The following is a 115,343-nucleotide window of genomic DNA, read 5'->3' as shown; positions in this document are numbered from 1 at the left end:
TGACGCTCTGATACTGATTGCACATTTTCCATATCTAATAATTGCGCCAATGTTATATTTTTCAAGTACTGCTCAATATGATTGGACAGTGCACACCATAAATCATGGGTTAGGCACATTGTACCACCTTGGCAGTCACCACGTCCTTCACACTGCATGGCATTAACCGACTCGTCAACGGCAGATATAATACTCATTACATCTATCTCATCTAGGGGTTTGGCTAAATGATAACCGCCTGCAGCACCACGAATACTAGTAACTAAACCGCGTTTACGTAGTTTGGAGAATAACTGTTCAAGATATGAGATAGATATCGATTGCCGTTTTGCAATATCAGATAAGGATACAGCACTGTCTTGTTGACTGGTCTGTAACGCCAAATCTAATAACGCGGTAACGGCATACCTGCCTCGAGTAGTTAAACGCATAAAATATCTCCAAGCTAATCAGTTATAAGCCAAATTCAATAACGAGCTTAGTATCTTTAGTACTCTAAATCATACAAGATTATTTGTGCAATACAGATATTAAGTATACTAAGTCAAACGTCATCGCTATTAAACAACAGATGGTTAACCCGATGTGTGCTGCGATAAAGTCATTATACTTAATCCTGAGTAATTTAGTCAAGATTGAAATGTCATAGAATGGTTAATCTTACCTATCACCACTATTAATAAAAGTAATTGGCTAAATAAAGCGGCAACGAAGTGGAAAAGCGCTAATGAGTGGTGGTAAAGGCTAGGGATAAAAAAAACGCTCAATGACAGTTCGATGACTTCGTTGAGCGTTCTTGTAAGAACAAAGGTAAACCCCGAAGGTTAGTTCATTAGCAACGTGATAACAGCAACAATCGCCATAATAACTGAAGCAATTGTGATAATAGTAAGTGTCTTTTGCCTACTCTGTAGCTCTTTCACTGTAGTTTCAAATTCGCGATTTTTTATGGTCAGCGTATTAATTTGAATCTGTTGTTCTGCAATACGCAGTTTATAGTTGTTCTTTTTTTCTTCCAACTCATCAGCGCTAGGTTTTTGCTTTGCATTGCCACCTTTAAACTTCTTAAGGATCCCTTGAATTAAGCCACCCAAACCTAGCTGAGTAATAAATTGTTTAACCAGTTGAACCTGAATAAGCTCACCACGCATTTGCAGTTTTTCAGTCGTTTCGCTGTCGTGTGAGGTTAAAGCACTCAAAACTTGAATGCTATACGCGTTAATAATAACGTCAGGCTCACTACGACCAACAGGTAGATTGGCATCCAGTAACACACCTTTATAGCTAAAAGTTGCAAAAATCTCTACATGAGGCAAATACAAGCGTAGACAGATAACAGTGCCCTGTTTAGCAAGCGGGTAAGCGGCTTTACGTAGCTCAGGATCTAAGCGTAACAGCAAGGTCAATGCTGACTCAGTGAACACTAGGATAATGTTGAGAAGAGAGTGAGACAACGTAGAACGCTTCATGTAAGTAATCCATTTTATTGGGCAAATTAAAAGTAAACATAAAATATGAGAAGCAGTGAATAACTGCAAATACAACATTAATTATAATTTGGTTTTTATAGCATATTATGTGATGGCTATCATAACGTTTTCATCATAAAAAGTAACGTATACCTATGTCAGTTAGAAAATTATTGCGATAAAGCCCGTTTTCTATACCTAGAGTTTTTGTAAGTCAAAGCTCTACTGTACTACAAATATGAACAAAGCCAGCTGAAGTAGCGAACACTGGCTAGTAAAAAGATATTATCAATTGTCTCTTCATAATATAGACTTTAATCGCTAATTTTGATTGAAAAATCAGTGATTTCGCTAAAATTAATGGTTTTTTTAAATAAACTATACGTTCTCTGACGTAAAATACATCTTGGCGACCTAAAAGACTAATATGCATTATGCGATGTTTTTGAGCAGTATCTGTGGGACAAATGACAAGTTACAGGTGATTTGCGTAACGTTAGGTGTCAAATACGTAGTTTCGCAGGCAAAAAAATGTAAAATCGCTTGCGCTCCTTATGTTGCCTTGATATAAAGACGTTAACAACGCGCAACCCGTAAATAAAAGCGTCAAAAGTGGTTTTTATTGCTTAAATCGTATGAGAGCGATACAATGCCTGACGTTAGCGTTTATTTCAGCCCTTAAACTTGAAGGAAATTGTATGAATAAGTCAGAATTAATTGATAGCATTGCAGACAAAAGCGGCCTAAACAAAACCCAAGCTGGTGATGCATTGAACGCCGTTATGGAAAGCGTTGGTGAAGCTCTAGAAGCTGGTGAAAGTATCTCATTAGTTGGTTTTGGTACGTTTAGCGTAAAAGACCGTAAAGCACGCACTGGCCGTAATCCTAAAACAGGTGAAGAGCTAAGTATCCCTGCAAGTAAAGTACCAAGCTTTAAAGCCGGTAAAAACTTAAAAGAGCGCTTAAACTAAGCCAATCTTAGCTTGTTAGTATAAGTTTACTGTTTAACTTTAAACAGTAAAACAAGCAATAAAAAGCACCTTTATATAGAGGTGCTTTTTTTATCGCTAAAATTTGTATAGCAGATGCTTGGAATATTTTGAGTCTAGACTAAAATTCACGTATCATAGGGCGCGCGTAACGCTATTGCTTTATCAAGTTACGGTTTTTACAAGCATCAAATAACATTGACATCATTTATCATGCCATTGTCTGTCCACATATCGCTGACATCGTTGCAATGGTTCTTCATCAATATAGGTTAAAAAGTAGAAATAACTATGGATAAATTGCGCGATTTTTTGAAAAGCTGGCCTGGTCGCATTTTATTGATTCTATGCCTATCGCCACTCGCTTTATTAGGTATCGAGAGCTACTTTCAGGGCAATGTTGATCCCAATCAAATAGCCCAAGTAGGTGAGGCAAGTGTGGGTTTGTCAGAGTATCAAAATGCAGTAAACAATCGACGCTCTGAGATTTTAGACCAAATTGATGACGCAAGCTTATTAAATGAAGATGTGTTACATGAGCAAGTGCTAAAAGGTTTGATTGACCGCACCTTACTTGAGCAGCAAGCTGGTAAGCTAGGTATGACTGTATCTGATGACACGATCAATCGTCTGTTGCGTCAAGAGGACGCTTTTAAAGATGAAAACGGCGAATTCTCTAACGATCAGTTTTCGAACTTTTTACGTCAACGCGGCATGACTAAAGACCAACTGTTTGCTGAATTTCGTAATCAGTTAAGCCTAGATCAGCTCAATGCAAGTATCGTTGGTACTGCCATCTATCCTATGAAAGCGGTGAATCAGCTGATTGATTTACAGCTAGAATCACGCAATATTTGGCTACATCGTTTTAATTGGCAAGATTATCAGCAGAAAGTTAAGCTTAGCAAAAATGATATCCAAGCTTATTATGATGCTAATAAAGAGACGCTAAAGAGCGATGCCATGGTTGATTTGGCATATATTCAGTTAAGCCCTGCGACGATTAAGGTCGATCAAGTTACAGAAGAAGATCTGCAGCAGCAATATGAAGGCTATAAGCAAGGGCTTGCTGTGGTTGATGAGCGTAAGCTAAGTCAGATTTTAGTTACTGGTAATGATGCTAAGACGCGTGCTGATAAAATCAAAGCTCGTCTTGATAAAGGTGAATCATTCGCAACATTGGCCAAAACAGAGTCAGATGATCCATCAGGCGCGACTGGCGGTGATATCGGACTTTTCAATCCATCAGTATTTGGTAATGATGCTGCTGCCGTTGAAACAGCGCTGCAAGGCTTAAGTGTAGGTGACGTTACTGCCCCTATTAAAACCAATTTCGGTTATCAGATATTTACGGTAACAGAAGACAATGGTAGTAAAATACCAAGCCTAGATAGTATGCGTGAAGAGTTAACAGCTAAGGCAAAGGAATATAAGCGTCAATCAATTTATGCTGATAAAGTAACAGCAATTAATGATTTGGCAGCAGATGGTTTTAGTATCGAAGATATCGCTCAGCAAGAAAACGTAGCGTTAAAACGTATTAAAGATTATCGTAAGAACAACAATACGTCAGTGTTGCCGCAACCTGCTGTCATCAAGCAAGCCTTTGATGAGTTTACTATCCAAGATCAAGCAGTAACGGCAGGTATTGAAGTAGGTAGCGGAACGGCATGGGTGCAACCAAGCAACTATCGTCCAACTCAAACTCTTACCTTGGCAGCTGCAACTCCAATTATTACCAAAAGGCTGCGTCAGCAAAAAGCCAGTGCTATGGCTCTTAAGGATGCTAAGCAGTTGGCTGCTGGGATTAAAACCGTGGCTGATATCAATAAGCAAGCAGTAGGTTTTCAGGCACTCGGTCAGGTTAATCGTCAAACAACGTTACTGACCGAAAAGGAACGTAGTTTAGCATTTAGTAAGCAAGCCTCTGAGAACGGGGTTGTAGCGCTGGCAAGTGAGACTGAGGTAGGTGCTAGTGTGCTGGTTGGCGATCGTATCGAGACTGAACGCCAATCGCAGTTGTCTGATCTAGAAAAAGCGCAAACAGCCTCAATTATCCGTGATAATTTAGGTCAAGATCAGCTGCAAGATTACTTAGATTATCTACGTCTGGTATATAAGGTTGAAATTAACGAAGCTAACATGGCAGGGGCACAAGGTCAGTAATAGTGCCATTGCTTTCTGTTGAGCTATTAATAAGTAACCAAAAAAATGTATAAAAATTCTTGAATAAAAAAGCCACTGTATTGCTACAGTGGCTTTTTTAATGAGCTATATTTTTGATAGTTTTATATATATCAATTAATAGCAGTACTTATATGAAGTGCTGCTATTAATACTGCTTTAGCATTTTGTACATGAAAATTTGGTGGTGTTCTAAAAAGTATGCTGGCGATAAAAGTCAATAAGAAATCTATGCTAAGTTCTCTGATTCTATAGGACTTTCAAGGCTTCAAGAATTGTTCAAATTTTAATCAGCATACTTTTTGACACACTACCGAAAACTTTAATGACGGAAATGGCGCATACCTGTAAATACCATAGCAATACCATGCTCATTTGCTGCAGCAATGGTTTCATCATCACGCATAGAGCCACCTGGCTGGATGATAGCAGAAATCCCTACTGCAGCAGCGTTATCTATGCCATCACGGAACGGGAAGAAGGCATCTGAGGCCATGACAGCACCTTCAGTTGCTAATCCAGCATGCTCAGCTTTGATAGCAGCGATACGTGCTGAGTTTACCCGGCTCATTTGACCTGCACCAACACCAATAGTGCGCTGACCTTTAGCATAAACGATAGCGTTGGATTTGACGTATTTTGCTACGTTCCAACTAAATAACAGATCAGCAATTTGTGCTTCAGTTGGTTGTACGTCAGTGACGATTTTCAAATCATTAGCAGTGATCAAACCGAGATCCTGTTCTTGCACCAACAGGCCACCGTTGACGCGCTTATAGTCAAGTTGGATGTCGCGCTGATCTGATGCTGGTAGTTCACCGCAAACTAAGACGCGTACGTTTTTCTTAGTCGCAGTCGCTTCGAGTACACCTGCTTCAATACTTGGCGCAATAATAACTTCTACGAATTGATTGTCAATAATGGCTTTTGCTGCGGCAAGTGTTAATGGGCGGTTAAAGGCAATAATGCCACCGAAAGAAGATTCAGGATCCGTGCTAAAAGCAGTTTGATAAGCCGCTACTTGGTCGTTATCAATGGCGACACCGCAAGGGTTAGCGTGCTTGACGATTACGCAAGCAGGTGCACTAAATGCTTTGACGCATTCAAGGGCAGCATCAGTATCGGCGATATTATTATAAGATAATGCTTTGCCTTGTAATTGCTCGGCTGTTGCTATAGAAGCTTGTTTACTTTTTGAAGGTTGGCTTTCTATATAGAAGGCAGCATTTTGATGTGGGTTTTCGCCATAGCGTAGGTCCTGTGCTTTTTCAAGCTGCACATTAAACGTTCTTGAAAAATTCTCTGGCTGTTGAGTTTCATTGACACGACTACCCAAAAAGTTAGCAATCATCCCATCGTATTGTGCCGTATGTTCAAACGCTTTAACCGCTAAGTCATAGCGTAAGGCCGTTGTCAGTTCTGTGCCATTACCTAAGGCTACCAGTACTCGTTCATAATCGGCTGGATCGGTAACAATACCTACGTGGGCATGGTTCTTAGCAGCAGAACGTACCATAGTCGGACCACCAATATCGATGTTTTCAATAGCATCGTTCATAGTGACATCAACACGAGCAATTGTTTCAGCAAATGGATAAAGGTTAACCACGACCAAATCGATACGATCAATACTATGTGAACTCATAATCGCATCATCTGTACCACGGCGACCTAAAATACCACCATGAATCTTTGGGTGTAGCGTTTTGACACGGCCATCCATCATTTCAGGGAAACCAGTATAATCTGATACTTCAGTCACGGCCACATTATGCTCTTTGAGCAAACGATAAGTACCGCCAGTGGATAGTAAGTCAAATCCTGACTGAATAAGCCCCTGAGCAAATTCTACGATATTGGACTTATCAGAGACTGAGAGTAGAGCAAGCGGTTTGGTAGCCATAAAAACGATTCCATAAAAAAAGCCCGACACAAACGTCCGGCAAGATAGTAGTGGCAGTCACAGATAGAGTTACGTCTAATCTATGAGTTGCCATGCACAATAATGATAAAGCTTAATGTTGTAAGCTTAATAATTAAGTTTCAGTGTTTAGAGCTTAATGTTCGCAGCTAGCTATGCATTACTTAGGCATGACTAGCATTGAATGGATAGAGCTTCAAAAATCACGATGCCTATGATAAAACATCTGACCAATTTACACAAAACTCAATATCATTTTAGAGCATAAATACTAATTTCTATACAATCAACTACATTAAATCGTAGATTTTAAGTTTTTTGCGTAGTGTGCCACGATTAAGGCCCAAAATTTGAGCGCATTTGGTTTGATTTCCACGAGTTTGCTCAAGTACTACAGTTAGTAGGGGGAGTTCTACTTCTTTTAAGATGAGCTCGTAAAAGTCGGTTGGCATTTCATCATCCAAGGCCGCAAAATACTCACGTACTACGCGTTCAACATGCACACGTAAAGGCGCATTCGCTGGAGTAAGTGTCGTATCACTGTGCATATGATTGTCTGCGCTATCCAAACGATTCTGTGTATCAGTGGTTGGTTGATTAGTACTGTCCTGATCATCATAGTTGTTATGGCAATCAGGATGCTGGGCAAAACGGTTGGCAAAGGATTGAGCGGAGTGTGCCATAAGGTGATGTCCTTAAAAAAGTGTGATACGACAAAGGTCATAGACAAAAAGATAACTAGTCGCTCAACTGAATATTAATATAAGTATTAGGTTGGAGATATGAAGCTTTTTAATAAATAGGGTTGATAGTAACTTTACTAATATGATTGATGGTAACTGGTACTGTAAACATAAATGATTTGTTTTGTTCAGCGAATAGTAGATTTTGCTTACTTGCTAGATAGTCCTTTGGCAGCGCAATGAACTCTCCAGTTAGAGCGTTATTGTCATAAATGCTAACTTTGAGACTAGGTAGGAGCTGGGACTTTGTGCTTTGGTTTGCCAAAGTGGCTGTTATATCAGTAAATACATCAGCATCCATAATATCACTAGGTTTATAAACCAAATCAGTAATATCAAAAGCTGCCATGTCAGCACTAGGTAGGCTGCAAGCTGCGACTGCGCAAACTGCTTGTAAGCGTGCTGCATGCGCTGGGTTTTTGACTATGTTATCTAGATTAAAAATAACATATTGTGCAAACAATAGCATTATCAAGACTAAGCAGCCGGCTACCCAAAGGATCGAAGCGGCAGAAGTTTGTGCAAGAGTTTGTGATGGGTAGATACGTGACTGACCATTGCTTATTTGCTTAGGGCTAATTTGAGTTTGATCTCTAAGTGGTACGCCCATGCTAGCTAATAGCTGCGATAAATCAGTGTCAGACTCTATCGTGTTTGTATCATTGTTTTGTTCTTCAAGGAGTTTTTCAAGCCATGCATTATCGTTGTCATTGGACATATTAATATTGTCGATAGAAGCATTGATATCATTAGCGGCGACTGAACCGATATTATATTGAGGCCTAGTGTTGACAACATAATCTGATTCTTCAAATAAAGTATCTTGATCGTTAGGCTCGATATTAGACTGATTATCCACAGTAGTGGCTGGTTTAGAGTCTGTTGGTTCAGAATCTAGATTTGTAGTATCCAGCTCAGAAAACCATGCACTCATTTCATCTAGCGAGTTATATTCTGAGTTTGACTCTTCAATATCGTCAACGGGCATATCATCATAGATAAGAGTATCAGAGGATAAAAAATTATTATCCTGCTGAGAATTGTTATTTTTGCTTTTTTCAAAAGAGGTGAAATTGCTATCGGTATTTGAACGATCATCACCAGAGACCACAAGATTTTCATTTACTAAAAATACTTGTTGACAGCGTCCACAGCGTGCTTTCGCATTTAGCTCATTTAATTGAGCTTGCGGTAAACTAAAGTAGGCTTGGCAAGAAGGACATTGGGTTTTGATGAGCGTGGTCATGTAATTGAGTCCAAAGAAATACGATAGTAACTATCGCGCATCCACTCACCAAAACCTGTCTTATTTTTTAGATATTATTAGGCATCTTTATAGCGATAGACAATAGGGGAGCAGCGTTAAGTTTGCAAAATTCAACTGACTGCCTATCGTAACAGATGTAATAAAGTGTTGCTAGTGTGTAAACAAAACTATTAGGTATTGCTACTGTGTAAACGTTCCTGATAAACGTTGCCAATGCTGATCTTCTTGAGCAGTGAAAGCATGTTTAGAATCAAGGGCAAAATAAGGCTTGTAAGCTTCTGAAACTTGCTCAGTTTGTGACTCAATTAATCCTGCTAGAACTATGCGTCCTTGTGAGGCAATTAAAGTTGCAAAGTAAGGAGCTAAGCCGATGAGGGGCTTGGCTAGAATGTTGGCTACAATAACATCCACTGGAACGACATCATGTTGTGCGCAGTAGGCCACGAAATCTTCTGGCAAAAATGCTTGCAAGTGTTCATCGACATTATTGCGTGCAGCATTTTGGTTAGTAGCCAGCACCGCCTGCGGATCGATATCGACCGCATAGACATGTTTGGCACCTAATAGCAATGCGCCAACACCTAAGATGCCTGAGCCACAACCATAATCGATGACGACTTTATCTTGTAGGTCTTGTTCAGTCAGCCAATCTAAACATAGGCGTGTAGTGGCATGGTAACCTGTTCCAAAGGCAAGTCCCGGGTCCATAATAATGTTAATGGCATCTGCATCAGGTGGCGTTAGCCAGTTTGGAACGATCCATAAGCCGTTAGCGCATTCGATTGGATGATAATGAGTCATCCATTCGCGCTCCCAGTCTTTATCATCAACAGCGCTTAGCCAAATGCGACTGGCCTGTACTTGTGCTGCAATCTCATGACTTAGTTGCTCAACAGCTTGTCGACTCCCAATTTCGGTAGTAGCATCAAAGAGACCAGTCAGTATTACTTCATCCCATAAGGGTGATTCGCCCGGTAATGGTTCGAACAAAGGCTGATCACCTGCATCGTCTAACGCAATAGATAGGGCGCCTGCTTCTAATAACAGCGCTTCTGCAAGATCGACGTTTGCTTTTTCACATTGTAGGTGAAGTTGTTGCCATGCCATAAAAGTAACCTTAATTAAATTAGAATAAATTGAAGAAAAATGAATAATTATTGTTTATAAAAAATACAATAAACACATTCATTATTATACGCAGCTAGCAAGTTTTTCTTTGTCTGTTGCATTGAAAATAAACTGCGATAATGACTACTTAAGAGCTAATTGTGCCTCTCTTACAACGCGTGAATTGTTCTGTTGTTGACCTGATCGTAAGATAAGCTGCCATAACGCACGGCGACGACTGTCATCTTCAGAAACTGTCAGGCCACGACGTGCCATCGCTTCGGCTTTACGTGGCTGTCCCTTCTTCAGAGCAACTTGTGACAGGTAAAAATAAACCGCTGAAGATCTAGGTGCTAGACGTTGAGCACGCGTAAAGCTGTTTTCAGCAGCGGTCAAATTACCTGATTTAAGCTGATTAGTGCCTGTTTGCATCAGATTACGAAATGCTGGCAAGTTGCTTTGATTGCTAGTAGGTTTACGGCTTTGCTGCTGCGAATTCTGACGTGCTTGCTCTAATAGCTCATTATGTGAAGGTGTAGCGGGCGGTTGCGAGATCATATAATCATCACGTGGTGGGGTGTACACTGGCTCGTTAAATATGATTTCTGGTTGTTCTATTATCGGTGTTTGCTGGGTTAAAGGATTGTTGGTAGTTGTACTGCTCTCAGATCTGGGTATGGTTTGGGGCTCAGAGTAAGGAGGATTTGCTGGCGTTCTAGTAGTTTCAGCGGGTGCTGTATAAGGCTCACTAGAGTAGTCAGCTGTTTTACTGGCATCATTACGGTTAGTTATAGACCCTTGAGGAATATTAATCGTAGTCGTTGTTGCGCCTGCACCGGTACTGTTAGGAGCTGAAGGCGCGGTCTGACAAGCACTTAACGTTAAAGTACCGATGAGCGCAGTTGATACTAGTAATAATTTGCCCAATCCTCTGTGTGTGTCATTCAGTACTGCCAAGTATTGCTGCTGCATAGATGCCGCCATGTCAAACCCCTTATTCTATGTAATTTTAAATAACAGTATGAACTGATAGTTAATCAAACAATTTATTAGAACCACTCAAGCGCTCTATCGTACCAAGTGTCAGTACGTCTTTGAGTATCACCATTATCGCCATTTTCCTCATTCGGGTTGATTACCTCACTATTTGGTATATCTAAACCTTCACGCTGACGCTGCTGATTCATCGAGCCTTGCTCATCTTGCCATTGCATCTGATCACGTGCTTGATCTTGCTGGTACAAAGAAATTGCACAACTACTGGCTTCCTCTGGTAAGTATGCCGACATGACTGGTAAATATCGTGCCGATGCACAACGTTCATTGGACAGCTTGCCAGAGTTGTTTTCAAGCCACAGCCATTCAATGCCTTCAGGTTCTGGCATGGATACGGGTGTCAACTTTAGGCGATTCATATAATCGACCCATACTGGTAGGGCACCTGTGCCGCCGCTAAGTCCGATTGGTTTATTGTCATCACGTCCAACCCAGACAACGCTTACGTAGTTGCCGCTATAGCCTGCAAACCAGGCGTCACGGTAGTCATTAGTCGTACCTGTCTTGCCCGCTAGATTTAAATCGCTACCAAGTGATTGGACACGTTTAGCGGTTCCATCTTTCACTACTTGTTGTAGCGCATAGTTAGTTAGGTAGTTGGTTTCAGGCGGTATACTACGCTGTGTATTAAGACCAGTACGCTGCAAGATACGCCCGCGATCATCAATAACAGTACGAATGCTGTGAATAGGAGTACGAAAGCCACCAGTCGCAAAGACTTGGTAAACGCCAAGCATATCCATTGGACTTAAGTTAACTGAGCCTAATAATGCGGATGGATACGCAGGAATTTTTTCTTCAATACCTAGACGGCGCAGCTGCTTGGCAAATGTATCAATACCGAATTCCATGCCTAAGCGTACCGTACTTTGGTTATACGATTTAGCCAGTGCAGTGGTTAACGGCACATAGCCGTGGTCGCGATTGTCATAATTTTTAGGGTTCCATTTAGTACCGTCACCTAGATTGACTGTAATCGGTGAGTCATCAACGGAGCTGGCTAAATTATAGCGACCGCTTTCAAGCGCCGTCATATAGATAACAGGTTTTAACAGCGAACCAACTTGACGCTTAGCATCAACGGCACGGTTAAAGCCAGTAAACTCACTACCACTACCAACTACTGCGACCAGCTCGCCCGTTTCAGGGTTCGCACTGACTAATGCTCCTTGTAGATCCTTAGTCTTACTACTATTACGGCGTAGTTCACCCAGTTTCTTATCAACAGCTTTATCAGCAGCTAATTGAGCAATAGGGTCGAGGGTACTAATGATAGTAAGACCTTCATTTTTGAGGTCATCAGAGTAGTACACTTCATTAAGTTCACGCTTGACGATATCCAAAAAGTCTGGAAATTGGCTTTTACCTTCAACAGGCTTATCAACAACACCAAGAGGCTTTTCTAACGCTTTATCGTAGTCCTCTTGACTAATACTACCCATTTCTAGCATGTTATTGAGCACTATATCACGGCGTGCCTTTGAGTCGTTTGGATGACGGCGTGGATTATAAACGCTTGGCCCCTTTGCCATACCTACTAACATGGCTTGCTGATCTAAACGTAGCTCATTGAGTGGTTGATTAAAATAAAATTGTGATGCCAAGCCAAAACCATTGATAGAGCGGTTGCCATTTTGACCCAGATAGATCTCATTCAGATAGGTTTGCAGGATTTCATCTTTACTATAATGCAACTCTAGCAGCACTGCCATCAATGCCTCATTGGCTTTGCGTTTCAGGGTACGATCAGAGTTAAGATAAAAGTTCTTGATAAGCTGTTGGGTGATGGTCGAGCCGCCCTGCATAGAGCCGCCAGAGAAATTGTTAAGTACGGCGCGAGCGATACCACGTATGGATACCCCTTTATGTTCATAGAAACCGCGATCTTCGGTAGCGATTAAAGCATCAATCAATGGCTGTGGCACATCATCTAACGAGACGACCATACGATCTTCATTGCTATCAGGATAAATGCCGCCAATATTCACAGGTTCAAGACGAATAATACCAGTCTTATTTTGTTCAGTACTTTGAATCGTCTGAATCTTATTATCCGCAATGGTCATTTTGATAACTTGTTCTTTATCAACATCATTCGCACTATAGGTAAATCCACGCGTATGGATAAAGTAGTTATTGCCTGATTTATGGAAGCTACCGGTGCGATCATAGGCTTTATTGCTACGATAATTAAGCAGCTCTAGCCATTTTTTCATGGTGTCGTTATCAACGGCAGCACCTTGATAAAGCTCAAGTGGTTGTGAATATACCTTAGCAGGAATATCCCAGCGCTTGCCTTCAAATTTTTGGGTAATAGTACGATCAAGCTTGACTAAATACAGCGCCAATAAAACCATGCCAACGATGACAATAATTAATAAGATACTGCTAAATACAATACCGCGCTGTTGCGAGGGTAGAGTACTAATAGCAGACTTAGACGATTGTGGTAGCTTAGGATTAGATTTTTGCACTGATAACGCACCGTATTGGGATAAAAAACTGCCTCATAATGACGCAAATTGACAAAATTTTCAATCTATCATCATCGACTTAAGGATTCATTAGGGTTTAGCTGGGAAGGTGTATAATAAGTATAGCGTCTAATATCACAATATTAATTAACTAAATAAAGCTTTGTGATAGTCGTTTCAATATGATTTGGAAAAAAATAAAAGCAGTGAAAGCTCTGCATTTAGCAGACTAAATGCTTTTGGCACTTTATGCATTTTATATTGCACTGACTGTGGCTTTTAATGAGTTTGGTAAGTGCCATATAGGATACAGTCTATATGTTTGGAAAGGGTGTTTTTTGTGTGGATTATCAGCTGTTACTTTGCCAGTAGTGGCTGATTTATTGTTAGGCTTAAACGCGGTCTAACTTAAGCAATACTAATGCAACACAATGTATTTAAAGCTAATGTATCTAAAGCCAGTGTATTAAAGGCCAGTTTATCTAAAGGAAGTAAGCGCGACTATGTCTAGTGCCTCGTCATCAATATCATCGACTACATCTTATGAAGATAATTCTATTACCGAAGGCTTGGTATTGCCACTCGCTGGTCACTGCTTTCACTGCGGCGATCCGGTACCGCAGCCACCATTCTATGCTGAGATATTGGGTAAGTCACGTGAGATGTGCTGTATGGGTTGCCAATTGGCCGCGCAAAGCATTGTAGAAGCGGGTCTTGAGCAGTATTACCTTGACCGCTCAGAAATTAATCGTACAGCAAGCTTGCCAACCCAGCTGACTCGCCTTGAAGCCTACGATCATGATGAGATAAAGTCACAGTTTGTCTATGCGCAAGATGGCCTGTCAGTCGCGGAATTATCTGTGAATAATCTACGCTGCGCTGCCTGCACTTGGCTAATCGAATCGCGTCTAGATGAGTTAGATGGTATCAGTAAATGTCAGGTGAATTTAACCAATCAGCGCATGCGAGTTATTTGGGATGAGACTAAGCTGCCTATTAGCCGTATCTTAGCGGTCATTAATGAGATCGGCTATGAAGCAAAGCCTTATCGGCAAGATACTCATGAGGCTATGCTGGCGCGTCATAATAATCAAATGCTATTAAGGCTAGGAATTGCTGCACTAGGTTCGATGCAAGCGATGATGTATGCCGTTGCGATTTACTTTGGTGAATATAGTGACATGTTGATATTTCAGCGTGATTTTTTACGTTGGGTATCCTTATTTGTTAGTACGCCTGTGTTCTTTTACGCCGGAATTCCTTTTTTCACATCAGCTTGGTCGGCGGTTCGGGCGCGTCAAGTCAATATGGATGTGCCGGTCAGTATTGCCTTGATCGTCACTTTCTTTGCCAGTCTCTATGCCACTATTACCGGGCAAGGAGAAACGTACTATGATTCGGTCAGTATGTTTATCTTCTTCCTACTAGCAGGGCGTTATATTGAGCATAATGCGCGTCTAAAAGCAGCGACTATGGCCAATGACTTAGTCGTAGTCGAGCCAGTATTGGTACAAAAGGTCGCTGAAGACCAAGAAGCTGCAGCGCTTATTTTGAAAATGTTAGCGGAAAATGAGCTTGAGCTTAATGAGGTAAACGAAGGTTTTATTGTTCAGACCAATGATTTAATTGTTAATGAAGCTATTAACGAGTTAGATGCTCAAAACCTATCAAGCCTCACGCCAAAATCTACGCCCGACTTTATGAAGCGTATAGACGCTAACGTCCATAAGTTAACAACTCGTATTGCACAAGACTGGCAGCAGACACGCAATCAACGCCTAGAGCTCTCAAAACTAAAAGATGAAGCAGAAGAAAAACAGATGGTGACAGCCCATAGCTTGCAAGTGGGTGACATCATTATGGTTGAAGCTGGATCTGAAATTATTAGTGATGGTATTTTGCTCAGCTCAACAGCAACAGTCTCGCAGAGCTTGCTAACGGGTGAGGGTGACTTGATTGTCAAAGCCCAAGGTGACTATATCGTTGGCGGCGCACAAAACGACAGTCAACCGTTTGAAATGCTGGTCACTGCACTGCCACAAGATAGTCAAATAGGCTTGATCGATAGGCTTATGAACCGTGCCATGAGTGAAAAGCCCAAGCTTGCCCAACAAGCGGACAAGCTGGCACGTTGGTTTGTCGCGCGCATTTTAGTGTTATCGGCACTGGTTTTTATCGGTTGGTACATCGTTGACCCAAGCCAAGCGATTTGGGCAACCGTTGCAGTTTTGGTAGCGACTTGTCCTTGCGCACTGTCATTAGCCACTCCAATTGCATTGACCGTCTCGACCAATCGCTTGGCCAGCTATGGCTTTCTAACGACTCGTGGGCATACGCTACAAACATTGGCTGAAATCACCCATGTGGCTTTCGATAAAACGGGTACACTCACTTATGGTAAGCCGAATCTATTAAATATTGAGCTGTTAAACCCTATAAGCCAAAATAAAATTTACGATTTGGAGCCAGCTGAGCAAAAAGATGACGTATTAGCAATCGCTGCTGCTTTAGAGGTAGGTAGTCGGCATCCTATTGCTCATGCGCTGCTTACAGCTGCTTATCAGTTGCATTTGCCGTCTACTCAAGTTTTACAGCACTATCCAGCGGGCGGGGTAGAAGCGATGATTGATGGTGTGCTATACCGAATCGGGCATGTAGATTTTGCTTTAGATAGAATCAATAATGATTCAAGTACAACATTAATTGATGAGCCAGTTATTGATTTAGTTGCCCATCGTGCCAGCTCAGCAGTAGTGTTATCTTGTCAGCAAGATGGCTCAAACGTATGGCAAGCGCTGGCATGCTTTTACTTTAACGATAAGGTGCGTGATAGCGCCAAATCGATGCTTGATACGCTCAAAGGGCTGGGTCTCGAGTCTGTAATGCTTACGGGTGATCCAAGTCCGCAGGCGCTAGTGATGGCTGAGAGTTTAGGAATGCAGTCAGCACATAATGGTCTATCTCCAACTGATAAGGTCAATCACATTCAAGCAATGCAAGCTAAAGGCGCGGTAGTGTTGATGGTTGGTGATGGCATTAATGATGCGCCCGTATTAGCAGCGGCAGATGTCTCAACTTCAATTGCTGGTGCGGCAGATTTGGCACAAGTATCTAGCGACAGCATTATACTAAACGGTCAAATCGAAGCTATTACTGCCGCCAAGCGTATCGCTAATAAAACCGAACGTATTATTAAACAGAACTTCCGCTGGGCCCTTATTTATAATGGTAGTGTATTAATACCAGCAGCTTTAGGCTATGTACCGCCTTGGCTTGCTGCTATTGGTATGTCACTAAGCTCATTACTGGTAGTATTAAATGCACTGCGTCTAAAACGTGCTTAATATGATATTAATTCTAGGAAGTATGATTATCTATACTATGATCGTTTAGTTTGATCCATAAAAAAACCGCCTATTATTAAAGGCGGTTTTTTTGTGTAGAATAATTACTAGACAGCTCTTTCTATTAGTCCTGTAGATAACTTAGTAGACGCATAAACTCAATGTACATCCATACTAGAGTCGCAAGAATACCAATGCTGAATAACCATTCGTAGTCTTCAGACACACCCGCTGCTACACCGCGCTCAATATTGTCAAAATCCAATAAAAGAGTGAAAGAAGCAATAACAATCACAAATAGACTAAAGCCGATAGCAATAACGCCACCTTCAAATAGGAATGGTAAGCTTGAACCAAACGCTAAAGAAAGAACCCACTGCGCAACGTAAACTAGCATGATGGCAATCAAAGCTGATGTTACTATTGAGCGGAACTTTTCAGTCACTTTAACAAGCCCAGAACGATATAGTCCAAGCATTACTGCAGCGGTGACAAAGGTCGCACACATAGCGGTAACAGGAACGCTTGGGTACATTCTCATGAAAAACAGCGAGATACCACCTAAAAAGATACCTTCTAACAGCGCATAAGGCACAGCCAAAGTTTTGGCTTTTTGCGGTTTAAAGGTAATAAAAATGGCTAGACCAAAAGCGGCGAACATACTACCAAACGCCGCCATAGTAATAAAACTTTGCGATAGACCTGCCATTAGTGCATAAAAGAAAAATCCCACACCAGTGATAGCCGATAGCCCAAGCAATAAACTGGTCTTTTGTATCACGCCTTTAACAGTCATCGGAGCACCGCCGACTGCAAGTTCTGCGCGACTCACAATAGGATTGGCCATACATGTATCCTTAATAAAAAATATAAATAAAATAATACAGATGTCAGCTACTCTAGCAAAACCGCTATTATTGTCAACTGTGTTTGCGTGACAACGTTCGCACGATAACTGCCAAGGTTTGCACGACAACTGCTAAGGTCTAATGCAACTATTGAGTTGCTTATCAGCTAATGTATGCTTATCGGTTAATACATACAGTGTTGTTGAGTAGCCAAACGAAAACGCCTAAAAAATGCGTACGATAGTTATTATATGGGGTCGATTACGACAGTTAACAACGATAATTGATAAAACATGCTAGTTTAAGCGCTCATTTATCGCTATCATTGCCTGGTACTTTACAGTTATGCCGAGTCGTTTTATGGAAAACTCAGCGCAGTCCGCAAGATTGCCGCATCTACACGAATCAGAGCTATTTCACGCCATCAAAAATCCTGCCTTTCGGCGTATTGGGCTGATGGGTCGAGCTGGAAAACGTAGCGTGACCCAAAGCCTTGTACAAATTGCGCAAACCATTAATGAGATGGGTTTGACGTTAATTATGGACATACAAACGTCTAACCTACCTACGTTAGATTTATCTGAAATAGAAAAAGTTAAAATCGTCAAGCGTAGTTTGATTGGCGAGATTTGTGACTTAGTCATCGTAGTAGGTGGTGACGGTTCTATTTTGCATGCCGCTGAAGCGCTGGCACGTTACCGCGTACCTGTGTTAGGTGTTAACCGTGGTCGTCTTGGGTTTTTGGCTGATGTAAAGCCTAATGAAGCGGCTTTTAAATTGCGCCAAGTGCTAATGGGCGACTATCAGCTGGATCACAGATTCTTATTGACCATGGAGATAAGAGAAGGGCGCAATATTATTCATGAAGACATGGCGCTTAACGACATAGTGTTGCATGCGGGCAAATCGGTACATATGATTGATTTTCAGATGAAAATTGATGGTCAAGATGTTTATCGCCAGCATAGCGATGGTTTGATTGCTGCGACGCCTACAGGTTCAACAGCTTATGCGCTGTCTGGTGGTGGCCCAATTATTCATCCCAGTATGGATGCAATATGTTTGGTACCTATGCATCCCCATACCTTGTCAAGTAGACCGATTGTGGTCAGTGGCAATAGTGAAGTTTGTATTCGTATTCATGAAGACAATCGTACGCAGCCAATGGTCAGTGCTGATGGCAAGGCAAGTGTGCCCTTGGAGCAAGAGCAGCGTCTATATATTCGTAAACATCCAGATAAGCTTACTTTACTGCATCCACCAGGTTTTGACTTTTATGAAGCTTGCCGTACTAAGTTGCACTGGAACGTACATGCCGAAGAATTCAGTCTTGATAGTGATGATGATATTATAGACGATGAATAAGCGCATCTAAATAATAGTAGTGGAGAGTAGGAAACATGGATAAAGAAACGATATTAGCAAGTTTAACACCGGAAGTGGTTGATAAATTCCGTGTAGCTATTGAGTTGGGAAAATGGCCTGATGGCGCTAAGTTGAGTGCTGAGCAACGCGCTACTTGCATGCAGGCAGTGATGGTTTGGGAGCATGAACATCTACCTCCTGCCGAGCGTACTGGCTTCATACACAAACCAGTAAAAGACGATGGTTCAATCGTTGGTGCTGAGTGTGATGTGGAGCATGAACATCATTACCCGAATATGCCTAACCCTAAAGGTGCGATTCAGCCAGTCAAATTTCGAAATAAATAAGACGAATAACTGTAATTAGTCAACATAAAAAAGCCACGCTATGATGATAGCGTGGCTTTTTTATGTTGACTGTCCTGTTCTAAAATGAGTTGTCACATTTAGAACGAGACAGACGAATTACTATGGCTTATAACGCAGTAGTATCTACGTTTGGACGTAAAGTAAGCGGATTTTTTTGCATCAAAAACCCTTGCCAGCCCCAATGTAAAAAATTACGTATGTTGGCATGATCAGTACCATTTGGCGTTGCTTTAACCTTTTCATAATGCTCGCCGAACAGCTTTAGCGTGTCCAGTTGGTCTAAGCCATGATGCTTAGCAAAGCCAAAAACTTTAGCACTACCTTCGTTTTCACCAGCTTCATTATGCACCATACCATTCACAAATGGCGCTGGTGCGTAGCGATAAAAATCATCGATAAAACTGATCACATCATTAAATCCAATGGCTTTTTTGTTCAAACCATTAAGCAAAGCCGATACGTCTGATTGGCGGATACTCATAAGTAAATGACCTCAAAGCAGGTTAAATTAACGATTAAAGTAGTCTTCATCATCGAATGAAGGCGCAAAGTTGCCTTGCTCAAGATGCTGCATTTGCGACTGTACAGTACGCTCCTGCTGGATACGTTGATAAATCTCTTCACGGTGTACAGCAATATCTTTAGGTGCATTAACGCCTATACGCACCTGATTGCCTTTAACACCTAGGACAGTCACACTGACCTCATCACCGATCATTAACGTCTCGCCCACGCGGCGTGTCAAAATTAGCATGCGTCACACTCCTTATGTCGCATTAAGAAATTATTTCTCATTACATTACATCTCAATTGCAGATCATCGCTACGCCGTCGCACATAAATCTTATTCACAATAATTGTAAAGTTATATATGTGACTCATGCTGTACGCAAAGTGTTACACGACAAGCGATGATGATAGGTAGGTTCATTTAGCCCAAATGAGCCCCCATTATAGGTGGCATAATAGATACTGTCACGGGTTTTCACAAAACTATTAGGTAAATACTAACCCTAGCAATAATAAAAAATAAAAATAGGATCTAAAAAGACCCTATTTCTTCATTCAAATATTATTGAAAGTAATCAATAGCCACTTAATTAATAATAATTAAAGCTAAACTTATACTTTTGAAAGTCTTTAATAACAATTACAGCCCAGCGACTTTGCTTTCACCATCTTCACGGTCAAGACCAAATGCAGTATGTAATGACTTAACGGCTTTTTCTAAATGCTGATCTTGAATCAGAACCGACACTTTGATTTCGCTGGTCGATATCATTTGAATGTTGATATTGTTTTCAGCTAAAGTCTGAAACATGAGGCTAGCAACACCTGCGTGTGAACGCATGCCAACACCAACTAATGAGACTTTGACGACTTCGCTATTGCCCAATATCTCTTTTGCACCAATTTCGTTTTTAACCTCATCATTGAGCACTTTCATAGTTTTGTCTAAGTCAGCGCGATTGACGGTAAAGGTGAAATCTGTCGTGCCTTGATCCGAAAGATTTTGTACAATCATATCGATTTCAATATTAGCGCGACCAATCGGGCTTAGAATAGCAGAAGCGATACCAGGATGATCAGGTACACCGCGTACTACAATTTTTGCTTCGTCTCGGTTGAACGCGATACCTGAAATAACTGCCTGTTCCATATTATCTCCTTCGTCTATCGTAATTAGGGTGCCGACATTGTCTTGAAAATCTTGGTCAAAACTACCGTCGTTATTTTCATCAAAGCTAGATAGTACACGCAAGGGCACACCATACTTACCAGCGAACTCTACTGAACGAATCTGTAAGATTTTGGAGCCAAGACTTGCCATCTCAAGCATTTCTTCAAAGGTTATTTTTTCAAGCTTTTTGGCTTTTGAGGTGACGCGAGGGTCAGTGGTATAAACACCATCGACATCAGTATAGATTTGACACTCATCAGCGCCCAAGGCAGCTGCAATGGCGACGCCCGTAGTATCAGAGCCGCCACGCCCTAAGGTCGTAGCGTTGCCATGCTCGTCTATACCTTGAAAGCCTGCAACGATAACAACGTTACCAGCATCTAGCTGTTCGCGAATATTTTCATCATCGATGCTTTCGATACGGGCTTTATTGTGCGCGCCATCAGTCTTGATCGCCACTTGGCGGCCAGTAAATGAGCGGGCACCAACGCCAAGCTCTTTAATTGCCATCGCTAGTAGTGAGATTGACACTTGCTCACCAGTAGAGACCATTTGGTCGTATTCACGTGGATCAGGCTGGTTACTGATTTGACGCGCTAAGTCGATAAGACGGTTGGTTTCACCGCTCATGGCAGATACCACAACGACCACTTGATGACCATTATCGTGCCAGCGTTTGACACGTTTGGCGACGTTTTTGATACGGTCGATACTGCCCATCGACGTACCGCCGTATTTCTGTACTATTAACGCCATAAAATTTACCTATTATTCGTCAATGACTGTCTGTGAATTATTAGCATTAATCTGTTCTGAGTCTATTTATCCATATTGCTCTAGACTAGTGCCAATAATGATTAGGCCGGATTATAAAAACTGCGCCACTGTCTATTATTTTTAATGGCAGACTGACTTGTTGGTTAACCGCCATACTTTATACCATATTAGCGCGCTAAAATTAAGTCATAGCAGTTATTAGATATATGGCGATTGGTTATAACGGTTATAACCAATCGCATAAATTGCCCAGTTCTGACTGGATTAGCTAAGTTGAGTCTCAACCCAAACTGGTAGATCGTCAATTACCGATGCAGTATTATCAGCCTTAGGTGCACCACCTTGCGCGTAGTCAGGCTTACCGCCACCTTTACCACCCAATTCACCAGCAAGATGACGAATGATATCACCTGCTTTGATGCGAGCAGTGACAGACTTAGCGACACTTGCTGATAAAGCCAATTGCCCATCTTTATCGCCAATCAACACGATAACGCTATCTGGTAGCTTGGACTTAATATCATCCATTAAAGGACGAATTGACTTACCATCAATACCCGCTAACATGCTAATCAGTACTGGTGTACCTGCAATAGTCTGCACGTCATCGAGTAAACTTGCTGCTTGGGCGCTAGCCATCTTTTGTTGTAGACGCTCAAGTTGTTTTTCTAAATCACGCTGTTTGTTTGCCATGGTTTGCACGCGCTGTGCTACTTCAGGACGTTTGACTTTGAGCTTAGTAGCTAAGGTGCTCAGCTGCTGATCGCTTTGCTGGATATATTTAATCGCCCCCATACCTGTGACTGCTTCAATACGGCGAATACCTGCGGCAATGCCAGACTCACTGGTAATTTTAAACACGCCAATATCGCCGGTACGCTGCACATGAAGACCACCGCATAGCTCGATAGAGAAGGGCTGACGCTGACCTTCAACGATACTATCCGTGCCCATCGTTAGAACACGAACGTCACTGCCGTATTTCTCACCGAATAGCGCTACTGCACCTTTATTCATAGCTTCATCAATAGGCATGTTTTCGATACAGGCAGGCGCATTAGCTTGTATTTGCTCATTGACTAAGCGTTCTACGCGCGTAATCTCAGCGCTGCTAACTGGCTTGTCATAAGAGAAGTCGAAACGTAATACTTCGCTTGATACCAATGAGCCTTTTTGCGTGACCTCGTTTCCCAACACTTGGCGCAATGCTGCATGGAGCAAATGGGTAGCAGAATGGTTTTTAGCACTAGCTGCACGAATGCTAGAAAGCACCTGCGCGTCCGCTGTTTGCTGCGCACTAATGGTACCCATGCTCACGACACCATAATGAATGATGGCTTGCCCAGACTTTTTGGTATCTTGTACTTCAAAGACACCAGACGCGGTACGAATTTCGCCCAGCTCACCAACCTGACCACCACCTTCAGCATAAAACGGTGTGCGGTCAAGCACAACAACGCCTTCCATACCTTCATCTAAGTTGTCAGTAGATTGGCCGTCTTGATATAAGGCAATAACATTGACGTCATCTTCTTGTAGTTGCTCATAACCAATAAATTCAGTAGGGCTCTCCACTTGGATGACACTACTATAATCAACGTCGAATTTACCAGCATCACGTGCGCGTTCACGCTGTGCTTGCATATGCTCATCGAATTCAGCTTCATCAATAGCAATGCCGCGTTCTCGAGTGATGTCAGCGGTCAAGTCTAGTGGGAAGCCATAAGTATCATAGAGCTTAAATGCGGCCTCACCAGAGAGGATGTCGCCGTCCTTCAGGTTCTCAAGCTCGCTGGCAAGTAAACGTAAACCTTGTGCCAGTGTCTTGGCAAACTGCGCTTCTTCTTTTTGAATCGCGTTTTTAATAACGCTTTGCTTATCTTTTAGCTCAGGATAAGCAGTGCCCATTTCAGCTACGAGTGGCGCGACCATCTTATAGAAGAAATCGCTATCGGCGCCAAGCTTATTACCATGGCGCACGGCTCGGCGAATGACACGGCGTAGCACATAGCCGCGCCCTTCATTACTTGGCATAACACCGTCAGCAATTAAAAATGCGACCGCACGGATATGATCCGCGATGACTTTAAGTGACGACTGCTGCTCATTTTCGATATCTAAAATCTCAGCAGCGGCATCCATCAAATGAACGAATAAATCAATCTCATAGTTACCGTGGACGCCTTGCATGATGGCGCTAATGCGCTCAAGCCCCATGCCAGTATCGACACTAGGTGCAGGCAGTGGCAGCATAGTGCCATCTTTTTGGCGATTAAACTGCATAAACACGCAGTTCCAAATCTCGATATAGCGGTCGCCATCTTCTTCAGGAGTGCCAGGCAAACCGCCTTCAATATCCGCACCATGGTCATAAAAGACTTCGGTACAAGGGCCACAAGGGCCAGTATCACCCATCGTCCAAAAGTTATCGGACGCGTAAGGTGCGCCTTTATTATCACCAATGCGAATGATACGCTCGGCAGGGATGCCAATGTCTTTATTCCAGATGTTAAAGGCTTCGTCATCAGTTTCGTAAATGGTCACATATAGGCGATCTTTATCGATAGCCAACCATTCATCGGATGTCAAAAACTCCCAGATATAAGCGATACCTGCTTGTTTAAAATAGTCACCAAAGGAGAAATTGCCCAGCATCTCAAAAAATGTATGATGGCGCGCGGTGTAGCCGACGTTATCCAAATCGTTATGCTTACCGCCTGCACGTACACATTTTTGTGAAGTTACCGCGCGTGTATAGTCACGTGGTTCCATGCCCAAAAACGTCTCTTTAAACTGGTTCATGCCCGCATTGGTAAATAACAATGTCGGATCATTATGCGGGATAAGGCTCGATGAGGGTACAGCAGTATGCTGCTTGCTTATAAAAAAATCTATAAAAGCTTGACGAATATCGGCTGAGCGAAATGGCTGGCTCACAGCGGCTCCTTACTGACGAATAGAGATAAAGTAAAAAAGGACAAAATAAAGGAAATAATTTTGCAAGCGATTTTAGCACAAACGCCTGAGGTGTGTTGAAGATTCACAAGTAGGCTCTTGGTAAACGACGGTCACACCTGTATGTTGCCCTTATAAGTATTGGAAGGTTCAGCCCTAATGCTAATTCGTTAAAATTGCTGCATCGGTCTGATCAAGCTGATTTTGAATCAAAGGGTCAGATTCAATCACTTGTACAGGGAGATAACGAAGTTGTAGCTTAATGGGCAGATAGTCAGGAAAATTATCCGCCATATCTTGGGTGATAACCGTTTCAATCCTCTGCACATCATATGAGGTTGGGCTTTTTTCACCACGAATAACGGCACGAACAGTTTGATAACCGCCAACTTTTTCGAATTGGGTATTGGTCAGTACGTTACCTTTATCCATAAAATAGGTATTAATAGCGCCCTTTACGTTGTTTTCAAAAGTTTGTTGTTTGGCACTGATGTTTAAGTTAATCGTCAAATAAACACCTAACCCGACCAATAATACTAACGCAACGGCATTACGGCGAAAGAAAGTTAGGTAAGTGCTTGATTTATAGTCATCAGCGACTAAACGGCGAAAGCCTAAAAACCAAAGTACCATCGCATTGGTAAATTGAATGGCAATAATGTTGGTCAAAGCAAGTAAAGCGGCACCGAGACCTAATGTCATCTCACCATTGGCAAATAAGATGCCACTTGCAGCAAGTGGCGGCACTAACGCGGTTGCAACAGCAACGCCAACCACCGCTACGGACAGGTGCGGTGAAACCATTGCATAAGCACCAGCGGTACCGCCAGCCAGCGCAATCATTAAGTCCATTGAAGTAGGCTGCGTACGCGACAATATCTCAGAGGATAGCGGTTGACCTTGATGTATATATCCGACTATGAAACCTACCAATATGACTAAAGATACCCCAGCAGCAACGGTAACCAGCGACCTGCGTAGTAGTGGCATACGATAGTCAATGATTGCTAATGCAGCTCCGGTAATAGGCCCCAGCATCATAGCGACCAACATCGCTCCAATAACGACTGCTGCTGAATTGGTTATCAGTCCATAACTAGCAATGATAGCGGAGAGGGTATTCATTACAAAATACATTTTGCTGGGTAGCGCATTGGCTTCGATGGTGAGCCGTACTTTTGGATAATCTACTTTTTGATTGCTAAATTGTTCCGCTATAAACTGCTTGTAAGACTCAAGCTTGGCTTCTTTTTCTTTTTTGACCTCATGAACTTCGTCTTCATCTGTTGGCTCGTCTTCCGATTCAGTCTGATCTTCTTCGTCCGAGTCAACATCGTTATCAATATTATTCAGCACTGGCTCTGATGCAGGTTTGGATGAGTCATCATTTGAGTCTACTGGGGTTGTAGAAAGTGTTTGCGCTTGAGAATTATTGTTTGATTCATCAATGGTGTGCTGGTTGTCTTCTATATTATCACTGTTGTAATTTTCATAAGACTTACTGTCGCTAGCTTCCGCTTCCGCCGATTCAGGTATGGAATTTTCTACAGTTGCAATGACCACATCTGGACTTGGCGAGGTCATAGTTATTTTAGGTTCAGGGTGCTGCGCACCTTCTTCTGCTTTATGTGCATCATCTAGGTCATGTTCATCTGAATGATCAACGTCATCGTTCAATGTATCCTGCTGTTTTTGCGCAGCAGCTTTAGCTTCTTTTTCAAAGTCGGACAAGTCTTTTTCGGGAGGCAAAGAAGGAGAGGAATCATTGGCAGGTGAGGTCATAACAATATGGCTTTATAAGTCAAAGAAAAAAGAGTTCCTATTGTAATGATAAAACATAAGAAACGTATAAATTTTTTATAAGCAAATAACATCATTATGAGAAATATAATTTGACTGGATTTATGATCAACCGTAACCATAGAAATTGCAGGTTAGATGTAGAGGTGAAAAGAAAATGAGCAATAACAAACACTGGGATCGAGTAGGTAAGGAGCGTTTAATAAGAACTGTATTAAGTTTTATAAGTCGATAGATAACTCCCTAATATTAACATGGTTTTAAGCTTAAGTCAGCTGATGTCTATGGACTATGAGTCCAAAGGAAAAGCTTACTATTATTGTGGATTCAGCGTATAAAGGTATTATACCCACACAAACTATGAGGATTAGGATATGAATTGGACATTATTTTCTATGATTTATTCAATGACAGCAACGGTTGTAATCGGCGTACTCATGGTCGCAGCATTAGTGTCGGGATTTAATGAAATTCCCCATATACAAATTGCTGTAGTGATCGGCATCCTAATCTCAGTACCAGTTGGATTGTTTTTCACTAAAAAAATTGGCAGTATTACTGGTGATGAGGAAGGATATAAAGCATAAGAAGGGTATAAAGTATAAATAGTTATTGCGTACATCAATCGCTATTTAAACCAATAAAAAAAGACCTTTATGATAAAGGTCTTTTTTATTTTCAGATACATTAATTAAGCGATACTGGTTTAGTTGTTATTTAAGTATTACTGTCGCACCATTTTCAATGTTGGCATAGACTTCTAATACATCCCAATTAGTTAGACGCACGCAACCAGCTGATGCTTGGCGACTAATACCTTCAGGTTTAGGTGAACCGTGGATGCCATAAGAAGGTTTGGATAAACCCATCCAGACGACGCCAACAGGGTTGTTTGGTCCTGGTGGTAGCATATGTATCTTTTTATCGCTACCTTCACCGACAGTCGCTTTATACCACGGCATCTTAACTCTATTGATGATCTTGAAGGTACCTTGTGGTGAAGGAGTAGCATCACTACCAATCGTAGTTGGATAGGTGGCAACCAGCTTATCACCATTATAAGCATATAGGGTTTTGCTTGCTTTATCAGCAACGACACGATTAATGCGCTCATTGAGCGGGCCACGAGTGTTGAGAACAGTGATTGTTTCACCAGCTTGATAGTTTTTGTTTTTGTTTAACTTATCAAGGTAGCGTACATCCATATGAAAGCGTTCGGCAAGCATCTCTTTAATATCTTGATAATATAAGCCTTTCATTTTTGACTTTGCTTCTGAACCTGAAGGCGTGGTTGCAAAGTTGGTTTTAATATCATCATCAGTCAGAGTATAAGTCACTAGTACAGGCTTACTAGCAGGGATTTTCTTAGTTAGCGCATCCCATGTTTTTTGATCCATATTACCAGTCGCTGGCAAGCCTTTCATCGTTTGAAAGTTGATCAAAGCCTTTTTACTGTTCATGCCCCAGCCACCATCGATAGGGCCAGGAGAGGCATGATTCCAATCAAGCAAAGCTTGCATCTTGATAGTCATCGCTGAGTTGACATTCATGTTTGGCGACCATGTAGCGTCGTTTACTTGCTTGGCATAATTTGACAAATTGAGCGTGGTATATCTTTTTCCATCTTTATCTTCGATGCTCTTGATTGTAGGATCATTGCTGAAATCCAAACTCTGTTCGTACTTAGGTAGCTCAAAAGATAATGGGTCTGTTGAATCAATAGATGAAGCGTCACTAGGGGCGGCAACAGCTTGGCCTTCACTGATATCATCAGTACGGTCAGATTGCTCATCTTTACGTGTCAGCTCAGCAGCACTCATATTGTCAGCAGCGACGGCTTTTGGTGCAGATGCTATCTTTTTGTCTTGCTTGGTATCAATTAACTCACCCATACTATCAGTAGTCTTAGGCTTCGTTTTAGGCGTAGAGACTGAGCTATTAGTATCGATTGAGCTGCTACGATTCTCTTGAACATCAAGACTAGCTAAGACAGCAATGCCAGGTAACTTGTCAGCCGTGCGTACTGGTAAGGTACGTGCATTATTATCAGGCGCAGCAAGGGTACTGACACTCATACTAGCGCTAAGTACAACGATAGACATAGAAGTAATAAGTGGTTTTATTTTCATCATATTTGTTCACAGTAGGTTGTTACAATGTGGCTATTATGCGCATAATTTAGGTTCTAAGCAAACTTTTGACACATCTTTTTGTGTCGATATAGTGCTAAGCGTCAGCAGTTGACGTATGGGATACAATGTAGTGATATTTGGCTAATAGTTTGGCTGGCATATTGCGCAAATCGTTGTTGTAGTAAGTTTTCGGTAATATTGTTATCCCATAAATTTAATGAATATTGTTTAATTATTAAACAGTTATTAGGGGTTTAAGATTGGATATATAGCTGTGAAAGACCTTACTGTTACGTTTTATTAGGGTAACCCCTATAGTTATTGGCGCTACATAACGTTTGCGTCTATAATGCATGAACAGCGTTTTATTTAATTAACTAGCATGTAACTAACGAGCATGTAATCAACAAGGTGCGATATGTCAGAACACCAGACAATGAGTGCAGAAGAATTTCAAAATCAGTATTTTAACGGCCAGGAGTCTCAAGATTTCGAGCATGATCTACAAGATGATTTGGAAAGAAATGAGACAGAACAATTTGCGAATTTACATGGCGAGCTTGAAGAAGCACGTGAGCAGCTATTTAGTATACGTGACTTTATTCGCTTTGCAGTAACGCAGTTGCGCAATTACGATGTAGTTGTAGCACAAGGTACCACTGACGAGTTCGCTGAAGCATCCGCTATTGTTTTACATTCTTTATCTTTGGACTGGGCGGCTAACGAACAAATACTTGATTGTCGTCTGACCTCTTCAGAAAAGCAAGTGGTGCTAAGTTTACTAGAAGAGCGTATCGCTGAGCGTAAGCCATTGAGCTATCTGATTAACCTAGCTTACTTTTGTGATTTGCCTTTTTATGTGGACGAGCGTGTTCTCATCCCGCGCTCACCTGTAGCAGAATTGATTCGTCAGCAGTTCCATCCATACTTCGATGTCAATGAGCTTGCCAAGCCGCTTGGTGCGACTATCAATGAGCAACCTGCAGCATTTTATGATCATGGACTTGACATGAAGCAATTGTCACAGCCTGAGCGTATTTTAGATTTATGTACTGGTTCAGGTTGTATTGCTATCGCAATGGCGACACGTTTCGTTGATGCGCTAGTCGATGCTGTTGATATCGATAAAGGAGCATTAGAAGTGGCGATGGTCAACGTCGATCATCACGACCTTGGTCATCAAGTCAATGTGATTGAGTCTGACTTATTTGCGAAAATTCCAGCTGAAAACCAGTATGAGCTCATCGTTACCAACCCACCGTATGTTGATGCTGCCATCATGGCAGATTTGCCACCTGAATTTTTATATGAGCCTGAGCACGCGCTAGCCGCAGGTCAAGATGGTTTAGACTTGGTACATCGTATTTTATTTGAAGCGCCAGATTATCTAAGTCCAGAAGGTTTGCTTGTCTGTGAAGTAGGTGATAGTGAGTGGGCACTTAGCCAAGCTTATCCAGATATTCAGTTTGATTGGCTGAAATTTGCGCTCGGTGGTCATGGTATCTTTGCGATTACTTTTGATGAACTCATGGAGCATCGCGAGTTATTTGCGCATTATGTACAGCTGCTGGATAACAGTCAGTAATGAGTCAAAACTCATGATTCGCTCTTAAGTATGTGTACATAGATTTTACTGGTTTAAGGATAGATATGGCAGGCAATAGTATTGGGCAGGTTTTTACGGTCACCACTTGCGGTGAGTCGCATGGTGCAGGTTTGTTGGCTATCGTAGATGGTGTGCCACCGGGTTTAGCACTATCCGCAGAAGATTTACAAGTAGATTTAGACCGCCGTAAACCGGGTACCTCTAAGTACTCGACCCAGCGCCGTGAGTCTGATGAAGTTGAAATTATCTCTGGTGTATTCGAAGGTAAAACAACTGGTACATCTATTGGTCTGCTGATTCGTAATACCAATCAAAAATCAAAAGACTATAGCGAGATTAAAGATACTTTTCGCCCAGGTCATGCTGACTATACTTATAGTATGAAGTATGGTTTTCGCGACTATCGCGGCGGCGGGCGCTCATCTGCACGCGAGACGGCGATGCGGGTAGCAGCTGGTGCTATAGCTAAGAAGTATCTGCAAGATCGCTTGGGTGTACAAATCCGTGGTCATGTGACCCAAATTGGTAATGAATATAGTAACGTCACAGACCCCAGCCAAATTGACTGGGATTTTGTGAACAGTAATCCGTTCTTCACTGCTGATAAAGAGGCGGTTGGTCGCTTCGAGACGCTGATAGATAATCTACGCCGAGAAGGTACTAGCTGCGGGGCGCGTCTGGAGATTATTGCCAGTGGCGTACCAGTAGGACTCGGTGAGCCAGTATTCGATCGCTTAGACGCTGATATTGCCCATGCGATGATGAGCATCAATGCGGTCAAAGGCGTAGAAATTGGTGACGGTATGGCTGTTGCAGGGCAGTTTGGGCATAGTTCTCGTGATGAGCTGACGCCAGCCGGCTTCACTGCCAATCATGCTGGCGGTATATTGGGTGGTATCTCATCAGGACAAGATATCAGTGTCAGTATCGCGCTTAAGCCAACTTCTAGTATTACTACCCCTGGTAAGAGCATAAATACAGATGGCGAAGCAATCGATATGCTAACTAAAGGTCGTCATGACCCTTGTGTTGGGGTACGTGCAACGCCTATTGCAGAAGCCATGCTAGCGATTGTATTGCTCGATCATTATCTGCGTCATCGTGGTCAAAACGCTGATGTTAAGCAACCGGTAGCATCGATTACTTAAAGTCGTTTTCGTAAAATATAATGTAAAGCTATCAGCCCTTTGCTGTTTCTAATGAAATATTATTAGAAACAGCAAAGGGCTTTTTTGTGGATGATTAAAAGGGTAATTACCCAATCGATGGTTGCGTTCTAGTTGGCAAATTAATAGCAGTCTTAAGCTGCCAATTGATAATCATCAATAGCCACACATTGCTGATGACGGAAAACCAATAATAATTGCTGACTTGGGATGGCTAACCAATGGCCAAATTCAATGCTATCGATGCCTTGATTTAACAAAGTCTGTGCGCAATGATGGCGGTTCTGACCTAACAAGCTTTTAATAACAATATTTTGCATAGGATTTCTCTCTTAAGTCTTATTTACGAATTTGAATAACGCTATCGTAAAACAAAGAGATAGAAAGCATATGTAGGAATGATGGAAAGTTTATGAACTGTCATCAATGATTTGGTTTTTAATAATTGAAAAAGACTTATTGAAAAGAGCAAGTATTTATTTTGCGCAACCTTTTTAATTTTTAGCCAAGGGTAGGGTAATACTAACCATCACGCCAGAACGATTACTTATAATAATATGTCTATTATCGTTAGCATTAATGTTACGAATGCCCACATGGCCTCCGTGATGTTCAATCACCTGTTTGACCAAAGTTAAACCAAGACCAGTGCCTTTCTTGAGGGTGCTACTAGACTGTTCTTTCTCAACGCTTAGTGTTGGGTTCTTATTCAATGAATGCACTGATGAATACTCTGATGGATTGTCAAAAACCTGACTTTGATGGGATAGGCTAAAATAACGGTCAAAAGCTTTATCAACGGCATAATCAGGTAATAACTTGCCATCATTGAAGATATCGATGATTACAGTTTGCACGGTGTTATGAATATCAATACTGACAGTGCTCTCAGCAAAGTGAATGGCGTTATCCATTACGTTTTGTAGCACTTGCACCAACCAAAACTGATCGGCAAAAACGCTGGTATTTGCCAACATATCTGAGGATAAAGAGGTTGTTTCCGTAAAGCGTTTGTCATCAATATAGATTTCAATAGGTATTAGATGCTGCTGTTGCAACTTAGCGGCATTGTCTTTTATTAGAGTCTGTAGTAGTGGTAATAAAGGTGTCAGCTGCCGATTCAGCTTAAAGCTTGGTTGCTCAATCTTGGCAAGTAATAGCAGTCGATCAATTAACTGCTGCATTTTGATGCTTTGTTCACCGACAGATTGGATTAGCATCTGCCGATCTTCTTCATCAAGTCTATCATCCTCTAGTAGCTCGCTGCTGGCACGAATTGCCGTTAAAGGACTCTTAAGTTCATGAGTGATGGTATGGACATAGTCAGTGACATAGGCTCTGTTTTCTAAGCGATATTTCATGGTCTCAATAGTGTCTGTCAGGCTATTAAGCTCATGACCTAAGTAAAAATAAGGCTTTTTGGTATCCTCAGCCAGCGCACTTGTATATTGGATAACTAGAGTTATGCTTTGCTTCAGCCACCAGGCGACCAGTCCTGCCAAGATCAGTGCAACAATACTAATGAGCAAAGCAGTAAGAAGCATACGATTGCGAGTATTGTCTAGATAAGGCAACACGCTATCGACTGGCTTACCAACGCTAGCGACTCCGATAAGTGCGCCAGACGCATCCTTAATAGGCTGGGCCACATACATGATAGAGCTACCACGTGTGCTATTAATATCTGGGGTGCTTCTCGCGCCATACTGACCCTTTAAGGTCAAATACACATCATTCCAGCGACTATAGTCCTGTCCCTCAGAGTTTTCAGGGGCGGGTAGTGAATCGTATATGACTGTACCTTTGCTATCTGTCACATATATCCGAACGCTACTACCACTTTTGTTTTTATCCGCTGGTTTTATAGGTTTATCAATGGCTGGTACGCCGATAAATGCAGCATCAAGTTTGGCCTGATAGGCATCTTGGTATAGCTGCCCTGAAGTTAATGGCACTTGCAAGCTTGCTGCGAGCAATTTACTAGTATCTAATAAAGTGTCTTCGATGACTTGTTGTGCTGTGGGCTTGACATAACCAAACAGCTGAGTAAACACTACCACACCGCAAAAGATAAGTACTAAAGCAACGGCTAGCCAAATCCTAAAAAAAATACTCAAGTTCAGTAATCGTTTAGGTTCAGTCGTTTGCTGCGCAGTGCCAATAGGATGCAATTTTGCATACCAGTTGCTTTGATTAGTGCTAGCGTTTGCTTTATGGTTCATATTTTTAGAAGTGCTATTTAAAGTTGTAAAATGCCAGTACTAAGTGAGATATAACTAGGCAGGACATAATGCATAACCCAGTCCGCGATGCGTATGGATGACATCAATGCTAGAATCGACAGCCGCTAGCTGCTTGCGAATTGACTTGATATGGCTGTCTATCGTTCGCGCTAGGCGATGATCTGGATAATCGCTCACTGCATTTAACAGCTGTTCACGGCTGAAGACTTGATTGGGCGCTTGTAATAAGGTTAATAAAATTTTGCGTTCCGTATTGCTAAGCTCAAGTTTTTGATCTTGCCACTTTAAAGAGTAATTGAGCGGTTGGTAATACCAGATACCAGACTGGCACTCAAAAGTCAACGCTTGCCCTGACATATTATGAGAAGAGGATGCGCTAGATGAGAGGCTAGGTGAAGTGTCGTCAGTCGCATTATCTATTGCTGTTTTATGAGGAGTGCTTTGCTCATACAGTAACTGTTCACGTCGCCAAATAGCTTTTAAGCGTGCGACCAATTCTCGCGGACTAAAAGGCTTTGCACAATAGTCATCAGCGCCCATCTCTAAACCCAAGATACGATCGACCTCATCACTACGCGCGGTCAAAAATACCACAGGCACATCTTTTAGCGTGCCAATATCAGGCGTATGACGTATTTGTTGGCATAAACTTAAACCATCACCATCTGGTAGTCCTACATCCAAAATAATAGCTGATAAGTCTTGCACCTCATTACTATGTAGCATCGGCAGCACGCTACTAGCATTATCTAGCCAAGTTATTTTCCAGCCTTCACGTTTGCAAGTAACTTTGAGAGACATAGCAATAGCGGGGTCATCTTCTACCAATAAAATATGGGTCATAGGCTTTATATCGTTGTATAAGAAAAAATAATTTATGATGAATTGGCGTGAATAACGCTCATAGATATACGAACATTGAAAAATAATAATAGGGCGTCATAAAGTAGCTAGAGTGCTATGCCAAAATTATTAAATTATCGTAGCATAAAAGCATGGTCATATTTTGCCATCTCCTATCAAACGATGTGAAAAATTGATGGAAATTGGATTGGTTAATCTATGAGTTTTTGATTAGCAGTTTTGCTTAAAGGCTGTAAAATAACGGGCATTATGATAATAAAGAAGAAACTAGAGGTATGGCAAATGCCTCTACTATTGGAAATATGAGTTTTTAAATATGTGGTTTTCTATAAAAGGAATACAGGAAATATGAATAATTATTTAGATGCGGTCATTGTTGAGCATAATCCATCACAAAAGAATATAGATAGAGCTGTTATTTGGTTACATGGTTTAGGTGCTAGCGGTCATGATTTTGAGCCAGTCGTACCGCAGTTAGGTTTGGCTGATGATATGGCAGTACGTTTTATATTTCCGCATGCGCCTAAGCGTCCAGTGACTGTCAATGGTGGTATGGTGATGCCAGCATGGTATGACATCTTGGAGATGAGTCTTGAACGCAAAGTCGACATCGCTCAGATTGAAGAGTCTACGCAGCAAATACATGATTTGATTAGTCGTGAGATTGAGCGTGGCGTGTTACCTGAACATATTGTCATTGCAGGCTTTTCGCAGGGCGGGGCAGTGGCTTATCATGTCGCCCTGGGTTATCCAAAGCGCTTGGCAGGATTGATGACGCTATCTACTTATCTTGCGACCAATGATAACATCGACTATAGTGCTGCTAACAAAGACATGCCAATACTAATTGAACACGGTACTCATGATCCTGTTGTGCCTGTTATTCTGGGTGAGCAGGCACATCAATTACTAGCAGCGAAGGGCTATGGTGTTGAGTATAATACTTATCCGATGGCACATCAGGTGTGTATGCCGCAGATTCAAAATATCGGTAAGTGGTTAAACAAAATTTTGAGTTAAAGTTCTTAAGATTCTGTTATTTTGAGAATATGCAATAAAAGCCAACCATATTATATGGTTGGCTTTTGTTTTATGTTACTACAACTAATCACAGTAAAAAGAGGGTTATCTACTTATAATGACCAATATAGTGGTATGAATAAATTTCTATAATATAGAGTTATAAGGTCCTGTGGAGAGTGACCATACAACGCACGTATTTGGCTTTTTATATTGCCGATCACGGTAAGCTGCTAGACCGAATCATCAGTGTAATTGATGGCTCACCGTATAGTCATTGCGAACTGATAATCAGCGATCATGGCAATAAATGCTATGATTGTATCAGTTCAAGCTATCGTGATGGCGGATTGCGACGCAAAAATATTGACATGTCAGGCAGTCACTGGGTATTGATACCAGTCATGTGTGACATGGGCTATGTCCTGCGCTGGTTTAATAAGCGCCGCAACTTCAAATACGATTACCTTGCTTTATTTAGACCTGAGATACCAGGATTTTATAACCCTGTATATCGCTTATTTTGTTCCGAAGCTTGTGCGGATATGCTAGAGCTGGTAGACCCTGGAAGTTATGGCCTCAAAAAGCTATATCGATGGGCTATATTAAATTCTACTACTAGCTTATTAAATGAAGAGCCAGATGATCTTTTTTGAAGTTTATGAGGGCATGTCCTAGGTTATTGTGTGAAAATATATATTTAAAAAACGTTGTTAAAATGATAGTAACTATAGACATATAAAACAAAAAACCAGTCACTTTAAGTGGCTGGTTTTTTATGTCTAATAGAAATAGCAAAACCTGAACGCTTGTTAGTTACTTAAGAGGATTTTGCTAAGACAATAGTTATGTGAGATGATAAAAATATAGTGTAACAGAGATAAATTTATGAGGTCATTAATCCACAAATTCGTTAGTTAAAATGTCAGAGAAATTTTGAAGTTCAGCAAAGTCTAAAATTTGACTGATGAAGAAAATTCTGGAGATTTGCTATGAAAATTACTTATTTGGCTTTCTATATTGCTAAGCAGGGTAAGGCACTAGACCGTATTATTAGTATGATTGATCGTTCGCCCTACAGTCATTGCGAGCTTGTAATTAAGAACTTAGGTGAGCAGCGCTATGATTGTATTAGCTCAAGCCATCGTGATGGTGGTTTGCGTCGTAAGACCATTCATATGGAGCCTAGTCACTGGGTGTTGATACCAGTTATGTGTGATATCGACTATGCTCTACGTTGGTTTAATAGGCGTCAAAACTTTAAGTATGATTACCTTGCTTTAATTAGAACTGTAATTCCGGGGTTTTATAATCCTGAACGTCGATTGTTTTGTTCTGAGGCCTGTGCAGATATGTTAGAGCTAGTAGACCCCGCAAGTTACGGACTCAGGAAGCTATATAAATGGGCTCTCGACAATCCTGCTACGCAATAAGCAAGCTAATAGCAGAACTATAAAGAAAGGGTTCAGATAATAGCCTAAGCATACAATTTTGAGCCTGAATACAGAATGTTGCCAATTAGACTGCAAACATACCAAGGCTAGGGATTTTAAAGATAAAAAAAACCGACCACTTTGAGTGATCGGTTTCTTAATATTTGGTGGAGATGGCGGAAACCAAACTACTGATATAAGTTATTGATAAATATAAATATAAATTAATTTAAAATAGTCGATACCAACCATAATACCAACAATCGTTTTCTGTTTTTCTCTTACTGACTGCCTATCTTCTTAGTTGAATATTAATTTGTAATTGATTGTATTAACTATTGAAGAAGAGCTTGCATAATGTATGCATGGGGTTGTTTGCTTGAGACACTGTAAAAGCTGAAAAGTATTATCTGCAAGACCTTATAAATCAATGCTTGTGAGGTTTAGCTTTTAATGCAATTCAATTATCAAAACACGTCCTAACAGCTATTGTCGCTGCTCCTACCTGCCAACCTGTGATATTTGCCTGTGTGGGTATTTCCTAATAAATCCTATATATTTGGATAGGTTTATACCTCTAAAAACCTGCTAAAGTTCTCGTAAGCCTTACCAGTTATAGTATGGAGTTGAATTGCGCTAACTGCTAATTGCACGCTAAATCTATACATTATCTAAAAGTAGTCCTAAATATGTCCCACACACCGAACTATTATTGATAGAATAATTCGCACTCACGTTTCAATAATTAGTCTGCCAACCATATTAAGAATACTCTATGTTTAACTCTGTTCAATCTGTCGCTACTTACGTCAATAAAATCGCCCAAAGGGTCAAAGCTGGTCATACTTCAGAACATACCTTTCGTAAAGATTTAGAGGACTTGATCAATAATCTAATACCTGAGGTGATGGTAACCAATGAGCCAAGCCAAGTAACGGACTGCGGTAACCCTGACTTTTTGATTAGTAAAAAAGACATTCCTATTGGTTTTATTGAAGCCAAGGACGTTGGTAAAGACTTAGGTTCTAAGCTGTACAAAGAACAGTTTGACCGCTATAAGGCAGCACTTGATAACCTAATCATTACGGACTATCTACGTTTTCAGTTCTATGTTGATGGCGAGCGCATTCACGAAGTTTGCGTTGGTGAGTTGGTCGCAGGCGTAGTGCAGTCGCATGATAGCGAGTTCAAGCGTTTAGCTGAGTTGCTGCGTGACTTCTGTGTCTATGTAGGACAAACAATCAGGTCAGCCCAACGCTTGGCTGTCTTGATGGCTGGCAAGGCAAGGCTGTTAGAGAACATTCTACATAAGGCGCTTACCAGTGATGAAGACAGTAATTCCAATACCGACTTGCGGGACCAGTTCAATACCTTTAAGTCTGTTCTTATCCATGACCTAACCCCTAGTGACTTTGCCGATATTTACGCGCAAACGCTCGCTTATGGCATGTTTGCTGCCCGTTTGCATGATGACACCCTAGACACTTTTAGCCGTCAAGAAGCGGCGGAGCTGATACCTAAGACCAATCCATTTTTAAGAAAACTATTCTCTCATGTCGCTGGTGTAGATATTGATGACCGTATCAAGCTAACTGTAGATAACTTAGCGGAAGTGTTCAGAGCAACTGATGTCGCGGCTATTCTAAAAAACTTCGGTAAGACCACTCAGACACAAGACCCGATTATTCACTTTTATGAAACCTTTTTGGCTGAGTACAATCCCAAACTTCGTAAGCAGCGCGGCGTTTGGTACACGCCTGAGCCAGTCGTACAGTTTATCGTGCGTGCCGTGGACGACATATTGAAGTCTGAGTTCAATTTGTCAGAGGGTATCGCTGATACCAGTAAGATTGAGATAGAAAAACAAACGCAAACGCCCGATAGTCGTACCAAATCAGGCTATAAGATGGTAAAAGAACTAGTGCATAAGGTGCAAATCCTTGACCCAGCGACTGGCACAGGTACATTCCTTGCCGCCATTATTCAGCATATTTTTCATAATCAGTTTGAGAATATGGGTGGTATGTGGAGCAGCTATGTCGAGCAAGACCTATTACCGCGCTTACACGGCTTTGAGCTACTGATGGCAAGTTATGCAATGGCACACCTCAAGCTTGATATGCTATTGACCAATACAGGCTATGAGCCAATCAAACCCAAGCGTCTGCAAGTCTATCTCACCAACTCACTAGAAGAACATAACCCCGATACAGGTACGCTATTTGCTGGCTGGCTGTCTGCTGAGGCGAACGAAGCCAACGCTGTTAAGCGTGATGCACCAGTGATGGTGGTAATGGGTAATCCGCCTTACAGTGGAGAGAGTGCTAATAAAGGCGATTGGATTATGTCGCTGATGGAAGATTATAAAAAAGAGCCTGGCGGTATTGAGAAGTTAAATGAGCGTAATCCTAAATCTATTAATGATGATTATGTGAAGTTTATGCGTTATGGTCAGAATTACATTGAAAAGAACGGTGAGGGTGTTTTAGCTTTTATTAATCCCCATGGCTTTTTGGACAATCCAACGTTTCGTGGTATGCGCTGGCAACTGTTAAATACTTATGACAAGATTTTTACCATTGATTTGCATGGTAATGCGAGATCGCAGGAAACAGCCCTAGATGGTAGTAAAGATGAAAACGTCTTTGATATTATGCAAGGTGTCTCAATTAACGTCCTAGTTAAAACAGGTAAGAAAAAGGCTGGCGAGTTAGGCAAGGTGTATCATTTTGATTTATACGGCAGACGAAATGATAAGTATCAGTTTTTAAAAGAAAATAATCTAGCTAATATTGATTTTGTTGAAATATTTAGTAAATCACCTATGTACTTTATGTTACCGAAAAACTTTAATGGGCAAGAGAGTTATAATAAAGGATTTTCTATAACAGAGTTATTTGACGTAAATACAAGTGGTGTAAAAACTCATAGAGATAACTTATGTATCAGTCCGTCTAAAGAAAATTTAAAAACTAGGATTATGGACTTCTATGATAAAAACATTAGTGATAATACTATTCAATCAAAATACTCACTAAAAGAAAACAATAGTTGGAAGTTAATCAATCAGCGTAACGGTAGTTATCATGAAGAAAAAATAGTAAGAATTGACTATCGTCCTTTCGACTCTCAATATTTATATTATGATAGTCAAGTGGCAGACCGTCTTAGAGATAATGTTTCAAAGCATCTTAAAAGGGATAACATCTCTCTTATTGTTCCAAGACAATGTGCGTCCGATTGGCGATATGTGCTAGTTTCAAAACATTTAGTTGATGTTAATTTTACTGGCACTGCTGGCAAATTCGGTAGTGGTAATTTTTTCCCTCTCTATCTTTACAATGACTCTGATACTCAAACCAATCTATTAGAATCAAAAGCTGAAGACAAACCAACCCGAACGCCAAACCTTGACTCTGAAATCGTGGCACAAATTGCTAATGCGATTGACCTTACCTTTACCAATGAAAAGGAAGACACCGCTGGCACGTTTGCCCCGATAGATATTCTTGATTATATCTATGCCGTATTGCACAGCCCAACATACCGTGAAACTTATAAAGAGTTCCTAAAAATTGACTTCCCACGCGTGCCTTATCCCAGCGATGCCGATACTTTTTGGCAGTTGGTGTCACTCGGTAGCGAGCTACGTCAAATCCACTTGTTAGAATCACCAAAGCTTGCCGCACAGATTAAGGCGCTCAGTCTTGGCTATCCAATATCAGGGGATAGCAGCGTCACACGTAAGATGACCAAGACCAGCGTTGGCTTTGAGCCTGATAAAGTAGATAGCAGCATTGGTAAAGTTTGGCTTAATGACACGCAGTATTTTGCCAATGTGCCACTAGTGGCATGGGAGTTCTATATCGGTGGTTATCAGCCTACACAAAAGTGGCTAAAAGACCGCCATGAGAGCATACTAGATCATCATGATATTAAACACTATCTGAATATCATTGCTGCTCTCAGCTTGACTGATGACATCATGCAGCAGATAGATGTGATAAATGTAGTTGGATAAGTTAGCGCGTGTGATTAAAAAAGAGATTACAGTGTTTCCGCTACAAGCTGTAATCTCTAACTCTATTATTTCTCGGTTGATTGACTATATGACATAGTTGTAGATTCTTATGTATAAATTTTTAGAAAAGATAAAACAGGCTATGCCTCTTGGTGGATTTTGGATAAGTGTAATTATATTATCGGCAATCACTAGTTTTATTTATATACAGAAGAATGACAAAGAAGATCTGTCTTGGGCTTGGCAATTTTATCATGAAGAACTAGAATTGAGAGAGGAAGTAGGAGATGATGTCTATTCAATATGTAGAGATGGAACAGTTTTTGAGGACTATAAAGCTGATCAGTTAGGTGGAGGATGTTGGAATAGTAAACATGGTGGCTCGTATTACGACCAATATTTTTCAGATAAGGAACTTTCAAGAACTCCTGACCAAAGGTTACATTCAAATAACATTATTCTAGCGATTTTTTATTTTATTGGAATACTTATATTAATTGAGTTAGCTCCTAATATACACAGGTTTCTCTTTCTTAGGAACTAGAGTATAACTTCATTCAGTATGTTCGCTTTAGTCTAATATATCAGATGATCACACTTTTCTTTGTTCGGTTCATCTGCAATAGGTAACGCGATCAGTCATCGAATAAATACTCACAGAACTATAAGTATCAAAAAAGGACGCTATTTTTCAATAACGCCTCATAAATGCACTGACATAACTGACAAAACTTATATAAGCTCTATTAATCTTGAGTTGATAGTATAACGCTCTGTCGGTCTGCCTCCTTGCCCTGTGCTTGGTATCTCCTGCCAGCTTAGCCAGTCATGTTCGACTAATATTTCAAGCGCGTTCAATACATCATCAGCATCATTTAACCCTTTCCACCCTTTGCGTATTAGCTGCCTAGCTGTAAAGCCATGCTCGATCCAGTCGGTTGTGTCAGTTTTGTCAGCTCCCTTTTTGACCATTTTCATTATTTTATTGGCTAAATAAGAGGCTTTGATATTAGCGCTATCGGTGACGGTGCTATATATTCTCATCATGTGGCTCTCTAAGACTTCGCACCATGATAGCGCTGCTCTGAGTGCATTGATATTAACTGCACCTAAAGAAGTACCATGCTCTATACAATCCACTAGATGAAAGACTAACGCTAATGACGGCACTGTTTTAGCATACTTGATTAGATGCTCAGCTATGATGCTATGCTCAGCTTCACCAGCTCTGAGTTTAAGCGCGTCATACCAACTCATAAATACTTGATAGGCTTCATCAGTAAAGCGGTAATAGGGGCGCTTGTGGTAGTCATCAATTGGGTTTGCACCATAGCGCATGAATTCACCTAATTGCATACTGTCAATGGTTTCAAACAAATTATAGATAGCGTCACGGCTTTGCCTGTCAGGTGGTAAGTCACGCTCTTTACTGTTTGGTAGTGGGTCAGGATAGACCATTAATTGAAAGCGTTGTATCAAGCCATCATTGCCTAGCCCTTTCATCGTTTTAGATAAATAATACTCGAGTTTGTCAGGCTGAATACCACCGATCACCGATAGACAATGAGTGTCGATAAACACTGAGCCGCGTCCTATTCTATCGACTTGAAAGCTACCTAAGCCATTAAAGCCCTCAAGATAGAATGAGCGCGCTTGCTGATTGCTTTCACTCTCTAATGAAGCAAGCCAACCTGTCAGCTCATCACGCTTTACCAGCATACCGTTTTTGTGTTTGCTCTCAAGCTCTCCGATACTCTCAATCGTACCGTCATCAGTCACATAACGCTTAATCTCAGGTATTAGCTCATCACTCTGCTTTGACTCTGCCAACTCTTGCGCTTTGGCTTTTAAGTCCTCTTGATTGATCTCAGCATCGTCATCAGTTTGGGTCGCTAGCTTTTTAGCAAGGTCACTGAGCTGCTTCTCAGCTGCCTTTGTCATGTGCTTGTTAAGCTCTTTTTGGGTGTCATGCTCGAGCTTGTCTTCATCATACTTATTCTTAGCGAGTGCGACTAAATGCGATAGTGGCTTTAGGCCATCAGATAATGACGGTGATTTCTTACTCGATGGGTTGCCAATGATTGCACCATAAAAGTTAGGTACTACCTCCCAGTTATCGTACATTTTAGGGTAAATGCTTAGCTTAGTGCCTATCAAGCTGCCAAGCGACACCATCAAGGGCATTAGCACATATTCAATAGGTACGCTCAAGCGCTCAGCACTGTTTGAAGCATAATCCCATAGCAGTTTGGGCATCATGGTGCTTGTGAGTGTCTTAACTGGTGGTAGCGTTTGACTGATAGGTTTGGGCTTTGGTTTGCCTAATGCTTTCAAGTTTATGATCTCAGCATCAGCCAGTAAGTCATCATAATCAGCGTCAAACTCAAGCGCGTCATAAATAAGCGTATGCTCGCAAACGATTGCTTCAGCATTCACGCCTTTAAGCGGTGTTATTACTTTGGCTTTATGTTGTGAGGTAGTCATAACGGTCACTTGCTGCACTTCTGAAAAATGCTTTACCGTCTGATTAAACAAACTTTGTACAAGGCAAGTGAGTACCGTCACATCAATACCCAGCCTATGATAAGCGTTATAACATCGCACTGCATCAGCCAGGTCAGCTATGACTATCCACTGACTCTCTTTGCTCATTGAGCCAATGACAAAGGCGCTTGGTATATCATTATCAGATATAAAGATACGTCCGTTGTCATCAAGTGGTATGCTGGCAAGATTGACTTGCTCAGCTTGATTGTTGAGCATGATAAGCCCTATATTGCCAGCGGTATCTAGCTGTTTCTCTCCTGCAAGCGCTCCCGTAAATATGGTAATATCTCTATCTAGATAGATGACTGAGTTTGATAAACCATTGCTTAGTAAGCTTTCTAATGTGTCATGACCTGCTACATCTGCCAATGTAGCGAGCCTAAAATCCGCAATGCATTGAGACAAGCCCGTGCTGATAGCATGGGCTTTTTTATTGTCTGTGGTTTGTGTGGTGTTCATCGAGTCCCCCTTGCTTGCGACTGGTTCGGCTTGCGCTGCTCTCTATACTTCTTGTAATAGCTCTTACGCTTTGCATGCTTACGACTTGGCTTGCGATACTGGTTGCCAGCCCAACCGTCATAAGGCGTTGGTTGGCTAGTATTGTTAGGCTTGCTGGTCATGTCTCACGTCCTCTACGTTGAATGCTATCTCACTGATGCGCTGTGATAACTCTTTTAGTGAATTAACCTGGCGATCAGTGGGCTGGTGGGCTGATATGTCTTGCAGCTTGGTTTCTATCTCTGCAATCTCTGTCATAGTGTTAATGGTAGTCACATTAGCGTGCAGGGTAGTTATGAGCTTGTCGATGAAGTCACCAGATATCAGCATATAGCCGTTATCTCTTAGCTTGCGCCTTACCTCGTTTACGAACTCTTTATCATTCAAGGCCTGATACCTCGTCTTGTCGTGCTGATAACATGCTGTCTAGTTGGTCGCTGATGTCTTCACTAATAGCTGCGTTGCCTTGTAGTGCCATTCTCACCGAATTCAATATCCCAGCTGATACCGCACAATCTACTTCCACGGCCTGTAGTGCTAATGCTAGATGGGAAGTATCAATAGCTAATGACACTACCTGTTCAAAGACGAGCTCTAAGTGTTCTGCTGATACTGTCAATTGATTACGCATTGTCGTTCACCTTAATTTCTTGCCGTGAGATTAGATCGTCCATGATGCCTTCGCTCAATTTCTCAGCATCCACGCTTATTCTGAATATGGCTGACTGCACCGTTTTAAGTAAGCCATAGGTTTGCGGGTCGGTTTCTCTAAACTCGTTCATTAGATGGCCAAGCGCATACCCTAGATGGGTGCATTCCTCTGAATAGCTTTGAATGTGATCGTCAACATGACTAAGGGTGTGGCTATCTACTGCTACTAGGCGCGGTTCTAAAATGATATTTGATTTGCTCATTGGTATATCTCCTTAGCTTTGTTTCTATCAGATGCATCGATCCAGTAGCGCTTGAAGCGTTTGCCGTTATTCTTTACCCACGCGTCTTGAATGACTATGCCATCAGCTCTTAAGTCACTAATACGCTGTAGGAAGCATGTAATTTTGAAAAGGTCGTAGGCCTCAAATGTGCTAAGACTATGACCCTCGAGCATATGGTTCATAATGATTTGCTTGTATTTCTGCTTTGATTGCCGTGTGTTTGACATGATTACACCCCGCTGCTGTTTGAGGTGTGGCTATTAAGCCATTTATGTACGTCCGCATACATCCATGCAGTCAGGGTAGGCGAAAGCTTGATAGGTGCAGGGAAGCGTCCATCTTTCGACCACTCCCATAACGTCGTTTTGCTAAACGGTAAGAACGGAAGTATGTCCTTAGCTCTGCCCATCCCAGTAGTAGGGAGTTGCATAGCTGGATTGGTTGCGGTGGTGGCTTTGTTTGATGTGTTATCGCTGAATGGGATAACTGAGGTTTGATTACTTGACTGTGTCATTGCGTGTAGCTCCACTAAAGGACGATACGGTATGTATCGTCTAATGGAGTTATATTAGGCGGGGCATATTAGACAGGGAATATCTATGCGACGCAAACACTAGTGGATGCGACGCAAACCATATTTTAATCGTTAGTAAACTCTCCTTTGCGGGCCTTGCTTAGATGATCTCTGATAGTTTCAAAAGTTAATTCATCAGGATTATGATAATCGTGAATCCATATTGCTACATCTTTCATCGTTAGTTTTTTACCTAATTCACTTTGGCGCTGCTCATATAATTCTAAGTATCTACGTCTTAGCTCCTCTACATGACCATCCCAACGCGCTTTGATAGCTGGTTCAGTTCTAGCTTTGCGGTCGTTTTGAATGTACTCAGATGGATCGAAACGTCCTTTAGTCAATACACCTCCATATATTAAGACTGCAAATTCGTGAAGGTAACAAGCCACGCCATAGTATTGATAATCGAAAGCTAAATACGCTAACTCCTTATGAAGGGCTAACCTCAATAATTCTCTTAAGTTACAACGTGAAAGCCGCTCTTTCTCCTCTCCCTCAAATTCCTCTAAGATGCGATTTACTAAAGAGCAATCGTCTATATAAGGTTCAAATTTGCTAGCTAAATTGTTGAAAGCTGGCATGATGAAATCATTAAGATAGCATTCACAGTCGTGATCACATTCACATTCAGGACTTGTTTTACCATTATTGTATTTTTCATAATCTAGTTCATTTTTCTTTAAGAAAGCATATGCAGCGTCTCCTACCATATTCAAGAAAGACAGATTGTTTTCGGACTGAATACTATTGCAATCTTCATTAGCTAGGAAAGCTTTTGCAAGCTGATTATTTGTAGGCCTTGATAGACTGAGTTTGAAAGATTCATACATCAGCTTATGTTCACGATCACTTTTTTTAACCTGATTCATTACGCACACCTTTACACACCCTTGATTTAAAGTAGGTGCAAGGCAGTGACAGCCTAAAGGTGTGTGAATAGCTGTCGTTCGGGTAATTAGTCCTAGCCTTGCATAGTTGGTGCTAAGCCTTAACTTAGCTTTTGTTCTTTTTGCTTAAAGTCTGCACGTATCAAGTTATCAATCTTGCCAGCATAAGCATCATCAATGAAGTTTGCCCATTCATTCATCATCTTGGTTCTATAGGGTAGATGCTGCGCCCCGTTGTAGGCTGCGCTTATTTTGTTCTCTCTATCGTGTGCTAATTGCAGCTCTATAGCTTCGTGCATATATTCCTGTTCATGTAAGGTAGTGCTGGCAAGTCCTCTAAAGCCGTGACCTGTCATTCTGCCCTTATAGCCCATTCTCCATAGGGCAGTAATAAAAGCGTTTTGGCTGTATGGCTTGCGGGTCGATGGGTTAAAGAAAACATATTGATCCGAAAAGCCCAGCTCTTTGATTTGCTCTAATATCGCCATGGCTTGCGGTGCAAGGGGCACAATGTGCAAACGCTTAGCTTTCATCTTATCGGCTGGTATGCGCCATAATCCTTGCTTGTAGTCTATTTCTGACCACTCCATAAAACGTAGTTCACTGGTACGCACAAAGGTATAGCACATAAACCATAAGCCAAGCTTCACCAATACATCACCCTCATAGGCGTTAATGTCTTTAAGTAGTTTAGGCAGTTGCTGGCTGGTTATGCGGCTATGGTGAACGGTCTTGTGGGGTTTGATGGCTTCGGCTAGGTCAGTGGCTGGATTGCTTGTAGCAAGCCCATTACGGATAGCATGCTTGAATATTTGCCCTACCTCTCTAATAGTACGCTTTGCCATCTCATTAGCGCCGCGCTGCTCTACAGTCTTACCAATGGCTAATATATCAGGTGGGGTTATGTCATCTATAAGCTTGTGACCAATAGCGGGCTTAATATCGCGCTCATAGGCTGAATAGTTACGGTAGAAGGTGCTAGGGGCTAGGTAGGTTTTGCGCTCGCTATACCAATCCTGTGCAATGGCATTGAATAGCTTTTTGCCGTCCCTTGTGGCTTGCTGCTCTTTTTTGTGGTCTTTGGGATTGATACCATCAGCTATTAGTCTTTTAACCTCGATATTGCGCTGCCTTGCATCTTGTAGGCTCATAACTGGGTATGTGCCAATAGTGAGGGTTTGCTGTTTGCCTTGCCAGCGGTAGGCGCTGATCCATGACTTAGTACCAGTGTATCTAACCCACAGTTGCAAGCCGTTGCCATCGCTATGCTTATCAGGTCGCTTGCTCTCAATGGCTGCACTACTAGGCTGTAGCTTATTGATAACGGTATGAGTTAGGGGCATTAGGGTTTATCCTATGTTGGTACTGTGGGTGTTGGTACTGCTTGATACCAACTATAATACCAACATTCTATATAGGACACCATAGGACGGCATAGACCTGAATACTTGAAAAACGGGCAAAATAAAGGGCTGACGGTCAATGACGGTCAGCCCTTTATCGTTGTTTGGTGGAGATGGCGGGAGTTGAACCCGCGTCCGCCAGCATTACGCTCATGAATCTACATGTTTAGTTTCTGTCTTTGGCTTTAATCCGCACCGATCCGACAGTCAGGATGGATTGGACGATTCTCTACTTTTGAACCCAAGCGATTGAGACAATCCCTTGTGGCGAGCCTACATGCGGACGCTTCAACTTAGTTAACCAACTGTAGGTGATCAGCAACCAAGTAAGCAGGGTTTAAGCTGCTAGAGCGTAAGTTTCGTCGTTTGCGACTATAACAATATATGTTTGATTAACGAGAGGACATACACTCTCGACATGCATCATTGAGTTTCATCACCAGCGTCGAAGCCAGAACATCCCCAATAGAACGACGTATTATAATAGACATAGCCAGTTTTGGCAATAGGGTAATGCTAAGTCGTTACACTTGATAACACACCTATGATAAACATAGAAGAGTATCATAAGTGTGTTATCACTTCTTGTTTTTACTTTCTGAAGCTTTTGTGAAGGTGTTACTAAACCATAGATTATCTTGCAGCTCGCCATTCACATTAGGTTTTGTTATATTGCGAGCCGCTTTAACATAAACCTCATGTGATGATTTTGAAAATGACTGCCATTCAGCCCAGCGCTTCAAAACATAAACTGCCTTTGGTACATGCTCATCAAGACTGTCTATAGTAGACTGTAGGGTTTGTAGCCACCATGCTTTTTTCTCCTCATTTAACTGATAACCGATAGTCTTGCTTTCTTCTTTATCAACAAGCCATTTTTTAAGTAAGGTAACTGCATCGGTCATTCCAGGACTTCCCTGAATTATGATAGTAGCCATCAGTACTCTAAACCAATAACCCAAAGCATTGCGTTGGGCGCTTTCATCAAGATGTGGCAATACACATAAAACAGCGTATAAGCTCGTTAATCCATGAAGTATAAAAAATTCATTGTCGCTGCTGTGTAAGGCAGTTGCGGCAATAACAGTCAGCTCTTCGATTGATGAAGTTAGATCTTGCCCGATATCAGGCAGTTTAAGCCTCACCATCTCATTGAGAAACAGCGACATCGACTCTTCTGGATTATCAAAAGTGATTAAGCGCTGTTGGAAACCACCTCTATTTAGCCTTTTGTAGTCTTCAGTTTTACTTAACCAATCGGCTTCTTCAGTCAGTTGTGATATTCTAACATCGTTTAAGATTTGCTCAAGTGCTTCTATAGGGCGTGGTGCATCAGGAGACCAAAGCTGATGTTCGGTATGGATTGAGCCGGTAGCTAATGGTTGGAATGCGGTTGCCATATATGCCAACCCTTCCGCTGCCATGTCATCAGAGTCAACATCAACGGCCCAGCCCGTATGTATCACAGGATGAAACGCTGCACCAGCCATGCCTTCTGACAGCGCAGGGTAGTAGCGTTTAAGGCAGGCGCTTAATCCTAGCTCTGCTATTTTTTTATCAAAAAAATTACGATATAAAGGAAAGGCAATCCGAATAGACTGCAAATTATTCAACCAGTTGGCATTGGTTATTTCTGTATAATCAATCGGGTTACTGCGAGGCGATTCTAACATTCCTGGCTTTTTTGCAGCGCTTTGAGATGTATCGTTAGTGGCATTATGAGTATAAGTATCTTGCCACCACTGCATTTTTTCTTGACTAGCACCAGCAGCGTCTAATGCAATCCAATTATGAGTGATATGATTTGATAAGTAGTCACCATATTCAATGTGCCAGTTTCTACCACGCTTAAGCCACTCATGCAGATGGTCAGAATAATTTGGCTTTGAGTAAAATGTCATGTGAACACTCTAATTCATAATAATCGTATAACGCTAAAGCGATGCTTATCTTACTATTTGGCATTATGATAAGAATCTAAAATAGGTTAATAACATTTATAGTAATAGGCTGTTGCTTCTATATCAAATAGTTTTACGTAGAAATACTTTGCAAGCTTCATCCTACAGCATATTCTCATATAGTGCGTGATACTGAAATAGTCCCCAAGACTCTATAATTGTTGAGAAACAAAAAAAAGCCAGTAACTTGAAGTTACTGGCTTTTTTAGACTTGATTCAAACTTTCTAAAGATTACTCTTCAGAATAGTCTTCATTTTCGTCTTGTGCTTCATTTTCGTCATCAACTAAATCTTCGTCATTACCATCTTCAGAAAGAATAGTAACTAAGATGCTAGCAGTAACGTCATGATGCAATTGGATATCAACGTTATATTCGCCAACTTGACGTAAAGCGCCTTCTGGAAGTTTAACTTCAGAGCGATCAACTTCTAAGCCTGAGTTAGTTAACGCTTCAGCGATATCACGAGTACCGATAGAGCCGAATAGTTTGCCTTCGTCACCTGATTTAGCGCGCATGATGACATTAACATCAGTTAATGCGTCAGCACGTTCTTTGGCGGCATTGATTTCTTTTGCCTCTTCAGCTTCAAGTTCAGCACGACGTGCTTCGAACTTTTCAACGTTAGCTGCCGTAGCAGGTAGCGCTTTGCCGTGAGGGATAAGGAAGTTACGTCCGTAACCTGGTTTCACATCGACAGTTTCACCGAGTTTACCAAGGTTGACGATACGCTGTAACAAAATAATTTGCATGAGTCATTCCTAGTTAAAGTTAACGGTTAACCCTGATGGTTATCAGTGTATGGAAGTAGCGATAAATAACGAGCTTGCTTGATAGCAGTCGCTAGTTGACGCTGATATTTAGTAGATGTACCGGTAATGCGGCTTGGTACAATCTTGCCATTATCACTGATATACTGTTTTAGCAATTCAACATCTTTATAATCGATGTGAGTGATGCCTTCAGCAGTGAAACGGCAGAATTTGCGACGGCGATAGAAACGTGCCATGAGTATTCTCCTTTAATTAGTCTTCACTGTTGTCGTCATTATCGTTTTCACGACTGTCTGGACGACGAGTAGTTGCTTTGCGTGCACGTTTTTCATCGGCATTCTTAGCTAACTGCGACTCTTCAGTGATAGCGTCGTCACGGCGCATAACTAGGCTACGAATGATCGCGTCGTTATAACGGAATAATTCTTCAAGCTCAGCTAAAGTCTCACCGTCAGTCTCAATATTGAAAAGAACGTAATGAGCTTTGTGAATCTTGTTGATTGGGTAAGCCAGTTGACGACGGCCCCAATCTTCTAGACGATGGATAACACCGCCATTGTCTTGAACCAACTTGATATAGCGTTCAACCATGCCGACCACTTGGTCGCTTTGGTCTGGGTGTACAATTAACACCAGCTCGTAATGTCTCATTTGGACTCCTTACGGATTAGTAGCTATTAACCCTATGTTAATAGCAAGGAGATTTATAAGGTAAACTCAATCTCATATAGAGAAGGTAAGCTTAGGTTATAAAGCGCCGTATTATAGCAGTAGTCGTGTACTAACACAAAGGTTAATACAGTCGTCTGCTAATAAATAAAAAGCAACGACTAAGCGCTGCTTTTTGCAAACAGATATGATTTTAAATAACGAAGTGTTTTAGCTACTTTATTTTTGGTTGCTTGACCAATTGACTGCTATCAGCTTTTACTACCAAAGTCTTAGCCAACTTATCATGCCAACCAATATTTTCAGGACTTCTAGATGCCATATAATAATGAACAGCAATGACAACAAATCCTAAGAAACTCGTGAATGAGAACAATAAATTGTAGATAATAAATAGTACCAATGTACGCATGCCGATAAGTTTGATAAACGACGGTATACGGTGTGTGGTTTGATCGACCACGCGAATACCGGTAATTAATTTACCAAGAGACTGTCCACGTAATGTAATAAATACCAGTTGTAGGGCGAATAGACCAAAGACCATAACTTGTGACATCATTAAGGTAGAGCTAGGTAAGCTCTCCATGAGTGTCATCGAGTACTGATAAGCGGCATCCATATTCTGAATATCTTGGAACTTTGAGTAATCTACATCCATTTTGGTCAATGCTAGTACTAACGGAAAAATCGCTAATATATATAATAGGCCATTAAGTGCTGTTGCCAATACGCGTGACATAATAGGTGCAAGGACCACATCGCCAAGTACTTTGTCTTTACTATTGGCAAGTTTGGTCGTATCAGGTTTGTTCAATGATACATTTTTATTTGGCGTATGATGACGGTTGGACGTCATGCCACCTTTAGCATTCTTGTCAGTATTACTTTTTGGGCGTTCAGGCTTACCATATAATCTATCAAGAGACACGTTTTTGCCATCGCGACTATTAGTATCAGAGTCTTCAGGGAATACCGTCACATTATTAATGATAGAGTCGTTAGGCGTAGGAATGTTAGCAGGACTATAAAGAGGTTGGTTACCTGTCAAGTCTCCAACACGCTGCCACTTATCTAAGCCTTCATGCCATACCAAATCATCTAATAATACCTCACCAGATGTCAGCATAATATTGAGTTGATCCAAAGTATATGGACCAGCTTGTACGTTATTTCGAGCAAGGAAAATCTGCATAATTGCCTGCATAGTTAGTCATATCTTAAGTCGCTACTGTAAGCCATAGTATTAGGGTCTATTGAGGATTTTTCAAATAGACCCTAATGATTGCTTACTTAATGACTGTGTGAATTACTGCGGTGACTTAACGTTACAGCTTATTGTACTTCTTCACCAGCTAAGAAGAACCAGGTATCTAATACTGAGTCAGGGTTAAGTGACACTGAGCTAATACCTTGTTCCATAAGCCAAAAAGCAAGATCTGGATGGTCTGAAGGACCTTGACCACAGATACCGATATATTTATCAGCTTTACGGCAGGCATCAATCGCCATCGACAATAATTTCTTAACGGCAGGATCACGTTCATCAAATAGATGTGAGACGATACCTGAGTCACGATCAAGACCAAGAGTAAGTTGAGTTAAGTCGTTTGAACCAATTGAGAAGCCATCGAAGTGCTCGAGGAACTCTTCTGCTAGTAAGCAGTTAGTTGGTAGCTCACACATCATAATGATGCGTAGACCATTTTCACCACGTTTTAGACCATTCTTCTCGAGCAACTCAATGACTTGGGCTGCTTCGCCAACAGTACGTACGAAAGGAATCATAATCTCGACGTTGGTCAAGCCCATCTCATCACGTACACGCTTAAGCGCTTTACACTCAAGCTCAAAGCAGTCACGGAAGTTATCAGAAACGTAGCGGCTAGCACCACGGAAACCAAGCATTGGGTTCTCTTCTGATGGCTCGTATAATTTACCACCAAGTAAGTTGGCATATTCGTTCGATTTAAAATCTGACATGCGAACGATAACTGGTTGATCCATAAAGGCAACGGCTAACGTTGAGATACCTTCGACCAATTTATCAACATAGAAATCAACTGGTGAAGCATAACCTGCAATACGTTCATTAATCGCTTGTGCCACTTCACGTGGTAAGCTGTTCATATTTAACAATGCTTTTGGATGTACACCAATCATGCGGTTAATGATGAATTCAAGACGGGCAAGACCGATACCTTCGTTTGGCATTTGCGTGAATGAGAAGGCACGATCTGGGTTGCCAACGTTCATCATAATTTTAAATGCAAGCTCTGGCATAGACTCAATAGAGTTGGTCTGAATTTCAAAATCAATTTGGCTCTCATAAATAAAGCCTGTATCACCTTCAGCACAAGAAACGGTGACGTCTTGACCATCAACCAACAATTCGGTGGCATTACCACAACCAACGATAGCTGGAACACCAAGCTCACGCGCGATAATAGCAGCATGACAAGTACGGCCACCACGGTTGGTGATGATCGCAGAAGCACGCTTCATGACTGGTTCCCAATCCGGATCGGTCATATCTGAAACTAAGACATCGCCGTCTTGTACTTTGTCCATCTCATTTAAGTTGCTAACGATACGTACTTTACCTGCGCCAATACGTTGACCGATTGAACGACCTTCACATAATACTTTTGCATTGTTAGTATCGATGATATAACGTTCCATGACATTGCTATCTTGGCGGCTTTTCACCGTTTCTGGACGGGCTTGAACGATAAAGATTTCATTCGTATCACCGTCTTTTGCCCATTCGATGTCCATTGCTTGACCATAATGCTTTTCGATGGTCACTGCTTGTTTGGCAAGGTCAGTCAGCTCTTCAGTTGATAATGAGAACTGCATGCGCTCTTCTTTTTCGACATCGACAGTTTTGACCGATTTAGTCGTGCTGCCTTCATCACCATAAATCATTTTCTTATGCTTGCTGCCTAGGTTACGGCGAATAATCGCAGGCTTACCATCAGCAAGTAGGCGTTTCGATAAATAGAACTCATCAGGGTTAACCGCGCCTTGAACAACCATTTCACCTAGACCATAGCTTGATGTGATAAAGACCACTTGATCAAAGCCACTTTCGGTATCTAGGGTAAACATAACGCCCGCAGCACCTGTTTCTGAGCGTACCATACGTTGTACAGCAGCAGATAAGGCAACGCCTTCATGCTCAAAACCTTTATGTACACGATAAGAGATAGCACGGTCATTATAAAGGGAGGCAAATACTTCTTTAATAGCGATAAGGACGTTATCAATACCGCGAATGTTCAAAAAAGTCTCTTGCTGACCAGCAAATGAAGCATCTGGCAAATCTTCAGCAGTTGCAGAAGAACGTACAGCAACCGCGATATCTTTGCCATCACTCATCTCTTCGAATGATTTACGCACCTCTTGCTCAAGATCTTTTGGCAATTCTTGTTCAATAATCCACGTACGGATTTTTTTACCCGTAGCAGTAAGCTTATTAACATCGTTAACATCTAGCTCTTTAAGCTCGCTGTTAATCTTGTCAAGCAAACCTGTTTCAGTCAAAAAACGATTGAAAGCATTTGAAGTTGTAGCAAAGCCGCCTGGGACACTAACGCCCAAATCAGACAGATGACTGATCATCTCACCAAGCGAAGCATTCTTACCACCGACCATGTCAATGTCGTTTTTTCCTAACTGATCAAGATTGATCACAAGTGCTGTAGATTGAGCTGCCATGATAACTCCAGAAAATAAGGTTATTTAGTAAGGATTATAACGGTAAATTATACCGCTATATTTGGACAATTTCGAGGGGTTAAGCCAAAAAATTTATGAAAAAGATACAAATTATAGAGTTCTGCAATAAACAATCGCACTATTGTCTCACTTATCCGAATATAAAGCAGCTAATTCAGTCTAAATGTTCCTATAAATTATATGCCTATATGTAGCGCATAATATTTTAATAGTGCAAAAGGTCTATGACAATCTGTAGCAAGAACCCGCTATTAAGGTTCGCTAGTTATGCTAACTTTGATTCCTATTAAGACGCTATTATGAGTATAATGTAGAGCATGAAATATCAGGCGTATATGACAATGTAACTATTAATCTACCTATTTATATTATAGGAATGTGTTATAGCTGCTTACTGAATGTGCGTCACACAGCGACTTAATTATCGTACTTAATTAGTATAAGTATAATGAGTCAATTAAAGCTTACTATTGAGGTTTACACTGAGGTTTTCAAGTTATGTACTCTAACAATCCGTCCGAGCAAAATAAGCCTACTATTCAAAATCATCACGCTTTAAGTTTAGATAACTCACAAACTATAAGAAGTGCTTTTTTTATCTCTGATGGTACTGCCATTACTGCCGAAACGTTGGGTCGTTCTATATTGAGCCAGTTTGCCTCGGTACCATTTGAAACATGTGTATTACCCTATGTTGATAGCATAGAGCGCGCGGAAGATGCAGTTGAGAAGATCAACATGGCCTATCAGCGCGATGGATTATTACCATTAGTCTTCGATACTATTGTCAGTCCTGAAATCCGTGAGAAGATCAACTCTGCGCACAGCTGTAACTTGGATATGTATGAGGGTTTGATTGGACGTATCGCTGAAGAGACTGGGGTAGAGCCTGACGGTCACTCTGGTCATGCTCATGACAACGTCGACTCTGAAACTTATAAAGAACGTATCGACGCGGTACATTTTGCCTTAGACAATGATGATGGTGCACGCACTCGCCACTATAGTATGGCAGATATTATATTGATTGGTGTGTCACGTTCAGGCAAGACACCAACGTCTCTATACTTAGCTCTACAATTCGGTATTCGCGCTGCCAACTACCCGTTAACTGAAGATGATTTGTACGATAATCAGCTGCCAAAAGCGCTGCGTGAGCATAAAGACAAGCTATTTGGTTTGCTAATTGATACTGATCGCTTAGTAAAAATCCGTCAAGAACGCCGTGCGGGCAGTCGTTATTCGAGCTATCAGCAGTGTCAGCAAGAGCAGCGTGCCATACAAGGTATTTATATCACTCATGGTATTCCAAGCCTAGATGTCTCAGAGATGTCGGTTGAAGAGATTGCTACTCGTATCTTACAGATGACCGGTCTCAAACGCCGCATTGGTTAATTTCGCTTACGGTTGTTTTCTTCGCCATACCATACAAACTATATAAACATTGCTATATATTTATCACCAAATAGAGAGTGTTATGAGTCTATCCCATAAATCTAAAAAATCTCCCTTATTATTGATGGGCCTGCTATGCAGTACAGTTTTGCTCAGTGCCTGTCAATCATCTCCCTTCGCACGCGAACCAGTCCCTGAACCGCGCTATATACCTACTATTGTTTTAGGTGAGGCACAGACTTTAACGATTATGCCAGAGCGAGTGGCTTGTGCATCGGCACTACCAATGCAGTGTTTGCTAGCCAAATCTAGTAAAGATGGTTCAGTATTTCAGATTCCTTATGATTGGATTGATGACTTTACGCCAAGCCTTGGTACAGAATATGTGATTAGCGCACGTCCGCAAGTTGATGAAGAGCGTCAGAGTTTAAACGGGCACTGGACATTGCAAAATATCTTGTCACAACGTATGGTGGGCACGCCATAACATCATGATCTTGACTCATGTATATATTGATTCATGCACAGATTGTTTATGACTAACATAGATCGCTTATGACTCACATAAATAGCTTAATGATTAAGTAGTAAATAAATAAATAAAGAGGATATCATGGGAAGCAAACGCAAAGATGATACAACTAATGATACTGGTAGCGACACTCATACCGAAGTATCAAATAAAGACAGTGGTGCTGCACCTGTCACATCTCCTGAGCAGACCGAAGATAAAAATAAGCAAGAACAAATTGAGCAAACCCACGACCAAGTCACTGAAGATGTTATGCATCACCCTGATTTGGTCAATCCGCTAGATGATACGCGTATTGATATCAAATCAGGCTTCACTAAAGATTCACAACGTATAAAAGGTGATAAGCATAAGTTTGAATATGATGCTGTGATATTAGGTGCAGGTCCTGCTGGTGAAGCTGCTGCTATGAAGCTTGCTAAGTCTGGCAAAAAAGTAGTGGTTGTTGACCCGCGTGATCAGGTCGGTGGCAACTCTACGCATGTAGGTACGATTCCGAGCAAAGCGCTGCGCCAATCAGTATTCAACTTGATTAACTTCCGCCGTGATCCGATGTTCACTAAAGCTATGGAATATAAGCAAGTACCTCTAAATAAGGTGCTAGCAAATGCCCGTAAAGTAATACGTAATCAGGTCAGCACCCATACGCGCTTTTATGAGCGCAATCAAATTGAAGTCATTCATGGTTGGGGAAGTTTTTTAGATGCCAATACTTTGCGCATTGAGACTGATGAAAATATTTTTGAAAACATTACCTTCAATAAAGCGATCATCACGGTTGGTAGTCGACCTTATCGTCCTGAAATTTTAGATTTTGATCATCCGCGGGTCTTTGATTCTGACAAAATCCTACAAATGGATTATGTAGTCAAAAAAATCATCATTTATGGTGCGGGTGTCATCGGCTGTGAATATGCTTCAATTTTCACTGGCCTTGGCTATAAAGTTGATCTAATCAATAACCAAAACCAATTACTAAGTTATCTTGATAGTGAGATTAGTGATGCTATTGCGCATGACTTTAGACAGTTTGGTGTGGTCATTCGTAGTAATGAAGAGATTGACTATTTGGAGACTCATGATGACTATGTCATATTGCATCTAAAGAGCGGTAAAAAAATCAAGTCCGATGCGATTTTATGGTCAAACGGTCGCTCAGGTAATACTGAAGGACTAAATTTAGAAGCCATTGGTTTAAAGGCTAACGGCCGTGGACAGCTTAAAGTAGACGATACTTACTGTACAGAAGTTGAAAACATTTATGCCGCTGGTGACGTTATCGGTTGGCCATCTCTGGCTTCAGCTGCTTATGACCAAGGACGCTGTGCGGCGGCATTTATGGTTGGCGATAGTGATGCAGAGCCAGTATCGAGTGTACCAACTGGTATCTATACGATTCCTGAAATCTCAAGTATTGGTAAAACTGAGCAAGAATTAACGGACGAAAAAGTCCCTTATGAGGTGGGTCAAGCATTCTTTAAACACTTGGCGCGAGCGCAAATTATTGGTGAACGTTCTGGGGTATTGAAGATATTGTTCCATCGTGAGACGCTTGAAATCTTGGGTATCCATTGCTACGGTAATCATGCTTCAGAGATTATCCATATCGGACAGGCTGTGATGAAGTGTAATAATACGCTGGAGTATTTTGTAAATACGACGTTCAACTATCCAACGATGGCAGAAGCTTATCGGGTAGCAGCATTAAATGGTCTTAATCGAGTGTTCTAGATTTCAGTACACCTTAATTTAATATAAAAAAGCGCCTGTTATTGAATTAACAGGCGCTTTTTTTTGACCAAATGATTTTCAAGAGGGTTCTGTGATTTTCAAAGAGGGCTGTTTTTTCGCCGTACGCCAACAAAACAGCATCAGTAAAACGAAATAAAACACCCATAGTGCAGCAAGTGCATAAAATCCTATGGAGACTTGCGAGATGCTTGCACCCATTTGATTAAGCTGTACAGAAGTATTGATAGCAGGAGTGGTAGGTGCTAGCCAGCGCACAATTTGTAGTATTTCTGGAAGTTGGTTGGCAGGCCAGGGATAGCCACTGACAAAGAATATCGGTAGCGAGCTAAAGATCAAAATCTGTAGACTACGCTCCCGCTGACGAAACCATAATCCGAGCACGCAGCCAAGTGTAGCTACTGTTGGACAGAATAAAAGCAAGAATAGCAAGCTGCCAAGCATATTTTGCCCACGCGGATAATGATGGAGCTCAAAAGCCCAGCCATAATAAAAGCAACCAATGACAAAGCTTAGCGAGCTTAATGCAGCAATTCTACCAAGCCAACCGCCTATAGTCGTCATATGACGATGTTGCTCATACCAAGTTCCTATAAGCATGGCAGTTGCCATCAGTAATGTTTGCTGCAATATAATAATAGATACCGCGGGCACTACGTAAGCCCCGTAACCTTCAGTTTGATTATACAAAGGAATAATCCGTAGCGGTACAGCTTGCGTGTTTTGCACCGCAGTAGACGAATAAGCGCCTTGTGCAATGCTTTTCTTGACCTCAATGCCCGCTGATACCGTACTAACCGCTTGTAGAAATCCCATCTGAACATTTTTATTCAAAAGAAAGTAGCCGCCATTACCCAGTACGCTAACACTGGCTGCCTTTCCTGATAGTACTTGCTGCTCAAGACCGCTTGGAATAATCAGGTAGCCTGCAATTTCATCTGACCATATTGCTTCTTTAGCCTGTTGTTCATTAAGAAAGCGTGTAGTATCAAGCTGCGGACTGGCACTAGCGTAGCGAACGATAGTACGTGATAGGTCGCTATTGTCCTTATCAATAATACCGACAGGTACATGATTGACTACTTCAGTTGAATACGGCCACGGATAAAAAAAACCATAAATAATGGGCGCAATAAGCAGCATCAAAATTACACCACTATCGGTAAAGATATCTCTTAGCGTTTGTAAAAAGCTACCTAAAAAAGTTTGTGACGATGTTTGTGAAGGTAGAGTTGCTCTTGATGGTTTGTGCTTCTGTGTATATGACATTAGCGGGCTCCCCAGCGTTCAGGATGCGCCAATGCGCGTTTGGTTAACAATGTGGTAATTACCATCGCGATAATGGTCGCAATCATTAGACCGTAAACAATCGGTAAAGAAATAGCCACTGGTGCTTGCATTTGTAATTGCGCAATATGTAGTTTTAGATAATGAGTTAAAGGTAGGGCGTCCGACCAATGCTTAGCACTATCGCTAATTGCGATATAAGGGAAAGTGACACCAGCGAAAGCGTAAGAGGGCGCAGATACAAAGCCTGTTGCAGATAAGCCTGCACGCAATGAAAATGAAGCTACCGTAAATATAGCACCGAGCCAAAATGACAATATCATCAACAGAACAAGCCCAATATAAGTAGCTAGCAAAGAAGTTAACGCAATCGTCTGCTGCGGTGTAGCAAGCCATAATGCCAATATCGACCAGATACTATAAGCTAATATAGGCCAAAAATACTTGCCTGTCAGGCCAAATAGTAGCACCGGAATACTGATGTTTTGAGTAGATTGTGATTTGAAGTTAGCATTATTAACTTGGCTATCAAGTTCTGTTAACTGTCTATGACTGTTGTTTAGTAACGTCAGGTTAGGACTACCTGTATCAATAAAACGATACCAACGACCGAGCTGCTTATCACGTAACTCACGACCGATGGTTGTCGCACCGATTACCATTGCTAAAATATGTAGTAGGGCAGGAATAACAGTTGAGGCCAAAAATTTCTGGTAGTCAGTTGCAGCATTAAATAAGCTGATGCGTTGAACACTAATAGGTGAATAAGCGATAGTCGCCTGTGATGGTGCCACGCCTTGTTTGACTAAGCGTTGAATTTCAATCCCAGCTGATAGAGTACCAGCTACCGTTTGTACACTTTTTTGGATGATACCAGAATGAGTACCGTATTGAGCATTGACTTGCAAGACTATAGGCGCAGGCTTGCCAGATAGAATGTTGCGCTCGAAGTCTTCTGGGATAATGACAACTGCATAAATATCGCGCTGCAAAATAGCTGCTTCAGCTACTGCTGGCGAGGGATATAGCTGTCTAACCGTAATATCCGGACTGGCTTCCAAATACCGTACTAATGTGTTGGCGACAGGACTATTATCTTGGTCAATTACGCCGATAGGTAAATCCGTAATTTGGGTTTGCGCAAAAATCCACCAAATGAGTAATATCGTGACCAAAGGTATCCAGACCACCACGGAGAAGTCCCAATGGTTTTTGGTTAAAAAACGACGCTCGTACGCAGCACTACGCAGAAAAGCCTTGAACAGACGCATAACCTACTCTGGAGTCTGATTAATAGAAGTGGGGTCGATGTTCACAATGACACTCATCCCTGAACGGACGCGCGAGTCAGGAGTCATAGGTCGGGCTTTGACTTCAAAAGTACGTACATCAAAACCGTCGTCATTATTGGTTGGGCGCCAAGTCGCAAAATCAGACAATGTTGAGGTTGCATAAACGATGAATTGTTTAGTATGTGGGTTGTTAGCTGATGATAGTGCTGGAATAGTGCCAGTAAACTGCCGACCGATTGCAAATTGATTGAGATAGGTTTCGGTGACATTAAGTACTACCCATTGATCGTCTGTATTGACGAGTGTTAGGAGAGGTACACCTTGACCGATGACTTCACCAGTGCTGACAATCACATTATTTACAATTCCTGCAATAGGGCTTTTTAGATTGGCCTCTTCTTTGGCGACTAGTGCTTCTTCTAACTGGGCATCGACTTGTGCCACTTGTGCAGTAGCTGCTGACTTATCTTCGCTACGAGTACCTTCTACCGCTAAGTCATATTGTAGACGTGCCGCTATTGTTTGATCTTTAGTCGCAAGATATTGTGCGAATGCCTCATCACGTTTTTGCCGAGCCATCAAACCTTCTTCATAAAGTCGGTTGATACGTTCATAAGTACTGGCGGCTAGATCAGAGGCAGCTTTATTGGCTTGCCAAGCAGCTTTTGCTTGAGCAATCTCTTGAGGACGCGCGCCATTTTTTGCTTTATCCAACTGACTCTGTGCCATTTGTTTACCAGCACGAGCTTGATTAATCTTCGCGTTAATCTCAGGCGAATCCATCTCAATTAGCTGCTGACCGGCAGTTACTCTATCACCTTCAGTGACCATGATTTGAGCGATACGTCCAGGCACTTTGGCTGCGATAGACGTTTGCTGCATTTGCATCTGCCCTTGCAAGGTGATGACTTGCGGTTCACTATTTTGGGCGCTTCTAAACAATCCGTAAGCGATGACACCAAGCACCATGATAACGACTAACGCAATAACAGATTTTTTGACTGTCGCCTTTTTTTTCGCTGATGTAGCCTTTGAGTTTAGGCGCTGATAATCAGGTGCTGGCTGTTCAGATTTAATATTATCCATAGGTTCAATAGGCGTGTTTTCTGCATCCGAGTCGTTGTGATGTTCAGTCATGAAAATGGTATTCCTAAAGCAATAAAGTTGAGAATGAAGGGTTTATTGTAAAGGTAGCAGCATAAAAGGCTGCAAGGCAGTTCTCTAATCTTGATAACAATCAATAACGATCAGAGGTACTACCCTAAAGGCGTTTTAATGAATTATCAGTTTATCAGTACACGCGAACAGCATGAGGTTTAGAGCTTTCTATGGCTTCGAAATTAAAAATAGCACCAAAGGCTACGATGAATGCTGAATAGTAAAGCCACAGCATAATGACTACGGCTGCTGAAAGCGCACCAAACTCAGCGCTATAGTTATTAAAGTTTTGGACATAAATCGAAAACAGCACAGACAATAGAATCCAGAGAACGGTCGCAAGAGATGCTCCTGGCACCAGTTTTTTTAGCGGTATAGCGTCACGATTTGGCGCCAAACGATATAGGCTTAAGAAGCTTAAGAATATGATGCCAGCTAATATAGGCCATCTGCTCCAAAGTGCAATCGTCTTCGCTATTTGAGGGAAGGGGAAATAGGCCGCCCCTAAAGGAATAATAGCGATAGACGAGATTGCTATTATTAGGACAACTACCGCGGCAAAGGTTAAACCAACCGCTCGGATCGTACCTTGTATCAAGTTGCGCTCGTGCGTGATGTGAAAGGCAAGATTGACAAGAATAATTAGGGATTTGATGCCTTTAGAGCCAGCATAAAGGGCCAGTAATGTCGATGCAATCAGACCAAAAGTCAGTTTTGACGCGGTGTTAGAGGCCAGTTCGCTTAAACGTGAATTAAGGACTTCATATACACCATCAGGTATAAACTGACGCAAAATTAAAATCTGTTCTTGCATCTCAGAGGGTGAGAAAGCGAGACCATAAAGCAGCACAAACACGGCCATTGCTGGAAAAATAGATAAAAAACCAAAAAACCCTACGCTAGCGCAATGTGCCCAAACATTAGAGTTGTTCGCTATACGCCATATCTGTAGCAAGGGCTGAAGCCAACTTGTCAATTTAGAAATCAGTTTTTTCATAAAACAGTTATTCGCAGTAGGGTTAGTATCAGTAAGATTAGTAGCAGTAAAGTAAGGTCAGTAATAATATAGGCATTAGCAATTTAATTATAATCAGTACAAGCGCTTATCAACACGCCCTATCATTCTTAATATCAAATCATTGTTCAGAATACAAAGTAGGCAGCCTTATGTCAGCCGCATTTAGATAAGCATTAAAAGCGAGCGGCGTGCCACTACTTTGCATTAAAGCAGCTAACCCTTGTACATAAGCGTTTGCAGCTTGTGCTTGTTCGGTGCGAGCTTTGAGAGCTTGTGTTTGTGCTTGTACCACTTCAATCGTAGTATTTACGCCTTCTTGCAGTCCGAGGCGTCGTAAACGTAATACCTCTGTAGCCAAATCAACATTGCTTTGTAATGCTTGATAACGCGACTGAGCATTATTGACATCGTTCCAGTTTTTTTCCACCAGTAGTAGTAGATTGTCGCTCACTTCAATTTCGGATAGATCAGCTTGGCGAATTTTAGCATTACTGGATGCCAGCGATGCTGTTTTATCAAGTCCGCCCCATAGCTTCCAACTGGCTGATATACCTGCAATCCAGCTAGGATCCTTCTCAACTTGTACATAGCCATATAACATAACAGTGGGTTTATGACCGGTATCAGATAGCTCATGTAGTTTTTGGGCTTGCGCGCGTTTAGCAGCGACTTTCTGTAAGCCAGGATGATGGCTGAGTGCTAAATTTTGAAAGTAACTCACATCTGGTAGAGGCCGGCTGGAGACAAATAAAGGAGTCGTAGGTTTGATACGATAGTCAGTACGTAACAGACGTTGCAACGCAATCATAGCAAGGCGGGCGTCATTATTTGCGTTAACTGCTTCACTCTTTGCATCTGCCAGTGCAGACTGCGCTTCTAAACGATCTACACGTGATATAAATCCTTCTTCATATAGTCGCTTTGCCATATGGTCAGTCTGCTGCAACGTGTCATAGGCGTCTTCACGTAGGTAGGCGGCGATGATAGCCAATTGTGCCTTAAAGTAACGTTCAATCAACGTATTATAAAGCTCGTTTTTGTCGAGTATGCTGTCTGCCACTGCCTCTTGAGTGCGTGCATCTGATGCACCAGTGAGTGCCGTGGAACGCCCAGCAGTATAAACGGGCCAAGCAAAACCTAGGCCTGCACCCGTCGTAGAGCCCGAACGCTTAAAGTCATAGGAATCAGGAATACGATCGCCGACCATCTCGCCAAAGTTTGGCAAGTCTGGTAACGGCGGGATAGGAGGAACAATATCACCAGTATTAGCACCAGCATTATTTACTCCGTTGATTACGCCATTCTTGAGCGTTGATAAATCAATATCTTCCTGCACGTTGTAGGTACTGGCTGATAGCTGCGCAAATACAAAAGGATTGTCTATCGTTTTAAGGGCATCGGTTTGATATTCACTGGCTGCAATCGCAGCTTGATTGGCCGCGAGCTTAGGTGAGACTTGCAACAAAATCTCTTGGGCTTGTTCAAGACTCAAAAAGCTAGCCACCTCTAAAGGATAACTGTTAGCGATGCTTTTATGAGTAATAGGGTCGACGAGAGTATCTAGAGTGAGGGTGCTTGACGGCTGTACCAAAACAGAGCTGGCGGCCTCAGTATCAGCCGTTAACTTTTTACTATTGCCTACCGTGCTCTTATCGGTTGCATTGGCATCATATTTATAGTTTGCGTCTATAATCTGAGTAGTAGCAATAGGCGATATTTCGTCCTTTGAAATAAGATTTTTATCCTTACTCATAATTTCTATATTGCTGTTCGCTGCGGTATGAGTTGATATTCCTATCAGCATAATAGTGGCAATAGCACTAGGTAGAGATGAGATAACAAATTTCATAAGAGATACAAACCGTTAATCAGGAAACAAAATTTTGTCGTATAAGATGTTTTAATACAGAATACCTAAATAACAAGGATTGAATTAATCATCATCTATAGTATAAGTCTTAGCACTGATAATAAAGCGTACACTGTAGAGCCACAACCATGACGGGTCAATGCTTATTATTTACTTGTTATTCATTCAATATTGAGTTTTCTTATACTTAAGCAGGGTTTTTAACCTAAAACACTATATTATTTATAAAAAAAGATAAAAACCTGCTTCTCAATAAGAGTCTTTTGTTAATAGAAGATAGGCAAAAGACTAATGAAAAGATTTCAATGTAAGCAGTAATGCAAGCAGTATAGAGAGGCAAGCGCTATGTAGTATTATAAGACTATAAATTTCACAAAATGATGATGTATGTTTTATTTTATAACCTATTATGAGAAGAGACTACTATTAAAATAGACCGCTATATATAAATAGATACTGAAAAATATAGACAGCTGTTAAAAATATTGGACAAATATAGCAAGCGATATTGCGAATTAAGAGTGAGAGGTAAATGATGGCAGGATATATATTAGCCTTGGATCAAGGAACAACATCGAGTCGGGCGATTTTATATGATGATCACGCGCGTCCTATTGAGATTGCCCAACAGCCCACCACGCTGCAAACGCCAAAAGCTGGCTATGTAGAGCAAGATGCGCGGCAAATTTGGCAAACTCAAATCAGCTGTGCTCACGATGTCATTAATCAAGCAGGATTACTCGCAACTGATGTCACTAGCATTGCTATTACCAATCAGCGTGAATCTATCGTCATTTGGGATAAGCAAACGGGCACACCGTTGGCACCAGCCATTATTTGGCAAGACAGGCGCACAGCAAAATACTGTCAGGACTTAGCTAACGATAGTATGGGTGATATGTCGGTAGGTCTGTCAAAGAGGGTGCGGCAGATTACAGGCTTACGACTGGATCCTTATTTTAGTGCCAGCAAGATTTCTTGGTTGCTTGAGTACTATCCTAAGATAAAAGCCCGCGCGGCAAGTGGGCAGATAGCAATAGGTACTATTGATAGCTGGTTGATTTACCAGCTGACAGGTGGCGAGCATGTCATTGATGTCACCAATGCTTCACGTACACTATTATATGATATTCACAAGCTGGCATGGTCGGAGGAGCTATGCGCACGCTTTGATATACCGATGGCGATACTACCAAAAGTGCTGCCATCAGATGGTGAGTTTGGTAAAACCAAAAAGGGTTTATTTGCCAAGCAGATTCCTATCCATGCCGTATTAGGTGATCAGCAAGCAGCATTGTTTGGTCAAGGTTGTCTCAATCCTGGTATGGCCAAAAACACCTATGGAACGGGTTGTTTTATGCTAATGAATATTGGTCAGACTCCTAAACTTAGTGAGCACCAACTCCTGACCACGATAGCTTGGCAGCGTAAAGCACCAATAAATCGTGTAGAAAACTTATCTATTAGTGACATTGTGCAATCCGGTAAACGTATGCTACAAACACCCACTTCTTTCTTTGGACGTGAAGTAAATTATGCGCTAGAAGGCAGCGTGTTTATGGCAGGGGCTATCGTACAGTGGCTACGTGATAATTTGGGGATGATTAAACAAAGCTGTGATGTCGAAGATTTAGCTCGGCAGGTAGAAAGTAGCGAGGATGTCGTGTTGCTTCCCGCGTTTACTGGTCTTGGAGCACCTTATTGGCGCTCTGATATTCATGCCAGTATTAGTGGCATGAGTCGCGGCACTACCAAAGCACACATTGCTCGTGCTGCTCTTGAGGCGATTGCCTTTCAAACTTATGACGTTCTTATCGCTATGCAAAAAGACAGTCCGCATCCATTAACCGAGCTACGAGTCGATGGAGGCGCTGCTAATAATGATCTGTTGATGCAGTTTCAAGCAGACTTGCTTGGTGTACCTGTTTTGCGTCCCAAAGATACGGAAATCACTGCTAAAGGCGCAGCGCTTCTTGCTGGTTTAAAAAGTGGATTGTATGATGATCAAACTATGAAAGAATCATGGCAAGTAGACCGTATCTTTGAGCCTAACATGTCAGCTGAGAGACGTGCCCAACATCTTGATAAGTGGCAACGCGTTATTACTAAGGCGTTAATGGATATCTAAAATATCTTTCAAAATGTATTAGATATAAAATTTTCATTAGGTATAAATAGGTAAAGAATATTATCAAAGATACCTAAAACACTGTATTAACGACCATATCAGTATCAACATAAATACCTAATAATATGCTCTTTAATTACTATATTTAGCATAGATTTATATACACACGTTATAACTATACACCGTGTAACATAAGGTCATCGCAGTGTTGACATAATTTACATAAACGTTCTATCGATAAGTGTTGATAGTTTTTTATACTTCAAATGTGATTGATTAATACAACTTAATCCATTTCAAATTAATAACTAATAAGTATATAACTATCAATTTAAGGATAATATTATGAATAAACATGACAATGATCTTACAAATGACCGCGTAATCGATAACAATGAACGTGTGCTCACTGATGACTATCTTGAAGTTGGCGATAGAGAGCGTATCATCGATGACAATGAGCGCCGATTAACTGGTAGTGATCATACTATCAATAATACTGTCATTAGGCATGAAAATGACAATATTATAGAGGATCATGATGCGATTGATCGTACTGCTGTCAAGCACATGTCTAGAGAATCGAGAGAAGATCTTAATGCAGATCCTATTACTGGTGAGCCAGGATCACATCCAGTAGGAACAGGTATTGGTGGCATCGGTGGTGCCGCAGCAGGCGCAGCTATTGGCACGATGGCAGGACCATTGGGTACATTAATTGGTGGCGCTATTGGTGCTATTGTTGGTGGCGGCGCAGGTCATGCAGCAGCAGAAGCTATTGACCCAACCCGTGAAGAAGCTTATTGGCGTGCAGAACATGCCAATGCTAGTTATTATCAGCAAGGACACGATTTTGACCGTGATCTACATCCAGCTTATGCAGTAGGTTATGCTAACCGAGCACGTTATCCTAGTGACGCGCGTTTCGAAGATCATGAAACAGATTTGCAGCGTTCATGGGAAGAAGTAAAGGGCGAATCACGTCTAGCTTGGGATGATGCTCGTCATGCATCACGTGATGCGTGGAACCGTGTTAGTTAATTATTATTTGAGACTAGCTTGCCATCTCATTTGCTAATATATAATTATGAATTGTTCAAATATAAGCCGTATTATTTCAATTGAGTGAGAAGTGGTAAGCATAGTGTACAGAAACTTACTGATTTGTGAATTACAAGGTGATAAATGTATACGTAGCCTGACTGACAGCCCCAACTAATGTAATTTATGCTATGTTAAAGCTTCCAAAGATGACTTTGGAAGCTTTTTTATTTGCTCATTGTTTTATTTTCTAATATCTTATAATTAACTGCCAGAAGACAGCATAATCATAAAGGATTATGAGACAATTTTGACCTCTTAGTAGAGTGATATTTTTAGTGCAATATAATAATATAAAACCAAATAAAAATAAGAATAGGTAAACTATGAATCGTCATGCGAATAATGATGAACAAAAGCAATTTTACATAGCTACTGCTAATCTACTTAATTTTGCCAATCCTGATCGAATTTATTATGACAATGCACCAGCATATGACCGTAAGGCTTACCAGCATAAGTTGCAAGGAATAACCGAATTACTTTCTAAAGCCCATGCAGATATTATTGCGGTACAAGAGGTGTGGGATAGTGATGCTCTAGAAGCATTAGCTGTTTCATTAGGTTTTAAAGCAGAACATGTGATTGCTCCACTTGCTAGTAATGACCGTACTAGTCAATATACTCAAGGCCACGGCGCGCAAAAAACGCCAGCTGTCGGTTTTATTAGCCGCTTTGCTCAGTTAGAAACTACGTTGTTAGAGAACATAGTCCCTGAAGCGGTAATCGATATCCCTGATGTTGGACCTTATCATCAATTTAATCGTCCACCATTGTTACTACGTGTTGATACGTATGGTCAACCAATAACAATTGTCACAGCTCACCTTAAAAGTAAACGCGCTTATTTTTTACGTGATGAGTCAGGCAACTTATTAGAAGATATGGATGACCCTAATATCCGTGTTCGTGCCAAGCTGCGCAGCTTGTGTATGCGAGCGGCAGAAGCTGCATCAATACGTATGTCTATTATCAAGCGGCTACAACATACTCGTGAACCATTGATATTGTTGGGTGATATGAATGATGTCACTGGTAGCGTAACTACTCAACTAATGGCTGAGACTGGCGAGGTGAACTATGACAAAAGTATGCGTGATGTCGCATTGTTCGATGCTGCTCGTATCCAAGCTCGCTATGGTTGGATGAAAGATGTCGCTTATACGCACATCTATCAAGGTATACCAGAGGTCATTGATCAACTATTCGTATCAGAAGAGTTTTTACCTGATAGCAAGTTTTCACTAGGTCATGTTGAGCGAGTAGATTACTTTAACGATCATTTAAAGTGGGATTATTCAGATAGAGTAATTGACCATGGCATTGTCCGAGCAAAGATAAAACTTTACGATTAATCATATTCTGCAGTTGGTTATATTATTAATTGGCACATTATCATTCTAATCCGTTCACGCCCCTTGTTTGATAATGTGCAAGTGTTTATGATGCTTCTTCATTGGATATAGTAGTAACAATATTTACCACTAAACTGACATTAGCATGCTGATTTAGTGCTAATGTTATTCGATGAAGATCGTATTTATACATAATAGGGCGTAATACTAAGAGGTTTATAATGAGTGATCACAGAGATGACAAAATAGAAGACATATTGGTCGATTCAGAATTGGCAAAGAAGTTGGTGCCTAATAAGTTTAAGTTTACTAGTCAGCAAGGCCGCGTACGCCGTCAAAAATTGTTGATGGGTGCAAAGAAGCTAAGCGAGACTCGCGCTATTAATGATATTAGTTTAGCTGATGTGTGTGAAGAGGCGGGTATTCCGCGAGCTTCCGCTTATCACTTTTTTCCTAATATCGAAGCGATATTTTTAGCACTGCGTTTCTTAAATGCGATTGAAATTTTAGAAATACTAACCACTGTTGAGACGGTAGACTATGACAGATGGCAGGGTTATCTAACTGCGCTTATCCAACGCTGTGTGAATATCTTTCATGATGATCAAACCAAAGCTAAACTGATTTATGATACTAATACGCCAGATTTTGAAGGTGATAGTTTCGGTGAAGATATGGATCATCAAATCGTTGAGCTAGTCTATAAGCGTTTATCAGAGCGCTATGAGATGCCAAAGTTTGAAGATATACAAGATATACTTCTAGTGACCTATAGTATCATCAACGGCGTATTTACTTTATCTTATCGTCGTCATGCCAGTATCACAGATAATTATTTGCAAGAAGCAACCACTGCATCTATTGCTTACCTGCGTTGCTACTTGCCAGAAAAGTTACCACGCAAAAACCGTTAAGTTTTAATGGTTAAAATACGGTTGTTAGTACGACATAATAAAAAAGCTGGCGCGATGCCAGCTTTTTTGTGTCTTACAATCAGTACTCTAATTAATTAAATGGTTTATAGTCTTATATCCAATACGATAAGTGACGGTCGGTATTGGCATCGATATCGTTGTAGAGTGTACTAAAAGTACACTATTATCACTTTTACTGTCAGCAACTTGAGTCGTTGGAGGCAATGATTGACCATGACAAACATCATCATGCGGATCTAACGGTGCATATTGCTTGTAATAATCAACAATTGAGCTTTCAAGTGCTACGTTAGTCTTTGAGTCGTGAGCATTGACATATGCCTCACGTGCTTGCTCTAACCAGCGTTCAGCCATACGAAAATGCGTACCAGACTGACGCCAACCGTGTGCACATTGATCAGCTGCTGCCCAAATCAAAGCCACCTCACTAAATGCTAGCTCACGTGGCGCAATAATTATACTGTTGCTATCTGTTGAGGTGCTGTCTTTTGAAGCACTATCTTTTAGAGCGCTTACTGTCGCCCACAAATCAGGCCTCATCAAAGCAGATGATGATGGAATGTCAGTCGTTAACTTCAATTCTTCATCAGCATTGCTTCGTAACTTTTGTAGAATATGAGCACCAGCTTTTAATGCTTGGCTACCAGCCTGTGTGTTGCTTTTAATACTATTTTCATGAGAAGCATAGTTGAGCCAAGCTTGGGCTTTATAAGCAAAATATTGCTGGCGTGAGGTTAGAGAGTTTTTTCGGTATAAAGCCAGCTCAGTCAGCATACAGTCGATAGTTTGCTGCTCAACCATCTTATGTTTTGGGCGAACATTTTGCGTGGCATTACCGTTGTAGCAATAGCTTATTGGAATAATAGCATCTTTATTTAGGCTATCATCAGCATGATTGTTACCTGCGGCCTGTACTAATGGTGATAGCGTTAATAATGTCATTACAGACAATATAGTACGCGTATGGCGTTTATAAGCCGATACTGTCGCTATCAATTGTGAAGTATTTAGCATAACGCAAGCCTTATTGTATGGTAATTCATTTACGAGCTATCTTATAATTTCTATCAGCTATTGTCATTTTTAAGACTATTTTATCCGCTACATATCGCTTAAGTCTTAGTCTCAGTACTTAGGCGTTTGTTTTTACGTGGATCATCACGTTTGAACAAGTCCTCATCAAACTTGAAGCGCAGTCTAAAGTAAGCGCCTTCTTGAGTACTATCATCATAAGCGATATCTTCATCTTCAAAGCCCATAAAATTGTAGCCAAGTGACAACCACAAGTTAGTCATTGGGCTATAACCAACTTCAGCACCCAGCATATAAGCTAAATCGTTGGCTTGATTATTCCAGTATGTACCTGCTTGCAAGCCAATGTCCCAGCGTTCGCTAATATCGTATAGACCGCGCACATAGGCGGCATGAGCTGTGTTTTCACTCTCGAGATTATCAGCTTGGTATTGATTGTATTTACCCGCATAGTGTCCAGATAACGTCAATGGACGTGTTGGATGGTAGTTACCACTCCATGACCATATTAGTGAGTCTTTCTGATACGGATCAGTGCCCGTGTCATTATCGTCTAAGCGATATTCAAGCTTGGCTAGCATGTCTAACTGATTACTGTCATAGTCACGGTAGGCAGCACCAAGCTGAAAGCGGTTGATAGTACGATGACCATCATCATAGTCTACTCGTGAGTAGATGTCTTTTGCCAGTAGGGTAATGTCATCAGTATAGCGATAGGCGATACCGGCACTACCGAGCAGCGTATCACTAGTGTCACCCCAGCGTTTTTCTAAACGGCCCGATGCTTTGTAGTCTTCTTTGGCAAGGTATTCAACACCAAAACCAACTGCGGTCGCAGTGCTATCTTTTTCACCTTCAAGCGATTCAACACGCTCAAATAAAGTGTTTAAGGTCAGACCTTCTTGGACATACCATTTGTTCTTTAGACCAATAGCTGCTTCAGCTTCACGTGCACTAATAGCATCGCGAGCACGGTATTCACTATAGACCTTACCATCTTTCATATAGGTCGCATCAAAACCTACAACAGTACGCTGACGCTCATCGGTATCATCAAGACCGTAGCTGCCTGATAGGCTGTTGATTAAGTCATGACGCGCATAAAGACGACCTAAATTACCTAGCGGAGTTTCGCCGCCGATAGAGGTTGCGTTACGTGCGCTATGATCAATATCTTGCTCATATTCAGCAAACACCAACGCTTTATTAAGCTTAGGCAAGCGAGCAGTAATACGGGCGCGGGCGGTCATGCCTTCGATATCTTTTTCTAAAGTATTTACGCCATTAAGTGCCGACTGGTTAATCAGACTGTCATTAAATATTGGCTTCTCATCCTCATCTACAATATCAGTGTTTATGACATCAGTTGCAGCTTGCGTATTACGTGAGGCAGCAGTCGCTTCTTGTTTATAATAACGTAGTCCAATCTCACCAACGATATTTTGACTAAGGCGTTGTTCTATACTTGCCTGTATACCTTCACGACTGGCTTCGGTAGTATGATCTTCGGTACGTATGCCTTCAAACTTTAGCGCAGTTGTTTTGTGCTTTAACTTATGAGTGACCTCTAATCCAGATTCAGTACGTCCAGCGGTTAGTGGAGAGGCACCAGTAACGAAGCCTTCATCGGCTTTATTATAATAAGCTTTGGCGCGCGTGCGGTTTTTGTCATCGTAGTTTAGCTCAATGCGTAGGGCGTCACCATCAGTATCGTCGCCTTCTTTTAGCTCTTTTACATTGATCTGATTGCTAGGCTCATAGTCAGGGTTTTCAGCTTTACTCTTGGCATATTCCGCAACCAGTTTTAACTTGTCGTTAAATTTGATCACACTGTTAACGCTGGCAAGCTCTTCTTTATTTAGTGGATCATCGCTATTGATGTAGCTACCACCGACAGAGACTTTATCTGTTAATTGTTGTTTGCCTGCCACGCCACCGACCCAATAGTTTTCGCCGCCTTCGTCCACTTCAACAGTGACACGTAAATAGATAGGATTGCCATCAATATCTTGACTAGCAATAGGGGCTTTAAGATACAGGCTGCGACTAATAGGATCAATTTCGTAGTCAGCAAAGCGCGTTAGTGTTTCACGGCTAATGATCAGGCCAGGGTTATTCGCATCACGAGTAATGACTTCGATGGTTTCAGAGTTTTCGAGTACCGCATCAAAGTCGCCAGCGAGTGGATAAGGACCCGAAATACCGAGACCACGCGTTTCATTAACACGTTGTGATGAGCTGGTTTCAGCGAGGAAAGTCGTGATACGGGTATCGGTATCCTCAAATTGAGCTTTAATACCTGTTAAAGTGCGGCTGTATTTACCAAGCTTAATACCATCGTCGTTATCAATCTGAGTTTTTAGGTCGCCGTACATAGCAAATGAGCGACCTTTATCTAAACGAATATATAGCTTGCTCGTAGACTGAGCGTCAAAACCTTTGGCTGATGAATCGCCGTATACTGGATAATATTCACCTGGATCAATATCACGGAACAGACGTTCGCCTTTTTTGTCGCTGTCATAAGCTAGGGTCAGCAGATAGTCTCCACGTACTTTGCCTTTTAGGAACATCGCCGCACGACCAGTTGCTGAATAGTCGTCACCACCTGCAAATTCATGTAGCTCTTCTTCAAATGCGCCTTGGGCATCGGTTATACTGCCGCTATCAAAGTCTTTTAATGATATAGCGCCTTCTACAATACCAACCGCGATGAGCGGACGTAGCTTTGCCGTAAATTGTAGCGGAATCACTTGTTTGCTGCTACCAGTATCGATAATCAACTCACCTTTACCTGGCGCATTTGGTGCAATTACTGGAATCAGTAGCTCGCCACCGTCTACGCTAAACTGGGTACCAGCTTGATCTTTATTACTGTCTTTTAGATTGATACGTCCAATATTGGTATCGATAGTGATAGGTGTTGATGGGATGTAAGGAAGGTTGTTACGATCTTTTAGGCTAATGACTACTTGGTATTCGCTCACACCGTCAGCTTCAATCAAACGCTCTTGAGTACGATAATTAATCGCTTGTAAGCTGTCAGGCGCGATGATGTCGATGGTTTGCTCTGAGATAACTTTGCCTGTTACGTCAGTGGCAACGCCGCGTAAGGTATTGCTACCACGCTTAAAATCAACAGCGTAATAATCAAAAGCAGTAACGCTTTGATTGGCTTGTTCAGCTGTTTTACCGATTTTTTCTTCTGATACGGCTTTACCATTAGCATATAGGGTAAAGTTTGAGCCTAATGGTGCTTGAACTTGAACCAACTGCTTGTACGAGTTTAACTGTTGACCCGAGCTCAAGTTGATAAAGGCTACATCATTATTAGCCACCTTTTTCAGGTATTCTTCAAGCTCTTTTTGTTTTGGAGGTGCGATAGTATTGACCGTTAAGTTAACACGCTCGGCAGTAGGGTTAGCCATATCAGCAACAATTGCTGAGTCACATTGAATACCACGGTCTAATTCATCATTAGACTTACAGCCACTAGCATCGACATTGTCGTCATTATTGAGGTCGTAATCAGGCTCCAAAGCCAACTCGCTCTTGACGGCTTGCTCAAGGGCATCATTTTTAGCACTAATATTTTTGCTACGTGTGATGAGTTCTTGATTTAAACGTTCAGTACTATCGGCCATGCCGCCTACCAACGCAAAATCTGCACGATGCATTTCACCATATTTTAAGTCGACGAAACGGCTACCGGCATCGCCTGCGTTACGATTACTTTGAGTAATGAGTTCAGTACCAATAGGTAAAGTCGTGCGATCAACTTTTAGTACGTGAGTCTTGGCGCTGATACCGTAGAAATTATATTTTCCTTCAGGATCTGTGACGATATAGTTGCCGTTTTCCATATAAATACGAACACCAGCTACGCCAAGCTCATCATTATCTTTTTGTTGAATACCATCGCGGTTGATGTCATGGTATATTTTACCAACGATGATACCATCGGTATTCATAACGCCGCGGCTGACATCAATTTTCCATTGTGATTCTCTAGAGACTAATACTTGGTCGTTTTCATTGCGACCTTGAGCGATAGCGCGATTAATACCGTCACCGCCCAAGGCGGATGAGCCTACTAGAACGCGATAAGTAATTTCTTTTCCTGTCTTAGGACCCATATTACCGAAACTTAAAACCTGGTATTTACCATCTGCTTTAAACTCAGTGGTTTGAGCCTTATCAATGCGTAAGCTACCACTCACGTAATCAAAGCCACGTGGTAGGGCATCTTTTAGCTGGACGTCATAAGCAGTTGCGACGCTATTGTCATTGGTGACTTTAATAGTGTAACTGACGTAGTCGCCAAGCTCAGCAGTTTTGACATCGCTTTCTTTTTTGACTTGTAAGTCGGGAGTCTCGTCAATGATAGCGACTTCACTACTAATCTGCTCATCAATGTAGTTTAGATCAGATTGACTAGGTTGTTGATCGAGACCGACAGAAGGATCAATACAGGCGTCTAAAGTAGCTGTCAATGTATCATCTTTTCGGGTTTGAAGGATATTATCATCGAGTGCATTGGCATTGTTTTGCGTTGGCGCTGATAAATAGTACTTTCCCGTGTTATTGCCCGTTTCTATGGCTTTTAGAGAGTAGGTATCGCCTGTTAAAGGTGAGGTAATGGTCACCCAAATTTGATCTTGCTTATCAGGCTGTACATTACATTGGGCGTAGCTGGCTTCAACATAAATGTCATCGCCAATTTGTGAATTTCTTTTGCTACCGTTAAAGTTCCAAGTAGTGAAATTAATACTAGGCTCGACGATGATTAAACTATCGATCACAGCTGCCTTTACTGACGCATCTTCAACGACGACTGCACCAATCTTAATATCAGCAGTATCACCATCTTTTGCATTTCTATCAGTAAGAGCCTGTACGATGAGCTGAATACTCTCACCTTGCCCAATTTTGATTGAGTTGAGATTGGTGATCAATAAGTCATCTGAATCAATCAGACCGTCTTTATTGATATCTTGATAGACTGTAAAGTTAGATAGGCTGCTTGGAATATCGTAGCTTAGAGCGATGGTTTCATCACTATAGCTATTATTGGTTAATAGGTTTTTCCATATCACTTCACTGCCAGACGCTACAGTCTGCAATGGTGATTGGCTTAGGCGAAGGTCATACTTCTCTAACGCAGATGCTTGGACTTTTACTTGGTTCGAGGTGCTGGTCAATAATACTGCTTTGTCATTACTAACGTAATAGTGAGCATTGGCAATATTGTCGATGATGCTGAGCACATCAGACGTAGCTGCCGCAGCGGAATTGGATTGCATAATCAGTATAGCTGCCGTTAATGCAGATAGCTTGGCTGCTTTAGCCGATAGACGAGTAGACTGAGTGATACAGTGAAATGTCATATTACTTGATTATCCAATCAAATCCAAAAACAGAGGGGCTGTCTTTGCTTTGCTTACTTGTAGAGCAACCTAAGCAAAGACAGTTTTTGCGTTATCTATAAGCTTAATCACAGATAACGGTATATAAAAATAAGTAATTTACGCAATGCTAAAGTGAGCCAGGAGCAGCACCGTCAGGATTAATTTTTACCGAAAATACTAATGCTGCATATTTTTGCGGTGCTAAGCTAGGTACCGTGCCACTAACAGCAGTAGAATTAGCTGATGCTCCATAAGTATTGTCTGCAGGCGATGCATCTGCGTCAGCTACTTCGGCTAGCTTGACAGTAAAGGAAGGGGTAGTACTTGAAGTTAGTACTTGAGCTTTATTATTAAAGCGATCTGTCGTATCCGTTACGATCAGGTCAGTGAAGTTAAATCGTGTATCCGATGCTGAAAAGTTATTAAAGGCTGTAATTTTATAGACGATACAATCACCGGGTTTTGCAGCGACATCACCTTGTGTAAATACAAGAGAAGCATTGACAGCACAGGTTTCATTTAGTGCTTGTTTTTTGACCAGCTTTAGACCTTTTACTATAGTAGTATTCTCAACAGAGCGAGCACCTACTGTAGGCGCATCCTGTCCACCAACGACTAACGTAACTGAGGTTTTTTCAGTGGAGTCAATGATTGCTTGTGTAGACTCTACTTTGTAGTTGATAGTGACACTTGAGTTCGGTGCCATACCAGTCCATGCTGCTCCCCCATTTTTGGGTACGGCTGTACTTAGATCATAATCGCCATTACCGTCCCGTGTGACTGTGTAGGTGAGGTTGGGAGTTGCTGGGTTGTCGTCAGCATCATATACCACCTCTACCGTGTTCGGTACTCTGGTGATTTGGTCGTTGGCACCTTCAGTGATAGTGAATTTAATTTCACCTACTTGATCGCCTTCAGTCTCTCTACCAGTATTTCTTATGACAGCTGAATGTGTAATCTGCGTTGTATCTGTCGTAGTAGTTGGTATCTCTTTAGTAGTAGGTGACGATATGTTAATAGCACGCTGGTTAGAAACTAAAGGTGCTGCTGAGTCACTACCAGTAGTTGTACTAACAGTACCGTCTGTAACTTCACTATCATCAGCAGCTGGATAGAAGTTACTGGTATTCTGTTTAGGGTCAGTACTATCCGTAGTGTCATAAATGATTTGGTTTTCACCAAGATTGAGAGTTATAGAGGCGTGGTTAATAGTTTTTTTAGGATCAGCAAGTGGTTCGGCTTGATCTTTTTGCACATCGAAGGTAATAGTGGCTGTTTCACCTGGTGCTAAATTCAATAAAGTAACTCTAATGCTATCGTTAGAAGTACTAGTACCTTTACCTTCTCTACCCGGTACAATAGTGGCATTATTACTGACGCTTAAGTTCGGCTGATCTGCTAGACGTAAGCCCTCTGGTAAACCATCGAAAACCACGATGTTGTTGGCATTGGCAGCATAAGGTGCAGTCTCATCGTTACGGACAGTGACGGTATAAGTGACCTTCGATGTTGGATCATTTAGGTTTAAGTGTAATGTCAGTGTTTTGAAAAACGGTACCAGTAACAGTAGTAGTGCTTTTTACAGAATTATCCGCATTATAGATAATGTAAGTGACATTGGTAGCGTCTAGATCATAAGAGCTTGCATCTTGCGTACTACCTGGAATAGTACCGCCCTGAGCTAAGTTAAGCTTATAAGTATCTTCTACGTTACCTGAGTTGGTTAAGATATGGTTAAAGGCAACACGACCTTTCGGGGTCACAATGATGTTGCGGTTATAGTCATCGGCAGCATTATCATCAGTAGTTGTAGCCGTTAAACTGAAGGCTGCACTTTGCGTGATGTTAACAGTTACAGGATTAGACTGAACCGCAGTTTGCGCAACAGTGCCTATTTTATACGTAGCACTGGCTATGTTTTTAATGGTAGGAGTCGATGCGGCTATTGATTCAGCTGCATTCGCAACATTAGTCATGCCAAAAGCCGCTGCGATACCGACTGTCAATACTGAGTACTTAAAGGTGCTGGATTTCATCCAGAGATTCTCCTGAGTAAAAAAATGAATAGCTAAGGTCAAAGTTAAAAGGTTTAGTTGACAGTGGTATTAAGTGATACGTCTGCTGATTTCTTCGCAGGAAGTAATTTAATATTCCAACGAAGAGCTTTGTATTCAGATAATGGAACTTTGATGACTTTGCCATCTACTTTACGCACAAGCGGCATATCAGCATAATTTTTGCCATCGACAGTTGCTTGTGCGCTGTTTGGTTTTGCCTCGCCAGTAAATACCATGCTGGCAGGGATGGGGAGAGTCACAGCAACATCGCTAATAGGCTGGTCAATGACATTGGTATAAGTAGCGCGGTACTGTACAGTCTCACCCTTCTGAGCATTTGATGCTGCGATGTAGCTGACCTTACCGTCAGCAGTTTTTACAATCTTATTGGCCTGTAGCTCCATTTTTAGAGCATCTGCTGCGTACGATATATTGATCAGGCATGCAGATACTGCAGTGGTGATAAGAGCGTGGCGTAAAAATTGAAATAATTTCATATCAAAATCCTCAGTTGGGTAAATTCTACGTGCAATATCCTTGCCAACGTACATAAAAATGTGAGTACGAACAATGTTTTGCTAGTAAAAGGTGCAACAATTTTTTGTTTTTTATTCTCACAGAGAACCAATAAATAGTCACCAAATAACCGATAAATGACGTTTACGAGTTCCTCAGTGGGATGTGAATTACTTAAAAAATCAAAGCCTTAGTCATTTAAGGGTTTGTGTTTTTAGAGCCATATTTAGTATTAAAGTATAAAATTGCCTTAGTTGGCTCCGTTGAAGATACAGACGTTTTTAATAAATCAAAGGCATCAGAAATAATTACACCGTTTACGCCTATAGGTGCCGATGTATTAGTGCTTCTGAATACTGATGAAGGGTTTCCTAACGGTCTTGGCAAGTTAAATACAGACTCGACGGGCGTACGCTGTAAAGAGTCGTTAATTTTAACTTCATTCAAGTCAACATGACCGCGATTGTAAGCTTCTAACTTATAAGCGATACAGTTTCCTGGCTTAACATCATTGGCTGGATTGATACTAAAACCTGTAGTCGGCTGACTAGTATTAGTGATGCTAGAGTAGTTAAGCGTGTCATTACAGGTATGTACATACTGGAGCTTTTTGAGTACCAACGCTGTGTTGTCTGCTTTTACTTCACCAAAATCAAGATTGCGTGTGACATCACCTGAGCTGTTCTTTTCAGTTTTATAGTTATAGACGTTAGCGACTAGCGCGACTTCTTGAGTATTAATAGTCGTATCTTCACTATAGTCCCAAGGGTTTGGTTCAGTTTCGACTAGACAAACTTTTGATCTACCTACAAGGACGTTTGGGCTGACGCTGAAACTATATCTACCTAAACTTGCTGCAGCACTTGAGACGGTTTGCGGATTGGGTGAAGTGGATACGATATTGTTGCCATTGCAATCAGTGAGACTGATACGTAAGTTAGGGTCATAGATACCTGATTCATTGCTATCAAATACACCATTATAATAATTACCGTTACCTGTAAAGGCCGCAGAAATATCCTGCTTAGTACTGGTGCTAGCTGTGATACCGCCATTGTCATTAAAGACGATACCTGCAAAGGTATAATTCGATGGGACACTAGCAGATGGACTGTTAGTAATAGTACAAGTGATCTCGTCGCCATGAGTGGCATTGGATATAGTAAATGAGCGAGTTTTGGCAGACGCGTTATAAGTCATCGCAGTAGTAGGCATGACGGTCGTACTACCAGTCGTAGCGTTGTTGCAAGTGTAAGCCGCATTGTAGGCAATGATATCGCCATTGTTTTGATTGTTCGTAACGCGCTCAATGATCGTATAAGTCGTACTGGTTGCAAGCTCTACGACACCGCTATTATCATTAGTAACAACTTGTCCTGAGCCAGTCGTTTCAAAAGTCTTGAGTGATGTTGTAGCATTGTTGATACTGATAGAAAACTGATCGCGATTGATATTAGTATCATTGACGCGATTACCATCAAGCTGTTTTTTAACAATAATTTTGGGAGGAGCAAGACAGAAGTAAAAATCTGAATAGCCAATAGCATGCGGACTATTGTATTCGCTAAGTGTATTGTTGTGTCTCAAAATAAGAGAGGTGTTGGCGAGGTTGTAATTCCAATTAGCATCGACATTACATTCTCCAACACCACAGTTTTTACCTTTGATTGCAGTGACTATATTTCTATTAGCGTTTATGGTTTGAAAGATACTATTGAATGTTACTTGCCCACCATTGGTAGAGACATCAACTTGCTCTATATATGGCGCTTGATTATTGTTATTAACAGTTGAATCCAAATCTTGTATCTTGTAGCCCACTTTACTTACTGTACGATTAATGCTGATATTCAGATTATGGTTATTCTTGACTGCAGGGGAGGTATGAACTAAGTTTAATGCTGCTGACGTCGCACCAGTTATAGAGCCGAAGAAAGGCGAGGTCTTTGTAATCTGATTAGTATCAGTATAGATATCTACAAGTAATGGAAAGCTAATTTTGAAGGTTTTGATATCGCTACCTTCTGTGAATGTAAAGTCGCGACTGAGCGCACCATCGGTCCAGTTCAGTGACTGGTTGACAGATCCTGAAGGTGGAGTGGCTCCAATATAGTACATCTTATGGTTAGCTGGACAGCTACCTGCTGTAGAGGTTGGGGTAGATGATGGTAAGAATGGGTTGGCATGTGCATTTTGGCTACTTGTGCTTAATCCTATAAATAATAGAGTGGATATAGTTAGGCCTAGTACTGGTTTTATGTCTATATGTCTTTTGGGGGTCGCATGGTTACTTTCTTGCATCTTATTCCCTCGGAGCTAAATTTACTCTAAACATTACAATGTGGAATGATTAAAGTGCTTATACCGTAAACGGTAACTAAAGCATGACTAAAGGCAAAAAATCACCGAATTTAGATTGGAATGTGCAAAATATATGCCAAAAATTAAATATTGATTTAAGGTGGCGCTATTAAAGCTTAGGTTTAGAGATAAAGAATGAGGCAAAAATTTCCTCAGTTTCTTTGACGAAAATTGGCAATTCACACAAAATCGGCTACGCAAACCTGAGGTTTAGGTTTGTATTCTGAAAAGGGTATGTGGATAATAAAGTGATAGGCTTTAATTATTAATAAAAGCTGAGTAGGAGATTATGGTTGGAAAACGGAAGTTAAAAAAGCAGAAGTCAGCAAACTGAAGTTGGAGCTACCTTAACACGCGATTAAGATAGCTCTTTAAGCTTGAAATACAATATATGAAACTTGAGTTAATATTAATTAGTACCTGTTTGTGAAATCTTCGCAGAGAAATAAATAGTACCTGTTTCACCTGCTGCTAGGCTACTAAACGTCCCTATCAAGTTTGGAGCAGTATAAGTTGCTGTAGCTGCAGGTGAACTTCCTGAAGTCTCAGAACTAAAGTCCTTTTCATAGATAATTTTAGGTGTCTCTAACACATCCGTTACTGCAAGACCGCTAATGATTTTAGCAGTATCTTTGAAAGTGTTTTCAGCAGTGATTTTATAGTAGATACAGTTACCAGGTTTGGCTTCACCACCACTGATAGTAGTATCAGCCCAGCTAAGCGAAGTTAAGGCTGCGCCACAAGCTGCTACTGCTTGGTACTTGAGTAAATTGATACCTTCCATAGTGGTAGTAGAGCTTACACTAGCGTTAGCAGGTGCAGGTGTGTCGGCAACTGGTCCTTGTGGCAATACAGTAATAGCCATGGTTTCAAGGCTACCAAGATCATTCGTGCCACCTGTAAGGTTACTGCTTGAACCGCTTGTATTTACTTTTACGCCAATCTTTACAAACTCGTTAGGCAATAAACCAGTTGTTGCTGCTTCATTAAGGTCATATCCCTTAGCAGTTTTGGTCAAAATGGTCTCACTGCTATCATAGCTACCATTATCGTTAGCATCTACAAACACTTCTGTTTCAACAATAGTGATGTTGGCATGATTAGTAGTTGGGGCTACCGTAAAGTAAACTTTATCAGCACTAGCGGCTTCGGTTATATCTGTACCTGCGTTAGTGATAGTATAGATATAAGTATTATTTTGACTTATAAGTCCAACTTCTTTGTCATCAGTATCGCTAGTAATCGTTAGGTTACGAGTCTGGCTACTGGTGGTAATAGTAGAGTTAGAGTTGCTATCTTTACCTTTGTAATTAGTAGCAGTAGTATCTTCGTAGGTTTTTTCAGTAACACCACCTGCCGAATCACCTGAGCTATCAACAAGATCAAAAGAACCATTGCCATCAACATCATCTTCAACGAGGGCATAGTTGGTGATATTAGTGCCAGTAGCAGGCGTAGTCGTATCTTTCTTCGCACGGAAAGTAACGGTAATGGTTTCATTCATTTTGATATCTTGACCACTAACAGTTATCTCTTTGCCAGTGGTTGAAATATTTGCATCCTTAGCTGTACTTGTACCAGACGCGACTACCGTAGGCGCTATATAGTTAGTCTCTCCAGACTTTATGGCCACCAAACCTACAGGTAAGGCGTCAGTAATTCTTACTGCTGTACCATCGATGTTACCTTCGTTTTTCACAGTAATCGTATAGTCAACATAGGCGTTAGCATTATTGGTATCGAATGTTTTGTTGTTAAGATTGGTGGTAGCAGACTTAGTAATGGCATAAACAGGGGTAGTCGTAATAGCGTTGTTGGTGTTAAGCGCTTTTTGGTCTGCTGTTGTCTGACCTTTGTTTGTTAGATATGCACTGGTCGCTGTAACGGTAAAGGAGGTGTTATTACCGATAACACGATCAGAACTTGTAGTAGCGGTAATAGTAATGTCAGCAGTTTGACCTGGTTTAAGCGTTATCGTTCCACCAATTGCAATGGTCTCAGAGTTACCAACATTGGTATTACCTTCTTTTATTTGGTACTTGATGGTAGCGCTAGCAGGTAAGCTGTTTGATGGATTGGCTAAACTAATAGTATACGTATCAGAGATGTTACCATCGTTACTGAGAGTATGGTTGAAGTCTACAGAAGAACCAGCGGCAGGGTGGATTGCGATGTTTTCGTTTAGGTCATCACCAATAGCACCACCACTACTTGTATCATCATTTTTGGCAACTAAGCTAAATGCTCCCGTTTCAGTCACATTGACGACGACTTCATTTGACTCGGCTCTTTGCTGATTACCTGTGTTATCAGCGACAGTATAAGTAGCCGTTGCCTTGTTCGTCACAGAAAAAGCATTCTCTTTGTCATATACTACATCGGCAGCGTTTGCAGTAGTTAAACTCATAGCGGCTACAACACCGACAGTTAATACTGAATATTTGAATATATTAGACTTCATAAATTAGTTTTCCTAAAAGTGTCGCGCAAAGTAATCAAAGTTGTTAATTGATAAAGGTTATTAATTAATAATGGTATTAAGAGATACGTCTGCTAGTTTGTTCGCAGGAAGCCACTTAATATTCCAACGAAGTGCTTTATATTCAGCCAATGGAACCTTGACGACCTTGCCGTCTACTCTGCGCATAAGCGGCATGTCCGCATAGTTTTTGCCATCGATTGTTGCTTGCGCACTTTTTGGTTGTGCTTCACCAGTGAATACCATGTTTGCAGGTATCGGCAAAGTCACAGCGACATCGCTAATAGGTTGATCAATGACGTTGGTATAAGTAGCGCGGTATTGTACGGTCTCACCCTTTTGAGCATTTGATGCGGTGATATAGCTAAGCTTGCCATCAGCGGTCTTTATAATTTTATTAGCTTGTAATTCCATCTTTAAAGCGTCTGTCGCCTGTGCGCTACTGAATAACGCAGCAGATACCATCATGGTAGTTATAAGTTTTTTTAGATAAAGTTTAGCTTTCATGATTTTTTCCTTTCTTCCTTTACCCTAATCAACCAGTCAAAAAGCCTCAATGTAGGGCAAATACAGAGTGTCTAAACACAGTAGATTTACGGCTGCACATTTCTGCAGGCAAATATAGTACTTACACTTTATATATATAAAATGTATTTTTATTATGTTAGCGATATTTGTATATTACTTATGTGGAATATAAAGGTAAAACTCGGTCAGTGCGACTAAAGTCAGATAGGTGGAGTTTTGAGATAGTTAAGCGGTAAAGGCTAAAATTTAGCCTTGTTTAAGTTTTTATTATCAATCATACAATCACAGGTTTGTAGTTAAAATAAGACCAGCTTGATCAGCTCAAGCTAATTAATCTAATAGCTAACATTAGCAACTACTTGGACTGTGTCGAACCATATTGGGTATTAAAGTAAAAAATACGTTTCTCTTTTTTGGGTAAAGTAGCAGATGTAGTAGTAATCGTGCCGTTCTGACCATTACTTAGACCATCGTTAAAGACACCAACCGTTCGTGCGGGTCCTGCTAATACAGAGGTAACCGTAGGATCTGCTGGATTGTTAGGATCTTTACGCTGTAATACGTCTTGCATCACAAAGTTATCGATAGCGACATTTGAGCGATTGGTCGCAGTGATCTTATAGGCAATGCATTGGCCTGGTTTGACATCTGTACCTGCGCCTGTAGTAGAGCTAGAAAGAGGGTTTTTACTGTAAGTTAAGCTAGCAAAGTTAGTAAATTTACAGTCATTGGCCGCTTGTTCTTTTTCAAGAACCAGCGCTGCATTGTTGGTAATGACTCTACCAAAGTTATTATTTAAATAGTTATAATTGTTTGCTATTAGAGCAATGCTTTGCTTTTCAGTAGTCGTACGAATAGGGTAAGCAGGGCTGCTATTGTTATTGCTTTCGATAAGACATACTGAGCCAACACCAGCCAATGTGGTACTAGCTACAGTAATTTGATATTTCCCTATATTACTACCAGAGTTCTCTGCCGCTTTTGTAGCATAGACAGTACTGGTATTGGTGCAATTCACCAGACTAACGGTACTACCCGCTATACCGCTCTCAGAGGGGATGCTAAATAATCCGTCAAAGTAGTTAGCATTGTTATATACACCGCTGTCTATAGTAGCGTTTCTGATATCCGCCTGAGCTTCAGTGATACCACCATTGTCATTAAAAACCGTTCCTGAGAAAGAGTAGGTTGCTGGACTATTGGTGATGGTACAAGTAATCTCATCGCCGTAAGTAGTACCAGAAATAGTGAATGAGCGAGTTTTGGCAGTAGCATCATATTTCATTGCGGTAGTCGGTATAGTAGTGCCGTTTGTCGTGGCATTAGTACAAGTATAAGTGGCGTTATAGTTCGCGATATCACCAAGCGTTGAGCCATTCATAACTCTTTCAGTAATCGTATATGTTGTGCTTTCTGCTAAACTTATGACGTTGCTACTACCGTTAGTGATCGTTGTGCCTGTGCCAGTGGTTGTAACGCTATTACTAGCGATAGAGCCACCAGTGACCTTGATCTCAAATTGATCGCGCTTGGCTTCGGTATCATTGACACGTGTACCATTGAGTGCCTTTTTTACAACAATTTTCGGTGGTGCAAGACAAAAGTAAAAGTCTGAGTAGCCCATCAAGTGATTACCAGTCGATTCTGTGCTAGATGCTCCAGAATAAGTATTACCATGAGTTACTATAAAAGGGGTGTTTGCCGATTTATAACCCCAATCTACATTGAAGTTACATGAGTTGGAGGTGCTACAGTTGTTCCACTGAGTCCCTGACACAGTACTACCAGACTGTGTTAAATAATTACTGAGTAAGTTGGAAAACAGTCCGCCAGAAGTAAGAAGTGAGATTGACTCAACATACTTACCAGCCTCATTAGAATCCAAATCCTGAACAACAAACCCATATTTTGAGACAGGTCTGTCTATGACAGCGGCTAGTTTGTGATTGATTGCAGCACGTTGGCTACTATGGAACATATTGAGAGCATTCTCCGTTACGCCAGGATCACTACCATAGCTTGGATAACCAGAAAGCAGATGTGTAGTCTCAGAAAAAGCTAATTTAAATTTAATGCCGTTAAAAGTGTATTCGTTACTCAAACTTCCATTTGCCCAGCTTACATTTGAAGGTTGTATAGCGCCAGCAGGCTTATTTCCTCCAAAGTAATACCTCTGATGACCACTTGGACAAGTGGCTGGTGTGGTAGTCGAGCCTTCGTCAAATGTTGAGTTAACTGTGTTGCTATCACTTGCACTTTTGGTGGCCAAATTTGCATGACTGATGGTAGCTATATTAGTTACAGTAGCGCCTGCAGACGCAGTCACATGAGTAGGCACAATAATGCTGTAGCTCTTGCCGACAGGAATAGATGGGATCGTAAATCCTGTCCCTTCTAGTTGAGACACTGTCGGTACGGTAGTACAACTATTGGTAGTATCTGTCGTGTCACACGTGATGTTGGATTGTTTGCTGAGTCCGGCAACGGCAGCATCTTTTAGAGTTACGTTGTTTAAGGTAGCACCACCAGTATTGATGATTTTAACGATGTAGTTAGTCGTGTTGTTAGTGCCCATGCTATTTATACCGTCAGTCTTAGAAATTTCATAAGACAAAGGCGGTGTATAACAATAATTATCTACTCGAAAATCTATATCCTGATCTGAAGGTTTACTAATTTCGTTAGTATGGCCATAGCTCATGACTATTGATTGTACAGGTTGTGCAAACGAGATAGAGGCTTGACACTTGGTGTCAAGTTCGGCACTACACTGTGTGTTTTCCGATGAGAAAAATGTGTTTCCAGAATTTGTTACATTGGAGCCAGTGAATGTCTTGCCAGCAATAATATCACCGCTTATAGTCTTACCAGTAATCGTTACCTGATCACTCCAGCCCCTACTATTGGCAGTGTTAAAGATGCTTTTATCAATGTCAAATATACTCAATGCAACATTGCTTAGGTAAAGAGGAGTAGTGGTGCCAGAGTTCCGAAAGCTAAGAATTACAGTAGTTGTTATTAGGTTCTTATCATTACCAGTTTTATCAATGTGAAGGTAGTTACTCCCAATCGAAGGCGTAACTGTAGAGTTATTCGTTTGCGAAATATTCATATTGACACTGAGTGGTATGGTATTCGCAGGTGTGCCTACTACTGGTACATAACTATTGTTGTTGTAGCTCGATAATAAATTAGCATAGTCATTATTTGACAATCTGCCTTGAATAGTGCCAGAAGGACAAATAGCCCCAGGGTTTGGCTCAAGGGCAAACGATGAGTTACTGACCAATAGAAGAGTTATAAAGGCTATCAACGTTAGTAGTTGCCATAGACATTCTCTGAACGAGTATGAAAGCGAACCTAAAAAACATTGAGCTTTGTGCATACGACTATTCCCAAAATTAGCTATTGCTCACTATGGTCAATAGTTAAGCATCTTTTTATAAACTTATTAGTAGAAGATGTTAGATAGTACATATCGCAAAAGCCAGTTTAATATTACCAACGGTCATTTTGATATGATAGAGAGAATATACTTATTTAATGAAGAACAATAGTTTGTTAATAAGCGCTGTAAATATTACATTTAGCTTTGTCATTTTTAAAAAAACTAATCGCTATTTATCTACGAAATACTTGTTATGTTGTCATTTCTCTACAGCCATAAACATTTGAGTCATAAGAGCCTATAATGAACGACTGTAATTATTTTATGATCATATATACAGATGTCACTAGTATGGTCAGCAAATGGCTTTGACAAATTAAAGTCACTATGTAGTCAATGTCATAATTGTGCTTATTAGTCACTCAACTGGCATAATATTATCTCTATTACCGCGTAAGACAATGGAATGCTTAAGCGTAGCAAGGACGTCGTAAAGTAGCCCGTTATCTCATTACACACTATTAAATAACACCCTACCTTTAGGTAGGAATGACTGATATAAAAGGACGAACAAAGATGAATTACTATAAGGATGCTGATAGCACCGAAACGCAAGAATGGTTGGAAGCTTTTGAGTCCGTCATCAAACATGCTGATAAGGATCGTGCACAGTTCTTATTAAAAGCGTTATATAACATGGCCGTACAGGAAGACCTACCTTTCAATCGTTTAGACACTGCCTATATCAATACCATCGCAGTAGAAGATGAGCCGATGTACCCTGGTGATTTGGCTATCGAGCGCAAGATTCGCGCTTTGATTCGCTATAATGCTTTGGCAATGGTGATGCGTGCAAACAAAAATGACGATGACTTAGGTGGTCACTTAGCGACATTTGCATCGAGTGCCACACTGTATGAGACGGGTTTTAACCATTTTTTCCGTGCGGCGAGCGATCATTTCGGCGGTGATATGATTTATTACCAAGGTCATTCAGCACCGGGTATCTATGCGCGCTCTTATTTAGAGGGTCGTTTAGACGAGGAGCAGTTAGATAACTTCCGTCGTGAAGTAGGTGGCAAAGGTTTATCAAGCTATCCGCATCCGTATCTGATGCCTGACTACTGGCAGTTCCCAACTGTTTCAATGGGTTTGGGTCCAATCATGTCAATTTATCATGCGCATGTGCATCGCTATATGGAAAACCGTGGATTGCTTGAGAAGGAAGGTCGCAAGATTTGGACGTTCTTAGGTGACGGTGAGACGGATGAGCCAGAAAGCTTAGGTGCAATATCACTTGCTGGTCGTGAGAAGCTTGATAATTTAATCTGGGTCGTCAACTGTAATCTACAGCGTCTTGATGGACCAGTACGTGGTAATGGTAAGATTATTCAAGAGTTAGAGTCTGTGTTCCGCGGTGCTGGCTGGCGTGTGATTAAGGTCGTTTGGGGCGGTAAGTGGGATAGTTTACTGGCTAATGATGATACTGGTGTTCTTAAATATCGTATGGAAGAAGTAGTTGATGGTGAGTATCAGCTATATGAAGCTCGTACCCCTGAATTTACCCGCAAGGAGTTCTTCGGTAAATATCCAGAATTAGAAGAGATGGCAGACGCCTTGTCTGATGAAGATATTTCACGTTTAAATCGCGGTGGTCATGATCCGATGAAAGTCTATGCCGCTTTTAGTGAAGCGATGAAGACGAAAGGTCAACCTACAGTTATTCTTGTCAAAACAGTTAAAGGCTATGGCTTATCTGCTCAGACCCAAGCCGTTAATAAGTCGCACCAAGTCAAAAAACTAGATCAAGAAGCCCTAATGTATTTCCGTGATCGCTTTGATTTGCCATTTACTGATGAGCAGTTAGAGACCCTACCGTTTTATCGTCCTGAGGAAGGTTCTGCGGAGATGAAGTACCTAAAAGGACGCCGTGAAGCCTTAGGTGGTCACTTGCCGAATCGTCGTAGTGGTCACATTCCACTGAACATTCCTGAACTGTCTATGTTTGATCGTGTACTGAAAGGCAGCAACGGTAAAGAGCAATCTACCACTATGGTGTTTGTGCGTTTGCTATCAGCAATGCTCAAAAATAAAGATATCCAAGATCGCGTCGTTCCTATCGTACCTGATGAAGCACGTACTTTTGGTTTAGAAGGTATGTTCCGTCAACTAGGTATCTATTCTGCTGTTGGGCAAAAATATACACCAGAAGATAGCGAAGCCTTGATGGGTTATAAAGAAGCAATCGACGGCCACATGTTAGAAGAAGGCATCAACGAAGCAGGCGCGATGAGTACTTGGATTGCGTTAGCAACAAGCTATTCTGTGAATGCGTTACCGATGATTCCGATGTATATTTACTATTCAATGTTCGGTTTCCAGCGCATCGGTGATCTAGCATGGGCGGCGGGTGATTGTCAGGCACAAGGCTTCTTATTAGGAGCGACAGCAGGTCGTACAACCTTGAATGGTGAAGGCTTACAGCATCAAGATGGTCATTCGCAAATCTTATTTAACGTTGTACCGAACTGTGTAACTTATGACCCTTGCTTTGGTTATGAGCTCGCAGTAGTTATGCATGATGGCCTACGCCGCATGTATGGCGAAGGCGAGCGCGTTTATTATTATTTAACTTTAATGAACGAAAACTATGAGCAACCTGCGATGCCAGAAGGTTGCGAGGAAGGTATTAAACGAGGCATGTACTTGCTTGAAGATAATGGATCAACACAAGTTCAGCTGTTGGGTTCTGGTGTTATCTTACGTGAAGTACAAAAAGCGTCGCAGATATTAAAAGACGAGTTCAATATTTCGTCTAACGTATGGAGCGTGACTAGCTTTAATGAGCTGACACGTGATGGTATGGCTTGTGATGATTACAACCGTCTGCATCCTATGGAAGAAGAGAAAGTATCATGGGTGACAGAGCAGCTTGCCCCTCATGAAGGTATTGTAGTCGCCGCAACTGACTATATGCGTAACTACTCAGAGCAAATCCGTGGTTGGTTACCAGATAATCGTCCTTATACTACCCTAGGTACAGATGGTTATGGTCGTTCTGATACCCGTGAAAACTTACGTAGCTTCTTCCACGTGGACGCCGCTCACATTGTGGTAGCAACGCTCAAACGCTTAGCTGATGAAGGTGAAGTTGAGATGCGCCTTGTAAAAGATGCTATTTCAAGCTTTGGCATCGAAGTGGACCAGCCACCTGCATGGCAGCAACAACCTCATTATGATCATTTCCCAGATGCGCCAGCACCAGCACCTGATAACGTTAACCCGAATCCTGTACCTGAGTTTGTCGATGAAGATGATGATGAAGTCAGCACTGAAGGCCGCGCTGAAGATAAAGCCGATGCCAATTTGCTCAATGATGATGACATCAAAGAATGAGATTCACAAAATAAGACAAATACAAGATAAGGAGAGCAAGGATGGAAATTAAAGCCCCCGATTTGGGTGTTGATAGCGCCGAAGTCAGTGAGATTATGGTAGAAGTCGGCGATGTTATTGCCAAAGACGACAATATTATCTTGCTAGAATCTGATAAAGCCTCGGTCGAAGTGCCGAGCTCAGCTGCTGGTAAGATCACTAAAATTAGTGTTGCTATCGGCGATCAAGTTAGTGAAGGTATGGTGCTTATCGAGCTTGATGCTGATACTGACAGTCAAGATGATAACCAAGACGACAGTAAAAGTGCGAATGAAGAGAGTAAAGAAGCACCTGAAACCGAAAAACAAAACGAGCCTCAAGATACTAAGCAAGAAGAAAAACAAGACGATACTGAATCAGCTCAGTCAAATACGTCTAAACCTGCCGAAAAAGCAGGAAAAGCTACCACGCATGCATTGCCAGATTTAGGGGTTGATGAAGCACAAGTGGCTGAGATTATGGTTAGCGTAGGTGACATAGTCAGTGCTGATCAGTCAATCTTATTAATTGAGTCTGATAAAGCCTCAGTTGAAGTGCCAGCTCCAGAAGCGGGCAAGATTGAAAAAATACTTGTTGAAGCTGGTGACATGGTTGCTAATGGTCAAGATTTCATCGTTATCGTTAGTAGTGGTTCAGATACTGCTGATAATAGTGCAGATGAGTCAAAAGATACTGAGTCACAAACGAAAGCTGGCTCTAACGATCAAGACGTTAGCACTAAGCCTGAAAGCAAAACTACTGGTGAGCCCAAGCAAGTTGCCACTAAGTCTGCGCCTGCAGCGAGTGACTCTAGTGGTAGCAAGCTAACAGAAGCTCAAGTTAATGAAAAATTAACCGAGGTTTATGCGGGTCCTGCTGTACGTAAGCTTGCTCGTCAGCTAGGCGTAGATATTACTCAGGTAAATGGCACAGCGTTAAATGACCGTATCTTAAAAGAAGACTTATTTGCGCACGTCAAAAACAGCCTAACTACGCAAAAATCTGCACCTGCTGCTAGTAGCAACGTAGCAAGCTCAAGTCTGCCAAAACTGCCTGACATGAGCAATACGGATATCTGGGGCGAAACAGAAACTCAAGACCTTAGCCGTCTACAAAAGGTCTCAATACCACAGCTCAACTACAATACTTTGCTACCGCAAGTAACGCAGTTTGATTTGTCAGATATCACGGAGACTGAAAAGCTACGTGGTGAGTTAAAAGGTGGTATGAAAGCGCAAGGTATTGGTCTGACCATCTTGGCATTTATTGTCAAAGCGACCGCTTATGCGCTTACGCAGCATCCACGCTTTAATAGCCATCTAAATGATGATAATACGCAGATTATCTTGCGTAAAAGTGTCAATATGGGTATTGCCGTGGCGACTGATGACGGCTTAATTGTGCCAGTAATTAAGAATGCTCAAGATAAAGGTATTAAGCAGATTGCGATTGAGATTGGCGAGCTGGCAGTGAAAGCTCGTGACAAAAAACTCAGTACCAAAGATTTGCAAGGTGCTAGTTTCACGATTTCAAGCCAAGGCGTTTTAGGTGGGACTTCATTTACACCATTAGTGAATTGGCCGCAAGTAGGTATATTAGGCGCTTCTGAAGCAACAACGCAGCCACGCTGGAATGCCGACAAGCAGACTTTTGAGCCGCGTCTAATGTTGCCACTATCATTGTCTTATGACCATCGTGTCATTAATGGTGCTGATGCCGCCGTATTTACGCGTTATGTCGCAAGCTTACTTGCTGATCCACGTCGTATCTTGCTATAAATTGTGTAAACGGTTCATATAATGATCGAACAAAAAGACTGTCCTTGGATGGTCTTTTTTTATGGTGTAAATTTAGATTTTTTAGAATGTGTTAAGCATTTTCAAGTAGGCATTGTTTGCGAATGTTCAATACGTTTGAACATTGGATGTTTTTAGTTTTATTGATCAACAGGCACAAAAAAGCCGGCAGATACCGGCTTTTTTTCTTACTATAAGTAATGCTAAATAAAACAGACTTCTAATTAGAAGCTTTTAACAAAAGCTACGCCATAGACCCAAGGGCTAATATCAACTTCACCAAGATCATTACCATTCAAGCTTACATCTGTTTTGATATCCATGTAACGTGCATCAATACGGAAAGACTCAGTTGGAGCAAAAGGAATATCTAAGCCAATGTGACCTGCAACGCCAACGCTATCATCAAGCTTTAATTTAGCTGGGCCTTCAGGGAGATATAGTTTTTCTTTAAAGAAAGTTGTGTAGTTCACACCAACGCCAACAAAAGGCTTCACATTCATAGGCAGATTATAGCCATCAAAGTGATACTGGATAGACAAAGTAGGTGGTAAATGTTGTGTTTTACCTTCAATTTCAACATTATCAGCAGTAGTCAGTGTGATGTCATGTTCAAATGGAATGGCAGCTAGTAATTCAATACCAACGTTGTTAGCAATGAAATATTCGCCGCTAACTGTAGGACGAATGTCATCATCAACATCTACAGAGAATGCGCCATCAGCAAGAGTACCATTGTCGCTTTTAGGATCAACCATATGGGCGCCAGCAGCGATAGACCAAGTACCAGCAGGTACAGCAAAAGCAGTAGTCATAGTAAGTGCAGTAGCAGTAGCTAAAACTAGGGATTGTAGCTTCATCTTGTAGATCCTTAACATAATCAGTAATAAAAAAATAAGTATTCAATGAGGGATGACATCAACTACTTATAAACAAAGTTACATTCATGAAATAAAAAGTAACTAATCAGTTGCATTATAATACATTTCCTTTACTGAGGATAGTGTACTAAAGTCTAATAGGCGATATAACTGATATGTGGTAGTAAATATGACTTCAGTAGCGAATAATATTTTGTGCTTATACAATGTTACTCAAATATCTCTTATAACCATAAGGATTAAAGTTGAGGATATGCTCTTAATATTTAAATAAATTATCTGTGGTAACCCATATAAGAGTGTTATAGGCTATAAGGTTAGTTTTAATGTTTGTTTTATATTTTTGACGCACACAGATAGAGATATCATAGACAAAACTTATTGAAATATTTTATAAAGATAATGTTAATCAGAGAAATGGCGATATATTTATGACTGGCTATTGTAGTAATTCTCCCATGCGTTGTACTAATGCACGCTCGATGACCGTACTGAACCAAGCTGACAATAGCTGTCCTCAATGTGGATTGTCATTGGTGCCTGCTGATAGCTCGAGTAGTAGCTCTCGTATGGAGTTGCAGTTTTTACATGCTAGCTTAGCTATCATAATTCTACTATTACTGGCCTTAATATATATATCTTATGCAAATTTTGTATAATCAATTTAATCTTAAAAAGCCTAATAAAGGAGCCTTTCCTAAAAACTGTGTAACTGCTTATAATCCACTAACCGGAGAATAAGCAATGACTACTCAATCTGACATTAAAAAACTGGCCGAGCAAATGGCTAGCAGCATGAAGAGTTTTGATGATATCAAAGACTTCCAAAAGCAACTCATGCAATCGTTTATCGACACCGCACTTGAAGCCGAGATGGAAGACCATCTCGGCTATCCCAAGCATGAAAAGGCAGACAAGCCTAATAAGCGCAACGGGCACACTAAAAAGACCGTCCGTAGCGACACAGGTGAGCTTGAGATCTCCACCCCAAGAGACCGTGATGGTGACTTTGAACCTGCATTAGTGCGTAAGCACCAAACCCGTATTTCAGGGCTTGATGATAAGATCATTAGCTTTTATGCTAAGGGTCAGACAACGACTGAAATTGTCGAAACCATCAAAGACATCTACGACGTCGACATCTCAACCAGCTTGGTTTCCAGAGTCACTGACAACATCTTAGAGGACATCACCGCTTGGCAGAACAGGCCTTTAAGCAGCATCTACCCCATCGTCTATTTGGACTGCATTGTCGTCAAAGTACGTCAAGACAAGCAGATTATCAACAAGGCTATCTATCTGGCGCTAGGCGTGGGACTTGATGGTAAAAAAGAGCTGCTTGGTATGTGGTTATCAGAGAATGAGGGCGCTAAGTTCTGGCTAGGCGTACTTACTGAGCTACAAAACCGCGGGGTACAAGATATACTCATTGCCTGTGTTGATGGTTTAAAGGGTTTCCCTGATGCCATTAACACCGTCTACCCTAAAGCTCAGGTTCAGCTGTGTATCGTGCATATGGTGCGCTATTCGATGAAGTTTGTGCCGTGGATAGATAAAAAGAATGTGGCGGTTGACCTAAAAGCCATCTACGGCGCTGATACGCTTGAGATAGCAGAGGCCAACCTTGAGCACTTTGATGAGGTGTGGGGAGATAAATACCCGCATGTGATCAAGTCTTGGCGCAATAACTGGGAAGGCTTAACGGTGTTCTTTAATTATCCTAAAGACATCAGAAAAGCCATTTATACCACCAATGCTATAGAATCATTGAACAGTGTGATTCGTACGGCGGTGAATAAGCGTAAGGTGTTCCCGTCTGATCAGGCAGCATTCAAGGTGATTTATCTGGCAACCCAGCAGGCATCCAAAAAGTGGTCGATGCCCATTCGTAACTGGACGGCTGCTTTAAATCGCTTTATGATTATGTTTGATGACCGTATTAGTAAGCATTTAATCTAAACGGCAGTTACACAGAATCTGGGAAACCCTCCGACAGTAAGACTACAAACAGTCAACAGCCATCATTTGATACTGCTTAACCCATTTGCTTATAAACCGTGGGTTTACGGCAAACTTCTCACCTGTAGCACCTACGCTATGTCCTTACTTATAGTACGCTATGACTTTGATCTTAAAGTCTAGATCGTAACGCATAAAATACCCCCATAAGTTGTGTCCAACTTATGGGGGTTAGTTCATATTGGCAGAGCCCTTTTGAATCGCACCGCCGGAGGCGGCGGTTTACTCGATATTAATCAGAGTTTCCCTAGGCCTTTTTGAGTTCCGGCGCCTTGCGATGCATTGTTCCCTGTTCGTAGGCGTACGCGATGGCAAGGATCTCGGCTTCAGTCCATTGCCGCGCAACAATAACAAGATTGAATGGGGCACCGGAGGCGTAAAAGCCAGCTGGTATCGTCACTGCTGGTAGGCCTGCGATATTCACCTCGCTGACTACCATCCCATCGATGGTCTCGTCTCCGTGCAGCGGACCTAAAGGACCCTGCATTTGCGGGTAGATGACCGCATCAAGCCCATGCTCGTTGAAAACTGTGTTGAATATATCGAGATAGGTTTCCCTCAGCTCGATGAACGACGTCATATCTGTAGGTGTAGATGGTGACTTCGCTGATTCTACGAATGCGGGCACATGACTCATATAGTTCAACGTTCCGTCCGGCCCAAACGCATCTTCTTTCTGCGTCGCTTCGGCAAATTCCGCGAATGTCTTCAGAGCGACACTTGAACCCATGCGCTCAAGATATTTTTGAATATCATATGCAATTGATTCCATTCCGCGCGCGTCGAACTCGGCTCCAGGCAAGACCGCCTTGCGAAGTTCCATAAATCCGGAATTAGCAAAAGGGTCGTCTACAAGTTCTGCTCCAAGTTTCTTCAATTCTTCTTGGGCGCGCTCATAAAGGCCTGTCGTCTCCTCGGAAAACGTCGAAGAGCGCCAGCCCGGACCGTAGAGACCAATGCGCTTACCCTTCAGCGCATTTTTATCCAACTTCGAGATATAGCCGCCTTTCGGAATTTTGCCCACGGATGCTAGCGTCTTGGGATCTTCCATCGAGAACCCTGCAAGCGCGTCCAGCGTCAGTGCCGCATCGCGTACACACCGTGCGATGGGGCCGACGACGTCGCGCAAGCTGGAGAGCGGCAAAACGCCCGTATTAGGAACGAGTCCGTGAGTCGGCTTTATGCCTACAAGCCCCTGTGCCGATGCTGGATTTTGAATTGAGCCGGCGGTTTCTTCTGCCAAACCGAGCACGCAAAAATTGGCACCAACAGCGGTTGCAGTCCCAGCACTGCTGCCCCCGGGAAGGAAGTCTCGGCCAGCCGAATTGTAGGTAGAGCCAGCCCAGCTGCCATTGGCATGCGAACCGGTATGGCTTAGCACCGGAATGTTGGTCTTTCCTAGGATCACAGTATCGGCTTTGCGCATGCGGGCCACGACGGGAGAATCAGTCTCAGGAAACAAATCAACACCGCCGGTCTTGCTATAGAGAAGTGACCAGCCACCGGTGGTCGGAAAGCCTTTCATATCCATGGCCTCTTTGACGACGATGGGGACACCCGCTAGCGGTCCCAGTGTTTCCCCAGCGGCGCGACGCTTGTCGATCGCGCATGCTTCTTCAACCGCCTTCTCGTTGAAAAAGACGATCGCATTGTAGGAAGGGTTGAATTCCGCGATGCGCTCTAGGTAAGCCTTAGTCAGCTTTTCTGAGGTGAACGCGCCACTGGCGAAACCCGCCTGTACTTGCTCGACAGTCAGTTCAGTGAGGTCGATGGTCTCTGCACTTACATTGGTCATTTTATATTCCTTTTTTAATATTCGTTCTATGGTTTGATATCCTTATCTTGCATAAACTCTTTAATCTAACGAAGACATAAAAACCTCCTTTACATGATAATTAGTGCATCAAGTTCAAATTGATTATTCATTTTTTAGATGTAAAATTCCAAGTAGCACTGTATTTATTCTAAAGTGAATCGACTATATGTGACTAACGTTCCTTAATATATCTCATATATATTTTGCAGGATTAGTAGTCCTGGTATCCATCCAGTCGTAACGGCGCAAAAAATTGTAAATAGACCAACTTGTCTCTGAATATTTTTTGATAAGCTGAGCATAACAAAGAATAAAAACCAAAGAACTGACCAGGCATACCAGTTAAAGATGCTCCAAATACTGATGTCCATACTTATTTTGAACGTCGAATTTAATGCTATAGTTAGAGCTGTAAGGCTTACAAAAAAGCAAAACCAACCTAAACCCTTTGAATTTGACTTTAAAAATTGATTTGCGCCAACCCATATGTATGTAAAAGCAAAAAGAAAGGTAAAAGCACCTGCACTTATTAAATTTAAATCTTGAGATTTGTTAAATACTAAATATATTGCGATTAAAAAACTTAGAAATCCTACTAGTAAGTTTATTACTGCAACTTCTTTATCTTCAATTTTACCTAGTAGCCAGAGGCCGTTAACAAATAAAACAGCGCCAACATAAAGTAGTGTTAAACCTAACATGATTATTTTCCTGTATTATTTGTTTTAATAATCATCTATAAATAAAAAAGGTCTCTTCACCCTTAACTTGTTCGTACTCATTCCATTTTTTTTAAGTTTAATTAAATGCTCATCGCTAGGGTTTATCCCTTTAGCGGCCAGTGTTTCCTTTACAGATATGCTCATATTATTTACCTTTCCCTGTTATTGAAATATAAGACTAAAACAATAATGGAAATAAAATAAAACTTCATTTCTTTGAATTAGTTTTATTAATATAGGATTTAATTAATCACTTGTCAAGTGTATAAAAAATATAATAATATTGTATATTATTAACTATTAAATAAAATTTTAAATTAGTAATTCTTTATTAAAATAACCTTTGTTTAAGTCAATAATAAACCTGAAGCTCATATAATAAAAAGCCACATAAATTAAAAAATTAATTAATTACAATAAAAAATAACTAACATGATTTAGGGTATAGCGCGTTTTTATATTAAATATTAATATAAACACACTTACATAAATAAATTTAATATTTAGTTTTTTGAATTAAATTATTCTCTATAGTATTACTGGATTAAATATCAGCAACTTCAGGCTTAATATTAAGTCTGGAAATAATTGCCTGTGCTTGTTCTAACAATAGATGATCATTGCCACGATAGGAGACTAGTTGTACCCCCACCGGTAAGTTTGTCGAACTGCTGCCGATTGGAAAAGAAAAGCATGGCGAATCGAGATAGTTAAAAGGTCGCGTATAATCCCCGACATGAGCAAAATTTTTGTCTTGTGCGTCCAATTTAACGGCAAAAATTGGGCTAACCGGTAGCAGTAAAGATTCTTCTTCAATCAATGATTGCTCAAAAATCTGTTCAAATGAGCCCCGCTGTGCAACTACTTCTTGATAGTTTTCTAATGAAATATTTTTGCCACGTAAAACCCGCTCTCTTACTACTTCCCACATCTTGGTGTGCACATTTTCTGCATCCTTACCATGATACAAATAGCTTTCATAAGCGATAATCATCGATGTACGGTCAGATAACGCCTCAAAGTTAAATTCAGTTGGCGGCTTCCATTTTTTAAGCACAAAACCAGATGCGGTTAATTGCGTTAATAGTTTTTTCCATAAATCTAATACTTCATCATCTAATGGATATGGAAAATCCTCTTCTGCAAGATAATACAATTTATTAAGATTTGATCGAAATTGAGGGATCTGAGTATTGCTAAGAAGTGCATACAGTTCAAAAATATCCTCACTTCTTAAAGCGATTGGCCCAAAAGTATCTAAAGTTTTAGATAGCGGAACTGCACCAGTAGCAACGAACCGATTACTTGATGGCTTAAAACCGAAGATGCCATTTAATGCCGTAGGTGTACGAATAGATCCACCTGTATCGCCACCGATGGACAAAGGGCATAAACCAGCAGCTACAGCAACACTAGCACCAGATGAAGAGCCACCAGGAGCCAATTGCTGTTTAGACCAAGGATTATGTGGCGTACCTTGCATGGGATTTTGTCCAGAGAGCCCAAAAGCTAACTCCGTCATTTTTACTTTGCCTAAAATTACAAAGCCTAAACTTTCAAGTTGTCTGACTAAAGCACAGCTTTCTTGTGCAATCTGGTCTAAATAAACGGTGCCTGCTTTGGTGACATAGCCTTTGACATCTAAATTATCTTTTAAAAGAATCGGGATACCGTGAAATTGACTTAGGCGCTTAGTTGCTATATTTAATTTATCTAATTGCTTAGCATGTTCTCGTGCCTCAGTTTCAAACAATACTGAAATACAATCTAAGTTTTCATACTTTTTAATACGATGAATATAGAACTCAACCACCTCAACTACAGTTATTTCCTTTCTTGCAATCATCCTTGCAATATCGAGTGCAGAAATATTTAATAAGTTCATTAGATATCTTCCAGTTTTTTACCAACAGTTTCAGGCATTTTAATAAAGGTGATCAGCGTTAAAATTGCACCAACGATAACCATAAAATAAAAATAATCTTGCTTCCCATTGCTTTGCGACCAAGTCAAAACATATGGTGTAGTACCACCTAACACTGCGACCACCAAGTTATAAGGGGCTCCAATCCCAACCGCTCGAACTTCCGTAGGAAATTGTTCAGACATCACTGCTGGCCCAATTGAGGTATATAATGCATAGAGCACCAAGCCAAACATTTCAACCAATAAAATTGAGTTGAATGAGCTATCCATCCACTTAATCATGGGATAGAAAAACAATAAATAACCTAAAGCAAAAACGATTAACTGTGGCTTGCGTCCAATTTTGTCGGATAACCAGCCAAATAGAGGCTGACATAACATAAATACAACCAAGGCAATGGTATTGGCAGCAAAAGCAACTTTAGGTTCTGCACCTAGGAAATTAATTGCATAGCTTGGAACATATATAACAAATATATAAAATGCAAAGGTAGTTAAAATCGAGATTCCAACTATTCTTAATGTCTCTTTGGGATAGTTTTTAATCAGCACAAGTAAAGGGTTTTTGACTTTTTCCTTATTATGCGTCATTTCACTATCAGGCACAGAGCGGCGAATCCACATCCCAACAAGGCCACCTAGAGCACCTAATAGAAAAGGAATGCGCCAACCGTAGTTACTCATTTGCTGATCTGTTAAAATACTGGTTAATAGCCAAGCCAAGCCTGATGCGATTAATATACCCATAGCCGCACTAAAGAACATGAAGCTTGAATAAAAACCCCTTTTTTCTTTTGGCGCCATTTCAGATAGATAAGTTGCAGCAGAAGCAAACTCCCCACCTAAAGACAAGCCTTGTATTAATCGTGCTAAAACTAAAATAATTGGGGCAAAAATACCAATCGTTGCATAGGTTGGTGACAAAGCAATCATTAATGAGCCACCAGCCATCATTATGATTGTGGTTGCTAGCGCAGCTTTTCTGCCGTATCGGTCAGAAAAGATCCCTAGTACGATTCCACCAAAAGGTCGCATGAAAAAGCCGATAGCAAAAATACCAAAAACCGCTAGTAGTGATGCCGTTGCATCTGTGGAGGGGAAAAACTGCTTGGAAAAAAATACAGCAAATGTTGCATAGATCGTCCAGTCAAACCATTCGACAGCATTTCCAATTGTTCCTGCGAGAATGACTTTCTTTTGTGATACATTTCCAACCATAGACATTGAGTTTTTCATATCAGGCTCATCCATAAGTTCCTATATCAAGAGTTTAGACAAATAAATCCATTTATTTCTATTTCTAGACTCTAATTTAGGTTATATTTAATTTTTAGACAAGTCAACTATTATGAATGAAATTTTAAAATTAGACAGCATTGATAAAGCGTGCATTAATGCTTTATTAGAAAACCCACGAGGTTCATGGCGAGAACTGAGCATAGCCAGTGATATTCCTTATAAAAAACTCTCCAGACGAATTAGTAAACTTCTTGATGAAAAAATCATTCGTGTCGTTATTGAACTGAATCCGCTGGTGGTTAACAAAGGACTCACTGTGCATGTCTGGTTGAGTATTAAGTTGGGTAAGGTAAAAGAAATGGCACAGTTTTTCTCTGAACTACCCGAAGTTAGAGTAGTGTTTTTAACTACAGGTATGGCTGATATCTTTTTAGAGGTTGGCTTAGAGAAAACAGCCGACTTACACCCTTGGATGCATAGTTTCGTTACACAACTTCCAGATATTAAAACAGCGGAAACGCAAATAGTGTTAAAACCATTTACTTGGGCAAGTAAAATAAAGAAAACCTCTATCCATTCATCTATAGTGACTCAACATTTATTGTCCCCAGATGAGTTGAAGCTGATTCATGTCTTGTCGCAAGATGGTCGAATTTCGATAAAAAGCCTTTCTGAAGCTATACAGATGAGTGAACATAAAACCCTTAAAACTATGAATGAACTGCTAGCAAAAGAAGTGTTTTCCATAAGATTAGATTTTGAGCCTAGCCTACTTGACTATGAAACGGAGGCAATTATATTGATAAAAGCTCGACCTGAATCTATTGATGAAATTGTAAAAGCTCTTTCTGAGATAAGGAATACCCGATGCTTATTTGGTATTAGTGGCGAATCGCAGTTCTTTTGGCATGTGTTATGCGATGATCTAGCTGATTTGTGGTATTTGACCACTGAAAAATTGAGCCAGTTAAGTGGTATTCAGTCTTGTAACACCAATATGATTACTAATGCTTACAAACGTGCTGGCTATATGCGTAAAGGTACTCAAACACACATACTCTAAAGTAATTAATTAAAAAATTGGTGGTGTTTTAAAAGGTATTCTAGTCAAAAACTGAGCCTTTTTCACAAGCTTAAAAACTTTATAGAAAGTAGGAAATTAAAGTGATCTTTTCTTAACTTTTATCATGCCACTAAAATGCGTTTGTTATAGTTTCATTTAGGTATACCCTAAGGGAACTGCTTAAAAAGACTAGTTTATCAATGGATATATTACTCTAGTTAAACTGACATAATGGAATCGACGGCATTAAGCTGTTAAGCAAGTTGTGTTTGTTAGAGCTTCGACGAAAAACCAAGCTAACTAATCGTTTAGTTAGCTTGGTTCAAACAACTGGTACTGGTATCGAACTATTTATATTTTGAGCCGGCTTGCGTTAGGTTTGTAGACGGTTTAAAGCCCAGTCCATTAGTCTCTAGCGTTTTGGCCAATCCCAGTAGCCTCAATTCATCGTAAGGGCGTCCAATCAGACTAACGCCGAGGGGAAGTCCGTCTTGATCCCCCGCCCGTAGGGTTACGGTTGGGTAGCCCGCCACAGCAGCGGGTGTCCAAGTATAAAAGCCAAATGAGTCGCCCGCTTCATAATCGATTTTCCAAGCTGGACCGTTGGACGGCGTAATGATAGCATCGGCTTGATGCTGGGTCAGCAAATCAGTGAGAAATGCTTCTGATAATTGGCGACTGGTTTTCAATGCTTGTTTGTAATCGGCTTGATCCTTTACTAGATCCACCGCATCCGCCAATTCAAAAAACTCCTGACCAAAGTAGCGTAGATTGCGGGCGGCAGTGGATTGGTTATACGCTTGTATAGCGGTCAATGATTCAGCACGTTTCGGAGCTTTATAATCTCGAAGCCAAGCACTCAGATCTCGTTTGAACTCGTAAATCAATACCGTTCGCTCGGCCGCCTCTAAGCCGTCTGGCAGTTGCCATTTGTTCACATTGATGACAGTAAGTCCATTGTCACTCAGATCTTCAGCCAGCTCGTCCGTTAGCGTGTTTACCCCACTCATGGAGTCATCAAAAGCACGCACCAACACCACTCGTTTAACAGGAGTAGTACGAGAGGACATTTGTGCTAATGCCGATGGATCTACTATTCCACGTAGTAAGACTTCGGCATCGTTCACATACCGAGTCATGGGTCCAGCAATGTCTTGAGAAGAAGCAATGGGAATGATGCCAGCGCCCGGCACACTGCCGCGAGTAGGTTTGACACCCACAATGCCATTAACCGAAGATGGACAAATGATCGAACCATCGGTCTCAGTGCCTATAGCTAGCAACGTAAAGTCAGCAGCTACGGCAACACCAGAACCTGAGCTAGACCCGCAAGGCGAATGAGTAGTGCGATAGGGGTTAACAGTTTGCCCACCCAAACCAGACCAGCCGCTAATACCTTTAAAACCGCGAAAATAAGCCCACTCTGATAAGTTGGTTTTTCCTAAAATCACCGCACCCTGCTTGCGCAAACGTTTGACCAATTCAGCATCCGCGGGGGTAAGGTGACCGGCGAGAACTTCAGCACCCGCTGTGGTTGGTAGCTGGTCTTGTGTGGCGATATTAGCCTTTATTAAGATTGGTAGTCCATGTAATGGTGAACGGACTTTGCCAGCGGCTCGTTCTTTATCGAGTTCTCTAGCAATGGCTAGGGCATCTGGATTGATGTCTACCACCGCACGCAATGTTAGCCCTTGTTGATTATTTGCAGCAATTTGATCCAGATAATATTGGGTAAGCTCCACACTCGTTAAACTACCCTCTTGTAATTTAGGCACTACGTCTGCTACAGAAGTAAACCGTAAGTCCGTTGTGGCAAGAGGCGAAGTGGCTAATGTTGTAGGTGATGTTGTAGATGATGTTGGGGCAAGTGTACATCCCCCGATAATAGCTACGGCTAAAAAAGGTGAAAGCCGGCGTATCGCAGCGGTTAAAAAGTGGTCTTTGAAACAATAGAGGCGAGATGTTGACATAGTAATTTTCCAGTTGAGAAATACAGTCCAGTTTGTGACACCATTTACGGCGGTTACAAATCTAAAACGTATTAAAAGATTGCGGGAAAATGAAATTTCGTTAACGGTAATCAGTAAAACATAAACGATTTGATCAACGCATATTGATATTTCATGCCTTAGAGCTATATATCATAAGACTTTTCAAATGAACTCTACTGATTCAAGAACGACTTAATGGCTTGCGAGGGTGATAAACCATACACTCCAAAAACAGAAAAGCCTGGTGCCTTTAACTCTTTATCAAGTCTGATGTTGTAGTGCATGGTTGTCACGACCAACACCCTGATACATAAATCAGTAAGTCCAACTTACAGTAAATATACTGTTTTGCAAATCAAATATTTAACATCAACCGAGCTGGCAATTCCTTGTACTCAGTCTCAATACTCAGTCTCAGTATTCACTCAGAGAATGTTATCTACGCAAAAAATTCGCCTACCAAGATCGCAGAGATGGCGTTATTAAACGCAAATTTATCAATCAGTTATGGTAATCCCGTTGCAACTATTTTAGCAACGTCTCACCAATTTCCGTAAACAATAAGATGAGGTGATGCGATACAAAATCTATCTCATTACTGACGTTGGTGTTGCCTTTTTTAGAACACAAAAGGTTGTTTGTTATACTTCTTCTTAATAGCTTATTAGTCATAATAAAAGTGGTAGAAAGTACCAAAACAAGGAGGTAGGCATGACTACAAAAACTATAGGTATTGTCGGGTTAGGCCGTATGGGTAACGGTATGGCTCAGTCTTTGCTTCGCAATGATTTTAAAGTGTTCGGCACGGACATAGGAGAAGCGCAACGCCAAGCTGCCAAGGAAATCGGCGTAAATGTTGTTGCAGATATTAGAGCTCTGTGCGCTGAATCTAGCGTCATCATTCTATCTTTGCCAATGGCAAAACATGTACAAGCCGTTGTTAAAGGCAAAGGTGGCATTATTGACTGTGCTCAGCCTAAAACCCTGATTATTGATACTTCTACCTCGGAACCAGAGGTGACGCGGGCACTTTGGGTAGAGCTAGATCAGTTAGGTCATCAGTTATTGGACTGCCCTGTCAGTGGCGGACCGGCGGGTGCTGAAGCCGGTAATATGGTGATGGTTGTTGGAGGTGAACGTAGTTCCCTTGAACGTGCACAGTTGTATCTGGACGCATTGAGCTCAAAAGTGGTCTATATGGGAAAGTCTGGCAATGGACATGCGGCTAAACTGATCAATAATCTACTATGTGCCGCACATCTAGTGACTACCGCCGAAGCAGTAGCTCTGGGTACCAAGGCAGGACTCGATCCTGCAGACCTTATTGCCGGTTTGAACGCCGGTTCAGGTCGTAGTGCAATCAGTGAAGTTAATTTCCCTCGTTGGATTCTCAATAAAGGTTTTGACTCGGGCTTCACTATGCAGCTGATGCGTAAAGATGTGCGTCTGGCAAAAAATATGATCGGTGAGATGGGCTTGGATCTCCCTATAGCTGAAAAAGTAGCCGAAATTTGGTCGCAGAGCGAAGAAAATATACCTGATCAGGATGATTTTAACTGCATTATCAAAAATACTGGCTTGGGAGAATAGACTATGAGCTTTGTAGTAGAAGGAAATGGTGAGCAGCAAGTTGAAATATTGCTTAATGAACTACTAGGTACTTCAGAGTTTGGTAGCTGGATTGATGGAGGATTAGTTACAGGTAAAGGAGACGATATCGAGCTGATCAACCCAGCAACCGGTCAGGTATTTTTAACCTATCGTGATGCGGGGAAATGTATTGTTGCAACAGCAGCAGATGCTGCTATAAAAGCTCAAAAATTATGGTGGTCAATGACTGCCAGTGCAAGAGGTCAGTTAATGTGGAAGTGCGGCATGAAAATACGCGAAGCCGCAGAACCTCTGGCACGCTTAGAGTGTATCTCTGCAGGTAAGCCTATTCGTGATTGCCGAGTTGAAGTGGCGAAAGTTGCAGATATGTTTGAATACTATGCTGGTTGGTGTGACAAAATTATGGGACAAGTTATTCCCGTACCAACAAGCCACTTAAACTACACTCGTCATGAGCCTTATGGTGTAGTGACTCAAATCACACCCTGGAACGCACCTGTATTTACCGGAGGCTGGCAGATCGCTCCTGCCATCTGCGCAGGAAATGCCGTCTTACTGAAGCCATCTGAATTAACCCCATTGAGTTCAACAGTACTCGCTAAAATTCTTGAGCAAGCAGGTATCCCGCGTGGTTTGGTGAATGTAATTAATGGGCTGGGGCACACGACAGGCACTGCCGCAATTAACAATCCGGCAACTAAAAAAGTGGTTTTTGTCGGTTCACCACAGACCGGTGCTCTCATTGCTTCGGCATCTGCGCAACGTGTAATCCCTTGTGTATTGGAGCTGGGTGGAAAGTCAGCCAATATAATTTTTCCAGATGCTGATCTTGATCGTGCGGTAGTGGGCGCGCAAGCTGCGGTGTTTTCTGCTGCTGGACAGAGCTGTGTATCGGGTTCTCGGTTATTGGTTCATCGCGATGTCTATAAAGAAGTAGTGGAACGTGTTGCCTCGGCAGCCAGTAAGTTGCCTGTGGGTTTGCCATGGGATGAAGGCACGATGGTGGGGCCGATTAATAACCAGAAACAGTTTAGTCACGTGTACTCTTTAATTTCTGACGGTATTGCTGAAGGTGCTGTTGTTGTTGCAGGCGGAAAGCCAGGTGAAATTCGTGGAGGTGAAAATGGTTATTTTTATCAGCCAACAGTTTTGGTCAATGTAAAAAATGATATGCGAGTAGCACAGGAAGAAATTTTTGGACCTGTTGTTTCTGTCATTTTATTTGATGATGAAGAAGAAGCTGTAGCGTTAGCAAACGACAGTCGCTTTGGTTTAGCGGGTGCCGTTTGGACTGCTGATGTAGGCCGTGCACATCGAATGGCCGCTCAAGTAAATGCAGGAACGTTCTGGGTAAATAGCTATAAGGCAATTAATGTCATGTCGCCGTTTGGTGGCTTTGGTGAGAGCGGCTATGGCCGATCTAGCGGCTACGAAGGTTTACTCGAATATACACAGACTAAAAGTGTATGGATCGAAACAGCAAAAGATTCTGCTATTCAATTTGGTTATTCAATTCAATAGTACGTCCCGTTTATATCAAAGGAGAAAATAAATGTTAATTAACGAAACCCTACTGGGTGAAGTAAAGCAGTGGCGTCAGCAGATTCATAGTCAACCTGAGCTGGGTTTTAAAGAGTTCAAAACCTCGTCATTTATCGTCGACAAGCTACAGTCTTTTGGGATTGAGGTGCATCAAGGATTGGGCGGTACGGGCGTCGTCGGTACACTCAAGAATGGCTCAGGCCCCACTATTGGAATACGAGCTGATATTGACGCGCTACCAATAGCAGAAAAAAACACTATCGAGCATAAATCAACGCATGAAAACTGTATGCACGCCTGTGGTCATGATGGTCATACCTCAGTTCTGCTTGGTACGGCAAAGCATCTGAGCCAACATAAAAACTTTAGCGGAACGATTCATTTTATATTTCAACCTGCCGAAGAGGTCTTAGGCGGTGCCAAGGCAATGATTGACGATGGGTTATTTGATAAGTTTCCGATGGACGCCGTCTATGGGTTACATAACTGGCCAGGATTACCTGTGGGCGAGATTGCGGTCAATAGTGGACCTATGATGGCCTCTTTTGATACCTTTGAGATTACTCTGACGGGTAAAGGTACGCATGCTGCTATGCCACATTTAGGGGCAGATCCGATTGCTGCAGGCGCAGCATTAATTACCAATATTCAGTCCATCATCTCGCGCAGAGTCTCGCCACTCCAGTCTGGTGTGATCAGCGTGACGCAGATGAATAGTGGAGATACCACCAATGTTATTCCTGATTTCGCCATTCTAAAAGGAACCGTTCGTAGCTTTGATATGGACGTACGCCAGTCCATGCAAGATATGCTCACCGAGATGGTGAAAGCCCTACCACCTTTGTATGGTGTGACAGGCGAGATGGATTATCATATTCGCTATCCAGTAACCACGAATGACAGTCAAGCTTATCTTGAAATTAAAGAGGCTGCTATTAAAGTACTGGGCGCTGATAAGGTAAATACTGATGTAGAGCCCTCGATGGCCTCTGAGGACTTTTCGTTCATGAATCAGGTGGTGAAAGGCGCTTATTTTTGGTTGGGTGTTGATGGTAGCAGCCCGTCTAAACCATTACACAATGCGTCTTATGACTTTAATGACGACGCTATTGAGACCGGTATAAAGGTATGGGTGTCTTTAGTTGAGTCTGAACTGCCACAAAACGCTTAATAAACTAAGTAATAAAAATACGTAAAAACCATAAAAGGCAAAAGGAATTGCTATGAATAATACCAGTGTGCTCTCAAGTACAATGACGAAGCACTTATTTGATTGGAAGCTACACTTACTAGTGATTATTGCCTCACTACTTGCCGAGTGGATAGGAATCATTAAGATTCCTATTGGTATCGGTACGCTAGTCTTACTGCCTTTGTTGTACGCGTTCATCTTTACGATACTACTAAACCCCAACGTTATACCTTCAATGACAGCTGTCATCTCCAGAGATCGAGCAAAATTTGCAAGCTATGCTGTTCTTTTAAGTATCATGCCTTTTATTGCAAAATTTGGTGTTGGTGTCGGTCCTAAAGTAGAAGAAATAATAGCCGCAGGTCCCGCCCTTTTACTACAAGAATTAGGAAATGTAGCTACTGCCTTCATAGCACTACCCATTGCGGTATTAGTGTTTGGAATGGGGAGAGAATCTATTGGTGCTACTCACTCAATTGCTCGTGAACCTAATATTGCGCTAATTGCTGATAAGTACGGACTTCAGAGCGCCGAAGGTATTGGCGTAATGGGTGTCTATGTAATGGGTACTTTATTTGGCGCGATTTACTTCTCATTAATGGCGGGTATTATTGCCTCTATGGATATCATGGATATTCGTGCGTTGGCAATGGCTTGTGGTATTGGTAGTGGGAGTATGATGGGTGCTTGTTCAGCAGCGCTTGCAGAAACTGTACCTGCTCAAGCGGAAACTATTACTGCGTTTGCAGCGACCTCTAACCTACTAACTTACGCCACAGGTCTATTTGTCAGTTTATTTGTTGCCCTACCAGTTACAGAATTTTTATATAAAGTTACTAGCAAGTTTAAGAAGAATAATGACACTACCACTGCTACAAAAACAGATTTTGGTATAAAGATACCAGAGCAATCTATTTTATCAGTATGGCAGTCTTTATCTATGCTAGCGGTTATATGTGTAGTCCTGTTGCTGAGTAATTGGGTTGGACAAGGTGTTGATCCTATCAGTGCTCTACCTGCCATGTTGATTCTATTCGCTTGCTGTATCGTTGGAGTCCTATTAAAGGAAATTATTCCTATCAATGTCCCCGCTATTGCTTGGATATCAATCGTGGCTATTTTAATCTCTTTGCCACAGTTTCCAATGAGTGAGTATGTCTTAGTAGAAACAGACAAGTTGGGCGTATTACAACTTATTACCCCTGTGCTTGCCTATGCAGGCTTTGCAATCTCGCAAATGGAGGTGAATCTGTTTAAAAAATCCGGATTCAAAATTGCAGTGGTTGCCTTGCTAACCTTTACTGGCACTTTCTTAGGATCTGCCGTAATTGCACAAATGCTGCTTTAAACGGCGCAAAGACGTTCAGTTCGATGTTCAAAGTTGCGAGCATCGGACACATATTAGTGAAAGTCTGAAAGAATATATTAGGAGCTCTGCTATGCTCAACGTACTTAATAGAGTTCGCGCAGTTTGCATTTTATTGATTGCCTGATCATAAGTCGGGCCAGTCGTATCAAAAAGGATTTTATACTATGAAAGCGCTCGTCAAAAGCGAAGCAAAACCTGGCCTCTGGCTGAAGGATGTTCCCGAACCAGACGTTGGTATTAATGACGTGTTAGTGCGTGTGCTACGCACCGCCATCTGCGGCACTGATCTGCATATCTATAAATGGGACAGCTGGGCGCAGAAGACCGTTCCCGTGCCGATGGTCGTTGGCCACGAATTCGTCGGCGAGATCATCAGGGTCGGTTCCAACGTTAATGACTTTTGTCCGGGGCAGATCGTATCCGGTGAAGGCCACGTTGTGTGCGGCCGCTGTCGCAATTGTTTGGCCGGCCGGCGGCATCTCTGCGCGCATACCAGCGGGGTTGGCGTCGATCGCCAGGGGGCATTTGCTGAATATGTCGCGCTGCCAATGTCCAACGTCTGGGTGCACCGTCCGGGTATTGATCTGGATGTAGCGTCGCTGTTCGATCCGTTCGGTAATGCTGTTCATACCGCGCTTCAGTTCCCGCTGCTCGGCGAAGACGTGCTCATTACCGGCGCCGGTCCGATCGGTGTCATGGCAGCGGCTGTGTGCCGGCATGCCGGCGCTCGTCATGTGGTGGTAACTGACGTAAATCCGAAGCGACTGGAACTGGCTACAACGCTTGGCGCAACAAGAGTGGTGGACGTTAGCCGCGAGAAACTTGGCGATGTACAGCAGTCGCTCGGAATGACAGAGGGCTTCGATGTTGGTCTGGAAATGTCCGGCAATGCGTCGGCTTTCAAAGACCTGATCGCCAGCATGTGTCACGGCGGCAAGATCGCCATGCTCGGCATACCGGAGCAAGACCTGAGTATTGACTGGAATCTGGTCATATTCAATATGCTCACCATCAAAGGTGTTTACGGACGCGAGATGTACGAAACTTGGTACAAAATGTCGGTAATGATTGATTCAGGCCTTGATCTGAAACCCGTCATCTCGCACCGACTGCATTTTAGCGAGTTTCAGCAGGGTTTCGATGCACTGCTTGCTGGTAACGCGAGCAAAGTCGTGCTCGATTGGTCCGAACGTTAAAAAAAGGGAGAACTGACATGTACGGAGATTTTCAGCAGCACCTGAATCAGGAGCTCGATTCTATCAAGGCCGAAGGGCTGTATAAAACGGAACGACCATTAACTTCGCCACAGGACTCGCGAGTCGGTGTCGAAGGCTTGGCTGGGGCGAAAATACTCAACCTTTGCGCGAACAACTATCTTGGCCTTGCCCAGCATCCTGATGTGCAGGAAGCAGCGCGGCAGGGTCTTGACGAATGGGGCTACGGAATGGCTTCAGTGCGCTTCATCTGCGGCACTCAGACACTGCACAAGACCCTCGAACACAGGCTAAGCGATTTCCTCGGCATGGAAGACACAATCGTATATCCCTCCTGTTTCGATGCGAACGGCGGGCTGTTCGAAACCTTGCTGGGCCCAGAAGACGCCGTTATTTCTGATGCCCTTAATCACGCTAGCATCATAGATGGCATACGCCTATGTAAGGCCAGCCGCTATCGCTATGCCAACAACGACATGGCCGATCTGGAGAGGCAGCTACAGCTCGCCGATGCAAATGGCGCTCGCTTTAAGCTGATCACCAGCGATGGCGTCTTTTCAATGGATGGCTACATCGCAAAGCTAGACCAGATCTGTGATCTTGCCGAAAAATATGGAGCGCTCGTACATTTCGATGACTGCCATGCCACTGGCTTTATCGGTGAACAGGGCAGGGGGACGCATGAGTACCGTGGATGTATGGATAGAGTCGACATCACCACAGGTACTTTAGGTAAGGCGCTTGGTGGAGCAAGCGGTGGCTACACCAGCGGCCGTCGAGAAGTCGTGGAACTGCTCAGGCAGCGCTCGCGCCCCTACCTGTTTTCTAACAGCGTTGCACCTCCGGTAGTCGCTGGGGCCCTCAAGGCGCTTGACCTTGTCATGGACTCAAGTGCCTTGCGCCACCAACTTCGCAAGAACACCGCAAGATTCAGGCAGGGACTGGAGACACTGGGCTTTGAGCTGCTACCTGGCGAGCATCCGATCGTTCCGGTGATGTTGCACGATGCCGCACTCGCAGCGCACTTCGCGGAGGCATTACAGAAAGAAGGAGTATATGTGGTCGCATTTTCCTTCCCTGTCGTGCCTAAAGGTCAAGCGCGTATTCGGACGCAAATGAGTGCGGCATTGACAGCGGAAGATATCGATACGGCGATTGCTGCGTTTGGTAGGGTCAAGGCTGATCTGATTGACTGATCAATTGAGAGATAGTATTGAATAATGGTATTAACAACGATTTGCATTAAATTTTCTTGACTAACCTCTACAGACTAATCTAGAAAATCTGTCAATATATGTCCGCATCTGCAGCGCCATTATCGAACAGCTCATGTCAGACCTTACTGAGATAAAAACGCTCGTTCAGCGACTCGATGGACGGAATGAGTTTCTCGGTGTAGCCAGCTACCACCTTTCACGCAGCCACTGTTGAACGGCTTTCCTAAGAGCCGCCTGCCTCAGCTTGTTGATTGCCCACTTCCGATCGATCTGGGGCTGCAGATAGTTCGGCAACCCCACGAGCATGTCCCTGGTCACGAAGTCGCTTTCGCAGAGCGTAATCACTGTCTTCAGTCTGGCATCAATGGCATATTCGATATAGAGATCGCTTTGCAGCATCTCCGGCAACTATAAGGACGGGCGTAAATATCGGTGGCGCATCACAGCTGTCTCAGAATAGCCCCCAACAACGCGATGTTGCCGGCGTGCAGTCCGCTTACAAAGCTTTCATCCATAATTTGAGATGCTGTAGTAATTCATGCGGGCCTTGGGATAGATGACGACCCAACCGAGTTACGATATGAGCTTCACCGCTTGACAGCAGCGTATTGTCTATAGGGATTGCTATCAAATGTCCGTCTTCCACTTCTTTGGACACTACAAAATACGGTAGAAAGGTAAACCCCATATTTGAGCGGGCAAAATTCTTTAGTACAGTGAATGAGTCAGTGGTTAGGATAGGGTTAAATCGAATCTTTTGTTGAAATTCGGCCATCGTTAGTAACTGACGTACGCCAAAACGACTTTCAGCCAGCCCTACTGGGTATTCTAGAAGCTCCTTCAACTGCATCGGTTTATTTCGATTAGCTAAAGGGTGGTCGGGCGAAATAATAATATACATTGGCTGACAACTGACAACCTGTGAGCGGATACGCGGATGACTGCTGGAATGGAACACTAGCCCAATATGCGCTTCATCTTCTTCAACCTGACGAATCACTTCATTTGATCCACCAGTACTGATTGAAAGTGTCAGCGCCGGATATAGACGGGCAAACTCAGATAGTGGGCCCAACATCAAATCCCCAACAAAACCATCACCCATCGCTAACTTTATATGACCCCGCTGTAATCCCAATAACGCCTGTAATTTGGAAACACAAGTCTCTTCAGCAGAGAGTGATTCCCGATAAAATTGTAAGAGAATACTACCAGCTTCTGTCGGCGTTACTCCTTTGCGATGCCTTTCAATAAGAACGCATGCTAACTCTTCCTCTAACAGAGATATTTGCCGGCTGACAGCGGAGGGAGCAATATTAAGCTTATCTGCTGCAGCCCGGATCGTGCCCATAGTTACAGCCTCATAAAGATAAGATAACCGCTTTCCATTAATCTCTGTCATTGCTTTCCCTTGCTCTGTTTTTGGTTTCATTGAATAAGTGCAGTACTTTGACCCACGGATGGAGCAATGACCAGTATCGGTATACGATGTAATCGGCTATGTAAAAGTGCCTGTGGTGCATCAAAAAATATGCTGAGTAAATAAATAAAGGAAGGGTGCCAATCAAAGCAAAAATGCTATATTTTAGGTTATGAAGACACAAATATAGATCAATTGCATCAACAGTCATAGCTTAAAGAAAAAGGCAGACTTTAAGCAGATTGACAATCACTTTAAGACATTCAGTATGGTGTTCTCTTATATCAATTATGATTATGTCTGATACAAGCATACTTTTTGAAAATACCACCCGATAGCCTTATTAAAAACCAGAAACAGGAATTATAGCTTTATAGGATATAATTTCTGTTTCTGAGTTCAGCCATTGCTCCTTAATAAATGAGCCTTTCCTAAAAAGTGTGTAACTGCTTATAATCCACTAACCGGAGACTAAGCAATGACTAACCAATCTGACATC

The 115,343-nt window shown here is 41.7% G+C and carries 85 protein-coding genes, 1 other RNA gene and 1 pseudogene (1 of these 87 running past the window's edge); 30 read left to right on the top strand and 57 right to left on the bottom strand.

Features of this window, described 5'->3' with window-relative positions; all coding sequences use genetic code 11:
• Together AAEY87_RS06995 and AAEY87_RS06990 are read right to left on the bottom strand one after the other, a co-directional pair.
• Positions 1-431: the 5' portion of an Rrf2 family transcriptional regulator gene (locus AAEY87_RS06995; protein WP_068036260.1), read on the bottom strand. The gene continues 79 nt to the left of window position 1, outside the view; only the first 431 of its 510 coding nucleotides appear in the window; the start codon lies at positions 429-431; its stop codon lies off the left edge, out of view.
• Between the two features lie 393 nt (positions 432-824).
• Positions 825-1,469 carry a hypothetical protein gene (locus AAEY87_RS06990; RefSeq protein ID WP_350656528.1) on the bottom strand — a complete coding sequence of 215 codons (645 nt, stop codon included), beginning with the start codon at positions 1,467-1,469 and terminating at the stop codon, positions 825-827.
• 698 nt (positions 1,470-2,167) lie between these two features.
• Here AAEY87_RS06990 and AAEY87_RS06985 point away from each other — a divergent pair.
• On the top strand, positions 2,168-2,440 hold the full coding sequence (locus AAEY87_RS06985; RefSeq protein WP_025653024.1) for an HU family DNA-binding protein: 273 nt from the start codon (positions 2,168-2,170) through the stop codon (positions 2,438-2,440).
• Between the two features lie 309 nt (positions 2,441-2,749).
• Positions 2,750-4,624: a SurA N-terminal domain-containing protein gene (locus AAEY87_RS06980; RefSeq protein WP_350656526.1), complete on the top strand. Its 1,875-nt coding sequence runs from the start codon at positions 2,750-2,752 to the stop codon at positions 4,622-4,624.
• 340 nt (positions 4,625-4,964) lie between these two features.
• Here AAEY87_RS06980 and purH read toward each other — a convergent pair whose 3' ends face one another.
• The 6 genes from purH to mrcB all read right to left on the bottom strand — a co-directional run bounded on the left by purH (position 4,965) and on the right by mrcB (position 13,210).
• Positions 4,965-6,545 carry a bifunctional phosphoribosylaminoimidazolecarboxamide formyltransferase/IMP cyclohydrolase gene (gene purH, locus AAEY87_RS06975; RefSeq protein WP_350656525.1) on the bottom strand — a complete coding sequence of 527 codons (1,581 nt, stop codon included), beginning with the start codon at positions 6,543-6,545 and terminating at the stop codon, positions 4,965-4,967.
• Positions 6,546-6,853: 308 nt separating this feature from the next.
• Positions 6,854-7,111 (bottom strand): DNA-binding transcriptional regulator Fis, encoded by a 258-nt coding sequence (gene fis, locus AAEY87_RS06970; protein WP_068039245.1) that lies wholly within the window; start codon positions 7,109-7,111, stop codon positions 6,854-6,856.
• Between the two features lie 244 nt (positions 7,112-7,355).
• Complete coding sequence (locus AAEY87_RS06965; RefSeq protein WP_350656524.1) at positions 7,356-8,552, bottom strand: zinc-ribbon domain-containing protein; 1,197 nt, start codon at positions 8,550-8,552, stop codon at positions 7,356-7,358.
• A 201-nt stretch (positions 8,553-8,753) separates the two neighbouring features.
• The gene (gene prmA / locus AAEY87_RS06960; protein ID WP_350656523.1) at positions 8,754-9,680 is read right to left on the bottom strand and encodes a 50S ribosomal protein L11 methyltransferase; all 927 of its coding nucleotides are present in this window, start codon (positions 9,678-9,680) and stop codon (positions 8,754-8,756) included.
• 144 nt (positions 9,681-9,824) lie between these two features.
• Positions 9,825-10,664: a tetratricopeptide repeat protein gene (locus tag AAEY87_RS06955; RefSeq protein WP_350656522.1), complete on the bottom strand. Its 840-nt coding sequence runs from the start codon at positions 10,662-10,664 to the stop codon at positions 9,825-9,827.
• A 65-nt stretch (positions 10,665-10,729) separates the two neighbouring features.
• Positions 10,730-13,210 (bottom strand): penicillin-binding protein 1B, encoded by a 2,481-nt coding sequence (mrcB, locus tag AAEY87_RS06950; protein ID WP_350656521.1) that lies wholly within the window; start codon positions 13,208-13,210, stop codon positions 10,730-10,732.
• A gap of 503 nt (positions 13,211-13,713) precedes the next feature.
• Between mrcB and AAEY87_RS06945 the strand changes: the two genes are divergently transcribed.
• The gene (locus AAEY87_RS06945; protein ID WP_350656520.1) at positions 13,714-16,554 is read left to right on the top strand and encodes a heavy metal translocating P-type ATPase; all 2,841 of its coding nucleotides are present in this window, start codon (positions 13,714-13,716) and stop codon (positions 16,552-16,554) included.
• A gap of 124 nt (positions 16,555-16,678) precedes the next feature.
• Here AAEY87_RS06945 and AAEY87_RS06940 read toward each other — a convergent pair whose 3' ends face one another.
• Positions 16,679-17,401 carry a Bax inhibitor-1/YccA family protein gene (locus tag AAEY87_RS06940; RefSeq protein ID WP_068036241.1) on the bottom strand — a complete coding sequence of 241 codons (723 nt, stop codon included), beginning with the start codon at positions 17,399-17,401 and terminating at the stop codon, positions 16,679-16,681.
• Positions 17,402-17,762: 361 nt separating this feature from the next.
• On the opposite strand from AAEY87_RS06940, the gene AAEY87_RS06935 reads away from it, so the two are divergent.
• Complete coding sequence (locus tag AAEY87_RS06935) at positions 17,763-18,767, top strand: NAD(+) kinase (RefSeq protein WP_227514040.1); 1,005 nt, start codon at positions 17,763-17,765, stop codon at positions 18,765-18,767.
• A 35-nt stretch (positions 18,768-18,802) separates the two neighbouring features.
• Complete coding sequence (locus AAEY87_RS06930) at positions 18,803-19,114, top strand: YeaC family protein (protein WP_068036232.1); 312 nt, start codon at positions 18,803-18,805, stop codon at positions 19,112-19,114.
• Between the two features lie 127 nt (positions 19,115-19,241).
• On the opposite strand, the gene AAEY87_RS06925 is transcribed toward AAEY87_RS06930, so the two are convergent.
• From AAEY87_RS06925 to AAEY87_RS06905, 5 genes and pseudogenes are all read right to left on the bottom strand, one after another.
• Positions 19,242-19,616, bottom strand: a complete 375-nt coding sequence (locus AAEY87_RS06925) for a HopJ type III effector protein (RefSeq protein WP_068036230.1) — start codon at positions 19,614-19,616, stop codon at positions 19,242-19,244.
• Positions 19,617-19,721: 105 nt separating this feature from the next.
• Positions 19,722-19,889 (bottom strand): annotated as a pseudogene (csrA, locus tag AAEY87_RS06920) (carbon storage regulator CsrA); the annotation flags it as partial.
• A 396-nt stretch (positions 19,890-20,285) separates the two neighbouring features.
• Positions 20,286-21,572: an aspartate kinase gene (locus AAEY87_RS06915; RefSeq protein WP_068036227.1), complete on the bottom strand. Its 1,287-nt coding sequence runs from the start codon at positions 21,570-21,572 to the stop codon at positions 20,286-20,288.
• 285 nt (positions 21,573-21,857) lie between these two features.
• The gene (alaS, locus tag AAEY87_RS06910; protein ID WP_350656519.1) at positions 21,858-24,530 is read right to left on the bottom strand and encodes an alanine--tRNA ligase; all 2,673 of its coding nucleotides are present in this window, start codon (positions 24,528-24,530) and stop codon (positions 21,858-21,860) included.
• A 180-nt stretch (positions 24,531-24,710) separates the two neighbouring features.
• Positions 24,711-26,330 carry a DUF389 domain-containing protein gene (locus tag AAEY87_RS06905; RefSeq protein WP_350656518.1) on the bottom strand — a complete coding sequence of 540 codons (1,620 nt, stop codon included), beginning with the start codon at positions 26,328-26,330 and terminating at the stop codon, positions 24,711-24,713.
• Positions 26,331-26,722: 392 nt separating this feature from the next.
• On the opposite strand from AAEY87_RS06905, the gene AAEY87_RS06900 reads away from it, so the two are divergent.
• Positions 26,723-26,935, top strand: a complete 213-nt coding sequence (locus AAEY87_RS06900; protein WP_068036223.1) for a hypothetical protein — start codon at positions 26,723-26,725, stop codon at positions 26,933-26,935.
• A 126-nt stretch (positions 26,936-27,061) separates the two neighbouring features.
• Here the strand turns inward: AAEY87_RS06900 and AAEY87_RS06895 are convergent, their stop codons facing one another.
• Entirely contained in the window at positions 27,062-28,480 is a 1,419-nt protein-coding gene (locus AAEY87_RS06895; RefSeq protein WP_350656516.1) for a L,D-transpeptidase family protein, read from the bottom strand.
• 418 nt (positions 28,481-28,898) lie between these two features.
• On the opposite strand from AAEY87_RS06895, the gene prmB reads away from it, so the two are divergent.
• On the top strand, positions 28,899-30,065 hold the full coding sequence (gene prmB, locus AAEY87_RS06890; protein ID WP_068036221.1) for a 50S ribosomal protein L3 N(5)-glutamine methyltransferase: 1,167 nt from the start codon (positions 28,899-28,901) through the stop codon (positions 30,063-30,065).
• A 65-nt stretch (positions 30,066-30,130) separates the two neighbouring features.
• Positions 30,131-31,234: a chorismate synthase gene (gene aroC / locus AAEY87_RS06885; protein WP_350656514.1), complete on the top strand. Its 1,104-nt coding sequence runs from the start codon at positions 30,131-30,133 to the stop codon at positions 31,232-31,234.
• A 152-nt stretch (positions 31,235-31,386) separates the two neighbouring features.
• Here the strand turns inward: aroC and AAEY87_RS06880 are convergent, their stop codons facing one another.
• From AAEY87_RS06880 to AAEY87_RS06870, 3 genes are all read right to left on the bottom strand, one after another.
• Positions 31,387-31,572 (bottom strand): hypothetical protein, encoded by a 186-nt coding sequence (locus AAEY87_RS06880; RefSeq protein ID WP_068328145.1) that lies wholly within the window; start codon positions 31,570-31,572, stop codon positions 31,387-31,389.
• Between the two features lie 174 nt (positions 31,573-31,746).
• Entirely contained in the window at positions 31,747-33,474 is a 1,728-nt protein-coding gene (creC, locus tag AAEY87_RS06875) for a two-component system sensor histidine kinase CreC (protein WP_350656513.1), read from the bottom strand.
• Between the two features lie 54 nt (positions 33,475-33,528).
• A complete protein-coding gene (locus AAEY87_RS06870; RefSeq protein WP_350656512.1) occupies positions 33,529-34,338 on the bottom strand; it encodes a response regulator in 810 nt (269 codons plus the stop codon).
• A gap of 369 nt (positions 34,339-34,707) precedes the next feature.
• Between AAEY87_RS06870 and AAEY87_RS06865 the strand changes: the two genes are divergently transcribed.
• From AAEY87_RS06865 to AAEY87_RS06845, 5 genes are all read left to right on the top strand, one after another.
• Entirely contained in the window at positions 34,708-35,379 is a 672-nt protein-coding gene (locus AAEY87_RS06865; RefSeq protein WP_068036210.1) for an alpha/beta hydrolase, read from the top strand.
• Between the two features lie 179 nt (positions 35,380-35,558).
• Positions 35,559-36,035, top strand: coding sequence for a hypothetical protein (locus AAEY87_RS06860; RefSeq protein ID WP_350656510.1), 477 nt, complete (start codon positions 35,559-35,561; stop codon positions 36,033-36,035).
• Between the two features lie 336 nt (positions 36,036-36,371).
• The gene (locus AAEY87_RS06855) at positions 36,372-36,812 is read left to right on the top strand and encodes a hypothetical protein (RefSeq protein WP_350656509.1); all 441 of its coding nucleotides are present in this window, start codon (positions 36,372-36,374) and stop codon (positions 36,810-36,812) included.
• Between the two features lie 775 nt (positions 36,813-37,587).
• Positions 37,588-40,833 carry a type ISP restriction/modification enzyme gene (locus AAEY87_RS06850; RefSeq protein ID WP_350656508.1) on the top strand — a complete coding sequence of 1,082 codons (3,246 nt, stop codon included), beginning with the start codon at positions 37,588-37,590 and terminating at the stop codon, positions 40,831-40,833.
• A gap of 109 nt (positions 40,834-40,942) precedes the next feature.
• The gene (locus AAEY87_RS06845) at positions 40,943-41,377 is read left to right on the top strand and encodes a hypothetical protein (protein WP_350656507.1); all 435 of its coding nucleotides are present in this window, start codon (positions 40,943-40,945) and stop codon (positions 41,375-41,377) included.
• A 188-nt stretch (positions 41,378-41,565) separates the two neighbouring features.
• Here the strand turns inward: AAEY87_RS06845 and AAEY87_RS06840 are convergent, their stop codons facing one another.
• The 16 genes from AAEY87_RS06840 to ppsA all read right to left on the bottom strand — a co-directional run bounded on the left by AAEY87_RS06840 (position 41,566) and on the right by ppsA (position 54,802).
• A complete protein-coding gene (locus AAEY87_RS06840; RefSeq protein ID WP_350656506.1) occupies positions 41,566-43,839 on the bottom strand; it encodes a YfjI family protein in 2,274 nt (757 codons plus the stop codon).
• Positions 43,836-44,000 carry a hypothetical protein gene (locus AAEY87_RS06835; protein ID WP_350656505.1) on the bottom strand — a complete coding sequence of 55 codons (165 nt, stop codon included), beginning with the start codon at positions 43,998-44,000 and terminating at the stop codon, positions 43,836-43,838. Before AAEY87_RS06835 ends, AAEY87_RS06840 begins: the two co-directional genes overlap by 4 nt.
• Entirely contained in the window at positions 43,984-44,265 is a 282-nt protein-coding gene (locus tag AAEY87_RS06830) for a hypothetical protein (protein ID WP_350656504.1), read from the bottom strand. The genes AAEY87_RS06835 and AAEY87_RS06830 overlap by 17 nt, the downstream gene beginning before the upstream one ends.
• Complete coding sequence (locus AAEY87_RS06825; RefSeq protein WP_350656503.1) at positions 44,258-44,509, bottom strand: hypothetical protein; 252 nt, start codon at positions 44,507-44,509, stop codon at positions 44,258-44,260. The genes AAEY87_RS06830 and AAEY87_RS06825 overlap by 8 nt, the downstream gene beginning before the upstream one ends.
• Positions 44,502-44,792: a hypothetical protein gene (locus AAEY87_RS06820; protein ID WP_350656502.1), complete on the bottom strand. Its 291-nt coding sequence runs from the start codon at positions 44,790-44,792 to the stop codon at positions 44,502-44,504. Before AAEY87_RS06820 ends, AAEY87_RS06825 begins: the two co-directional genes overlap by 8 nt.
• Positions 44,789-44,995, bottom strand: coding sequence for a helix-turn-helix domain-containing protein (locus AAEY87_RS06815; RefSeq protein ID WP_350656595.1), 207 nt, complete (start codon positions 44,993-44,995; stop codon positions 44,789-44,791). The genes AAEY87_RS06820 and AAEY87_RS06815 overlap by 4 nt, the downstream gene beginning before the upstream one ends.
• A 47-nt stretch (positions 44,996-45,042) precedes the next feature.
• Positions 45,043-45,327 carry a helix-turn-helix transcriptional regulator gene (locus AAEY87_RS06810; RefSeq protein WP_350656501.1) on the bottom strand — a complete coding sequence of 95 codons (285 nt, stop codon included), beginning with the start codon at positions 45,325-45,327 and terminating at the stop codon, positions 45,043-45,045.
• A 125-nt stretch (positions 45,328-45,452) separates the two neighbouring features.
• Positions 45,453-46,259, bottom strand: coding sequence for a hypothetical protein (locus tag AAEY87_RS06805; RefSeq protein ID WP_350656500.1), 807 nt, complete (start codon positions 46,257-46,259; stop codon positions 45,453-45,455).
• Positions 46,260-46,378: 119 nt separating this feature from the next.
• Positions 46,379-47,620 (bottom strand): tyrosine-type recombinase/integrase, encoded by a 1,242-nt coding sequence (locus tag AAEY87_RS06800; RefSeq protein ID WP_350656499.1) that lies wholly within the window; start codon positions 47,618-47,620, stop codon positions 46,379-46,381.
• A 165-nt stretch (positions 47,621-47,785) separates the two neighbouring features.
• Positions 47,786-48,144, bottom strand: a transfer-messenger RNA (tmRNA) gene (gene ssrA / locus AAEY87_RS06795).
• Positions 48,145-48,258: 114 nt separating this feature from the next.
• Complete coding sequence (locus AAEY87_RS06790; RefSeq protein ID WP_350656498.1) at positions 48,259-49,581, bottom strand: questin oxidase family protein; 1,323 nt, start codon at positions 49,579-49,581, stop codon at positions 48,259-48,261.
• 292 nt (positions 49,582-49,873) lie between these two features.
• On the bottom strand, positions 49,874-50,392 hold the full coding sequence (gene rplI / locus AAEY87_RS06785) for a 50S ribosomal protein L9 (RefSeq protein ID WP_068036202.1): 519 nt from the start codon (positions 50,390-50,392) through the stop codon (positions 49,874-49,876).
• 26 nt (positions 50,393-50,418) lie between these two features.
• Positions 50,419-50,649 carry a 30S ribosomal protein S18 gene (gene rpsR / locus AAEY87_RS06780; protein WP_010198808.1) on the bottom strand — a complete coding sequence of 77 codons (231 nt, stop codon included), beginning with the start codon at positions 50,647-50,649 and terminating at the stop codon, positions 50,419-50,421.
• A gap of 16 nt (positions 50,650-50,665) precedes the next feature.
• On the bottom strand, positions 50,666-51,064 hold the full coding sequence (gene rpsF, locus AAEY87_RS06775) for a 30S ribosomal protein S6 (protein WP_299216183.1): 399 nt from the start codon (positions 51,062-51,064) through the stop codon (positions 50,666-50,668).
• A gap of 232 nt (positions 51,065-51,296) precedes the next feature.
• The gene (locus tag AAEY87_RS06770; protein WP_350656497.1) at positions 51,297-52,289 is read right to left on the bottom strand and encodes an RDD family protein; all 993 of its coding nucleotides are present in this window, start codon (positions 52,287-52,289) and stop codon (positions 51,297-51,299) included.
• A 128-nt stretch (positions 52,290-52,417) separates the two neighbouring features.
• A complete protein-coding gene (gene ppsA / locus AAEY87_RS06765) occupies positions 52,418-54,802 on the bottom strand; it encodes a phosphoenolpyruvate synthase (RefSeq protein ID WP_068036195.1) in 2,385 nt (794 codons plus the stop codon).
• A 519-nt stretch (positions 54,803-55,321) separates the two neighbouring features.
• On the opposite strand from ppsA, the gene ppsR reads away from it, so the two are divergent.
• From ppsR to sthA, 3 genes are all read left to right on the top strand, one after another.
• Positions 55,322-56,218 carry a posphoenolpyruvate synthetase regulatory kinase/phosphorylase PpsR gene (gene ppsR, locus AAEY87_RS06760; protein ID WP_068036193.1) on the top strand — a complete coding sequence of 299 codons (897 nt, stop codon included), beginning with the start codon at positions 55,322-55,324 and terminating at the stop codon, positions 56,216-56,218.
• 82 nt (positions 56,219-56,300) lie between these two features.
• A complete protein-coding gene (locus tag AAEY87_RS06755) occupies positions 56,301-56,705 on the top strand; it encodes a DUF4377 domain-containing protein (RefSeq protein ID WP_068036191.1) in 405 nt (134 codons plus the stop codon).
• 126 nt (positions 56,706-56,831) lie between these two features.
• A complete protein-coding gene (gene sthA / locus AAEY87_RS06750; RefSeq protein WP_068036189.1) occupies positions 56,832-58,481 on the top strand; it encodes a Si-specific NAD(P)(+) transhydrogenase in 1,650 nt (549 codons plus the stop codon).
• 78 nt (positions 58,482-58,559) lie between these two features.
• Here sthA and AAEY87_RS06745 read toward each other — a convergent pair whose 3' ends face one another.
• The 5 genes from AAEY87_RS06745 to AAEY87_RS06725 form a co-directional block, all read right to left on the bottom strand.
• On the bottom strand, positions 58,560-59,768 hold the full coding sequence (locus tag AAEY87_RS06745; RefSeq protein WP_350656496.1) for an ABC transporter permease: 1,209 nt from the start codon (positions 59,766-59,768) through the stop codon (positions 58,560-58,562).
• Complete coding sequence (locus AAEY87_RS06740; RefSeq protein ID WP_350656495.1) at positions 59,768-61,057, bottom strand: ABC transporter permease; 1,290 nt, start codon at positions 61,055-61,057, stop codon at positions 59,768-59,770. The genes AAEY87_RS06745 and AAEY87_RS06740 overlap by 1 nt, the downstream gene beginning before the upstream one ends.
• Positions 61,058-61,060: 3 nt before the next feature.
• The gene (locus tag AAEY87_RS06735) at positions 61,061-62,215 is read right to left on the bottom strand and encodes an HlyD family secretion protein (RefSeq protein WP_350656494.1); all 1,155 of its coding nucleotides are present in this window, start codon (positions 62,213-62,215) and stop codon (positions 61,061-61,063) included.
• Between the two features lie 154 nt (positions 62,216-62,369).
• On the bottom strand, positions 62,370-63,233 hold the full coding sequence (locus tag AAEY87_RS06730; RefSeq protein WP_350656493.1) for a YihY/virulence factor BrkB family protein: 864 nt from the start codon (positions 63,231-63,233) through the stop codon (positions 62,370-62,372).
• Between the two features lie 139 nt (positions 63,234-63,372).
• Positions 63,373-65,103 (bottom strand): TolC family protein, encoded by a 1,731-nt coding sequence (locus tag AAEY87_RS06725; protein ID WP_350656492.1) that lies wholly within the window; start codon positions 65,101-65,103, stop codon positions 63,373-63,375.
• A 556-nt stretch (positions 65,104-65,659) separates the two neighbouring features.
• Between AAEY87_RS06725 and glpK the strand changes: the two genes are divergently transcribed.
• The 4 genes from glpK (at position 65,660) to AAEY87_RS06705 (ending at position 70,622) form a co-directional block, all read left to right on the top strand.
• Positions 65,660-67,252, top strand: a complete 1,593-nt coding sequence (glpK, locus tag AAEY87_RS06720) for a glycerol kinase GlpK (RefSeq protein WP_350656490.1) — start codon at positions 65,660-65,662, stop codon at positions 67,250-67,252.
• A 570-nt stretch (positions 67,253-67,822) separates the two neighbouring features.
• Positions 67,823-68,293: a hypothetical protein gene (locus AAEY87_RS06715; protein WP_350656593.1), complete on the top strand. Its 471-nt coding sequence runs from the start codon at positions 67,823-67,825 to the stop codon at positions 68,291-68,293.
• A 386-nt stretch (positions 68,294-68,679) separates the two neighbouring features.
• Positions 68,680-69,708: an endonuclease/exonuclease/phosphatase family protein gene (locus tag AAEY87_RS06710; protein WP_350656489.1), complete on the top strand. Its 1,029-nt coding sequence runs from the start codon at positions 68,680-68,682 to the stop codon at positions 69,706-69,708.
• Positions 69,709-69,929: 221 nt separating this feature from the next.
• Positions 69,930-70,622: a TetR/AcrR family transcriptional regulator gene (locus AAEY87_RS06705; RefSeq protein ID WP_068036176.1), complete on the top strand. Its 693-nt coding sequence runs from the start codon at positions 69,930-69,932 to the stop codon at positions 70,620-70,622.
• Between the two features lie 87 nt (positions 70,623-70,709).
• Here the strand turns inward: AAEY87_RS06705 and AAEY87_RS06700 are convergent, their stop codons facing one another.
• From AAEY87_RS06700 to AAEY87_RS06660, 9 genes are all read right to left on the bottom strand, one after another.
• Complete coding sequence (locus tag AAEY87_RS06700) at positions 70,710-71,657, bottom strand: hypothetical protein (RefSeq protein WP_350656488.1); 948 nt, start codon at positions 71,655-71,657, stop codon at positions 70,710-70,712.
• A 98-nt stretch (positions 71,658-71,755) separates the two neighbouring features.
• On the bottom strand, positions 71,756-77,062 hold the full coding sequence (locus AAEY87_RS06695) for a hypothetical protein (protein WP_350656486.1): 5,307 nt from the start codon (positions 77,060-77,062) through the stop codon (positions 71,756-71,758).
• 148 nt (positions 77,063-77,210) lie between these two features.
• Positions 77,211-78,518, bottom strand: a complete 1,308-nt coding sequence (locus tag AAEY87_RS06690; protein ID WP_350656485.1) for a hypothetical protein — start codon at positions 78,516-78,518, stop codon at positions 77,211-77,213.
• A 79-nt stretch (positions 78,519-78,597) separates the two neighbouring features.
• On the bottom strand, positions 78,598-79,119 hold the full coding sequence (locus AAEY87_RS06685) for a hypothetical protein (RefSeq protein WP_350656484.1): 522 nt from the start codon (positions 79,117-79,119) through the stop codon (positions 78,598-78,600).
• A 53-nt stretch (positions 79,120-79,172) separates the two neighbouring features.
• Positions 79,173-79,637, bottom strand: a complete 465-nt coding sequence (locus tag AAEY87_RS06680) for a hypothetical protein (protein WP_350656483.1) — start codon at positions 79,635-79,637, stop codon at positions 79,173-79,175.
• Positions 79,638-79,854: 217 nt separating this feature from the next.
• Complete coding sequence (locus AAEY87_RS06675) at positions 79,855-81,957, bottom strand: hypothetical protein (protein ID WP_350656482.1); 2,103 nt, start codon at positions 81,955-81,957, stop codon at positions 79,855-79,857.
• A 469-nt stretch (positions 81,958-82,426) separates the two neighbouring features.
• On the bottom strand, positions 82,427-84,478 hold the full coding sequence (locus AAEY87_RS06670) for a hypothetical protein (RefSeq protein ID WP_350656481.1): 2,052 nt from the start codon (positions 84,476-84,478) through the stop codon (positions 82,427-82,429).
• Between the two features lie 60 nt (positions 84,479-84,538).
• On the bottom strand, positions 84,539-85,003 hold the full coding sequence (locus AAEY87_RS06665; protein WP_350656480.1) for a hypothetical protein: 465 nt from the start codon (positions 85,001-85,003) through the stop codon (positions 84,539-84,541).
• Positions 85,004-85,379: 376 nt separating this feature from the next.
• On the bottom strand, positions 85,380-88,409 hold the full coding sequence (locus AAEY87_RS06660) for a COG1361 family protein (protein ID WP_350656479.1): 3,030 nt from the start codon (positions 88,407-88,409) through the stop codon (positions 85,380-85,382).
• 579 nt (positions 88,410-88,988) lie between these two features.
• Here AAEY87_RS06660 and aceE point away from each other — a divergent pair.
• Positions 88,989-91,808, top strand: a complete 2,820-nt coding sequence (gene aceE, locus AAEY87_RS06655) for a pyruvate dehydrogenase (acetyl-transferring), homodimeric type (protein ID WP_068328088.1) — start codon at positions 88,989-88,991, stop codon at positions 91,806-91,808.
• 41 nt (positions 91,809-91,849) lie between these two features.
• Positions 91,850-93,604 (top strand): 2-oxo acid dehydrogenase subunit E2, encoded by a 1,755-nt coding sequence (locus AAEY87_RS06650; protein ID WP_350656477.1) that lies wholly within the window; start codon positions 91,850-91,852, stop codon positions 93,602-93,604.
• Positions 93,605-93,846: 242 nt separating this feature from the next.
• Here AAEY87_RS06650 and AAEY87_RS06645 read toward each other — a convergent pair whose 3' ends face one another.
• Positions 93,847-94,482, bottom strand: a complete 636-nt coding sequence (locus AAEY87_RS06645; RefSeq protein WP_350656475.1) for an OmpW/AlkL family protein — start codon at positions 94,480-94,482, stop codon at positions 93,847-93,849.
• Positions 94,483-95,247: 765 nt separating this feature from the next.
• Here AAEY87_RS06645 and AAEY87_RS06640 point away from each other — a divergent pair.
• Positions 95,248-96,462, top strand: a complete 1,215-nt coding sequence (locus AAEY87_RS06640; protein WP_350656474.1) for an IS256 family transposase — start codon at positions 95,248-95,250, stop codon at positions 96,460-96,462.
• A 307-nt stretch (positions 96,463-96,769) separates the two neighbouring features.
• Here AAEY87_RS06640 and AAEY87_RS06635 read toward each other — a convergent pair whose 3' ends face one another.
• The 5 genes from AAEY87_RS06635 to AAEY87_RS06615 form a co-directional block, all read right to left on the bottom strand.
• Positions 96,770-98,317 (bottom strand): amidase, encoded by a 1,548-nt coding sequence (locus tag AAEY87_RS06635; protein ID WP_350656473.1) that lies wholly within the window; start codon positions 98,315-98,317, stop codon positions 96,770-96,772.
• A gap of 203 nt (positions 98,318-98,520) precedes the next feature.
• Positions 98,521-99,039, bottom strand: a complete 519-nt coding sequence (locus tag AAEY87_RS06630; protein WP_350656472.1) for an AmiS/UreI family transporter — start codon at positions 99,037-99,039, stop codon at positions 98,521-98,523.
• Positions 99,040-99,063: 24 nt separating this feature from the next.
• The gene (locus AAEY87_RS06625; protein ID WP_350656471.1) at positions 99,064-99,204 is read right to left on the bottom strand and encodes a hypothetical protein; all 141 of its coding nucleotides are present in this window, start codon (positions 99,202-99,204) and stop codon (positions 99,064-99,066) included.
• 400 nt (positions 99,205-99,604) lie between these two features.
• Entirely contained in the window at positions 99,605-100,945 is a 1,341-nt protein-coding gene (locus AAEY87_RS06620) for an amidase (RefSeq protein WP_350656470.1), read from the bottom strand.
• A complete protein-coding gene (locus AAEY87_RS06615) occupies positions 100,945-102,237 on the bottom strand; it encodes an MFS transporter (RefSeq protein ID WP_350656469.1) in 1,293 nt (430 codons plus the stop codon). Before AAEY87_RS06615 ends, AAEY87_RS06620 begins: the two co-directional genes overlap by 1 nt.
• A 97-nt stretch (positions 102,238-102,334) precedes the next feature.
• On the opposite strand from AAEY87_RS06615, the gene AAEY87_RS06610 reads away from it, so the two are divergent.
• Positions 102,335-103,288, top strand: coding sequence for an Lrp/AsnC family transcriptional regulator (locus AAEY87_RS06610; RefSeq protein ID WP_350656468.1), 954 nt, complete (start codon positions 102,335-102,337; stop codon positions 103,286-103,288).
• A gap of 347 nt (positions 103,289-103,635) precedes the next feature.
• Here AAEY87_RS06610 and AAEY87_RS06605 read toward each other — a convergent pair whose 3' ends face one another.
• Positions 103,636-105,258: an amidase family protein gene (locus AAEY87_RS06605; RefSeq protein ID WP_350656467.1), complete on the bottom strand. Its 1,623-nt coding sequence runs from the start codon at positions 105,256-105,258 to the stop codon at positions 103,636-103,638.
• Positions 105,259-105,452: 194 nt separating this feature from the next.
• Entirely contained in the window at positions 105,453-105,563 is a 111-nt protein-coding gene (locus AAEY87_RS06600; protein WP_350656592.1) for a type II toxin-antitoxin system RelB/DinJ family antitoxin, read from the bottom strand.
• A gap of 427 nt (positions 105,564-105,990) precedes the next feature.
• On the opposite strand from AAEY87_RS06600, the gene AAEY87_RS06595 reads away from it, so the two are divergent.
• The 6 genes from AAEY87_RS06595 (at position 105,991) to AAEY87_RS06570 (ending at position 113,403) form a co-directional block, all read left to right on the top strand.
• Complete coding sequence (locus AAEY87_RS06595) at positions 105,991-106,869, top strand: NAD(P)-dependent oxidoreductase (RefSeq protein ID WP_502945454.1); 879 nt, start codon at positions 105,991-105,993, stop codon at positions 106,867-106,869.
• 3 nt (positions 106,870-106,872) lie between these two features.
• Positions 106,873-108,411, top strand: coding sequence for an aldehyde dehydrogenase family protein (locus AAEY87_RS06590; protein WP_350656466.1), 1,539 nt, complete (start codon positions 106,873-106,875; stop codon positions 108,409-108,411).
• Between the two features lie 31 nt (positions 108,412-108,442).
• The gene (locus AAEY87_RS06585) at positions 108,443-109,603 is read left to right on the top strand and encodes a M20 aminoacylase family protein (RefSeq protein WP_350656465.1); all 1,161 of its coding nucleotides are present in this window, start codon (positions 108,443-108,445) and stop codon (positions 109,601-109,603) included.
• 52 nt (positions 109,604-109,655) lie between these two features.
• Positions 109,656-110,972: a DUF3100 domain-containing protein gene (locus tag AAEY87_RS06580; protein WP_350656464.1), complete on the top strand. Its 1,317-nt coding sequence runs from the start codon at positions 109,656-109,658 to the stop codon at positions 110,970-110,972.
• Positions 110,973-111,157: 185 nt separating this feature from the next.
• Positions 111,158-112,189 carry an L-threonine 3-dehydrogenase gene (gene tdh, locus AAEY87_RS06575; protein WP_350656463.1) on the top strand — a complete coding sequence of 344 codons (1,032 nt, stop codon included), beginning with the start codon at positions 111,158-111,160 and terminating at the stop codon, positions 112,187-112,189.
• 17 nt (positions 112,190-112,206) lie between these two features.
• Entirely contained in the window at positions 112,207-113,403 is a 1,197-nt protein-coding gene (locus AAEY87_RS06570; RefSeq protein WP_350656462.1) for a glycine C-acetyltransferase, read from the top strand.
• Positions 113,404-113,920: 517 nt separating this feature from the next.
• Here the strand turns inward: AAEY87_RS06570 and AAEY87_RS06565 are convergent.
• The gene (locus tag AAEY87_RS06565; protein ID WP_350656460.1) at positions 113,921-114,826 is read right to left on the bottom strand and encodes a LysR family transcriptional regulator; all 906 of its coding nucleotides are present in this window, start codon (positions 114,824-114,826) and stop codon (positions 113,921-113,923) included.
• Between the last annotated feature and the right edge of the window lie 517 nt (positions 114,827-115,343).

Source organism: Psychrobacter sp. S1-30-MNA-CIBAN-0213, from assembly GCF_040309845.1.
Taxonomy (GTDB): Bacteria; Pseudomonadota; Gammaproteobacteria; order Pseudomonadales; family Moraxellaceae; genus Psychrobacter.
This window is presented reverse-complemented; position numbering and strand designations above follow the sequence as displayed.

Excerpts from the sequence above, each read along its gene's own strand:
- AAEY87_RS06930 (WP_068036232.1), top strand. The coding sequence starts at position 18,803 with ATGGATAAAGAAACGATATTAGCAAGTTTAACACCGGAAGTGGTTGAT.
- AAEY87_RS06990 (WP_350656528.1), bottom strand. The coding sequence starts at position 1,469 with ATGAAGCGTTCTACGTTGTCTCACTCTCTTCTCAACATTATCCTAGTG.
- AAEY87_RS06710 (WP_350656489.1), top strand. The coding sequence starts at position 68,680 with ATGAATCGTCATGCGAATAATGATGAACAAAAGCAATTTTACATAGCT.
- prmA (WP_350656523.1), bottom strand. The coding sequence starts at position 9,680 with ATGGCATGGCAACAACTTCACCTACAATGTGAAAAAGCAAACGTCGAT.
- fis (WP_068039245.1), bottom strand. The coding sequence starts at position 7,111 with ATGCACAGTGATACGACACTTACTCCAGCGAATGCGCCTTTACGTGTG.
- AAEY87_RS06715 (WP_350656593.1), top strand. The coding sequence starts at position 67,823 with ATGTCTAGAGAATCGAGAGAAGATCTTAATGCAGATCCTATTACTGGT.
- AAEY87_RS06985 (WP_025653024.1), top strand. The coding sequence starts at position 2,168 with ATGAATAAGTCAGAATTAATTGATAGCATTGCAGACAAAAGCGGCCTA.
- AAEY87_RS06965 (WP_350656524.1), bottom strand. The coding sequence starts at position 8,552 with ATGACCACGCTCATCAAAACCCAATGTCCTTCTTGCCAAGCCTACTTT.
- prmB (WP_068036221.1), top strand. The coding sequence starts at position 28,899 with ATGTCAGAACACCAGACAATGAGTGCAGAAGAATTTCAAAATCAGTAT.
- AAEY87_RS06870 (WP_350656512.1), bottom strand. The coding sequence starts at position 34,338 with ATGACCCATATTTTATTGGTAGAAGATGACCCCGCTATTGCTATGTCT.
- AAEY87_RS06900 (WP_068036223.1), top strand. The coding sequence starts at position 26,723 with ATGAATTGGACATTATTTTCTATGATTTATTCAATGACAGCAACGGTT.
- AAEY87_RS06980 (WP_350656526.1), top strand. The coding sequence starts at position 2,750 with ATGGATAAATTGCGCGATTTTTTGAAAAGCTGGCCTGGTCGCATTTTA.
- rpsR (WP_010198808.1), bottom strand. The coding sequence starts at position 50,649 with ATGGCACGTTTCTATCGCCGTCGCAAATTCTGCCGTTTCACTGCTGAA.
- AAEY87_RS06945 (WP_350656520.1), top strand. The coding sequence starts at position 13,714 with ATGTCTAGTGCCTCGTCATCAATATCATCGACTACATCTTATGAAGAT.
- rpsF (WP_299216183.1), bottom strand. The coding sequence starts at position 51,064 with ATGAGACATTACGAGCTGGTGTTAATTGTACACCCAGACCAAAGCGAC.
- AAEY87_RS06810 (WP_350656501.1), bottom strand. The coding sequence starts at position 45,327 with ATGACACAGTCAAGTAATCAAACCTCAGTTATCCCATTCAGCGATAAC.
- AAEY87_RS06935 (WP_227514040.1), top strand. The coding sequence starts at position 17,763 with ATGGAAAACTCAGCGCAGTCCGCAAGATTGCCGCATCTACACGAATCA.
- AAEY87_RS06855 (WP_350656509.1), top strand. The coding sequence starts at position 36,372 with ATGAAAATTACTTATTTGGCTTTCTATATTGCTAAGCAGGGTAAGGCA.
- AAEY87_RS06790 (WP_350656498.1), bottom strand. The coding sequence starts at position 49,581 with ATGACATTTTACTCAAAGCCAAATTATTCTGACCATCTGCATGAGTGG.
- AAEY87_RS06740 (WP_350656495.1), bottom strand. The coding sequence starts at position 61,057 with ATGCGTCTGTTCAAGGCTTTTCTGCGTAGTGCTGCGTACGAGCGTCGT.
- AAEY87_RS06605 (WP_350656467.1), bottom strand. The coding sequence starts at position 105,258 with ATGTCAACATCTCGCCTCTATTGTTTCAAAGACCACTTTTTAACCGCT.
- AAEY87_RS06735 (WP_350656494.1), bottom strand. The coding sequence starts at position 62,215 with ATGACTGAACATCACAACGACTCGGATGCAGAAAACACGCCTATTGAA.
- AAEY87_RS06915 (WP_068036227.1), bottom strand. The coding sequence starts at position 21,572 with ATGGCGTTAATAGTACAGAAATACGGCGGTACGTCGATGGGCAGTATC.
- AAEY87_RS06840 (WP_350656506.1), bottom strand. The coding sequence starts at position 43,839 with ATGAACACCACACAAACCACAGACAATAAAAAAGCCCATGCTATCAGC.
- AAEY87_RS06895 (WP_350656516.1), bottom strand. The coding sequence starts at position 28,480 with ATGATGAAAATAAAACCACTTATTACTTCTATGTCTATCGTTGTACTT.
- purH (WP_350656525.1), bottom strand. The coding sequence starts at position 6,545 with ATGGCTACCAAACCGCTTGCTCTACTCTCAGTCTCTGATAAGTCCAAT.
- AAEY87_RS06925 (WP_068036230.1), bottom strand. The coding sequence starts at position 19,616 with ATGAGTATCCGCCAATCAGACGTATCGGCTTTGCTTAATGGTTTGAAC.
- AAEY87_RS06670 (WP_350656481.1), bottom strand. The coding sequence starts at position 84,478 with ATGAAGTCTAATATATTCAAATATTCAGTATTAACTGTCGGTGTTGTA.
- AAEY87_RS06815 (WP_350656595.1), bottom strand. The coding sequence starts at position 44,995 with ATGAACCATATGCTCGAGGGTCATAGTCTTAGCACATTTGAGGCCTAC.
- AAEY87_RS06820 (WP_350656502.1), bottom strand. The coding sequence starts at position 44,792 with ATGAGCAAATCAAATATCATTTTAGAACCGCGCCTAGTAGCAGTAGAT.
- AAEY87_RS06770 (WP_350656497.1), bottom strand. The coding sequence starts at position 52,289 with ATGCAGGCAATTATGCAGATTTTCCTTGCTCGAAATAACGTACAAGCT.
- AAEY87_RS06955 (WP_350656522.1), bottom strand. The coding sequence starts at position 10,664 with ATGGCGGCATCTATGCAGCAGCAATACTTGGCAGTACTGAATGACACA.
- AAEY87_RS06630 (WP_350656472.1), bottom strand. The coding sequence starts at position 99,039 with ATGTTAGGTTTAACACTACTTTATGTTGGCGCTGTTTTATTTGTTAAC.
- aceE (WP_068328088.1), top strand. The coding sequence starts at position 88,989 with ATGAATTACTATAAGGATGCTGATAGCACCGAAACGCAAGAATGGTTG.
- AAEY87_RS06730 (WP_350656493.1), bottom strand. The coding sequence starts at position 63,233 with ATGAAAAAACTGATTTCTAAATTGACAAGTTGGCTTCAGCCCTTGCTA.
- AAEY87_RS06940 (WP_068036241.1), bottom strand. The coding sequence starts at position 17,401 with ATGGCCAATCCTATTGTGAGTCGCGCAGAACTTGCAGTCGGCGGTGCT.
- AAEY87_RS06570 (WP_350656462.1), top strand. The coding sequence starts at position 112,207 with ATGTACGGAGATTTTCAGCAGCACCTGAATCAGGAGCTCGATTCTATC.
- AAEY87_RS06705 (WP_068036176.1), top strand. The coding sequence starts at position 69,930 with ATGAGTGATCACAGAGATGACAAAATAGAAGACATATTGGTCGATTCA.
- AAEY87_RS06615 (WP_350656469.1), bottom strand. The coding sequence starts at position 102,237 with ATGGATGAGCCTGATATGAAAAACTCAATGTCTATGGTTGGAAATGTA.
- AAEY87_RS06610 (WP_350656468.1), top strand. The coding sequence starts at position 102,335 with ATGAATGAAATTTTAAAATTAGACAGCATTGATAAAGCGTGCATTAAT.
- AAEY87_RS06745 (WP_350656496.1), bottom strand. The coding sequence starts at position 59,768 with ATGTCATATACACAGAAGCACAAACCATCAAGAGCAACTCTACCTTCA.
- ppsA (WP_068036195.1), bottom strand. The coding sequence starts at position 54,802 with ATGGCAGCTCAATCTACAGCACTTGTGATCAATCTTGATCAGTTAGGA.
- AAEY87_RS06675 (WP_350656482.1), bottom strand. The coding sequence starts at position 81,957 with ATGCAAGAAAGTAACCATGCGACCCCCAAAAGACATATAGACATAAAA.
- ppsR (WP_068036193.1), top strand. The coding sequence starts at position 55,322 with ATGTACTCTAACAATCCGTCCGAGCAAAATAAGCCTACTATTCAAAAT.
- AAEY87_RS06685 (WP_350656484.1), bottom strand. The coding sequence starts at position 79,119 with ATGAAATCCAGCACCTTTAAGTACTCAGTATTGACAGTCGGTATCGCA.
- AAEY87_RS06645 (WP_350656475.1), bottom strand. The coding sequence starts at position 94,482 with ATGAAGCTACAATCCCTAGTTTTAGCTACTGCTACTGCACTTACTATG.
- AAEY87_RS06695 (WP_350656486.1), bottom strand. The coding sequence starts at position 77,062 with ATGACATTTCACTGTATCACTCAGTCTACTCGTCTATCGGCTAAAGCA.
- AAEY87_RS06845 (WP_350656507.1), top strand. The coding sequence starts at position 40,943 with ATGTATAAATTTTTAGAAAAGATAAAACAGGCTATGCCTCTTGGTGGA.
- AAEY87_RS06660 (WP_350656479.1), bottom strand. The coding sequence starts at position 88,409 with ATGCACAAAGCTCAATGTTTTTTAGGTTCGCTTTCATACTCGTTCAGA.
- tdh (WP_350656463.1), top strand. The coding sequence starts at position 111,158 with ATGAAAGCGCTCGTCAAAAGCGAAGCAAAACCTGGCCTCTGGCTGAAG.
- AAEY87_RS06755 (WP_068036191.1), top strand. The coding sequence starts at position 56,301 with ATGAGTCTATCCCATAAATCTAAAAAATCTCCCTTATTATTGATGGGC.
- AAEY87_RS06600 (WP_350656592.1), bottom strand. The coding sequence starts at position 105,563 with ATGCACTACAACATCAGACTTGATAAAGAGTTAAAGGCACCAGGCTTT.
- AAEY87_RS06640 (WP_350656474.1), top strand. The coding sequence starts at position 95,248 with ATGACTACTCAATCTGACATTAAAAAACTGGCCGAGCAAATGGCTAGC.
- AAEY87_RS06665 (WP_350656480.1), bottom strand. The coding sequence starts at position 85,003 with ATGAAAGCTAAACTTTATCTAAAAAAACTTATAACTACCATGATGGTA.
- AAEY87_RS06825 (WP_350656503.1), bottom strand. The coding sequence starts at position 44,509 with ATGCGTAATCAATTGACAGTATCAGCAGAACACTTAGAGCTCGTCTTT.
- creC (WP_350656513.1), bottom strand. The coding sequence starts at position 33,474 with ATGAACCATAAAGCAAACGCTAGCACTAATCAAAGCAACTGGTATGCA.
- rplI (WP_068036202.1), bottom strand. The coding sequence starts at position 50,392 with ATGCAAATTATTTTGTTACAGCGTATCGTCAACCTTGGTAAACTCGGT.
- AAEY87_RS06850 (WP_350656508.1), top strand. The coding sequence starts at position 37,588 with ATGTTTAACTCTGTTCAATCTGTCGCTACTTACGTCAATAAAATCGCC.
- AAEY87_RS06635 (WP_350656473.1), bottom strand. The coding sequence starts at position 98,317 with ATGACCAATGTAAGTGCAGAGACCATCGACCTCACTGAACTGACTGTC.
- AAEY87_RS06580 (WP_350656464.1), top strand. The coding sequence starts at position 109,656 with ATGAATAATACCAGTGTGCTCTCAAGTACAATGACGAAGCACTTATTT.
- AAEY87_RS06650 (WP_350656477.1), top strand. The coding sequence starts at position 91,850 with ATGGAAATTAAAGCCCCCGATTTGGGTGTTGATAGCGCCGAAGTCAGT.
- AAEY87_RS06800 (WP_350656499.1), bottom strand. The coding sequence starts at position 47,620 with ATGCCCCTAACTCATACCGTTATCAATAAGCTACAGCCTAGTAGTGCA.
- AAEY87_RS06865 (WP_068036210.1), top strand. The coding sequence starts at position 34,708 with ATGAATAATTATTTAGATGCGGTCATTGTTGAGCATAATCCATCACAA.
- AAEY87_RS06680 (WP_350656483.1), bottom strand. The coding sequence starts at position 79,637 with ATGAAATTATTTCAATTTTTACGCCACGCTCTTATCACCACTGCAGTA.
- AAEY87_RS06880 (WP_068328145.1), bottom strand. The coding sequence starts at position 31,572 with ATGCAAAATATTGTTATTAAAAGCTTGTTAGGTCAGAACCGCCATCAT.
- AAEY87_RS06725 (WP_350656492.1), bottom strand. The coding sequence starts at position 65,103 with ATGAAATTTGTTATCTCATCTCTACCTAGTGCTATTGCCACTATTATG.
- AAEY87_RS06625 (WP_350656471.1), bottom strand. The coding sequence starts at position 99,204 with ATGAGCATATCTGTAAAGGAAACACTGGCCGCTAAAGGGATAAACCCT.
- AAEY87_RS06565 (WP_350656460.1), bottom strand. The coding sequence starts at position 114,826 with ATGACAGAGATTAATGGAAAGCGGTTATCTTATCTTTATGAGGCTGTA.
- AAEY87_RS06835 (WP_350656505.1), bottom strand. The coding sequence starts at position 44,000 with ATGACCAGCAAGCCTAACAATACTAGCCAACCAACGCCTTATGACGGT.
- AAEY87_RS06905 (WP_350656518.1), bottom strand. The coding sequence starts at position 26,330 with ATGACCTCACCTGCCAATGATTCCTCTCCTTCTTTGCCTCCCGAAAAA.
- AAEY87_RS06595 (WP_502945454.1), top strand. The coding sequence starts at position 105,991 with ATGACTACAAAAACTATAGGTATTGTCGGGTTAGGCCGTATGGGTAAC.
- aroC (WP_350656514.1), top strand. The coding sequence starts at position 30,131 with ATGGCAGGCAATAGTATTGGGCAGGTTTTTACGGTCACCACTTGCGGT.
- AAEY87_RS06620 (WP_350656470.1), bottom strand. The coding sequence starts at position 100,945 with ATGAACTTATTAAATATTTCTGCACTCGATATTGCAAGGATGATTGCA.
- AAEY87_RS06590 (WP_350656466.1), top strand. The coding sequence starts at position 106,873 with ATGAGCTTTGTAGTAGAAGGAAATGGTGAGCAGCAAGTTGAAATATTG.
- AAEY87_RS06585 (WP_350656465.1), top strand. The coding sequence starts at position 108,443 with ATGTTAATTAACGAAACCCTACTGGGTGAAGTAAAGCAGTGGCGTCAG.
- sthA (WP_068036189.1), top strand. The coding sequence starts at position 56,832 with ATGGGAAGCAAACGCAAAGATGATACAACTAATGATACTGGTAGCGAC.
- glpK (WP_350656490.1), top strand. The coding sequence starts at position 65,660 with ATGGCAGGATATATATTAGCCTTGGATCAAGGAACAACATCGAGTCGG.
- AAEY87_RS06700 (WP_350656488.1), bottom strand. The coding sequence starts at position 71,657 with ATGCTAAATACTTCACAATTGATAGCGACAGTATCGGCTTATAAACGC.
- AAEY87_RS06805 (WP_350656500.1), bottom strand. The coding sequence starts at position 46,259 with ATGAATCAGGTTAAAAAAAGTGATCGTGAACATAAGCTGATGTATGAA.